We start from the raw sequence: 113,276 nt of genomic DNA on the forward strand, positions 1-113,276 counted from the left end.
AGCCTGGAAAGGCGAATAATCAGGCTTCCCCCGTTAAGCAAACATTCCTGTTAGTGAAGCCATCCGTTTTAACATATATTGCTATTCGGATTTTGGGCATCGGCACTTTTTGCAACCTTACCCCCAATATATGCCAGAATCGGTTCGATTTCTCTATGTTCCACTAACTTGCTAGGTCTTCCTTCACACACCACCGTTGCCAGTGACGCACTTGACTTTACATTGCTCTTCCCTCCGATCAGGTGAGCGGGCTTTCTTTCAAGCCTCGGAATTGTTTGCATGCAGGGCAAACAAAAAACCCCGCAGTATTGCGGGGCATCCTTAAAAAACCAAACAAAATAAAATCAATTAAGGCTGAAAGTGCTTAGTAAATTGATCTCATTACCTTTATAAGTATATTGGAAAAGTGTATTATCCCCAACCATTAAGAGCACATCTTCTAAGGGGATGACGTCATAGGTGTTAATGTCCTGAAAATGGTCTATTAGTTCCAGGTTGGGGGTATTTTTTGTATCATATATTTTTAATCCGGCAGTACCATCACAAACAAAAAGCCAGTCGTCTTTTACGCCAAGCCCGTAAGGATTTTTCATTGGGTAAGATTGTAATAACTGTGGATTGGACTTATCGGTTACATCTATTACATCCAGCTGGCTCCATTCCTGCCCGCATATATTTCCACCTCTAATAGTTACATAAGCCATATCGCCTTTTACCACAACGGGATCGCAACCAAGAATATGTCTAAACATAGATTTATATTCTGGCGTAGCTGGATTTTCTACACTATAGATATACATACCGGTAGAACTTCCCATGTATAAATGATTTTCTTTATAAAAAATAGTTTCTATATCTGGCCCAATCCATTCAGTTTTTAATAATTCGGGGTTACTTAATCCTGCAATATTGAAAACCGACAAATTATTTTGATCTACTACATATAAATAATCTTGGTGAATATTAAAACGTGCTAAAGAACCTCCGGTACCGGAACCGCCTGATGAATTTCCTGATTCAGAAAAAGATGCCCTGTCATTAGTTAGCCATTCTGTATTGCTTGCCATTTCGATTTTTCGGGTTTCCATAACATAACCTATTACTACTTCGGTTTCAGCATTAAAATTATCGCTATCTACAAAAGATGCACTTGCAGGAATACGGTTATTATGGTTGGGAAAAACGTTCTTCATTCTTTCCGCTTGTGTAATATTATTCATATCGCTAATATCAAAAACTACGAGATCCATAGCTGAATTTGCAAATAACATGTCATCTTTTACAGCGATATCGGTATTTTGCGGAATTTCAAGAAATTTCATTTTTACAGGGTTTCGGTGATCACTGTTATCTATAATATGTACACCTTTTTGATCATCGTTTATAAAAACATAATCTCCATAAGAATAGATCTTGCCCGCTTCGGTAATTGCTCTTGGCTCAGAAATTTTAACCATAGCCCTAAATTCTTCAATAGGCTTTACTACGGGAACGGCTACATTATAAAACTCTTCTTCGGTTGCGTCTTTCTCGCAAGAAGTGAACAAAGCCATTAAAGCCAGAAGAAGCAACGTAATTAAACTGTAGAAAAATCTCATAATTATCTGGTTGGTTTCTATATAGATGCATTAATTACGAAAAGGTTGCGTGATAAAATTAAAAATATTGCTGTCACTTTGTCAGAAGTTCGTTTTACCCTTATCTTTGCATTTCTTAATCCTGAAAAGGAAGATTTGAATTATGGAGAAGACAATAGACGAAAAACAACAGGGAAACACGCTCGTAATGGAGCCTAGGCAAGAAAATACCCGAAAGCTTTTTATTGAAAGTTACGGTTGTGCAATGAATTTTAGCGATAGCGAAATTGTTGCTTCTATTCTTGCAAAAGAAGGTTTTAATACTACTCAAAATTTAGAAGAAGCAGATCTGGTTTTGGTAAACACCTGTTCTATTAGAGAAAAAGCTGAACAAACCGTTCGTAAAAGACTTGAAAAATATAATGCAGTAAAAAGAATAAATCCCGGAATGAAAGTGGGCGTATTAGGTTGTATGGCCGAGCGTCTTAAAGAAAAATTCCTGGAAGAAGAAAAAATAGTAGATCTTGTAGTTGGGCCAGATGCCTATAAAGACCTTCCAAATCTTATAAATGAAGTTGAAGCAGGCCGGGATGCAATAAATGTTCTACTCTCTAAAGAGGAAACTTATGGTGATATTTCTCCTGTTCGATTGCAAAGCAATGGAGTGTCAGCATTTGTCTCTATCACCAGGGGTTGCGATAATATGTGTACTTTTTGCGTGGTACCTTTCACCCGAGGAAGAGAGCGAAGCCGCGACCCACAAAGTATAGTAGAGGAAGTAAACGATCTTTGGAATAAAGGTTTCAAAGAAATTACCCTTCTGGGCCAAAACGTAGATAGCTATTTATGGTATGGCGGCGGACTCAAAAAAGATTTCAAAAATGCTTCGGAAATTCAAAAAGCTACAGCCACAGATTTCTCCGCACTTTTAAGGCTGGTCGCCGAAGCACAACCAAAAATGAGGATTAGGTTTTCAACTTCAAATCCGCAGGATATGACTTTGGAGGTAATTGAAGTTGTAGCCGCTTATCCCAATATTTGCAAGCATATTCATTTACCGGTTCAAAGCGGAAGTGATAGAATCTTAAAAGAGATGAATAGATTACACACCCGCAAAGAATATTTTAAACTTATAGACTATATAAGAGAATTAATGCCAGAGTGCTCTATTTCCCAGGACTTAATTGTTGGTTTCCCAACTGAAACTGAAGAGGATCACAAGGATACTCTATCATTAATGGAATATGTGAAATATGACTTTGGGTATATGTATGCATATTCTGAAAGACCGGGTACTATGGCGGCCCGTAAATTGGAAGACGATGTGCCTGCAGATACAAAACAAAGAAGATTAGCCGAAATAGTAGCGCTTCAGCGTGAACATAATCATTTTAGGACGCAAAGATTTCTTGGAGAAACCGTAGAAGTTTTAGTTGAAAAAGAATCCAAAAAGTCTAGCGAACACTGGAGCGGCCGAATCACTCAAAACACCGTGGCGGTATTCCCAAAAGAGAATTACAAGATTGGTGACTTTGTAAACGTAAAAATTAATGACTGTACCAGCGCAACCCTAATTGGAGAAGCCGTTGGATATAGTGAAAATAATTAAAAAATAGTTATTCAGTCTAAAGGAATCAGTTTTAGTAACTAGATTAATTCCTTCTGAAATAACAGGATTAATATATGGAATCAATTCAGGCAGTAAAACAGCGGTTTGGAATAATTGGCGACGATCAACGCCTTAACCGCGCTATAGAAAAAGCAATCCAGGTTGCGCCTACAGATATCTCGGTTTTGGTAACCGGGGAAAGTGGGGTTGGGAAAGAAAGTATTCCAAAAATAATCCATTCATTATCTCATAGAAAACACGGGAAATATATTGCAGTAAACTGTGGTGCAATTCCCGAAGGCACTATAGATTCTGAACTTTTTGGTCACGAAAAAGGCGCTTTTACCGGTGCCACCCAAACCCGAAGCGGTTATTTTGAAGTTGCCGATGGCGGGACCATTTTTTTAGATGAAGTTGGAGAATTACCACTTCCCACACAAGTTAGGTTACTGCGTGTTTTAGAAAACGGGGAATTTATAAAAGTTGGTTCATCTAAAGTGCAAAAATCTGATGTTCGTATTATCGCGGCTACCAACATTAATATGCAGGAATCTATTAAAAAAGAACGCTTCCGTGAAGACCTGTATTATAGATTAAGCACAGTAGAAATTAACCTTCCGCCACTGCGGGATCGTAAAGACGATATTCATTTATTGTTTAGAAAATTCGCTTCAGATTTTGCGCTGAAATATAAAATGCCAACCATTAAACTTCAGGATGATGCGGTAGGTTTATTAAAAAAATACCGATGGGGCGGGAATATTCGGCAGTTAAGAAATATTGCCGAGCAAATTTCAGTTTTAGAGCAGGAACGCATTATTGGCCCCGAGCGTTTAAAAGAATATTTACCTGATATTGGTAGCAATTTACCCGCAGTTATTTCAGAAAAAAAGAAAGAAAGCGATTTTAGCAACGAACGGGAAATTCTTTACAAAGTGCTTTTTGATATGAAAAGCGACCTGACCGATCTCAAAAAACTCACCCTAAAACTTATGGAGAGTGGGAATACGCAAAAAGTTCAGGATGAAAACGAAAGCCTAATTCAAAAACTTTACGGCGACGATGATGGTGAAGATGTTGATGCAGAAGAATTAGAAGCGTTAAATGATGAAAGGCTGGAAGTACTTCAAATTCCGCAGAACAGTCCGAAATCTGAAATTAGTAGGGAAAAGGATAAATATTATTTTGCAGAAGAGATCCAGGAAGAAGAAACCCTTTCTTTGCAAGATAAAGAATTGGAACTTATAAAAAAATCTTTAGAAAGACATAGCGGAAAACGCAAAGCTGCCGCTGAGGAATTAGGGATAAGTGAACGCACACTTTACCGAAAAATAAAACAATACAACCTGTAATTTTAGTCCGCTTATATGAAAAAAACTGCTTTTCTTTTATGTTTTGTGCTCCTGCTTAGCACCCAATCTTGCGGAATTTACTCTTTTACGGGCGCGGATACGGGTGATGCAGAATCTTTCCAGGTGAATTTCTTTCAAAACCAGGCAGATCTAGTAGAACCGGGAATAGACAGAACTTTCACTTTACAGTTACAGGATCTTATTCAAAATCAAACCAGTTTAAGCCTGGCCAACAATAACGCCGATCTTATTTTTGAAGGAGAAATTATTGATTTTTATGTAGCACCTATTACCGCTACCGCTGAAAATACGGCGGCACAAAACCGACTCACCATTGCAGTGAATGTTCGTTATTATAACACCCTGGAACCCGAAAAAGATTTTGAAAGAAGGTTTTCTTTTTACTACGATTATCCCGCCAATGCGCAATTAGTTGGTGATGTTTTGGCCACTGCCTTAGATGAAATTTACAACAGGTTAACCCAGGATATTTTTAATGCCGCTTTAACCGATTGGTAATATGGAAGCAAACGAATTCATACAACTGCTGCAAAACCCAGCCGAAATCACTGCCGGGCAAACCAGTGCTCTGGAAAAGCTTATTCAGAAAGCACCGTATTTCCAGGCGGCACGTGCAGTAAGGCTCAAAGGTTTAAAAGAGCATCAGGAATTCAGCTACAACAGCGCACTAAAAAAGACTGCCGTCTATACCACTAATCGTAGTGTACTTTTTGATTTTATAACCTCGGTAGAATTTAATCAGAATAAAATTGCAAGGCAAATCCAGGAGCAGGAAGAACAATTGCGAAATATTACCGTTTTTGAACCCGAAGAAGTTTTTGCCAAAAGAAGTATGGCTATAGATGAAGCCATAAAAATGAGGCAATCTGAATCTGAACAGGTGATGGATCCCGACTTGTTTTCTGAGAAAAGTGTGAAAGCAAAGGAACATACCGAAGAAGATTTATCTGAAGACCAATTGAAATTGGGAGAACCTTTAGAGTTTGATGCTTCAGAATCACATTCTTTTTCAGAATGGTTGCGACTTACTTCAGCAAAACCTATAAAAAGAGAAGAATCCGAAGAAGAAAATCCGAAAGATGAGGTTCAGCATAAAAAGTTTGAACTTATAGACAGGTTCATATCCAAAAGTCCGAAAATAAAACCGGGTAAACCCAGCAATAAATCCAACCTGGCAGAAGTAAGCACAACCCCGCCAGAGTCGTTAATGACAGAGACTTTAGCACGGGTTTATTTGGAACAAAAAAATTATAAAAAGGCAATCCAGGCATATAAAATATTAATTTTGAAAAATCCCGAAAAAAGTGGTTTCTTTGCTGACCAAATTCGGGCAATCGAAAAATTACAAGAAAATAATACAAAGCAAGAATGAGCACATTCACGATTTTTTTAGCATTAATAGTTATTGTAGCCTTTTTACTGGTAGTGGTAATTATGGTACAAAACCCTAAAGGCGGTGGTTTATCTTCCTCTTTTGGCGGTAGCGGACAACAAGTAGGTGGAGTAAAGAAGACCGGAGACTTTTTAGATAAAAGTACCTGGACTTTAGCAACACTTTTATTAGTCCTTATTTTACTTTCTAATGTAACTATTATGGACGATTCAAGTTACGGCGAATCAAGGGTTTTTGACGAAGATGCAATGCCTGAAAATACCGCTACTCCACCGGCACAAATGCCAGGACAAACTTCAGAATCTGACAGCGCTCAATAAACGCTTCCATTCTTTATAAAATTCACAAATGCCAGCTTATGACAAGCTGGCATTTTTTGTTTGTAATTGGCAGTAAAAGCGGGGTGGCATAATTTTAGAAATAGGCTTAGTCGCTTATTCAAAGATTAATTAACCTAAATAAATTTATAAAAAAATGGGACTAAACATTAAACCGCTCTCAGACAGGGTTCTTATTGAGCCTGAAGCAGCCGAAACTAAAACGGCATCTGGAATTTACATTCCCGAAACAGCTAAAGAAAAACCACAACGTGGAAAAGTTGTAGCTGTAGGCAAGGGTAATAAAGACCACGATATGACTGTGAAAGTTGGTGATACTGTGCTTTACGGAAAATACTCCGGTACAGAATTAAAACTTGAGGGCACAGACTATCTAATGATGAGAGAAGACGATATCCTTGCAATAGTATAAGACTTCTTTTCCCCACTCCCGGGGAAACTTTCAAAATAAATAATAGTATTAATTAGATTTCCGTCTTTACGGAAATGACAAAACATAATTTACAATGGCAAAAGATATAAAGTTTGACATTCAAGCCCGCGACGGAATTAAGCGCGGTGTAGATGCATTGGCAAATGCCGTAAAAGTAACTTTAGGTCCAAAAGGACGTAATGTGGTAATAAGCAAATCTTTTGGTGCACCAACCGTAACTAAAGATGGTGTTACTGTAGCAAAAGAAATTGAACTGGAAGATGCCTTAGAAAACATGGGCGCTCAAATGGTAAAAGAAGTTGCTTCTAAAACCAATGACCTTGCAGGAGATGGTACTACTACTGCAACTGTACTTGCCCAGGCTATCGTAAAAGAAGGCCTTAAAAACGTGGCAGCAGGCGCAAGCCCAATGGATCTTAAAAGAGGTATAGATAAAGCTGTAACTGCAATCACTAAAGATTTGGAGAAACAAACCAAAGAAGTTGGTGATTCTTCAGAAAAAATAAAGCAGGTAGCTTCTATTTCTGCAAATAACGATGAGCATATTGGTGATTTAATTGCCCAGGCTTTTGGTAAAGTTGGAAAAGAAGGTGTAATTACTGTAGAAGAAGCAAAAGGTACCGAGACTCACGTAGAAGTTGTTGAAGGTATGCAGTTTGACCGTGGTTATCTTTCTCCGTATTTCGTAACGAATTCAGAGAAAATGACTGCAGATCTTGAAGATCCGTACATTTTATTGTTCGACAAAAAGATCTCTTCTATGAAAGATTTGCTTCCAGTTCTTGAGCCGGTAGCACAATCTGGAAAGCCACTTTTAATTATTGCTGAAGATGTAGATGGCGAAGCCCTTGCTACTTTGGTAGTAAATAAATTGCGTGGTTCTCTTAAAATCGCTGCTGTTAAAGCACCAGGATTTGGAGATCGTAGAAAAGCAATGTTAGAAGATATCGCTATCCTAACAGGTGGTACTGTAATTTCTGAAGAAAGAGGATTCTCTTTAGAAAACGCTACTATTGATATGTTAGGTACTGCTGAAAAAGTAGCTATCGATAAAGATAATACTACTATTGTAAACGGTGCTGGAGACAACAAGCAAATTGAAGAACGTGTAAACCAGATCAAAGCTCAGATCGAAACCACTACTTCAGATTATGATAAAGAAAAACTTCAGGAGCGTTTGGCTAAACTAGCCGGCGGTGTTGCCGTACTTTATGTAGGTGCAGCTTCAGAAGTTGAAATGAAAGAGAAGAAAGACCGTGTAGACGATGCCCTTCACGCAACCCGTGCGGCTGTAGAAGAAGGAATTGTTGCCGGTGGTGGTGTTGCGTTAGTAAGAGCACAAGCGGTTCTTGCCAAAATCAAGACTGAAAATGATGATGAAGCAACCGGAGTTCAAATTGTTTATAGAGCAATTGAATCTCCACTTAGAACCATCGTAGAAAATGCTGGTGGTGAAGCTTCTGTAGTGATCAATAAAGTTCTTGAAGGCAAGAAAGAATTTGGTTACGATGCAAAAACCGACACATTTGTAGATATGATGAAAGCCGGAATTATAGATCCTAAGAAAGTAACAAGAGTTGCGCTTGAAAACGCTGCTTCTGTTGCCGGAATGATCTTAACTACCGAGTGTGCCCTTGTTGACCTTCCAGAAGACGACAAAGGCGGCGGAGGTATGCCAGGCGGAATGGGCGGCGGAATGCCCGGAATGATGTAATGGCCCGGCCATAGCAAATATTAAAAACCCGTTTCTTTATTGAAACGGGTTTTTCTTTTTTCCAGAAACTTAAAAACTGGATTTATTAATTTCATTTAGAAAAATAATTATTCCAATCCCCGAACAATTCTTTTCCCGTGATAGGCTTTAGCATTGATTTCCCGGTGTAAGCCTTCCAGATTTTTTGAGGTGATTTTTCCTGCGCAAATCACTTCCATATCACCAGCCAGAGCTGTTATTTTTTTAAGTTGAAGGATGCCTTCAGCCGCGGTATTTTCTCCTCCTGAAGTAAGAATTCCATTTACAACACCTAAGTCTCTTAAAGATTTCACAGATTCTAAAATAGCCGGAGTTTCATCAATGGCTTTATGAAAGACAAATTTCATAGGTTTTCCTATTTCCGCAAGTTTTTCAACGGCATCAATATTTATTGTTTTATCTTCTTTTAAAATTCCTAATACCACGCCATTTACACCGGCTTCTTTACAAAAGACTATATCACTAGCCATCTGCTTAATTTCAGCATTATTATACACGAAATCACCAGCCCGGGGTCTAATCATAACGCGGATCGGAATATTTAAATGGGATTTAGCCGAAAGGATCAATTCTCTGGAAGGTGTTAAACCTTCTGCATCTAAATCTGCACAGAGCTCGATGCGATCAGCTCCATTTTCTTCAGCAACCAAAGCTTGTTCTATGCTTTCTACGCAGGCTTCTCTTATATAAGTCATTACATTATATTAGCTTTTCTTCATAAAATCAAAGCCACCTTTCCTAAGATTGATCCCAAATTCCAAATAAGCCTTTAAACAGGCAAGGAAATTTGCCCAACCTTCGGTATTTCCACCAAACCATTGGATGCCCATCTCATCTGCTTTCATCTTGCCTTCTTGTATCCTTACTAGCGTACTGGTTTTAGAAACTTCGGTAAGGCTAATTTCAACCAGTAAGATTTTATCTTTCGCTCCTTCCCATTCAAAAGAAATGAATTCACCAGGAACTAGTTTTAGAACATTTACCGGCGCATATTCTTCAAATTCCGGAAATTTCCAGCTTATAGATTTCCCCTCTTCCATCATTCCGGAGCTTTCGGCAATAAAATAATTTTTCATTTGCTCAGAATCTATAATCGCTTCATAAACTTCAGCTTTCGATTTTGCGATTTGCAGGGCCGTTTTAATTTCTAACATCTTCATAAGTTGAAATTTACTTAAATATAAAACAGAAATTCCAAACCTCACAGGTTTTTGAAACCTGTGAGGAGAGCGATAGATAGCTTAAGAATTATTCTCCTTCTATTTCAATTAATTTTTTCGGAATAAATAACACAAATTTAAAGTCAAACCAAGATTACTAAAAAATAAAATTTTTCATATCTATAACTAACTAATTCTACTTGTCTTACTTAATATACACCCGTTAAGAATGATTATTTAGAGTTAATTATATCTCTAAAATAACCAAAAAATTAAGCTCTGATGATACTTCACTTATTTCTAAAGTTTCTTTCTTATAACTAGCAACAACAGGTGTATAATAATCTGTACCACATATTGTTCTTGATTGTTCTGTTTCAAATTGAACATTAATAGTTTCTTCTATATCATCTAAATAAATAGTGTATTCGTATGATGATCTATGTGGCACTGTTAACATAATCGAATTATCCAGCACTCTAATTTCAGCATCAGGGTTTGCAAATTCATTTCCTGGAATAAATTGAAAAGTAATAAGTTCTTCTGAATAATCAGCTTCTACCCTGATATTATCTGGGTCAATAGTCCCATTTTAAAAGAGATTAGCACCTGAGTCATCAACTATCTTGAGATGCAAGGAAGGCACTGGCATATCTAAAATACAGTCATCTCCTTCATCGTCGCTGTTGGAACAACTGGAAATAAGAGACCAATTAAAATAAGCGTAATGATTTTTTTCATAATTCAGTATTTATTAAAATTTAATACTCTTAGTTCTATTTATTAGATGCACTTTCTTCTAAATGGTTGCGCCAAATGGCATACAATTTTATTATACTACTCCTTTCAAGTAGCATTTAAAGTATAACAGTTATTTCGTGGTAATTAAAAACTAAACCCTAAACTCAAGAAATACAAAACTTATAATTCACTCAGGCTTAGATTTTGAAATATATCCAGAAGGATGCTTAGTTAGAGACTAAATTTTAGCGTTGCTAAAACCTGCGAAGGCCGCAACTGATAACTGCTCTGCACATAATAATATTGATTGTTATATGCATTTATAAAAGTATCTGTATTCAAAATATTTCGCCAGCTTAAATTCAAGTCCATTTTGGGCTTTTTAAAAGTAAACTGATAGCCCAAGTTTACAAAATAATTATCCCCATTTTCAGAAAGCGAATTTCCATAATATTCTCCACTCAAACTCAAATATTGATTATCCTTAGGATAAAAATAAAGTTCTATGATATGTTGATGGGTTTCTATTTTTTGAAAATTGTTCCCTTCAAAACCCGAAGTATAAGTAGAGAAATTACCTGAATAATTCGCAATTAGCCAACTCCAAATATCGGCTTCCAAACTTCCTCGTAGATTCAAATTTTGTGTATTCACCTCGGCCAGCGTATTATTTAAAAGCTGTTGCCGATTTGATAAATTATATGAAGCATTTAGTTTAAGTGTTGTTTTTAGTTCCCTAAAGTATTTGCTTCCGCCGGCTTTGAAACTATGATTATCGAAACTATTATTGCGAGCCACAGCTTCTAAAATTGTTGTTCCATTTTCACCAATATTAGAACTGTACAATAGGTTATTTTCAGAATACGCATACGAGTAAGACGCATTTAAAAATAATTGCTTTAACGGATTTCGATAACGTAGGCCTCCGCTATAATTTTGTTTTTGTTCTTCGGAAATTGGTGCATTGTAGCGATTTAAATTCCGATAGCCTTTCAGTAAAAATCCGTAATATAATTGCTGAATTTCACCAAAATTATAACTCAATCCTGCTGAAGCATTTGCTTCCCAAAAAGCTGAAATTTTCTTTCTTACATAAAAATTAGGTTCAAAAACCAAACGATCCAGATTTCTGCTATCCTCAAAATTATCATCTTCAAGGTGAAAGCTTTTAAATTCAAGCGGTGTACTTAAACGCAAATTCCATGTTTCATCCTTACTTTCAAACCTGAAAGCGTTTTTAAAATACACCGAAGATTGTACAAATTCGGTTCGATTTTTAAAATTCACATCCAAAACTTCGTCGATCTCATTAAGGAAAACATCGCTATCTAACTGCTGATGCTGAAATGAAAAGCCAAATTTTGGGGAGATAGTGAATTTCCCCAGTGCTTTTGTCAATCCGGCAGAATTATCGGTATAAATTTTTCTGGCTGATACCAATTGCTGAATTTCCCCAAATGGATCGCCATCATTAAAAATAGCTTCAAATTGTCCTGGCTGCACCATGAGATCCTGATTATTTTCTGTAAATCCGGTATTCGAATTAAAAGTGATTAATTGTTTACCCACGGCCCTAAGCAAACGCAGATCGTTTTTAATTCCGAAGAAAGGATTATCCAGCTGCTGCTTTATTTTTGTACCAGGACGATCTATAACACCTCGTGCAGCATTCCAAAATCCGTTAAATTCCAATTGATTTTTCAGGTAATTTTTATCGGCATTATTTTCTAGGGTTAGTTTCCCCTGAAGTGTACTCACATAAAGATGGTTGTTTGTATTCTCGATCACATCAATCGTATCTGTAGGTGTAAAATAGCGGGTTTGTGTACTCCCATCCTGTTGCTGGTAATCATTTAGATAAGAGATATTCAGTTTTAGATCTATATTCTCTTTTATACGCTGTAAAATATTTGCAGAACCCAAATGCACATTATTATCCAACCAGCGTTCCTGAGAAAAAGGCGGCTCTGAAATGTTCTGAATCGAAAGCCAATCGGTTTTATCGATCGTAAACTGATCACCCAAAAAATTAATCGAAAAATCACGAATCTCCCGGGAAACATCACTACCGGTATTATTACTTTGATAAGTAAAGATCGCCTGTTGTTTTTTAGTAAAAATCATGGGCGTTACCTTTGCTTGCCAAAGCAGAGGCGCTGCACCAATCCCGGCGGTGGCCGTTCCGCTATACGTAATATCTTTTTTAAGCTTGATATTTATGGAAGCGCGCTCTGAAAATTCCAAACTATCCAAAACTTTTACCGGCTGGTGATTTTCCAGGATCTCTACTTTAGAAACCGCCTCGGCAGACAGGTTATCATTCGCCAGATTATAACGCCCTTCTAACAAATCTAAACCTTCGATATAATATTTCTGAATAGGCTCATCTCTATAAAAAATCTGTCCGTTTGGCCGAATATCGATACCCGGTATTTTTTTTAGAACATCAGCGATCACACGGTCATTTTTTCCTTTAAAGGCTGCTACTGAAAAACTAAGCGTATCGCCACGTTGCTGCAAAATTTCAGATTTTACGAGCACCTCTTTTAAAGATTCTGAAGAAGGTGAAAGCTTAACTTCAAGTGTCTGTGATTTATTCTGAATCGTTTTTTTAAACGTACCAAAACCTATATATGAAACTTTTAAAAACAGGGAATCACTCTCATTTTTGACAGCTATTTTGAATTTTCCATTCGCATCTGAAATACCATAAGCTAGTATTGGAGAAACAGAATCTTTACTCACCATCACCGTTGCCCCACTCAGTTTCTCATCTTGATCGTCTAGAACCTGTCCCGAGATTTCTTTTTGAGAATAACCTACAGAAATGATAAATATCGATATGAGGAATAGGAAAATCTGTCTAAAATGATCCAATTGATTATTTTTTTTGATTGATGATGATTTATTATGGCTAAAGCTCGATTGGATTATTTCGTTTTTTATATTTTTCGCTTAGTTCTTTTCTTGTTTTAGTTTCATCTTCTTCGCTCCAACCGAATTTTATGCCTGCCTTTTGCATTGTACCAATAGGATCACGATCATAATCGTCCCGAACCTGATCAAGTTCTTGCTGAGAAACAGTTTTATAATTATCTAAATTCAATAGTTTATCTACCGGATTTGCTAATTCCTGAAATGCTGTTAAGCTAAAATGATAATGATTTTTCAGGTCTGAAATCTCTAGAATAAGTCCCGGCAAACCACTAAACTTATAAGGCCCATCAGAGAATGGTAATTCTGGCGCAAACCAGGCGACATAATTTCTCCCTGCAAAATCACCTGTGGCTTTCTGAACGCTAAAACCTAAAATTTCTTTATTCTCTGGCTGAATTTCCCAATCAATCTGTTTTAGATCCTGTTTATATTTTAGTTCATATTGAAAAACTTTTTCGGCTAAAATAAGTTCGTTCTCCTGATAATCTTTATAGATGGTATATTTAAAATCGGTCATTTGATTGTACTCATCCATCCTCATGCTTACAGGATTTGTCATATTTTTTAAAGAATCTTTAACTGCTTTACCCAGGCTGGAATATCGTGATTGCTCCTCACTTAAATAAAGTACACCGGTTTCAGATTTTATGGAGTTTTCATCTGTCGAATCCTCCTGGAATTCGAGTTGATACGTAGCTTTATAGGAATATTGATCCTGTGCCTGCAAATTTCCTAAACTAAGTAAAAGCACTAACATTATAAGACTTCTCATTTTTGTAGTTCTATTTGGTTATTCCTTTTCGCAAAACTTTCTTTAAACGCTTCAACATATTTTTTTTTGGTTTCTGCAGAGATGGTTATATTAGGGGGGATGGGAGCATACCCCCATGGATCTTCCATATATCGTTTCCAAACTTTATATAATTCAGTTTTATTGGTTTCAGCGTATTGGTTAAGATTGATCTTGTATTTAAGTTTTGGACTGAGTTTCTCAAGACCGAAAAATTCAAATACATAATGCTGCTGGGTATCTTCAAGCTCCAATATTAAACCCGGCAAACCACTAAACTTATAAGGCCCGTCTGAAATTGGAATTTCTGAAGTGAACCAGGCTATATAATCTCTTCCGGCAAAAGAAGTTTTAGCTTTCTGAACCTCAAAATCTTTAATTTTCTTTTTCTCCGGTAGAATTTCCCATTTAAATTGATTCATTTCCTGGGTATAGTAAAATTGATCACGTGAAATAGTTCTCGTGAAAAACAGCTTATTTTCACTCCTATGCTTCAAAATAACATATTGAAAATCTGTAACCGCTTCCCGGGAAGTATGTGCAGTATTTCCTTTTCTAACAATAGGATTGGCCAGAGTTTTTGCCCGACTTGAAAATTTAGAAAGTTCGTCTCCGGCAAACAGGAGCATATATTCAGATTTCGATTTATCCAGATTGGTAGAGTCTAACTTATAAGTGAGCTTGTAGGTAACTTTATATTCGAATTTATCGGTGAGTTTTTGAGCACTGCAAATTGATGTAAACAAAATAAGTAGAAATATCAAGTAGGCTTGTTTCATAGTTTAAATTATTTCAGTTCTATGGGGTTATTTTTCTTCTTAAATTCCTCGCGATGTTCCTTTAATAATTTCTCCTTTTGACCGGGTTGAAAACCCATTGTAATCCCGGAACTTTCCATTATTACAAAGGGATTTTCAGCATACTCTTCTTTTATTTGTAAAAATCTTTCTCTACTAACCTCCAGATAATTTTCTGGATTAAACTCCATCGAAATTTCATCGTTCAATTCTTTGAAACCGGTAAGTTTAAAGGTATAATAACCTTTATTATCTGAAATTTCCAGGATCAGGCCCGGTAAGCCACGAAATTTATATGGCCCTTCTGAAACAGGTATCGCAGTAGTAAACCACGCGGTATAATTCCTTCCTGAAAAACTTGTTTTTGCCTTTTGTGCCCCAAAACCGGCTACATCTTTAGTCTCGGGCAATATTTCCCAATTCAAATCAGCAATTTCCTGTTTATACCGGTAATTGTCCTTGACGATTTTCTCAGTAACAGAAACCTCTGCTGAGTTCTGCCTCTTAAAAATATAAAAGTTTAATGCCGACATTGGCATTTTGGACCTCATTTCATTAAAACTTTGTTGGGTTCGTTCGCGATCTTTATAAGCCTCTTTTATAGAATCTGCTATGTATTGGCCTTCGCTGGAAAATCGCGAAATCTTATCACCAATAAACAATACCATAGCTTCATTCTGGATAGACTTAGCATCTGTTGAATCTATTTGCCAGGTAAGGTTGTACGTAGCTTTGTATTTAAATTGATCTTCAATCTCTTTGTTTTGTGCAAAAGCGGAAGAAAAAATAGGACTGAAAATAATCAAAAGGAAAGTCTGCATTAGTGATGATATATTAAGGATTAGATTGATATGGTGAATAATTATTCAATAATAAGAATATATTTTTCCTAATAAAAATTTTAACTAAATAAATAGTAGTTCAACTAAAAATAAAGTTGTCGCATATTTAAAGAATTATCCAGCTTTATTAAATTTAATATCTTGGTAGATCCTTGAGAACCTTATCTAATGAATAAATTTATAAGAGCGCTAATTTTAATAGCGGGGCCATTATTATTTTTTATCCTTCAAATCATCGGAGCACCGCAATCTATGCCGCCGGCAGCTTTTGATATTCTTTGTATTACCATTTGGATGGCGCTCTGGTGGGTTACCGAGGTAATCCCAATTTCGGTTACCGCTTTATTACCCATTGTCATGTTCCCCTTAACCGGCGCTTTAGATATTGAAGCCACCACCGCTGCTTTTGGTCATAAATACGTGTTTTTATACCTGGGCGGATTTGTTCTCGCGGTAGCTATAGAAAAATGGGATTTACACCGAAGAATCGCGCTGAACATCATCAATCTTATTGGCAGCAAAATAAAATTTATAATCCTTGGCTTTATGATAGCCACAGCATTTCTTTCTATGTGGATCTCCAATACCGCAACTTCAGTTATGATGCTTCCAATTGGCACCGCGATAATAAGTCAGTTAAAAAACAATCCTTTTAGCAACGAAAATGAACCTTTGGTCTTTGGTAAAGCATTAATGCTCGCAATTGCCTATAGCGCTTCTATTGGTGGAATTGGAACGCTGATAGGAACACCACCAAACCTGGTTTTTGCGGGAATAGTTGAAGAGTTATACGGAATAGAGATCAGTTTTTTAAAATGGGCAATGTTAGGAATTCCTATCTCGGTTTTTCTGTTGTTTATCTGCTGGAAATACTTAACCAGTTTTGCTTTTAAATTTGATAAAGCTGAATTCCCGGGTGGAAGAGCCGAAATTAATAAACTACTGAAGTCTTTAGGAAAAATAAGCAAGCAGGAAAAAAGGGTGCTGGTTATCTTCGGTTGCACCGCTTTTTTTTGGATCACAAGATCATTTTTAATTCAGCCTTTTTTACCCTTTATAGATGATACTATAATAGCTATTATTGCGGCAATCGCACTCTTTATTGTTCCCTCCGGAAAAGAAACAAAACCTTTATTAAACTGGGAAGAAGCGGTGAAAATTCCGTGGGGAATTATTTTACTTTTTGGCGGCGGAATGGCATTGGCAAAAGGTTTTAGCGAAACAGGATTAGCCATTTGGATAGGCGAACAACTCACCTATCTACAAAACCTGCCGTTATTTCTATTAATATTAATTCTTGTCGCTGCCGTTAATTTTCTAACTGAAGTAACCTCTAACCTGGCTACTACGGCAATGCTACTTCCAATTTTAGCGCCTATGGCTTTGGCAATTGGACTTCACCCTTACTTATTATTAATAAGCGCAACACTGGCCGCATCCTGCGCTTTTATGTTGCCGGTAGCAACTCCACCAAACGCGGTAGTCTTTGGCTCCGGCTATTTAAATATTCCAGATATGATAAAAACAGGATTATGGATGAACCTGTTTTCTATTCTTTTAATAAGTATTTTAGTGTATTTCTTTTTACCCAGCATCTGGGGTTTTAAAGTGAACGAGATTCCAGAAGTTTTTGCATAAAAAAAACTTGTGACTGATCAAGGGGAAAACTTTTTTTAATCAACTTCCTTCTTTCTCGTTTTCAAAAAGTATTTAGGATTTACTCCATACTTTTCTTTAAAGATCTTAGAGAAATAACTCCTGTTATTTAAACCAATCGCGGTTACAATTTCAGAAATATTCTTTTCTGAAGTCATTAGCATTTCTTTGGCGGCTTCCAGCTTTTTATGCTGCATATATTTATTTACCGTAAGATCGTAAACATATTTAAAACCTTCCTGCAGTTTATTTACGTTTGTTCCCGCCTCTTTTGCCAGGGCTTCTACTGTTAGATTACTTCCTAAATCACCCTGAATGCGTTTTACCACATAATCTACCTTTTCAATGTCAGACTGTCTTAGTATCTGCGGAAGCTTATCGCCATCTTCGTCATCTTCATACTGGGCAATTTGAATAACGAGCATTTGAAATGTTTTACCTTCCAAATAAAGAGAACGTAAGAAACCGGTGAATTCCTTAGTATTAATCTCATTCATAATATCGGCAGCTTTTATACTATAGTTGCCCTGGTAGAAAAACTGCTTTTCGGCCACCGCATCCTGAAATAATCCTTTTAGTGTGGGTTCAAGATCTTTAAAATCGTAGTTACGCCTATGGGCAAAAACCGATCTAATAATTTCAAGGCTGGAAATGTGAGTTGCCTCGTTGGCTTTAAAATACAGTACGTGCCCATTATACCCGCTACTGGATACAATGATATTTTGATAAGCTTTTATTTCATTTACTTTCTCAGCATCCTGGAAAGAATGACCAATTGATCCCGCTGAGCAAAAAATAAACTTTAAGGGATGCACCGTGTTTAAGGCAAAATGAATTTCCACATCTTCATAAAACTTGCAGTTGTATGAAATGAAGCCCATTCCAGAGTCAAAACTAATTCCCCTAATATAGCCTTCGCCCACTTCTTTTGGCAATTCTATGGTGTATTCTCCACTTCCATTTTGAATTGGTGCATTAAGGTTTTTAGAAATATCCTGAATAATTTCATCTACTGGTAAAGTTTTTACATTTATCCTCATAAACTAAACGTGGGGAAGCCCCTTTATTTCGAATTTTAAAACTTAATATTAGTTTTATTTTAAATACCAACGAAGTGTTTTAACACTCGTTGAATTTCTGTAAAGTTAGAATATCCTTCGCAAATAGCACTAAAAGCCATTAACAAATCGGTTTTAAGTTAATATTTAGAGCTTTTGCGTTAAACACTTTACTTAATTGCAACCTCAAAATACGCAATTGTGCCCGATTTCACGTTATAAACCGTAACTTTTATCTTAAAAACGGCAAGCAAAACAAATTAACAATCAGATATTTACATATTATTAATCGCGCCCTCTCCTACCCTGGTTAGGTACCAAATATATCGATTACTATGGATATTATTTTTCTTCTTTTGGGCCTTGAAGCTTTGGCAATAATTATTGTTTCCACATTTTTTGTAAAAAAAATAATTAAAACACTAAGAAAGAAGTAGCTGCCAACTACCTTTTAAATTCTCAAATTTCAAAACTTCCCTTATTAAAACAAACATTCATTGGGTAAGTAAGTTTTAATGGATATTTTAGACCAAAATTGTATAAATTAAACTTGTTACAAAATGTCTAAGACTTACTATAATCCAGATGATTTAAGAAAATTCGGCGAAATAACCGAATGGAGTGAAGAATTAGGAAATAAATTTTTTGATTACTACGGAAAAGTTTTTGAAGAAGGAGCACTTTCTGCTAGAGAAAAGTCGCTTATAGCCCTTGCGGTTTCGCACGTTGTAAAATGCCCATATTGCATTGATGCCTATACTAAAGACGGTTTGCAAAGAGGAATCACCAAAGAAGAAATGATGGAAGCCGTACACGCCGGCGCCGCTATTGAAAGTGGAGCTACCCTTGTACACGGGGTACAGATGATGAACAAATATGATAAATTGAGTATGTAAGTTTTATACTGAAATATTTAAATACAAAATCATTTTCTTCAAATTAGCACAAAATGTAATTTTTACATGGCTTTATTAAAATCCTTATCGGCTAGAAAAAACGATCTTTCAAAACCCGAGAACCAACTTGCCTTTTTAAGCAACGGAATTTTTAAAGAAGGAGAACTTCCTTTTTTTAAAGATAAAATTGCCAAAACCGGTAATTACCCGTTAAAACCTGAAAAACTAGAAATCCTTCAGCTTAATTTAGGTTATATGTGCAACCAGGTTTGTTCGCATTGTCACGTAGACGCCGGTCCCGATCGCAAGGAAATTATGACCAAAGAAACCATGCAGCAATGCCTGGAGGTTATTAAAACCACTAAAGCCCATACCTTAGATCTCACTGGCGGCGCACCGGAAATGAACCCGAATTTTAGATGGTTTGTAGAAGAAGCTTCTAAAGCAGGGATCAAAGATTTTATTGTTCGGTCTAACCTTACTATAATTCTGGCAAACAAAAAATACCACGACTTACCAGAATTCTTCAAAAAATATAATGTTCACGTAGTTTCCTCGCTTCCATTTTATAAAAAGGAAAAAACAGATAAACAGCGCGGAACTGGTGTTTTTGATAAATCTATCAAAGCTCTACAAATGCTTAACGCTGTGGGCTACGCACAGCCAGAAACAGAACTAAAATTGGATCTCGTATATAATCCATCAGGGGCCTTTCTACCTACCAATCAACAAGCACTGGAACAGGATTTTAAAACCGCACTTAAAGAAGATTTCAATATAGATTTTGATAACCTTTTTGCTATTACTAATCTTCCTATAAGCAGGTTTCTGGAATTTTTGATCGCTTCAGAGAATTATGAAGATTATATGTATGCGCTTGTAGAGGCTTACAATCCCGCCGCGGTAGAGAGTGTGATGTGCACCAATACCATTTCGGTAAGTTGGGATGGCTGGTTATACGACTGTGATTTTAATCAAATGTTAGAACTAAAAGTAGACAGCAAAGTGCAGCACATTAGCGATTACAACGAAGATTTGCTCAATAACCGGGAAATAAGAATTTCACAACATTGTTACGGCTGTACTGCAGGTGCTGGAAGTAGCTGCCAGGGAACAGTTGCATAATTTTCACTTCTTAAATTTTAAACTTTGAGCCTTAAACCTACCGAAGCTTTATTAATTATCTTTACCAGGAATCCAGAACCGGGAAAAGTAAAAACCAGGCTTGCCAAAGATGTTGGCGATATAATTGCTTTTAAAATTTATAATTTTTTGCTGGAACACACTGTTTCAGTTACTAGAAATCTTGCAGTTGGCAAAGAAGTATATTATTCTGAAGGAATTGCCCAAAACGATATTTGGGACCCTGAGATTTATGCTAAAAAACTTCAGCAGGGAGAAGGCCTTGGAGAAAGAATGAAGAACGCCTTTGAAGAAGGCTTTAAAAATGGCTACCAAAATATTATAATTATTGGCAGCGATCTTTACGATTTACAGCGGGAAGATCTGGAAAAAGCTTTTCAATTACTTCAGGAAAAAGATGCGGTAATTGGCCCGGCTACAGATGGCGGTTATTATTTATTGGGAATGAATCAATTGTTTCCAGAAGTATTTGAGGATAAAAAATGGGGAACCTCATCGGTTTTGGAGGATACTTTAAAGGATTTAAAAGGAAAAAATATCGGTTTGCTTGACGCCAGGAACGATGTAGATTATTATTCAGATATTAAAGATCATAAAGATTTTCAGCAATTTTTCAAAAATTAAAAAATGATTAAAGAAATACAGGAAACTACTAAATACCTGAAGGAAAAAGGATTTGAAAACCCTGAAATTGGAATAATCCTGGGCACCGGTTTAGGTCAGCTCTTAGACGAGATAAAAATAGAAATTGAGGTTAGTTACAATCATATTCCGCATTTTCCAACCGCAACGGTAGAATTCCATAAAGGGAAATTAATTTTTGGAGAACTGGAAGGAAAAAAAGTGATGGTCATGCAGGGGCGTTTCCATATGTATGAAGGCTACACGATGCAAGATGTTACTTTTCCTGTGCGCATTATGCACCAGCTTGGTATTAAAAAACTACTTGTTTCTAATGCTTCCGGATCGGTAAATTTGAAGTTCAAAAAAGGTGAACTTATGCTAATTGACGATCATATTAATTTGCTGGGAGATTCTCCTTTAGCCTTTAAAGGAGTTTCACAAATGGGCGAACGTTTTGTGGATATGAGTGCGCCTTACGATGCTGAAATGAATAAAGCATTTGAAATTATCGCTAAAAATGAAAGAATTACACTGCACAAAGGAGTCTACGCAGCACTTTTAGGTCCGCAATTAGAAACCCGTGCCGAATATAGAATGTTGCAGGTCTTGGGAGCAGATGCTGTGGGAATGAGTACCGTACCCGAAATTATTGTGGCCAATCATCTAAAACTACCGGTTTCGGCTATTTCTGTAATTACAGATGAAGGCGACCCAGATAACCTAGAACCGGTAAATATTAATGAAATTATTGCAATGGCCGAAAAAGCAGAACCAAATATGATTAAGCTTTTTAAGGAAGTAATAAAATCTGTTTAAGAACAGTTGCTTTGAACAAATTCAAAAGAAAAAATAAGAAATAATAACTTAATTTCGAAGAAGGCCCTGGAGCTTTTAAATCTCGATTATCGAGCACGTATGGAACATATTGTTATTATAGGAAATGGGATTGCAGGAATTACCTGTGCGCGGCATATCAGGAAAAATTCCGATGCGAAAATTACCGTAATTTCTGCGGAAAGCGATTATTTCTTTTCCCGTACCGCATTGATGTATGTGTATATGGGGCATATGAAATGGAATCACCTAAAACCTTATGAAGACTGGTTTTGGGAGAAAAATAGAATTGAACTAAAAAAAGCCTGGGTTGAGACCATATATTTTGAAGAAAAAACATTGCATTTTTCTTCGGATGAAACAATGAAATACGATAAGCTGGTTTTGGCAACGGGTTCAGTTTATAATAAATTTGGTTGGGAAGGACAGGATTTAGAGGGTGTGCAGGGCTTGGTTTCTAAACAGGATCTGGAGCTGCTGGAGAAAAACACCAAAAACTGTAAAAAAGCGGTAATAATTGGCGGCGGACTTATTGGCGTGGAACTCGCCGAGATGCTCAAAACCCGAAATATTGAAGTCACTTTCCTGATTCGGGAAGAAGCTTTTTGGCATAATGTATTACCAATCCAGGATGCTAAAATGATCTCGGAACATATTAAATCTCACGGTGTAGACCTTAGAGAGAAAACAGAACTGGATAAGATTGTTGCTAATGAAAATGGAAGAGTTAAATCTATAATAACAAATTCCGGAGAAGAAATTGAATGCCAATTAGTGGGACTTTGCACCGGCGTTAAACCCAATATAGATTTTCTTAAACATTCAGCTTTAGAAACCGATAAAGGAATTTTGGTAGATGAATTTCTACAAACCAATATCAAAGATGTTTACGCTATTGGCGATTGTTCACAATTAAAGCAGCCTTTATCTCATCGCAAACCCATTGAAGCAGTTTGGTATGCCGGCCGTATGATGGGTGAAACCCTGGCACAAACCTTAACATTAACAGGCAATGAAATACCCTACAAACCCGGAAACTGGTTTAATTCGGCTAAATTCTTTGATATTGAATATCAAACTTACGGCAATGTTTCAGCAAAACCGGGCGATAACGAAATGCATTTTCACTGGCAGCATAAAGATAATACCAAAGCTATTACGATCGCCTTTGATGCAAATTCCAATAAATTCCTTGGAATAAACACCTTCGGAATTAGGATGCGTCATTCAGTTTTCGATCAATGGTTGAGCGAAAATCGAAAAATAGATCACGTTTTGGCTAATCTAAAACAAGCTAATTTCGATCCCGAATTTTATACTCATTACGAGAAAGACATTTTTAAAAGTTTTAAAGAGAATCTACAGAAAGCATGAGCAAAATAGAACATAACATGTCTCTCACGGCAGAAGCACCGGCAAAACTTTCTACTACGCAAAGACTAGCCAGTGGCATAGGTTTAGTTGGCCTTTTTATCTTAGTGCTTGCAGTTGCGAACGTGAATTTTCCCAATAAAACTTTATTCTTAACTTTATCTTTAGGGCTTATCGCAGCCGGTACCATAATTTTTGCCAACGATCTCTATTTAGGAAAACACGAAGGCATAAAAAACGACGGAGTTTGGTTTAAATCGCTTAGCGGTCGCGGTTTTTGGGCCTGGATCCTTGGCATTTGCCTTACCCTTTTTTATGTGGTTTTGTATTGGTATCCACAATATTTAGGATTAAATGCTGACGGAGCCAATACCGGTATCATCTCACTTTTTGATCCATTAAGTCAATTCATTAGCGGAAATCCTGCCAGTCAATGGTTTGTTTACGGTACGCTTTACACGCTGGCAATCCTTATTTTCGGCTATAAATTTATTCTCAAATATCGCAATAATCGCTACGAGGTAATTCGCACTTTTTCGGTGATGTTCTTTCAGTTGGGTTTCGCGTTTATACTTCCCGAAATTTTAATTCGCCTAAACCAACCTTACTATAATCCTGCCAATATATGGCCGCTTAACTACGATTTGTTTACCGATTATAAGATCAACGAATTCCTTTCGGCAGGCAATATTGGAGTTATTATGCTAGCTTTTGGTTTGATTTCCATTTTTGTAATCACTCCAATTTTAACTTATAAATACGGTAAACGTTGGTATTGCAGCTGGGTTTGTGGCTGTGGCGGCCTCGCGGAGACCGCCGGCGATCCTTACCGCCAGCTTTCGAATAAATCACAATATGCGTGGAAAATTGAACGCTGGGTAATTCATAGCGTTTTGGTTTTTGTTACCGTAATGACCATCGCGGTTTTATACTCATTTTTAGGCGACAGTGCCAATGATTTCTGGCTTACCAAAGATGTTTTTCTTTGGGGTGCGGCCGGATTTCTCACCTTCCTTTTTGCCGTAATTATGATTTTTAAGCGTAAAGAATTGGCGAAAGATGCTAAATATGGTGCGATTGGTTATTTAGTAGTGATTTTATCAATTATCAGTATCAATTATTTCAGCGGAAATGGGAATATCTTTTTCTTCGGCGGTTATCAACTTAGGGAATGGTACGGTTTCTTAATTGGCGCCGCATTTTCAGGAGTTATTGGCGTAGGTTTTTATCCAATTTTTGGAAGCCGAGTTTGGTGCCGTTACGGTTGCCCAATGGCGGCGATTTTAGGAATGCAGCAACGTCTTTTTTCAAGGTTTAGAATTACTACCAATGGCGGACAGTGCATTTCCTGCGGAAATTGCTCTACCTATTGCGAAATGGGAATTGATGTTCGCGCTTATGCTCAAAAAGGAGAAAATATCGTGCGCTCCAGTTGTGTTGGCTGCGGAATTTGCTCGGCAGTTTGCCCAAGAGGCGTTTTAAAACTTGAAAATGACGATATGGGCGGACGCATAAATTCTGAAGAAGTGCTGTTGGGAAATGATGTAGATCTAATGGATTTAGTAAACCAGAAATCGAAGTAAATGCCGCAAAAAAATCAGGAATCAGAGAGTAAAACCCCGACCAATGATTCAGAAAAATATTCTGCTAATGATAAAAAATTTCATGATATAAAAACCTCTGTAGGGATTAAGGTTATTATTCCGGCTTATAACGAAGAAGAGTCCATAGCTAAAGTCATTGCAGAAATTCCTGAAATTGTTCAGGAAATAATTGTAGTAAGCAACAATTCTACTGATGCTACCGAAGAAAATGCTAAAAACGCCGGTGCCACGGTACTACAGGAGAAGCAAAAAGGTTACGGCTATGCCTGTTTAAAGGGAATGGATTATATTTCAAAACAAGAAAACCAACCCGATATTATTGTTTTCCTCGATGGCGATTACAGCGATTTCCCGGGCGAATTAACTAAAATTGTGGCCCCAATTATTAAGGAAAATAAAGACGTTGTTATTGGCTCCAGGGTAAGAAGATGGCGGGAAAAAGGTTCAATGACCTTTCCGCAGATATTTGGAAACTGGCTGGCCACTTCGCTAATGAAATTATTTTTCAATGCCCACTTTACCGATCTGGGTCCTTTTAGAGCCATCAAATACAATAAGTTGCTTCAACTTGAAATGCAGGACAAAACTTACGGCTGGACGGTAGAAATGCAATTAAAAGCCTTAAAAAAAGGATTTTCTTACACTGAAGTTCCCGTACATTACAAAAACAGGATTGGCACTTCTAAAGTTTCGGGAACTTTGAAAGGTTCTATCTTTGCAGGAGTAAAAATCCTGGGTTGGATCTTTAAATATAGTTTTAAGTAATGGATTTAGCCATTATCATTATATACACGCTTGCCCTGCTGCTTATTTTCTTCTATAGTATCTCGCAGTTGCATTTGTTATTGAATTACCTGAAAGCCAAAAAACAGATAGATGCTTCGGAAAAATTTGATTTAAAAAATCCTGCGGAAACACCTTTCGTCACTATCCAGCTCCCACTCTACAACGAACTTTATGTAGTGGAACGTTTGCTGAAAAATATTGCGAAAATTGATTATCCTCGTGAAAAATTAGAGATCCAGGTTTTAGACGATTCCACCGATGAATCAGTTGAGAAAATTAAAACCCTGGTAGAGCAACTTCAAACAACCGGACTCGACATCCAACATATTACCCGAAAAGACCGAAGCGGATTTAAAGCCGGTGCTTTAAAAGAAGGTTTAAAAATCGCAAAAGGAGAATTTATCGCGATTTTTGATTCCGATTTTATGCCTAAAAAAGATTGGTTGCTACAAACAGTGCCATATTTCAAAGATCCTGAAATTGGGGTGGTGCAAACTCGGTGGGGACATATTAATCGGGACTATTCCTTGCTCACAAAAATTCAGGCTTTTGCTTTAGATTTTCATTTTATCCTGGAACAAACCGGAAGGAATTTTGGACGGCATTTTATCAACTTTAACGGGACAGCAGGAATATGGAGGAAGGAATGCATTTTAGACGCGGGAAATTGGAGCGGAGACACCTTAACCGAAGACCTTGACTTAAGTTACCGCGCACAGCTTAAGAACTGGAAATTTAAGTACCTGGAAGATGTGGAAACTCCAGCCGAATTGCCAGTGGCGATAAGCGCGGCGCGTTCGCAACAATTTCGCTGGAATAAAGGTGCTGCAGAGAATTTTAAAAAAAACTTCAAGAAGTTACTTAAAGACAAATCGGTACCTTTTGGCACTAAGTTTCACGCATTCTTCCATCTTCTAAATTCCAGTATGTTTTTAATCATCCTGGTGTTGGCGGTTTTAAGTATTCCGGTATTATTTATTAAAAACAACAATCCGCAGTTTGGCTGGTATTTTAATTTGGTGGCTTTCTTTTTAGTAAGTACCGTGATTTTCTTTCTTTGTTATTACGCGGCTTATGTGAAGATTCACGGAAAAAGCTTTAAAAGCTTTTTGAAGTTTATAGGCATGTTTTTTACTTTCTTTTCGGTAGCGATGGGATTTTCGGTTCATAATTCCCTGGCGGTTTTGGAAGGTCATCTGGGGAAAAAATCGGCTTTTATTAGAACTCCAAAATTCAATGTAAGTTCCCTAAACGATTCCTGGAAAAAGAATATTTATATTCAGCAGAAATTTTCCTTAAGCATTGGGGTTGAATTTGCTTTATGGCTGTATTTTGGTTTCGGACTCTATAGCGCTTTTATGCTGAACGATTTTAGCCTCGCCATTTTCCACTTGATGCTGTTTATAGGCTTTGGGTTTGTTGTTTTTAGATCGGTTAGGGTTTAAATTCAGGCTTGTTACCGTCGTCACCCTGAATTTATTTCAGGGTCTAAGAAGTGGATCAGTTCATGTTAGATCCTGAAACGAATTCAGGATGACGAAGTATATATATGGATACAAATAGACCTCACAGGTTTTAAAAACCTGTGAGGTTTCAATCAAAAATTGTGTTAGATTTCCTTAAAAATCATAAGTTTTCCTTTCTCCTAATCTTAACAGGAATTGCTTTTTATTGGTCTTTCGCTTACGATCTAAACCGCACTGATTTCACAAAACTGATCAGTCTTTATACCGGTTTATTTTTTATCAGTTTTAAGCTTCTTCAATTAGAAAAAAACAATTTCTGGTTGTTAGCTGGAATTGCAGTTTTATTCCGACTCGTTTTTATTGTGGCCACGCCAAACCTTTCGCAAGATTTTTACCGTTTTATCTGGGATGGAAAATTGATTCTGGACGGAATAAATCCTTATTTATCGGTGCCGAATGATTTAAAAGAGATTTCAACTTCTCTCGAATTCACACAGCAAAAACTAATACAGGGAATGGGAAGTTTAAGTGCGGGAAACTACACCAGTTATCCGCCGGTAAATCAACTGCTGTTTGCAATTTCAGCATTTTTAGGAGGAAAGAGTATTTTGGGTTCTGTGATCACGATGCGATTTTTTCTCATTTTAGCCGATCTGGGCACGCTATATTTCGGCCGAAAATTACTGCTGAAATTAAAACTACCCACTCACAAGGTCTTCTGGTTTATTTTGAATCCTTTTATAATCATAGAACTCACCGGAAATCTTCATTTTGAAGGCGCAATGCTGTTCTTCTTAACCTGGTCTATTTATTTATTACATCAGAAAAAATGGATTTGGAGTGCGGTACTACTTGGAATATCAGTTTCGGTAAAATTGTTGCCACTATTGTTCTTACCGCTTTTATGGAATTATTTCTTAAAGAAAAGAAACTTTAAAAACCTACCCGACAATGCACTGATTAGAAACAAAATAAGACAAGTTAGGGAGCTAAATTCTCAGCAGTTATTGATATATTATCTAATTGCGGGAACCACTATTTTAATTAGTTTTCTACCTTTTCTTTCTTCGAAATTTATCTCCAATTTTTCAGCAAGTATTGCGCTATGGTTTCAGAAATTCGAGTTTAATGCGGGTATTTATTATATAATTAGATGGATTGGATTTCAGCTAAAAGGCTACAATATTATTGGCACAGCCGGGAAAATCCTACCTCTAATTGTAATTTTAATTCTAGCAGGACTGGCCTTTTTCAGAAGAAATAATTCAACCCAAAAGCTAATTGGCACTATGCTGCTGGGAGTCTCGGTTTACTTTTTTCTTTCAACAACCGTACATCCCTGGTATATTGCCACCCCACTTTTGCTTTCGGTTTTTACCAAATTCAGGTTTGCACTGGTATGGTCGTTTTTGGTAATGCTAAGTTATTCGGCTTATACCATTAACGGATTCCAGGAAAATTACTGGTTAATTGCGGTTGAATATATTCTTGTTATAGGAATCTTCCTAATAGAAATTTTTAAACCGAAATTACTCACCAGACTTCCGTATTATAAATAAATTCCTAATATAAACAATTCCCCCAAAAAAGTGGGCGGCAATTAAAACCGGGTCATCCCGAAAAATGCCGTAAGTAAAAATAAGAATTGATCCCACGAGGCTTATAATCCAGAATTTAAGCGGTAAATCTGACTCCTGGTTTCTTTCGGCATGAATCCATTGATAAATAAAACGCGCAGTATAAATAAGTTGCCCCACAATTCCAAGAGCAATAAGCCATATAGAAATATTGTCGCCTTTAATAAGATCTTCCCAGTCTAACTGCCCAAATAAGCCGATATATAATGCGATTAGAATTGGCAAAACAATGACATAAACCTTGAACATTATGCCAGATTCTCCTCATTTACCCTGTAACTGAAGGTTTCTAAAATAACCGCCATACACCAGGAATTGTCCTAGCATAATAGCCATATCGTCTCGAAGATACCCGTAGATAAAAAGTAAAACAGCACCCTGCAGGCTCAGCTTCCAAAATAGCGTTGGTGTTTCAATTTTTTTGTTTTTCTCTGATTTTATCCACTGCATTATTAATCTTGCAGAAAATAAAAGCTGGGCTAAAAAACCAATGGCATATACTATCCAACTACTACTCATATCTTCATCTCAACTTAACTAAAAAATGGCACAAAAAAAGCTGTTCAATAATACATTAAATGCATTTCTGAACAGCTTTAAAGTCTAATAATAATTTGTTAATTACATATCTAACAAATAAGCAAAGATTAAGGGCGCAACAATGGTTGCATCACTTTCTATAATATGTTTTGGAGTGTTTATATCTAGTTTTCCCCAGGTAATTTTCTCGTTAGGAACCGCTCCCGAATAAGAACCGTAACTGGTAGTTGAATCTGAAATCTGGCAGAAATAGCTCCAAAAAGGAGTATCGGTTCTTTCCATATCCTGGTACAACATTGGCACCACGCAAATTGGGAAATCGCCCGCAATACCACCACCAATTTGGAAGAAACCAATTCCCTCTTTAGAATTGTTGGTGTACCAATCGGCAAGAAAAGTCATATACTCAATTCCCGACTTCATGGTGCTGGCTTTTAATTCACCTTTTAGCACATAGGAAGCAAAAATATTACCAAGCGTACTATCTTCCCAACCGGGAACAACCATTGGTAAATTCTTTTCGGCTGCGGCATACATCCATGAATCTTTAAGATCTATTTCGTAATGCTCTTCCAAAACCCCCGAAAGTAATAACTTATACAGAAATTCATGCGGAAAATAACGTTCGCCACTAGCCTCAGCATCTTTCCAAATCTTTACAATATGCTTCTGAATTCTTCTAAAAGCTTCTTCTTCCGGAATACAGGTATCGGTTACCCGGTTAAGCCCTTTTTCAAGTAAATCCCATTCATCCTGAGCGGTTAAATCACGATAATGTGGTACTCTTTTATAATGAGAATGAGCCACCAAATTCATTACATCTTCTTCAAGGTTTGCACCGGTACAGGAAACAATATGCACCTTATCTTTCCGAATCATTTCGGCAAAAATCTTACCTAATTCAGCAGTACTCATAGCTCCTGCAAGGGAAACCAACATTTTTGAGCCGCCTTCAAGTTGCTTTTCGTAATCTTTTGCAGCATCTACAAGTGCTGCGGAATTAAAATGTAAATAATATTTTTCTATAAATTGGGAAATCGCTCCTTTACTCATCTTCGTCTTCTTCGTTATAATTTTGGTATTTGAATTTGTAGCTCAGCATTTTGTAATACAACTTGGCCGCAAGAAAATCTGATGATTTTTCATTCTCATTTGGGCAAAGTTCTACAATGTCAAAACCTACAACATTTTTCTTTTTAAACATCATTTTTAGGAATTCCAGCGTCTCGTACCAGAAAAGGCCTCCTGGCTCCGGCGTGCCGGTAGAGGGTAAAATAGAAGGATCAAATGCATCTAAATCTATAGTGATAAATACATTTGGCGTCATTTGTCCAATAGCATCATCCTGCCAGTCTTCATAAAGATCGTGAGCAAAATACACCTGGTTTTCATCCATATGTTCTACTTCAGAAACATCCATAGAACGAATTCCAACCTGCAATAAATTTGTCTTTTTACTAGCCTCGTGCAATGCGCAGGCGTGATTACAAGTAGAACCTTCATATTCTGGTCTAAGATCGGCATGAGCATCTAATTGCACCACGGTAAGATCTTCAAAACTTTCATTAAAAGCTCTAATAGTCCCAATAGACACTGAATGTTCTCCTCCAAAAATAGTAACAAACTTCTCCTGCTTTATGTAGTTTTTTACCGTTTTATATACGGTATCTACCATTTTCTCGGGTGAAGAATCTTCGGTTACTGCAGGTGCCAGATAAATTCCTTTTTTATAGACTTCAGATTTTGTTTCAATATCATAAAGTTCCATATTCTCTGAAGCTTCTAAAAATGCGTCAGGGCCCTTATCTGCTCCTTTTTGCCAGCTACTGGTTCCATCGTACGGCACCGGTATTAATACCACTTTCGCGTCGTCTATTCGCGAGTATTTATCTGGTATTCCGGCGTAATTCTTTTTACTCATTGTAATGCTAAATTGGTTGTTGTTGGTTATATAAATTTATAAAAAATTAATTGCTTCCATTATAACCCAGAATTTTAAGCATATCCTCGGCATTTTGTTCAGGGCTAAATAAACTGGTTTTTATATTTCCATCTTGGTCTTTATCGATAAGAAGATGTTTTGGCTGCGGAATTAAACAGTGGTGCAAACCACCGTGACCTCCAATAGTTTCCTGGTAAGCCCCGGTATTAAAAAAGCCGATATAAAGTGGTTTTTCCTTTTTATACTTAGGAAGATAAATGGCGTTTACGTTCTGCTCTGAATTATAATAATCGTCACTGTCGCAAGTTAATCCTCCAAGTAAAACACGTTCATATTCATCATTCCAACGGTTTACCGGCAACATCACAAACTTTTTGCTTATGGCCCAGGTATCTGGTAGAGTAGTGATAAATGAAGAATTGATCATATTCCATTTCTCACGATCGTTTTGTTGTTTTTGATACAAAATCTCGTAAATAGCACCACCGCTTTCTCCTACGGTAAAACTTCCAAATTCGGTAAAAATATTAGGGACATCAACTTCAGCTTCCTCGCAATATAATTTGATTTGATTAATAATCTCGTCTACCATATAGGCGTAATCGTACTCAAAGTGAAGTGAATTTTTTACCGGGAACCCTCCACCAATATTTAGGCTGTCCAGCTCTGGACAAACTTTTTTCAGGTTTACATAAACGCGTAAACATTTCTGTAATTCGTTCCAATAATAGGCTGTATCACGAATACCCGTATTAATAAAGAAATGGAGCATTTTTAGAGAAACCTGGTCGTTTTCCTTTATTTGCTTATTATAAAAAGGTACAATATTCTTATAACCTATTCCCAACCTGGAAGTATAGAACTCAAATTTTGGCTCTTCTTCTGAAGCAATCCTGATTCCGATAGGAAATTTACCGTTAATCTTTTCAGCCAAAAGGTCTATTTCTTCGTAATTATCGATAATTGGAATACAGTTCTTATGACCATCATTTAACAGTCTGGAAATATTTTCTACGTATTGATCGCGCTTAAACCCATTACACAGCACGTAAGTATCATTGGTAATTTTACCAGATTTTTTAAGCTGCTCCACAATATTAATATCAAAAGCCGAAGAGGTTTCAATATGAATATCGTTTTTTAAAGCTTCGTTTAATACGTGCTGAAAATGTGAACTCTTGGTACAATAACAATAATTATAACTTCCTTTATAATCGTGTTTTGCCATAGCATCTGCAAACCACTTTTTGGCCCGACCAATATTTTCTGAAATTTTGGGCAAATAAGTGAATTTTAATGGAGCACCATATTCCTTTACAAGCTCCATTAAATCTATGTTATGGAATTTTAATTCGGTGCCTTCCAAAGTGAATTCTTCCTGTGGAAAATAATAAGTCTGGTCTATTAAATCGCTGTATTTCGTATTCAATTGATTGGTTTATATATTAAAGGTAAAAATTTAGACATTAATTTTTCGCATCAAAAGAAACGACTGGTAAATTAATGTTAAGAAAGTGAGTTGAATTAATTGATTTGAAGCCTGAAAGGGTTTCAGAAAAAATAAAATTAAAGAGCGGAGAGCGCTCACATTTGTTTAGGTTATAAAATCCTGTCAATTAATTGTATGCATTAAAGTTTTTAAATAAAAAACCGGAAAAGGAAAATCCTAATCCGGTTCAAAAATATTAAAAAACTTAATACGGAATCACTTTTTTTAAAGCATTCCTAAATTTATAACTTCCTGATCTGTAAGCCTTCTAAATCGGCCTCTTGGTAGGTCTTTTTTTGTTAGTCCGCCAAAAACTACACGATCCAGTTTTTCTACTTCATAACCCTGACTTTTAAAAAGTCGTTGAATAATATGGTTTTTTGTACTGTTGGTTTCTATCCCAACTTCGTTCTTTGGTCTCTCAGCAATATAACTAATATCCTGAATGTTTACTTTCCCGTCTTCCAGGATCACACCGTTCCTAATTTTCTCTAAGTGTTCTACAGAAAGTGGTTTGGTTAGATTTACCTGGTAAATTTGTCTAATTCCATTTCTTGGCTTACCAAGTCTTTTAGCTAGAGTACCATCGTTAGTAAAAACCAATAATCCCATGGCCTGGGTATCTAATTTCCCTACAGGATCAAGCTTTGCTTTGGTAGCTTTAGCCATAATATCCATTACGGTTTTCCCTCCTTTTTCGGTACTGCCGGTAACATACACTCCTTTTGGCTTATTAAGCACAAAATATTCAGGCTTATCTGGATTCACGCTTCTTCCATCAAACTTCACCTCATCGGTTGGGGCTACCTTAAAGCCCATTTCGGTCACCACTTTTCCATTAACGGTTACATTTCCGGCAGAAATAAAGATATCGGCATCACGGCGGGAACAAATTCCGGCGTTTGCAATATATTTATTTAAACGAATTCCATCGGTTTTGGAAGGGGTTTTAGGAGCGGACTGCTGCTTTTTTATAGGCGCATTGCCGCGGGCCATAGACTTTTTAGAGTTTCCACCACCCTGTCTTCCGCTAACTTTTCCACCTTTAGATTTATCGTTTCTACTCATATCGCTAATTTTTTGCAAAGGTACTCTATTGATTTATAGTGGCATTCTATTTCGCCTAAAGATTTTACACCATATTTTGATTAAAAACCAGCAGATTAATAATCTACCCGATCGCCCTTAGCCTCCCATTTTTGAAAAATCGGAAGTCCTTCTTCTCGCATTAAATTTTCAAAAGGAATTTTACGATCGTCCATTTTCAGTGCAATTTCATCGTAAATAAACTGGTCGTCAAAACCTATTTTAGCTGCATCTTCCCTGGTTAGCGCGTAATAAACTTTTTTAGGGCGCGCCCAGTAGATTGCTCCCAAACACATGGGGCAAGGCTCGCAGGAAGTATATAAAATACAATTTTCTAATTGAAAATCCTGCAATTTTTCACAGGCTTTTCTAATCGCAACGACTTCTGCATGTGCTGTAGGATCGTTACTGGCTGTAACTTTATTGTTAGCTTCAGCTATAATTTCGCCATCTTTTACAATTACGGCTCCAAAAGGACCGCCCTGGCCTTTATCCATTCCTTCTTCGGCTAATTGAATAGCTCTTTTCAGAAAATAGCTATGATCTTTTTTCATATAAATTTTTGAATAAAATGATTAGAATACTCTGTTGAGCACTTCTTGAATATCTATAAGCAGAATGCTGAAAACACCTACTACAATTATTAATTTAAGAATATTATGGAGCAATAAATATTGCCATTTTGCCTTGCTGAAATAAAGAAACAACAGGAAAAACACGAGTAACAGCAGCGATACATAGAAATAGTAATTCATATAGCCAGTATCATACCGCGTGATTAAAAGCAAAATGGGAACAATAGCCAAAACACATAAGACTGAAAGAAATAGCTTACTAAGTCGTTCACCATAAACTACCGGGATGGTCTGGTAATTTTGAATTAAATCGCCTTTCATATTTTCCAAATCTTTCACTAATTCACGCATCACAATCATTAAATAAAGGAAAGTCGCGTGGATAAAAATTACAGTTTCAAAATTCTTATAGTACACAAACACCACAAAAAATGGTGTAATGGTTAAAATGGAAGCAACAAGATTCCCCAGGAACAATATTCGCTTTAAACGATGGGAATACAACCAAATCGCAAAAATGTAGATTGAAAAGAAAACTACCGCTCTAAACGAAACATAACTCGCGAAGAAAATAGCAAGCAAATTAAGTATGAAATAGCCTGAAAGTTTTGTACGCTGACTTACAAACCGGTCTAACATTGTTTTTTTAGGCCTGTTAATAAGGTCTTTTTCGCTATCGTAGAAATTATTGATAATATATCCGGAAGCGATTACCGTTGCTGAAGAAAGGATGAGAAAAAATAAATTATCGTCAAAAAGAATTTCACGTAAAGGCAGCTCTGGCGCTAAAATAAATGCCGAAGTAAGATATTGTGCTACGATGAGCACAAGGATATTATAACCACGAACCACCGAAAACAAACTAAGCATTTTCAGCAATAAGCGCTTATTAGAAGAGGACGCCATGAAGGGTGAAATTTAGAAGTTATAAACCACTTCTAATTTGTAATCTTTAAGAGCTTTTCTGGCTTTTTCAATATCTTCAGTAAAACCTAAAATATAGCCACCACCACCAGAACCACAAAGTTTCAGGTAGTAATCGTTGGTATCAATTCCGTGTTTCCATAGTTTATGAAATTGGGCAGGAATCATTGGTTTAAAATTGTCCAGCACAACGTGAGAAAGCCTTTTTACGTTACTGAATAAGGATTTCACGTCCCCTTTAAGAAAATCGTCTACACAGGCATCGGTATGTTTTACAAATTGCTCTTTAAGCATTTGACGGAAACCTTCCTGTTTCATATTTTCCATAAAAATCCCAACCATAGGGCCGGTTTCACCAGTGCTCCCGCTGTCTAATAAAAATACCGCACCCTGGCCATTTTCCGTTTGAGATGGAATACCGGCGGGCTCAATATTATCTTTAGAATTTATAAGAATTGGTATACTTAAATAACTATTAAGCGGATCTAAACCTGAAGATTTTCCGTGGAAAAAAGATTCCATTTCTCCGAAAACTTTTTTCAGTTTTAATAATTTCTCCCGGGTAAGATTTTCTAAAACAGTAATTTTCCCGGTTGCGTATTTATCGTAAATAGCAGCAACTAAAGCACCACTACTTCCCACACCATACCCTTGCGGAATAGTAGAATCAAAATACATGCCTTTTTCAATATCTGCATTTAAAGCAGTTATATCAAATTGCACAAGCTCTGGATTGTTTTTCTGAAGTTCGTTAAGATAATCGGCAAAACGGCGTAAACTTTTATTAGAAGCAATAGCTGCTTCAGAAGGATCTTCATCTACTTTTAAAGCTCCATTATAAAAATTATAAGGAATGGATAAACCTTTGGAATCTTTGATAATTCCATATTCTCCGAAAAGAAGAATTTTTGAATAAAATAAAGGTCCTTTCATATTCTAATGTTTTAATTCAATGGAAGCTTTGATTTTAGCCTTCACTTAAACTTGCAATTTCTTTACAATAATTATTCATTATTGTGGTAACCAGATAGTGTTGCTGCTTTTTTTCAAAAAACACATACCAGGTTGTACGCTTATTAGGTTTATAAAAAATATCATAAGTACCTAAGAAACGTAAGTTCTCCGGAGTGATTTTATGCGGAAAACTGTCTATTTTCGTTGTAACAAAATCAACAATTTTATCAACATAATTTTGTGCATTTTCTTTAAAAGAAAAATAGTCTTGCCTAAAAAGAGGATGCAAATAATTATCAAAATACTCTAAGGTGGATCTGGTAAAAATTACTTTTTCCACGGATATTCATTAATCCTTTTACGCATTTCTGCTTTAAATTCTTCGCCAGTCAAACCGTTCTCCCATTCCTTATCGAAATCGAATTCCTCATTCCTGTCCTTAATAGCCTTAATCTCATTAAGAACATTTTCATCTTCCAGGTCTTTCAACCAATCCAGCAGTTCGAATCTTTTAAAATCTACTTGCATAGCGAATGCTTTTAGCTAAAAATACGAATAATTATTAAACCCTGTTTTTTAGCTTATTGTATAGAAACAACTTTTTCTGCTCCCTTTCCTACAACATCGCAAATATACTGCCCTTTTTCACAATAGGCAACAAGCTCATTCTTAATGAATTCTAAAACTTTTGTTTTATTTGCCTCGGGATAAAGCACATGTACGTTAGCACCTGCGTCCAATGTGAAACAAATAGGCGTTTCGGTAGCTTCCCTAAACTCCCAGATTTTATTGATAATCTGTAATGTATTAGGCTTCATCAAAATAAAATAAGGATTGCTACTCATCATCATCGCGTGAAGTGTAAGCGCCTCACTTTCTACAATAGAAATAAACTTTTCTAAATTTCCGGAAGCAAAAACCTCTTTCAATTTGTCTAAATTTGAATGCGCCTGGGCAAAACGATTTTCAGCAAATGGATGGCCGTGCATTAAATTATGACCAACACTGCTGCTCACCTGTTTTTGGCCTTTGTCTACCAACAAAATAGTATCCTGGAAACTTTTAAAAACTTCATTAACTTCAAACGGATATTTTATTCCGAAGAGATCACTGCTTCCCGGGATATCTTTATGTTCTCCCCACTCAATTAATTCTCCTTCCAAACTACGGCAGGCGCTTCCTGAACCCAATCTTGCTAAGAATGAGGCTTTTTTATAAAAATATTCTTCATTATTAGTTTGTATAGCTTCTAATTCCTTTTCCAAACTCATTACGCAAAGCGCGAGAGCACTCATCCCACTGGCCGAAGATGCAATTCCGCTACTATGTGGAAAAGAATTTTCGGTATAAATCTTAAAGCTATATTCTTTTAAAAACGGGCAGTAAGTTTCAATTCTTTCAAAAAATTGTTGAATTTTCGGTTTAAAATCTTCCTTCTTTTTTCCTTCAAAATAAAGTTCAAAATCAAAAGATTCAGATTTTCCTGATTTCTTCTGAAATTCCAGTTTGGTAGTGGTTTTGCAATTATTCAAGGTAAAACTCACCGATGGATTTGCCGGAATCTGGTTTTCCTTTTTTCCCCAATATTTTACCAATGCGATATTGCTGGGAGATTGCCAGGTTACTTCTCCTTTCTCTATATTATTCGAAATTTGCTTGGAAATAAAATCCTTTTCAGGCATAATCAATATTTTAAAACTATGAATATTGGAGCTTAATAAACCAAATATCCCAAATTAAGAAGCAAAGATATGTTTTATGTTTTGGGAATTTTCTTTCCCGGTTCAAATAAATTTATATTTTAGTAGTTGAAAACTCACAAGCTTAGCGTCTGAAATAGTGATTTTTACACAATCTATTTCAGGAAACAAATGCTTGAGCGGTTTTAATTTTACTTTGAAAATCAACCAGGAATGACCAAAAAACTCTTTTTTCGAAGTTCGGTGGCCATTGGCATTTGTTTGCTGTTCGGTTTTATGGGCGTGATTGCTACCCAAACGGGATTTGAAGGTTGGTATCCAGAGTTGAACAAGCCCTGGTTTAATTTGCCAGATTCTATATTCAGGCCTATTTTATTTTTAATGTATGTTTTAATGGGAATTGCCGCTGGGATAGTTTGGAGTAAAGGTTTTTATCATAAATGGGTAAAAACGGCTTTATATCATTTTGGATTTCAGTTGTTGTTAAGCGGCGCCTGGTTCCTTCTATTTTTTGGCCTCCAACAGCCACTTTTAGCACTTTTAAATATTATTGCTTTATTTATTCTACTTCTTTTCACCATAAAATGGTTTAAAGTAGTAAATAATACTGCAGCTTATTTGCTTCTTCCCTATGCTGTTTGGGTGCTTTTTGCGATAGCACTTAATTTTGAAATTTGGCGACTCAACTAATCTTTACTTATTGCTTGCGCGGCAAGAAAGCCACCCGTCCAGGCATTCTGAAAGTTAAATCCTCCGGTTATGGCGTCTATATTTAAAATTTCTCCTGCAAAAAATAGATTTCTATAAAGTTTGCTTTCAAAAGTTTTAAAATTGACTTCTTTAAGATCTACGCCACCGGCCGTAACAAATTCTTCTTTAAACGTGCTTTTTCCATTTACTTTAAAAGAGGCCTCGGTAAGTTGTGCGCTTAAATTTTGCAGCTGATTTTTATTTAAATCTGCCCAGGTGGTACCATCTGTAATTCCTGCTGCAACTATTAAATTTCTCCAAAATCTTTTGGGTAAATCGAATTGCGCATTTTTTAAAACCTGCTGTTTGGCGAGTTTGTTTTTTAATTCTTTTAGTTGATCTAAAATTTCTTCGGCAGGATAACCCGGAAGCCAATTTACCTTAATTTCAAACTGATAATTTAGCTTTTCTAAATCCCTTGCTCCCCAGGCCGAAAGCTTTAAAATCCCCGGCCCGCTCATTCCCCAATGGGTAATTAAAAGCGGCCCTTTACTTTCTAAATTTACTTTTTTAGAATTTATTTTTACTACCGCTTCAGTCGCAATTCCCGGTAGGTCTTTAATTCGCTCGTCTTTAATATTAAAAGTAAAAAGGGAAGGTACCGGCTCAATAATTTTATGACCGATTTTTTTCAACAAATTCCACATTTTGGGATTGCTTCCTGTAGCCAGCATAACTTTTCCTGCTGAAAAATCTCCTTTACTGGTCTTTATCTCCCAAAAATCATTTTTTTGCTGAAATGTTTGAACTGCATGACTTTTTAATACCTGAATTTTTAATCTATCGGTTTCTCGTAAAAAGCAGTCTATAATACTCTGGGAATCGTCTGAAACAGGAAAAATTCTTCCGTCGTCTTCAATCTTTAATGCTATGTCTCTTTCTTCAAACCATTGCATAGTATCGCCGGTCATAAAGCTGTGAAAGGGCCCCAATAATTCTTTTTCGCCACGAGGATAATTAGTGCTAAGTTCCTTTGGAAGAAATTCAGCGTGGGTAACATTACATCTCCCCCCACCTGAAACTTTTACCTTGGTAAGCACATCTTTGCCACGTTCTAAAATGGCAATTTTTAAGTTGGGGTTTATCTCTGCTGCATTTATTGCGGTGAAAAATCCGGCTGCCCCGCCGCCAATTATAATGATATCAAAATGCTGCATTTTCAGGTTTAAAAGTTTAAAAATTCGGGTTTTTCAGCTTTCTGGCTTCTCTTAAAATAGTCTATCGGGAAAATCTGAAATAATCCCGTCAACACCAAATTCTTGCATTCGCGCAATATGTTCGGGTTCGTTAACCGTCCAGACATTTACTTTAAATCCGGCTTCGTGAGAAGCTTTTACATTATCTCTTGTAATAATTCCTAGGGAAGGGTGAATTGCTGAAGCATTGAGTAGTTTTCCCAATTCTATTGCCTCAGTCACACTTGCTTTACTCAAAATTCCTAAGGGAACATTTTCATCGAGTTTTCGCATTTGAAATAACTCGTTTTTCTGAAAACTGGAGACGATAAAATCTTCATATTTCCAGTTTCTTTCAGCAATATATTTCTTTAAAATTTTTGAGGTAGCTGTTGCGGTATTTAATCCTTTCAATTCAATATTTATGGCGCATTTTCCCTCAATAAGATCTAAAACTTCAGTAAGCAATGGAATTCTAAATTTATTTTCAATTTTAAGGGCTTGCAATTCTGCTAAAGATTTTTTTGCGATTTCTCCACTCCCATTGGTAGTTCGGTCTAAAGTAAAATCGTGAATTATCACTAATTCGCCGGTTTTACATCTATGTGCATCAATCTCTATGGCATCAACTCCAAAATCAAGGGCTTTTTGAATACTCTCCAGCGTATTTTCGGCTAAATGACCTTTGGCGCCCCGATGTCCAATCTTTAATAAATTCATTCGACAAAGGTATTCAATTAACACAAATGAATGTTTTTTTAACCTTATTAGGTTTTTAAAAGACCTCTTTAGAAAGACTTATAAATCCTTAACATTTTATTGTAGGCAATGCTTCTTAACTTTATACTTCGCCCGATTTCGAAATTGCCAAAGCATTAATTATAAAATATTTAGCCTAAAACCAATCAATATGAATAAACCAGAAAAATTTCCTGACCAGCAGCAGGAGCAACCCGGAAAAGAATACAAATTGAATCCGGAACCGGAAATTATTAGAAAAAACTATAAAGGTTCGGGTAAATTAGAAGGTAAAAACGCGTTAATAACCGGTGGCGATAGCGGAATTGGACGAAGCGTTGCCGTTCACTTTGCTCGTGAAGGGGCAAACATCGCGATTATCTATTTAGAGGAAAATGAAGATGCCCTGGAGACCAAAAAGTTAGTAGAAAAAGAAGGAAAAAAATGCCTCATTATTGAAGGGGATTTAAAGAAAGAAGACTTCTGTAAAAAGGCTTTGCAAGAAACTTCTAAAGAATTAGGTAAATTAAATATCCTGGTGAATAATGCCGCGATTCAGTTTCCCAAAGAAAATATAGATGATATAAGCACAGAGCAAATTCATAAAACTTTTGAAACCAACATTTATCCTTATTTCTATATCGTAAAAGAAGCGCTACACCAACTTCAGGAAGGTGATGTAGTGATAAATACCACGTCTGTTACAGCTTATCGTGGCAGTGAACATTTACTGGATTATAGCAGCACAAAAGGCGCAATTGTAAGTTTTACGCGTTCATTATCTAAAATGCTTGCAACTAAGAAAATTAGGGTTAACGGTGTTGCGCCCGGTCCCATCTGGACACCGTTGATTCCAGCTACTTTTGATGATGTAACCGAGTTTGGCCAGGATACTCCAATGGGAAGGGCAGGCCAACCCAGTGAAGTGGCTCCGGCCTATGTATTTCTGGCCAGTGAGGATAGCAGTTATATCACCGGACAAATTATTCACGTAAATGGTGGTGAAATTATTGGGGGATAAGCTGAAAATCAGTTAAATTACTAAAAACTTATTATGGAAAAATGGTTTGAAGCTTCCTGGACATCTATTCTGGCAATTTTTCTCACTGCCGCCGGGATTTACCTGGCTATTATTATTTTTACAAGAATTGCCGGAAAACGCAGCTTCTCTAAAATGTCCAGCTTTGATTTTGCGATGACGGTAGCAGTGGGTTCTATTCTGGCAACTACAATCCTCTCAAAATCGGTGAGTTTAATACAGGGAATTATAGGTTTGGCAGCCGTATATATTCTGCAAATTTCAGCGGCAATATTAAGGCGATTTTCCTGGTTTCAGGAAGCTATTGATAATTCACCGCTACTCCTAATGGACGGTAATACAATACTTCATAATAATTTAAAGAAAGCTCGGGTTACCGAAGGTGATCTCCGGTCTAAATTAAGGGAGGCCAACGTTCTAAATCTTTCGCAGGTGCGTGCGGTCGTTTTTGAAACTACCGGTGATATTTCCGTATTACATTCTTCAGATGAAAATGAGGAATTAGAAGACTGGCTTACTAAAGATGTCCTAAAATAATAAAATATGAATTTAGAGTGGACCGATATTCTGGGACTGGCGGCAGGAATTTGCACTACGGTGGCAGTGATTCCGCAGATTAAAAAAGCCTGGAAAACCAAGAAAGTGGAAGATGTTTCACCGGGAATGTTTAGTATTTTGATACTGGGCGTTTTTCTTTGGGTAATCTACGGAATCACCCAAAAAGATCTTCCTATAATCGCTACTAATGGAGTTTCCCTGGGATTAAATAGCGTTATGCTGTATTTAATGATTCGCTATCGGAAGAAGGAATGAAGCAACCTGTTAATCTTTTAAAATTTTGAACTAATTTATTCTTAAACCCCATAGAAGCTTTCAGAAAACCTGATAGTTTTACAAAAATAACCATTCAACATTATGATTTCCACCAGAGAAAAATCTAAAGTAAAACAAATGAAAGCTTCTACAGATCAAGCTATAGAGCCTGCATTTAAAGACTTTGTGCTTACGCAAGATCATCCTTGTATAATGGCACAAACTGTATTTAGCCAGGAGCATATAGACCTCCATACCTACGATGAATTTCCAAGTCGAAAAACCGCGAAACTCATTTATAACGATTTAGAAAAGTATATTGAAAACTACGACTTTGAATCGAATGAATTTCATACGTTCATGGCTGTTTTTAAAAATCAGGAATCTTTTTCTGAAACCCAGTTTGAAACCGCACTTTGGAAACAATTAGAATTTCTACACGATATTGACAATAAAGCCTGGGATCCCACCGTAAGCAAAAATCCCAAAGACGATAACTTTAGCTTTAGTATTGGCGGAAAAGCTTTTTATATGGTTGGCCTGCACCCCAACAGTAGCCGAAAGGCGAGACAAAGCCCATACCCCGCAATGGCATTTAACCTGCACTGGCAATTTGAGAAATTAAGGGAAATGGGGGCGTATTATACTGTAAGAGATAAAATTAGGGAACGCGATACCGAATTACAGGGTAATATAAACCCAATGTTAGAAGATTTTGGTGATAAAAGTGAAGCCAGACAGTATAGTGGACGTAAAGTTGGAGATGAATGGAAATGTCCCTTTCATCAAGGAAAAAAATAACTATGTACCAACCCAAAAAATACAAAAAGGATGATCCTGAATTTATCTTTAAATTTATACAGCATCATCCTTTTGCAACTTTTATAATTAATGGAGACCGACTTTTAGCTACTCATATTCCTGTTCTCACTCTTGGTACGGCAAAAGACTTTATTTTATTTGCTCATATAGCAAACCACAACGAGCAGTTTAAACACCTGGAAGATGGTAAAGAAGCTCTGCTTATTTTTCAGGGAGCCCACGGCTACGTTTCTTCCTCCTGGTATAAAGAAAAAGATATTAGTACCTGGGATTATTCGGCAATACATGTAAATGTTAAGCTGAAAATTCAATCGCGGGAAGAGCTGGAAGAATCTTTGCAGGAACTAGTAGCTACTTTTGAAAAACAGCAGGAAAACCCGTTGTATTATAAAGATATTCCTAAAGAAATGCTGGAAGACCATTTACCACACATCACAGGATTTTGGTGTAAAGTTGAGAAAATTCAGGCCATTGCAAAATTGCACCAGGGGTATGATAAAGACGATATAGCATCGGTTACTTCACATTTGGAAAAGCAAGAAAATAATTTATCTTCCGCGTTAAGCGAAAACATTAAAAAAGAGCATAAATGCAAGTAATTAAAAAACAATCTGGAGCTGCCTTTAAATTGAAAAAAGGACAGAAGCTGAAGGTGATAGACCCCGAAGGTGAACAGGTTAGCGATATGGTTCTATTTAATGCAAAAGATAGAAGGGAAAAAATATCATCGGGCAAAACCCTGGATTTTGAAGAGTCTATTTTAATAAGTACCGGGAATTTTCTTTGGAGCAACCGCAGTAATAAAATGATGGAACTCCTGGAAGATACTAACGGTAGAAACGACTTTCTACTGGCACCCTGCAGCCCTGAAACTTTTGAGGTGATGTATGATTATGAAGGTTATCATCCTAGCTGTTTTGAAAACCTCTACACCAACCTTGAAAAATTTGAAATTGAGCCGGATGATATTCCTACGGCGTTCAATATTTTTATGAACGTACAATTTGATGAAAAAGGAAAACTTAGCGTAGACCCGCCATTAAGCAAAGCAGGAGATTATGTGTTGTTTGAAGCCAAAATGGACCTGATTGTAGCCTTAACCGCGTGTTCTGCTGAAGATAGCAATAACGGTAGTTTTAAGCCTATACATTATGAAATAGTAGATTAATTATTTCGAAAAACTACAAAAAAAGCGGCCGAAAATTCCAGATTTCCGGCCGCCTTTTAATTTATCCTAAAATGGTTTTTAAGAAACCGCTTTAAGTTTATTTATTGTTGATTTATTCAATTTATCCTCGGCATATTCCCGTGACACTTTAAGTTTGCTATGGCCACTTTCTGGCATTTCAAACATTGCATCAGTAAGGATTGCTTCGCATAAAGATCTTAATCCTCTTGCTCCTAATTTATATTCAACGGCCTTCTCCACTATATAATCCAGTGCATCATCTGTCATTTCAAACTCGATATCGTCCATTTCAAACAGTTTTTGATACTGTTTTACAATGGCGTTTTTCGGTTCTGTTAAGATAGAACGAAGCGTACTTTTATCCAACGGATTCATATAAGTAAGCGCCGGTAACCTTCCAATTATTTCAGGAATAAGTCCGAAATCTTTTAAATCCTTCGGAATAATATATTTCAGAAGATTGGTTCTTTCAATCGTGTCTTCACTTTTTGAAGCGCTAAACCCAACAGCCTGCATATTTAACCGCTTACTGATGTTACGTTCAATACCGTCAAAGGCACCTCCTGCAATAAAAAGGATATTTTCGGTATCTACCTCAACAAATTTCTGATCGGGATGTTTACGACCTCCTTTTGGCGGCACGTTAACTGTGGTTCCTTCCAGTAATTTCAATAAAGCCTGCTGAACACCTTCCCCTGAAACATCTCGGGTAATTGACGGATTATCGCTTTTACGGGCAATTTTATCTATTTCATCAATAAATACAATGCCGCGCTGTGCTTTTTCAACATTATAATCGGCTGCCTGAAGCAATCTCGTTAAAATACCTTCTACATCTTCACCTACATAACCAGCCTCGGTAAGTACCGTAGCATCTACTATAGCCAAAGGCACATTAAGCATTTTCGCGATGGTTTTGGCAATAAGGGTTTTACCCGTACCGGTTTCCCCAACCATAATAATGTTAGATTTTTGAATTTCTACATCATCGTCGCTTGCCGGTTGTAACAACCTTTTATAGTGGTTATAAACGGCTACAGACATTACTTTCTTGGTAGCTTCCTGCCCAATTACATATTGGTCTAAAAACTCTTTAATTACTTTGGGTTTGCTAAGCATGAGATCTGAAGACAATTCTTTGGCTTCTCCCTGCTTAAGCTCTTCCATTACAATGCCGTGCGCCTGCTCTATACATTTATCACATATATGCGCATCTAAGCCTGCAATAAGTAAATTGGTTTCGGGTTTCTTTCTACCGCAAAACGAACATTCTAATTCTTCTTTCGCCATTTCTTCAAATTTCAATTTTCAATCTATAAAATAATAAACTGAAAATTAATTCTTATCCTTCTCTCGTTAAAATCTCATCAATCATTCCGTACTCTTTGGCTTTTTCAGCCTTCATCCAGTAGTCACGATCACTATCTTCTTCAATTTTTTCATAAGATTGGCCAGAATGTTTTGCGATAATATCGTAAAGTTCCTTTTTAAGGGTTAATATCTCTCTCGCTGTAATTTCTATATCGCTGGCCTGTCCCTGCGCACCTCCTAAAGGCTGGTGAATCATCACTCTTGAATGCGGTAAACCGCTTCTTTTTCCTTTTTCACCTGCACAAAGCAATACTGCGCCCATTGAGGCTGCCATTCCTGTACAAATTGTGGCCACATCTGGTTTTATAAACTGCATAGTATCATAAATTCCCAAACCTGCATAAACGCTTCCTCCCGGAGAATTTATATAGATCTGGATATCTTTAGAAGCATCTGTACTTTCTAAAAATAACATTTGCGCCTGGATGATATTTGCAACCTGGTCGTTTATTGCAGTACCCATAAAGATAATCCTATCCATCATTAACCTGGAAAAAACATCCATCGCGACTGCATTCATTTGTCGCTCTTCAATAATATTAGGAGTCATCCCCGTAGGAGTCACGCTGCTCACTATCTTTTGGTAATAGTTACTATTTATACCGTGATGTTTAGTGGCGTATTTTTCAAATTCTTTTCCGTAATCCATCAATTTTTCTGTTTTTAAGCTTTTTCTCTTAGCTGCCTTTCAAGTGAAAAGGCGTTAATCCAAATGGTTTAACGCCTTAAATATAAGTATAAATTTATAGAAAAAGCTTACTCGTAAATCTCTTTCACAAATTCATCGTAAGTCACTTCTTTTTCTTCAAAAGACATTTTCTCTTTGTAGAAATCAAGCAATTTCTCGTTCATTAATTGCTCTGACATTCTTTTTACTTCGTCCTGATTAGAAAGAATTCTTGCCGCGATATCGTCAAGTTCTTTATCTCCAGGATTCATTTGGCCGAACTGTGCCATTTGTTCTTTGATCTTTTCTTTAGCAAAAGCTTTAAGATCTTCAAACTCTACTGTAAGGTTATTTTCGTTTACTATTTTACCTTCAATTAACTGGTAACGTAAACCTTCTTCACTCTTTTCGTATTCTTCTTTGGCTTCTTCTTCAGTCATTGGTTTCTCACCAACTGTTTGAATCCATTTTTGAAGAAATTCTTTAGGAAGTTCAAATTTAGTTTGCTCAATAAGCTGCTTGGTCACATCGTTCATTAACTGCTGATCGCTTTGCTGCTTAAATTGTTTTGCTGCATCTTCTTTGATCTTTTCTTTAAGCTCATCTTCACTGGTTACTTTACCTTCACCAAAAAGCTTATCGAATAATTCCTGGTTAAGCTCAGCCAGTTCTCTATGGTTAATCTCTTTTATGGTAAATTCAACTTCAATATCAAGATCGTGCGCCTTATCGTGCTCAATTCCTAAATGCTGAATTAGCTCATGGTCATCTTCAAAAAGACTTTTGGTCTTTAAAGTGATAGAATCGCCAACTTTAGCACCAACAAACTTATTAAGATTTCTTTTCCCTTTAAGTTTTTCTAATTCTACTGAAGTTTCTTTCTCAATCCCTTCTTCTTCATTTTTGAAGGTACCAGCAACGATATCTCCTTCTTCAGCCTCATCTTTAGAGATCAGTTTCCCGTATTGTTTTCTAATAGATTCAATCTGGTTATTCACCATTTTTTCATCTGCCACAATATTGTAATGGGTAACCGGCTTTTCAAGTTCAAGGTTTACATCAAACTCTGGAGCCAAACCAAGTTCAAACTCAAAGCTATATTCTTCTTTATTCCAATCGAAGTTTTCCTGTTCTTTTGGAAGAGGATTTCCAAGAACATCCAGTTTTTCTTCGGTAAGATATTTATTTAGTGAATCCTGTAAAAGTTTATTTACCTCATCTACCAACACAGCCTGACCGTATTGTTTCTTTACCATTCCCATAGGCACGTGCCCTTTTCTAAAGCCGGGAATATTGGCATTTTTACGGTAATCTTTTAAGATTTTATCAACTTTACCGGCGTAGTCTTCTTTGGCGATATCTACTTTTACTACCGCATTCAATTCATCAATATTCTCTCTGGTAATATTCATCTTGACTTGTTATAAAAATTGGAGTGCAAAATTACACTTTTTTCCCAAGCCAACAAAGTTTCAAATTATTGAATTTCAGCAATATTGTGCTAATCTTTTCCTAATAAAGAAAACAGCAAGGATTGAAAGAGTGATAAAAGCAAACTAAACAGCAAGGCTATAAAAAAGCCGCTAACTCCAAATCCTGAAACAAAAGCATCTGCCAGTAAGATAATTATCGCATTTATTACGAGTAAAAATAAACCCAGAGTAAGGATAGTAACCGGCAAGGTGAAAATTACCAAAATTGGTTTTACCAGTAGGTTTAGAATAGCCAGGACAATTGCTACAATTATTGCAGTTAGATAGCCTTCTACCTCAACCCCGGGTAAAAATTTGGCCAGTATAACTACTGCAACTGCGGTAAGTAATATTCTTAATATAAAATTCATAATATTCAGATTAGTTAGATTCTGAAAAATACAAAAAACGCCGGAAAAATCCGGCGTTTGTATATCTGTATTAAAAAGTATGTGTTCTTATTGAACTTCGTTGTTATAGGTCACTGTACCGTAAGCACCTACGTTTACTTTAGGCACATCGGCATTATAAGTAGTATTAATTGCATCAATTATACGGTTAGAAACTATTGCGTTTCCTCGAGGTGTAAGGTGGATACCATCAAGTGAGAAAGCACCTCCAGTTACAAAATCTGAAGTTACAAATCCGCCATCAAAAGAGATCCCATCTGTTGCTAATTTATTTAGCATTGCATTAGCATCTACAAACGCAAGACCATTAGCCTCTGCCAAACCAGAAATAACCTGATTATATCTAGTTGTAGCATCTCTAATTAATTCTTGCTCTGCATTTGTCAAAACGTGCTCATCTCCTAAAGGAACCGAAACCCCGTTTATCATATTTGGATTATCACCCACGGGAGTTCCAAGAATTCCAGAGCTGGTTAAAGGAATAAGATCTGTAGGTGTAGCCTGTCTTAACTGACTTAACAATCCTGCATTTTGAGGATCAAGATTAAATGGCGCTCCCTGAATAGCCTGGCCAATATTGGTTAGCGACTCATCTTGTAGCGTTACATAATTTTGACCTTCAGCAAAATTAATTTGTCTGCTTTGCGCTTCTTCAGCGGTAATAAAACCAGCCTGAACCAAACCAGGAAGAACCTGTGTATTGTAAGCTGAAAATTGCTGATTTAAGGCTGCGGCGGTTTGAGCATCTAGAGGTATAGCATTAACAGGTACTCTTGTAAAAAAGGGAACCGAAGCTACATCTGGAATATTAATAAGAACTCCACCACTTGCATTTGCGGCTAAAGCCTGTACCATTTCACTATATACACTGGCAAAAACGTTTGGATCTGTAATATCATTATCTGCGTATGTAGAAGGCTGCAAATTATTTAATTGATATACTCCTGTTCCCCCAGTTCTTGCATAACCAAGAACATCATTATTTCCTATCCATAAAGAAAAGAAAGTTGGGTCCTGAGCAAGAGCATCTTCCATTACAGAAGCATTAGGCGCAGATGCGAAGCGAGCAAAATAAGGGTTTGCAGTTCCTACTGCTATTCCCTGGACATTTCCATATCCTGCAGCACCTAAATGATAAGATTTAGCGCCGGGTACTCCCATATTACTAAACGGCCCCTGTTGAACATTTCCCACTTCAGTAGTTGGTTGCATTCCTGTATATACTCGTGGAAGGGTATCGCCATTTACCACAGATAGCACCAATCTATTATTTGTTATTTGATTACCTCCTGCTAAAAGTCCGCCGGCATTATCACTCATAAAAGGAATAGTAAAATCCTCGATATCCTGAGTTTTATCAAATTGCTGCGCAAGGATGTTTGGATAAGAATTTTCCTGCCCGGTGATATAAAGGGCGTTATCTGCATATCCAGCAGTTAGTGAATTACCAAGGGCTACGTATCGGGAAAAATCTGCTTCCCCGTTACTGTACGCCCCGGCTTCGTCTACCGGGTTATCAAATTCTGGCTCGCAGGAAACAATTCCCAGCGCCAATATTGCTATATATTTAAAATACTGTTTCATCTTCTAAATTTTATAATTTGTAGGTTACACCAAGTCCCGGAATAAAGGCTGAAGTTTTATAAGTTCCTTCAAAAGGAACAGTCTCTCCATTCTCAGTATAATAATTGTAAGATTCGTCTACTTCCTCATACCTGTTGTAAAGGAAAGCCGCATCTATAGAGAATCTATCACTTACGTGTAAAGAAAGTCCGCCGGTAAATCCGTGGGCATCGTTTCTTGGAGTTTCAGGAGCAAAGTAACCTGATTGCACCGGAGATTCGTCAAAATAATATCCAACTCTTAAGGTAACGGTTTCGTTTGCAAAATACTGTAAACCAAACCTGTAAGAAGAAGAGTTTTTGTAATTTCTTGGGTTATTAGAATCTGGAGTTGCATTTGCAAAATCTATATCTAAGGATTCGTAAACATCCCAGTAGGTCATATTATAATCGAATGCAAAAAGCCATTTATCCAGAAGCTCATAAGAAAGTCCTACCGAAAGCTCTGCAGGCATAGGCAATGCAGCATCAAATTGTGTATCCTGAAAAGGAGTTAAAGGAGAATTTGGAACGTTTTGAAAAGTAGCGTCCCCACCTTCTGCTTCAACCATAATTTCACTTCGGTAATTTATACCAAAACGTAAATCCTCGGTTGCGTTATACATTGCACTGGCAGACCATCCAAAGGCGCTAACCCCACTGGCATCTACGGTTACATTAGATCGGTTTCCATTAAGATCAGTTAGCGTACGGTTAAGGTTACGGTTAAAGTTTACCGATCCATTTACATAGATTGGCCCACCACCAACACTTAATTTATCTGAAATTTTCACAGAAGCAAGAGCCTGGATATAAATTGCTTGGAGATCTATATTGTTTACCAAATGAGACCCGGCCCAATCTGTTGGCCACTCTACACTACTACCGTAGGGAGTATAAGCTGCCAATCCTAAAGTTAACCAATCGTTCACACGGTAAGAACCATAGGCATAGAATGGCGTTCCTACAGGACTATCGGTTTCAGAACTAATTCCGAATTCAGAATTTTGATATTTCACATTGGAAAAAACAGCACTGGCACCGGCTGCTACATTTATCTTGTTTTCAAGATACACAAGGCCTGCGGGGTTAAAAAATGCAAGCTCAGCATTGTTGACTACCGCAACACCGGTGTGGCCCATAGCTAGCGATCTTTGTCCCTGGAGACTCACTCTATACCCACCTGCATAAGTTACCGCAGCCATTAGACCAAAAAGGCCCAGGAAAAGTAATTTTCTCATAATTGATTTGGATTTTATTCTATACTAATAATTTACTATCTCCAAATTTAGAATAAATTACATATTACTCAACAAAAAACGATAATTTATTATGCACACATAATAAATTTAGAAGGATTTTAAAGAAAATCGGCCACAGCTTTGTAGAAATCGTTCATTTTCTCAGCGTGAACCCAGTGCCCTGCATTGCGAATTTCCTCAAATTTAACTTCAGGAAATTGTTTTTGAATAGCAGCTTTGTCTTCTTCTTTGATATAATTTGAATTAGCGCCTTTTATAAATAGCGTAGAACCCTTAAAAATTTTATCTTGCGGAAGAGACTTGCCTACTTCTTCAATATTCTCTTTTAAAGTTTCCAGGTTTACTTTTAGACAGTATGTGCCCTCAGATTTTCGGTTTAAATTCTTTAAAAGAAAAAGCCTGATTGGTTTTTCTGAAATAAATTCTGAAAGTAATTTATCGGCTTCCTGCCGGGAGTCTAAATCTGCTTCTTCCAGAGCTGTTAATCCATCCAGGATTTGCTGATGATGCGGTTTATAATATTTAGGCGCAATATCTACCACAATAAGTTTTTCTACCAAATCAGGATATTCGGCTGCGGCAAGCATTGCAGTTTTACCTCCCATAGAATGCCCCATTAAAATAATATTTGATAAAGAATGTTGCTCGCAATAATCCTTCACATCTTCAGCCATTAACTCGTAGCTATGCTCATTGGTATGCGGACTTTTCCCGTGGTTACGTTGATCTATAAGATGCACCTGGAAATCCTTTTCTTCAGCAAGTTTATTGCCAATGGTTTTCCAATTATCACTCATTCCTAAAAAGCCGTGCAGTATTAATAAGGGCTGCCCCTTTCCCAGTATTATAGAATTTAATTTCATTGCAATTATTTTTTATGGAATTGTATTATTTCAGCAATTCCAGGTATTTTTCAATGGTTTTTTCCAGCCCAATATATAAAGCTTCAGCAATTAGTGCGTGGCCAATAGAGACCTCATCTAAGTAAGGTACATTATCTTTAAAATAATTTATATTTTCTAAAGAAAGATCGTGCCCGGCATTTATTCCCAAACCTAATTGATGTGCCAGAGTTGCACATTTTTTATAAGGTTCTACCCCCGTTTTATCACCTTTCGCATATTTTACTGCAAAAGCCTCGGTATATAATTCTATTCTCTCGGCACCGGTTTCCACAGCTCCTTCTATCATTTTTTTATCGGGATCAACAAATATAGAAGTACGAATACCGTTATTTTTAAATTCCTGGATTACTTCCTGAAGAAATTCTTTGTTTTTAATAGTATTCCAGCCGGCATTAGAGGTAATTGCATCTTCGGCATCTGGTACTAAAGTAACCTGAGCCGGTTTTGCCTCCAGCACCAAATTAATAAATTTTGCAACCGGATTTCCTTCAATATTAAACTCGGTTTTCACAATTGGAGAAAGATCCCGCACGTCCTGGTAAGTAATATGCCGTTCGTCTGGCCTTGGGTGAACAGTGATACCCTGCCCACCAAAAGATTCTATTTTCTTGGCGGCTTCCACTACGTTGGGAATATTGCCCCCTCGGGCATTTCTTAAAGTGGCAATTTTATTGATATTTACACTTAATTTAGTCATTTTATAAGCTTTTGTTTAACAAAAATACAAACTTGTAAATGCCCTAATGAATTTTATTTTAATTAATTTGCATAAAAAGGAAGCGACATCATGAACATGCAAGATATTATAATTAACGATGTCTCTATAAGGCATTTTTCTGATAAAATTGGGGAAGTCCAGGACTTATTCAATCAGTTAACCTATTCGCATTTACCAGTAGAAAACAATGGTATTTATATGGGTTGTATTCCAGAAAACGATATTCGTTGTTTTGAAGCCGAAAAATCGCTGGAAGATTATCAATATGCCCTGGAAGGTTTCTTTGTTAGAAATACAGATTTTTGGCTGGATATTTTAGAACGTTTTGCCCAAAACAATACCAATATTCTTCCTGTTTTAGATGAAGAAAACACCTATTTGGGCTATGTAGAACTCAACGAAATTATTGCCTTATTTAACGAAACGCCTTTTTTAAGCGAAGCGGGAAATATTATTGTGATCCAAAAAGGTATAAAAGATTATTCCTTTAGCGAAATCACCCAAATTACCGAATCTAATAATGCCAATATTCTGGGGATCTTTATTTCAAAAATTGAAAATGATGTTGCCCAAATCACGGTTAAATTAAGCCCTTCGGGTATAAATGAAATTATTCAGTCTTTCCGCCGCTATGGTTATAAAATAATTTCTGAACACCGGGAAGACAATTTCAACAAAAATCTTAGAGACCGCTCTAAGTATTTAGATAAATATATGAATATATGAAAGTAGGCATCTACGGTCAGTTTTACCATACCAATGCCGGGATCTATATAGGGCAGCTTCTGGAATTGCTGAAGCGCGAAAATATTAAAGTAGTAATTGAAGAAAATTTCCTGGATCTAATTCATTTAAATAAAACTATAAATGAAAATTACTCACACTTCAACACATTTGAAGAGTTAGATAATAGTTTCGATTTGTTTTTTTGTATTGGTGGAGATGGTACTATTTTAAAATCTATAAATTATATTAGAAATTTAGATATTCCAATTGTAGGAATTAACACAGGGAGATTGGGCTTTTTGGCAACTATTCAAAAAGAGGAAATCAAAGAATGTTTACAGAGTATTCTTGAAAAGAAATTTAGTATTTCCCGTAGAACTGTTTTAAATATTAAAACAAATCCCACCAGCCACGACCCGGTTTTTAGAAATATAGCCCTTAACGAAGTTGCAGTTAGCCGAAAAAACACCACTTCTATGATTACCGTAGATACGTGGCTAAATGATCAATATTTAAATTCTTATTGGGCCGATGGATTAATTGTCTCTACACCCACAGGCTCTACCGGTTACTCCCTTAGTTGTGGCGGCCCGGTTATAACCCCAGATGCAGGCTCTCTTATAATTACCCCCATTGCGCCACATAATTTAAACGCGCGTCCTTTAGTAATTAAAGACGATACTAAAATAACACTTCGGGTATCGGGACGGGAAGAATCTCATTTAGTTTCTATGGATTCCCGTATCGCAACCCTGGAAAATGATACTGAAATTATTATAGAAAAAGCACCCTACGCAATAAATCTTGTTGAACTTAAAGGCGATAGTTTTCTTCACACCCTAAGAAAAAAGTTAATGTGGGGTGAGGATAAACGTAATTAAGCAATAAATGATTTTAAAAACTGTTTAAGAATATATACAAAATTGCTCAAATTATTGTGGAGCAAACATAATTGTTATATTTGCAAACTTTTGAAAGCCTATGAGGTACCTATTAGTTGTAGTAATCATGCTTGTTTTTGCTCCAAAAACAAATTCTCAAACATTTGAAGTAGGACCATATATTGGTGGCGCCAATTATATTGGAGATGTAGGGCGAACCAATTTTGTTCTACCCAGCGGACTGGTTGGAGGCGCATTGCTTAAATGGAATCGCAGCCCACGTCACGCTTTTAGATTTTCGCTTTTATATGCAGAAATAAATGCCGACGATGCAAATTCTAATGACCCCCGAAGATTAAACAGAGGCTACTCTTTTAACAATACAATTGCAGAAGCTTCGTTAGGATTAGAGTATAATTTCTGGAGTTTTGATTTGCACGAAGGCCATCCCCAAAGCACCCCATATTTGTATACAGGGATAACTTATTTTAGAGCAGATCACTTACTACTTGATGCCGATTTTCCTAACGGCCAATTGGAAAACCAGGGCGCCAACTGGGATTTTGCTATTCCGGTAGTTTTTGGTTACAAAGAAAGTATTACCTCGCATATTGTAGGAGCCCTGGAAGTAGGTGTTCGTTATACTTTTACCGACAACCTGGATGGAAGCTGGCCTGAAGAAATTTTTGGGAACAGAATGCCAAAAAAGGAATTCGGAAATAGAAATACCAACGATTGGTATGTTTTTACGGGCGTGAATTTCACCTTCTCATGGGGTAGGGAACCTTGCTACAGTAGATTTTAATATGAATTATAAAAAAAACATAGATCTTAAGAAACTACCTAAACACATTGCCATAATTATGGATGGTAATGGGCGTTGGGCAAGAAAAAAAGGCTTTCTTAGGGCTGCTGGGCACGAAGAAGGCACTACCGCAGTTAGAGATGTTGTAGAAGCTTCAGCCGAAATTGGCATAGAATACCTCACCCTCTATGCTTTTTCTACCGAAAACTGGAAGCGTCCAAAATTAGAAGTAGACACTTTAATGCGTCTATTGGTCTCTTCCTTAAGAAAAGAAATTAAAACACTTCAGGACAATAATATTAGGTTAAACGCTATAGGAAATCTAAATACCCTGCCTAAAAAGGTATTTAGAGAACTTCACGAAGTTATAGAGAAAACTAAAACCAACGATCGTATGGTGCTTAACCTTGCACTAAGTTACGGTTCACGGGAAGAGCTAAGTTCTGCAATACGTGAAATTAGCCTGAAAGTTAAAAATAATGAAATAAGCGCCGATGCTATTGATGAATCGGTTATAAATCAGCATCTTTACACCCGAAATTTTCCGGAGGTGGATTTACTAATCAGAACCAGCGGAGAACAACGTATAAGCAACTTTCTATTATGGCAAATTGCTTATGCCGAATTATATTTTACAAAAATCTTATGGCCAGATTTTAGAAAAGAAAATCTTTTTGAAGCCATTTACAATTATCAAAATAGAGAACGACGATTTGGAAAAACCAGTGAGCAACTCAGTTAGCGCATTCATGACGAAGAAAGTATTTACCCTTCTGGCAATAGCATGCAGTTTAATATTCAGCATTTCTTCACAAGCTCAGGGCTTACCATTAGCAGATGGCAAAAAATATATAATTGGAGATATAAAAGTTACGGGTACCGTTAGTTTTAACGAGCAAACCGTAATTGCTTATACCGGTCTAAAAAAAGGGGAAGAAATCTATATTCCCGGAGATAAAATTAGTAGCGTGATCAATAAACTATGGGATATTGATCAATTTAGTGATATTAACTTTTATATCACCAATGTAAGTGACGGCAATGTAGCCGATCTTGAAATTGAGATACAGGAAGTTCCAAAACTTAATAAAGTTCAGGTTACCGGACTTAAAAAACGGGAGAAGGAAGAAATAATTAAGGAAAACAAACTAAGAACAGGCGCAAAAGTTTCTGAAAACCTTATAACCACCACCAAAAATTATATTGAAAGTAAGTATAGAAAAGAAGGTTATTTTAATGCTAAGGCAAAAATAAGCACTAGTGAAGTTACCGATACTACAGCAAATACCAACCTGGTAAATATGCTTATAGACATAGACCAGGGTGATCGTGTAAAAATTGCCGAAATAAATTTTTCTGGCAACGAAAAATTTTCTAACTGGAAGCTTAAAAGGGCCATGAAAAACACCAAACAAAAGAATTTTTTCCGCTTTTGGAAAAGATCAAAATTTGTGAGGGCAGATTACCAGGAAGACAAAGAAAATATTATAGATAAATATAAGGAAAGTGGTTATAGAGATGCCAGGATTGTTACAGATTCTTTGGTAGAAGTTGACGACGAAACCATAGCCTTAAACCTTAAGGTAGAAGAAGGAGATCAATATTATATTGGTAATATAGATTATTTAGGAAATTCGGTTTATACCGATGCGCAATTACAACGAGCTTTAGGAATTAATAAAGGCGATGTTTATAACGGGGTGCTTTTAGACGAGCGAATTGCCGATGAAACCAAACCAGACGGGGAAGATCTTTCTAACCTGTATAAAAACAATGGTTATTTATTTTCTACCATTAACCTTGTAGAAACCAATGTTTACAACGATACCATAGATTTTGAAATACGAATAATTGAAGGAAAAGAAGCATACTTCAATAATATTAGTGTAACCGGAAACGACAAAACAAAAGATCACGTTATTTATCGTGAATTAAGAACAAAACCAGGCCAAAAATATAGCCAGGAAGATGTGGTTAATACCGTTAGGGAACTTGGACAACTTGGATTTTTTGATGCAGAGCAATTAGAACCAAAATTTGTTGATCCAGATCCGCAGGCCGGTACTTTAGACCTTGAATATTCTGTTGTAGAAGCAGGCGCCAGCCAAATAGAACTACAAGGTGGTTACGGTGGCGGTGGCTTTATTGGCACTTTGGGGCTGTCCTTTAACAACTTCTCTTTATCTGGAATTTTTGATAAAGAAGCCTATAAGCCAGTACCTATGGGAGATGGGCAAACGCTTTCTTTAAGAGCACAAGCCAGTACGTTTTATCAAACGTACAGCCTGTCTTTTCAGGAGCCATGGTTGGGAGGTAAAAAGCCGGTAAGTTTGCAAACCTCTTTCTCTTATACAAGACAGTTTTTATTCGATTATATAAACAGAGAAGCAGATAGAAGCAGAAGTTTTGATATACTTGGAATAAACGTAGGCCTGGCAAAACGTTTAACGGTACCAGATCCTTATATGACGGTGTCTCACTCGGTAGGTTTTCAGCGTTATAACTTAAATAATTACAATACGGGGCTATTTACTTTTGGTGATGGTCACTCTAACAACTTCACCTATACTTTTGGACTCACAAGAGATAATACTTATGTAAACCCAATTTTCCCAATGGGGGGTTCTAAATTTAAACTTACGGCAAAATTCACTCCTCCTTATTCTTTATGGAATGGTGTAGATTATGCAAATTTAGCTGATCAAAGAGAGTTTCAGCTGGAAGATGATAATGGGAATCTTATAGACCAACAAGGCAACAGGGTCACTCCTGAAAATGCAGTTGGAGACCAACGTCTAATAGATCAGAAGAAATTTAACTGGTTAGAATTCTATAAAGTTAAGTTTAGTGGTGAGTGGTTTACTCAAATCTACGACAAACTTGTACTAAGAACTAACGCCGAATATGGTTTCCTTGGAGCTTATAATAGCGATCGTGGTGTTCCACCTTTTGAAAGATTCTTTCTTGGGGGAGATGGCCTTGGCGCATTTAGTTTAGATGGCAGAGAAACCGTACAGTTAAGAGGTTATCCAAATCAATCTGTAGTTCCTTTAGATCGTCCTGCCGGAGTTAATGATGATGGCGCTACCATTTACAACAAATACTCTTTAGAACTTAGATATCCTATTACCTTAAAGCCAACAGCATCTATTTATGCACTTACCTTCCTGGAAGCAGGTGCATCTTACGATAATTTTAGGGACTTTAATCCTTTCCAGGTGAATAGATCTGCCGGGGCAGGTTTAAGAATCTTTATGCCAGCCTTTGGTTTACTTGGTATTGACTTTGGTTACGGTTTTGATCCTATTGGAGGACAACCCGGGCCTAACGGTTGGGAAACGCATTTCATTATCGGACAGCAATTTTAATTTGGCACGATATTTTCTATATTCGATTTAAGTATGCTTAAAAGAACATTTTTATTCACACTTTTTATTTTTATTGGATTGGGGGCAAGCGCTCAAAAGCCAATAAATATAGGCTTTGTGGATATGGAATACATCCTTGAAAATGTTCCAGAATATCAGCAAGCTTCATCTCAATTAGACGGGCGAGTAAAAGAATGGCGAAACGAAATTGAGCAAAAGCGAAACGAAATTAGTGAAATGAAAACCAGCCTGCAAAATGAACGGGCGTTACTCACTCCCCAACTAATTGAAGAACGGGAAGAAGAGATCGCTTACCAGCAAGAGCAGGCTACAAATTACGAGCAGAAACGTTTTGGCCCGAAAGGTGATTACATGATTCAAAAGAGGCAATTAATAAAGCCAATCCAGGATCAGGTTTTTAACGCCCTGCAGGAAATAGGTGAAAACAGGGATTTCGATTTTATATTTGACCGTAATGCTGAATCGGGTATGTTATTTGCAAAAAAACGCTTTGATTTAAGTGACCAGGTTCTAAGAAGTATTAACAGAGCTTCTAACCGTAAACAAATTGAAACAAAACAGGAAGAACGAGAACTTGAGAGAGCTGAAGCGCGTACAGCAGAGGAAGATGAAGAATTAAGCCAACGCGAACAAGCTATTGAAGATCGTAAAAGCGAACGCGAAGCCTTAATAGAAGAACGCAGAAAAAAACAAGACTCTATTAAAGAAGCCAGACAAAAAGCTTTTGAAGAACGCCGGGAAAGAATTTTAAAGGAAAGAAAACAAAAAAGAGATTCTATAGAAGCGGCACGAAATAGAAAAGACACCATAAACTAAATAATTTTAAACCTTAATACTTAAACAATTAATATCAATTAAAATGAAACAATTCAGAACACTTTTTATAGCCCTTGCATTAACCATAGGAGCTACTGCATTTACAAACGCACAAAGCAAAGTTGCTCACATCGCAACCCAGGAGCTTGTAGAAACTATGCCTGCTTATAAAGATGCAATGTCTCAACTTGAGAAGTTAGAGAAAACTTACGATGCAGAGATTAAAGACATGCTTACTGAAGCTCAAAACACGATGCAACGTTACCAATCTGAAGCTGAAACAGTAACAGAAGAAGAAAATGCAAAAAGAGCAAGCGAACTTCAGGCAACTGAAAGAAGAATTCAGGAGCACAGCCAGAGAGCTCGTCAGGAACTTCAAAAGAAAGAAAACGATCTAATTAGACCGGTAATTGAAAAAGCTCGTGAAGCTATCCAAAAAGTAGCAAGAGAACAAGGATTTGATTATGTACTTGACTCTACTACAGGAACAGGAGTAATTCTTGCCGATGGTAAAGATCTTATGACAGATGTAAAAGCTGAATTGGGAATGTAATATTCACCCAATACATAAATAAAGATTAAAAACTGCGTCCTTTCCAGGCGCAGTTTTTATTTTTGTATCAATGAGCAATTTGCAACCCATAGGTATTTTTGATTCTGGTGTAGGGGGAACTTCCATTTGGAGAGAAATTCACGAGCTACTTCCCTTTGAAAAAACCATCTACCTCGCCGATAGTAAAAACGCTCCATACGGCGAAAAACCTATTGAAGATATTAAAAATTTAAGTCGAAAAAATACTGAAAAATTGCTGGAAATGGGCGCCAAAATTATTGTGGTTGCCTGCAACACCGCTACTACAAACGCCATTAAAGACCTTAGAAATGAATATGCATTTCCTTTTATAGGGATTGAACCGGCTATTAAACCCGCTGCACTAAATACCAAAACCAAAACTATAGGTATTTTGGCTACCCGTGGAACCTTAACCAGCACACTTTTCTCAAAAACATCAGATTTTTATGCCAGAAATATTAATGTGGTTGAAGTAGAAGGTCGCGGCCTGGTAGAACTTATTGAAGCAGGAGATTTAGATTCTCCCCAAATGAGAAGCCATTTACTCAGACTCCTGGAGCCGTTTTTAGTAAATAAAATAGATTACCTGGTGTTGGGTTGTAGTCACTATCCCTACCTTATTCCTATTTTAAAAGAATTAATGCCAAAAGATGTTATAATTATAGATTCGGGAGAAGCAGTGGCCAGACAAACAAAATCTATTCTTAACGAAAATAATTTATTAATAACGGAAGTGCCTTCTCAAAAACCTATCCCGGAATTTTTCAGCAATACCAATCCTAAAGTTCTGGAGAATTTAACTGAAGCTGAAAAAAATGGCTATAAAGTCTCTTACCTGGACTTTTAATTAATAGCGGGGCATTTACAATCCCAACGCCCTCTACTCTTTCCAAAATCGTAGCCAATGGTAATTTGATGAAAACCATTATTACTTAAAACCACCGAGTTAAACTGGTAGCTAAAAGTATAGCCAAACATAAAATTTTTGTAATCCAGGCCTACAAAAGGGGTAATATACCGCAGCTGCTGACTTTCAATTTCGTTACCATCCGTAGTATATTCGGCACCTTCAAAACTGTTTCTATAGGAAACCCCGCCCCATAGTTGCCCGAAATCAACTTCCCGATACACTTTCATATTTAAATCTATATTCATCTCGTTTGTAGCTTCCCGTAACTGATATAAAATTGAAGGCTCATAACTCCAATCATTATTATTATCAAAAACATAACCCGTAGAGAATAAATATTTACGCTGATTGCTGGGCACAGCATCAGAATAAAATAATTCACGTCTTACTGAAATTAAATTTTTTGCAGCCAGGTGTGCATAAAAATCTAAATAATAATAAGAGACTCCAATATCCATATTTCCGAAGATGTCAGAAACATTACTCCCACTTACAATAGGATCAAATTCGGTAAATCCACTTTGATCTAATCTATGCTGAACAATCCCGGCACTAATTCCAAAAGAAAGTTGATTCAGGTCCAGTTCACTTCTGGAAAAAAGTAAATGATAGGCTACGGTTCCATAAGCACCTATTTTAGAAAAATTCCCGTTTTGGTCGTTGAAAACAATTCCACCAATCCCAAGCTTATCTCCTACCCGGCCATTAACCGCAAGGGTTTGTAAGCTAGGTGCATTTTCTACGTCAAACCATTGCTGTCTGGCCGTAAGTCTAATTTGATTTCTATTAGCAGCACCGGCCATAGAAGGATGAAGAAGAAAAAGATTATCGGTTAAATAATCTGAGTATATAGGAATTACCTCCTGTGACTTCACCGACGAGCCGGTTAAAAAAACAAATAATATTAAGAAGATAAATTTAATAATTAAGCTAATTTGATTAGCTCTTAAAAAAACATTATAATCCCCACTAAATAAAGTTCTAATCCCCATAAGAAAGGTAAAGATATAGATTAACTAAGTTTTCTTTAGTACTTTTGCAAAAAAAATGATATGAGCAATTTCACCATAAATATACAAGCCACCAACAAACCGGGAATCATTAAATTTGAAACTAACAAATTTCTTACCCGGCACGAGAATCACGAGTTTAAAAATATTGATGAAGCATCCAAATCTCCTATAGCCCAGCAGTTATTTTATTTACCATTTGTAAAAACGGTTTATATCGCTCAAAATTTTATCGCGATAGAAAAATATGATATAGTGGAATGGGATGATGTACAGGAAGAAGTTGCCTCGCAAATAGAAGAATTTTTAAATAAAGGCGGTGTAGTTGTAAAAGAAGACACCAAGGACGCCAAGAATGTTCCGGTTACGGTTTATGCTGAAAGTACTCCCAACCCGGGCGTAATGAAGTTTGTAGCCAACAAAAAACTGGTTTTAAAAACTGCCGAGTTTAAAAATATTGATGAAGCTAAAGATGCGCCACTTGCGCAACAACTTTTTCATTTTCCATTTGTAAAAGCAGTATTTATAGATTCTAATTACGTTTCTATCCATAAGTATGATGTTGCACAATGGGAGGAAATCACCCTGGAGTTAAGAGAATTCATTACTAATTACCTACAGGATGGGAAAGAAGTTTTAAAAGCCGAAGCCTCGGTACCACAACAAACTGAAGCAGCGAGCCATCCGGCAAATCCAGAGGTAAGCCAGGAAATTAAAGATCTTGACGATACTTCTAAACAAGTTATCGCAATTCTTGATGAATATATTAAACCTGCGGTTGCCAGCGATGGTGGAAACATCCTTTTTGATTCTTATAATGCCGATAATAAAACCGTAAAAGTAATTCTTCAGGGAGCTTGTAGTGGTTGTCCTTCTTCTACAATGACGCTTAAAAGTGGAATTGAAACAATGCTAAGGGATATGCTACGCGGAAAAGTAGATTATGTAGAAGCAGTAAACGGATAATTCTTTAAACGTTAAAGCGTAGACTTCGCTTCCACATAAAATTCTCTGAATAACTGAATTAGATTAAGGGTAGACGAAATAAGGTCTTTAGACTCCAGTAAAAACCCAAAATAAAGTTTTGTGTTTTTAGGACTGCTTTCTGAAGTCCTTATTCGTGTGATCTGTTTCTCTATCATTTCTGAAACCATATCTAGCAACTGTTGCTTTTCAGCAAGAATATTGTCTAAGCGCTCAAAGTCGTGTTCATCAAAGGTGTATTTTATCTCTCCAAATAACTCCTGAAGTTTTCTATCAATCTTTTTCAAATCCCTAATCTGGTTAAATTTTAGGTTTTTGTGATTGTTATTTACGTGTTCAAAAGAGTTTCTGGTAATGTATCGGGTAGAGTTTACCATTTCCTGCAAATAATCCAGCAAATGAATATAAAATCGGCTTGCTTCAATTGAATCTTCGTCTAGCGATTTTATAAAGTAATAGATATTTCCTTTTAAATCATCTACTTCGCTTTCAAGCTCTCCAACTTTCTTATTATTCTTCTTTAGTTTTCCTAAATCGTGATAACCCAGGTTATCTACGGTTTTGGTATAGCGTTTACTAATCCCAGAAATTACCTGGGAGATATTTACAGAGCTTTCTGCAGTAATTTCGTTAATAGTAATTATATCGGTTCGTTTATACCTTTTCTGGCGCTTATCGGCTTTAGCTTTTTTAGCGTGAGAGAGTGTATTCTTAACGATAAAAAAAGCGGTTATAGAAACCAAGACGGCTATAGCAATTAAACCTCCATAATAAATTATTGCGGCAAAAATTGCAGCTCCTAAAAAAGCCACCAAAGCCGTAACAAACCAACCTCCAATTACATTTAAAACTCCCGCCACCCTGTAAACGGCACTTTCCTGGTTCCAGGCCCTATCGGCCAAAGAAGTACCCATGGCCACCATAAAGGTAACGTAAGTGGTAGAAAGCGGAAGTTGCCAATTAGTTCCCATGGAAATTAGAATACTGGCTACCACCAAATTCACCGAAGCCCTCACCAAATCGAATGCGGGTGGTGCTATTTCCCTGGGCTGATTTTTAGTCTTTGGAGTTTCAAACTGGTTATTTATCTGCTTTCTAACCTTCTGCGGAAGTACATCTGACACTGCAGCACCAAACATTATAGAATACCTAACAATGGTTCGGGATAAATAATTAGCTCCAAACGGTTCTGCCCCCTCATTTTGCCGGGAAAGCTTTACACCGGTATCTACCACGGCCCTTGCTTTTCCTGAAAACCACAAGGTAAGTACCATAACTCCCCCCGCAAAAATGAGGATTATCTCTGGTGTGGGAACGCTGCCGGCGAGATCACTCATTAATAATTGAGAAGCCGAAACTCCAGAAACGCTCCATATTTCGTAAGATTGCCAGGCTGCTATTGGCACCCCAATAAAATTCACCAAATCGTTTCCGGCGAAGGCCAGGGCCAGCGCAAACGTACCTACCATCACAATTATTTTAAGAATATTTACCCTAAAAAAACTAATAAGAATTTTAGAGAGCATAGTAAAACCAAGCAGACTAAAAATAATAATCTGTATTCGATTCTCATTTACATCGTCTACAAAGTGATCTGAAACAAAAGCCATACTGTTAAGGCCTTTTATGAGGATAAAATAGAAGATCGCGGCAAGAGAAACCCCTCCAAAAATAACCCCGGCAAACCTCAGTCTTTTTTCATATTTAAAAGAAAATACCAAACGTGAAAAATACTGCACTACAGCACCCGTAATAAAAGCAATAACTATGGCAATAAGAATTCCGAAAATAACTTCAGAAGCTTTTTCAACGTTTATAAAGTTTACCAGGTGCGAAATATCGTTAGTAGTGTTAAAAATTTTGATTAAGGCGACACTTACGGCTGCTCCTAATAATTCAAACATAATGGAAACCGTTGTAGATGTTGGCAAACCCATAGAATTGAAGAAATCCAACAGCAAAACATCAGTAATCATAACGGCCATAAATATGACCATGATCTCTTCAAAATAGAATTCTTGCGGAAGAAAAATTCCTTTTCTTGCTACCTCCATTAATCCACTGGAAAATATAGCGCCCACCGCCACACCAAGACTCGCAATAATAAGGATAGACCTAAGGGAAACCGCTTTAGAACCAATGGCAGAATTCAGGAAATTAATAGCATCGTTACTAACCCCAACCACCAAATCGGTGATGGCCAGAATAAATAAAATTCCCAGAATTATTAAATAAACATCCTGCATGCGAATAACTTCCTTTTAACCTGCAAAAATCAGTGATTTTTTCCTTATATCGTTTTTATGAAGGTTATTAAAACTTTAATTAATAATGTAAAGCTTAAATCATTCCGCAGAAATTTTAGAAGAAGTAGGCCCATAATTTACTGGTAATAACCCCTATTTTTTAGTTTCAATTTAGTTTTCGAAGAAATTAAGGCTATCTTTAGTTAATTGAATACTAACATTTTAAAACCAATCTATTATGTCTATTGTAAAAGTTATTGAGATCCTGGCAAATTCTACCGAAAGCTGGGAAGATGCCACAAAGAAAGCAGTGAAGCACGCCGCGAAAACTGTGAAAAATATAAAATCGGTTTATGTTAAAGAGCAAAGCGCACTTGTGAATGGAGAAAACATTACCGAATTTAGGGTTAATGTAAAAATCTCTTTTGAAGTCAATTAATTTTAGCTCAAGAAATTAGCAAGGCTCTCTGGGATTCCAGGGAGCTTTTTCATTTTAAAAAATAACCATGACCACACCAAAATTCACCAATAGCCTAATAAACGAGACCAGTCCCTACCTTTTACAACACGCACATAATCCCGTAAACTGGGAGGCCTGGAATTCCCAAACTTTAAAAAAAGCGCGAGAAGAAGATAAATTATTGCTTATTAGCGTAGGCTATTCTGCCTGCCATTGGTGTCACGTGATGGAGCACGAAAGTTTTGAAGATGAAAGTGTAGCCGAAATTATGAACCAGCATTTTATAAATATAAAAGTTGACCGCGAAGAACGTCCAGATATAGACCAGGTTTATATGAATGCGGTACAGGTAATGACCGGTGCCGGCGGTTGGCCTATGAATATTGTTGCCCTCCCCGACGGCAGGCCAGTTTGGGGCGGAACGTATTTTAGAAAAGAGCAATGGAAAGACGCTTTAAAACAACTTTCAGGACTTTACCAAACCAAGCCGGGGGATATGAAAGCATATGCTTCACGGCTTGAAGAAGGGCTGCAACAATTGCAACTCATAGAAATTCCTGAAGAAGAAACGCCGTTCAGCAAAGATTTTCTAAATGAAATTCTTGAAAAATGGCAAAATGGCTTCGATAAAAAAAATGGTGGTTCCCGCGGGGCACCAAAATTTATGCTTCCGGTAAACCAGAAATTTTTATTGCGTAGCGGCGTGCAGTTAGAAAATAAAGCCGTTTTGGAACATACTCTTCACAGCCTTAATAAAATCTCTTATGGCGGCGTTTTTGACCACATAGGCGGTGGATTTTCGCGTTACTCGGTAGATGAGCGATGGCACGTACCTCATTTTGAAAAAATGCTCTATGATAATGCCCAACTGGTAAGTTTATATAGCAAAGCCTATTCATTCACTAAAGATAATTGGTATAAAGAAGTAGTTTTTAAAACCCTAAATTTTATAGAGGAAGAACTTACCGATACTACAGGCGCTTTTTACTCGGCTTTAGATGCCGATAGTGAAAATGAAAACGGAAATAAAACCGAAGGCGCTTATTACGTTTGGAAAAAAGAGAACTTACAGGAACTTTTAAAAGAAGATTTTCCAATTTTTGAAGCTTATTATAATATAAATTCTTCCGGAAAATGGGAGGAGAATAATTATGTTCTTATCAGGTCTAAAAATGATGAAACCATAGCTGATGAATTTGATCTCAGTTTATCTGAACTGGAATCTAAAAAAGAAAATTGGACTAAAATTTTAAAAAAAGAACGTGATAAAAGAACAAAACCGGGATTAGATGATAAAAGCCTAACGTCCTGGAACGCTTTAATGCTTACCGGCTACGTAGACGCTTACAAAGCTTTTGGTAACCAGGAATTCTTAGAAAAAGCTCTTAAAAATGCTGAATTTCTTCAGGAATATCAGTTTAAAAAAGACTACAGGCTATGGCATAATTACAATAACGGAAAAAGTTCTATAAATGCTTATCTGGAAGATTATGTTTTTTGTACCGAGGCTTTTAAAAATTTATACGAAGTTACTTTTGATGAAAAATGGCTGGAAATTGCCGAAAAATTAACTGAGGTTTGTTTTGAAGATTTCCAAGATGAAAAAACCGGCTTATTCTATTTTACTTCTTCCAAAGATGAAGCGCTAATCACCAGAAATTATGAATTAAACGATAATGTAATGCCGGCTTCAAATTCCGTTATGGCTAAGAATTTATTTAAAATCTCTAAAATAACCGGAAACCGGGATTATTACAATTTAGCTGAAAAAATGCTTAAAACCGTTCAACCCCAAATAGAGACCCAGCCGCAATCCTACGCCAACTGGCTGAATTTAATGCTTAATTTCACTGGAAATTTTTATGAAGTCGCAATTACTAGCAAAAATGCACTGGGAATAAGAAAAGAACTTCAGGAAGAATACTTTCCGCATACTGTGTTTGCAGGAAGCCTCCGTGAATCAGAAGTAGAACTTTTAAAATCGAGATTTAAAAATAATAAAGATTTAATTTACATATGCAGTGATGGTAAATGCGATCTTCCTTTAAACTCCGTAGTAGAATCTATTAAAAAAATTAAACAATTTTAACAAAAATTAAACAATAAAGGTTCTGATAAATAAAATATTTATAGTCAATTTGTTGCTTGAAAAATAATTGATATAATGGATAAATTAAACGATTGGGGCGCCATCGCGAAAGAATACGCAGAAAAATTAATAGATTATCTGCCAACGTTATTAGGAGCACTTGCGCTGCTTATTATTGGGCTTTGGGTAATTGGTCTTATTGTTAAATACTTAGACAAATTATTTAAAAAGAAAAATTTTGATGAAACCTTAGAAATCTTCACTATAAATGCTGTAAAGTGGGGACTTCGCATCATTCTTTTTGTACTTTTTATTACCCAATTAGGTGTAGAAAGCGCATCTTTGGTTGCCGCAATTGGTGCGGCCGGTTTAGCCATTGGTCTTGCTATGCAGGGCTCGCTATCTAATCTCGCCGGCGGTGTACTTCTTATAATATTAAAACCCTTTAAAGTCGGTGACTGGATAGAAGTTCAAGGGGTTTCAGGTACTGTTGTAGAAATTTCCTTATTCTATACCAAATTAGACACTTTTGGAAATCAACGTGCAGTAATTCCAAACGGCGAATTAAGCAACGATAATATTATTAATTACAGTCATAATGGTACAAGAAGGGAAACCTTAAGTTTTGGAATTTCTTACGATGATGATTTGAAAAAGGCTAAGCAGGTACTTAGAGATCTTGTTGAAGAGCAGGAAGATGTGCTTAAAGACCCGCCACCACAAATTATTGTAGCTGAACTCGGTGCCGATTCTGTAAACTTTTCAGTTAGATATTTTGCCGAAAACAGTAAATTCTGGGATCTTCACTGGTATATGATTGAAGAAGGAAAAATTAGACTGGAAGAAGCCGGAATGACAATTCCTTATCCTCAGCGTGATGTTTACCTCTACGACCAAACTAAAATGAATGGTACGATAGAAAAGAAATCAGCACAAAAACAGGATAACAACAATTCGAATATCGCCGATTAGTTACCCGGCAATAAAGTCTTTTAAATAATAAGGTTCAAAATAAGCGACATCTTCGGTGTCGCTTATTTTGTATTTAGCTTCCGCCAAACTGCACATTTCCCGTGCAGAGGGTAATTTATCTGATATAAATTCAGCGTTAGCATGTTTACAAATCGCTTCAAACTTTTCTACACCGTTTCCTATAAATACCGTTTTATCTTTTTCGAGAAAATCAATAAAAGAATTTTCAGCTAAAACTTCAGCTTTGGTTTCTCTAATATTCTTCAAATTTTGATCAAAGACTGCTGAATAAACTTCCATTCTACGCGCATCTAACATCGGAATTATATATCCTTTCTCCAGTTTTACCTGCGCTGCTAAAGAAGCGAGCGTAGCGATAGAAATTAATGGAATATCTAATGAAAAACATAAGCCTTTGGCGGTAGAAACGCCAATTCTAAGTCCGGTGTAAGAACCCGGCCCTTTACTTACTGCTATGGCATCAAGATCTGTGACCGTTAAATTATTTTCTTTTAGAATTTCATCTATAAAAACGTGTAACTTCTCGGCGTGCGAATAATTGTTACTCTTATCTTCTTTAAGCGCAAGTTGAACGCCATCTTTTGAAAGTGCCACAGAGCAGTTTGTAGTAGCGGTTTCTAAGCAAAGTATTAATGCCAAATCTTCAAATTTTTCTTATTCCTATTTATTAGTCACCTCAACATCATCACCTTCTTTCAGGCTTTTTGTCACGGTATTATAAGGGCCGGTTATTACCGTCTCCCCTTCCTCCAGGCCTTCGGTAATTTCGATATTACTATCGTCCTGGATTCCAGTGGTAACTTTTCTAAGTTCGGCTTTTTCTCCTTCTTTTAGAAAAACCGCCTCATATTTTTGATCTTCATTTTTACCTGCCGTGGTATCATTTTTAATCACGATAGCACTAATAGGCACTCCAATTATATTGTCTTTTCTATTGGTAATTATATCTACAGTAGCTGTCATCCCCGGTCTAAATGGAGAATAATTCTCATCTTTTCCCGCTAAAAGCTCTTTGTAAGATTCTTCTATTATACGAACTTTAACTTTAAAATTAGTTACCTGGTCTGTAGTAAGAGCAGCATCAGCCGAGTTAGAAATTTCAGTAACAATTCCGCTGAATTCTTTTCCTAAATAGGCATCAACTTCAACAATTGTAGAATCTCCTACCTGTACTTTTACAATATCATTCTCGTTTACATCTACTTCCACTTCCATATTGGTTAGATTGGCCACCCTAAGAATTTCGGTACCGGCCATTTGCTGGGTTCCAACAACTCTTTCACCAAGTTCGGCATCAAGTTTTGAAATGGTTCCGCTCATAGGCGCGTAAATATTGGTACGTCCAAGGTTATCTGTAGCTTCTTTTACCGTAGCCGCTGTACTTTGCATATTGTAATAAGCAGATTCTTTATTGGCCTGTGCTACTTCATATTCTGAAACGATCCTGTCCCATTCTGCTTTAGAAATTACACCCTTTTCAAACAAGCTTTTGTTTCGGTTATAGTTAGCTTCAGCTTGTTTTAAACTTGCCTGGGCTTGCGAATAATTTGCTCTTGAAGTTTCTAATCCTGCCTGGGCTCGATTTACGTTAGATTGGTAAATATCTGGATTTACCCTCACCAATAGATCACCTTTTTCTACCGCCTGACCTTCAACCACGGGAAGTTCTATTATTTCTCCTGAAACTTCTGAAGAAAGTTTTACTTCAATTTCCGGTTGAATTTTTCCCGTAGCCGAAACTGTTTCTATAATATCTATAGGTTCTATTTTGGTTATTTCTACTTCTTTAAAATTGCCAGTTTTACCAAACCAACCGGCTTTTTTTCCTACTATAAGCAAGACAATAAGCGCGAGAGCAATTCCGATAATTATAAAAAGAGTCTTTTTCTTCATGGTTTAAAATTTAAGATCGGTCACCGGTACTCCAAAATATAATTCAAGTACTTTTAGTTTAAAAATGTAATCGTATTTAGTTCTTAGCACTTCACTTTGTGCATTTTCATATCTCAATTTTGCCTGGCTAAATTCAAAAGCATTAGAAATTCCCACATCAAAACGTTGTGTAGAATATTCAAAAGCCTGCTCTTGCGCGTTTGCTGCAACCAGGGCCGCTTCGTAAGCTTCAAAAGCTCCTTCGGCATCTACATAAGCCTGATAAACATTCGCTTCAAGATCTAATTCTGCCTGCTCCAATTCATATTCCGCACGCCTGGCATTTACCTGGCTTCTTCTTACCTGGTTCCTGGTGGCAAATCCGCTAAAAATTGGTACACTAACCTGAACCCCGTAAGTCATACCATCGTTGCGTTGTAATTGTTCAAAAAATGGCAGCGGGCTACCAATTGTAGTAAGCGTATTTGGTGCCACAACAATGTCACCGGTTTCTTCTACCACACCAATCTCGCGGGTAGGATCGTTAGGATCTATTTCTGCACCCACTATTCTTCCCTGTCCCGATTCCCTGGTATTATAGTTAAAGAAAGCTCCTACACTTGGGTAGTAAGCTCCTTTGGCAATCTCTACGTCTTTTTGAGCAAGTTCACGGTTTGCTTCAGCAATTTTAATTTCAGAACGTTCTTCTTTAGCCTGTTCTACTATATCCTCTACTGGATTATCTAGAATTTCGGTTCCAAAAATATTATAATCTCTTTCTACGATATCAAAATTCTCATAATCTTTAATAAGCAGGGTTTGAGCTAAACTTATAAGAGAAATTCTAATATTGTTTTGGGCCACAATTATTCGCTGTCTTTCATCGGCATTGGTAGCTTCAATTTCCAAAAGATCTCCCTGCGGTAAAGAACCGGCTTCTACGAGTTCCCTGGTTCTTTCCATTTGTTCCTGGGTAACTTCATTTTGCATTCTAAGAATTTCCAGGTTTTGCTTGTTAAAAAGCACCTGTAAATAAGAATCTGCTACAAACAACGTAATATCATCTTTCATCCTGTCTAGCGCATACTGGCTGGCAAGTTCAGATATCTTTGAACGTTGCAATTGTTTAAAGTTTCTTAGCCCATCAAAAAGGTTTAGACTTGCAGTTACTCCTGCAGAAAAGTTTCTGGTGGTTTGCGTTTGTAAAACTCCAGTAGTTACGTTTTGGGTAAGACCCGTATTCCAGGAATTTGTTGCAGATGCATTTATATTAGGCAGAAAATTACCAATTGCGTCTCTTCTACCAAGCTCTGCCAACTCCACATCGAGTTCGCTTTGTTTTACTGAAATATTATTTTCCAGGGCATAATTAACACACTCCTGGAGGGTCCACTTTTTGCCTTCCTGTGCTTTTACCACTAAAGCAGAAAATAAAAATATGATTAGTAAGCTGTATTTTTTCATAATAGGAATTGTAGTTGATGAGTCTATGAAATTCTAAACTTGTTACATTTTGAATTAAAAATCTAATTACCGGCAAACTCCGGACTAGGTTTTACAATATTCCAAACCTTAATTTTATCGTCTTTAGAAATGCCATTTATTACCTGAACCTGAATACCATCACTTATTCCTAATTCCAAATCCCGTCTTTCAAATTCCTGGTCTCCGGTTTGTACTTCTACAAAAGGCTTCTGGCTGTCTGGGTCAAATTGAACAAGTGCTTCTTTAATTGCTAAAACCTCGTCTGCCCGGTCTAAAATAATAGAGGCATTTGCACTTAAACCGGCACGAATAAAGGTAGTATCGGCTTTATCTAAAGTTCCTTTTATTTCAAACTGAATGGCTCCGTTTTCGTCTACACCTTTTGGTGCTATATAATCTAAAATGGCATTAAAAGTTTTATTTTCTATAGCACCCACAGTTACTTCAAGCGGTAAATCTTCTTTAATTTTCCCCACTTCACTTTCATCAACTTTTCCTTCAAAAATCATTTCGTTAACATCGGCAAGCGTGGCTAAGGTAGTACCATCGTTAAAGTTGTTACTTTCAATAACCTGGTTTCCTACTTTAACCGGAACATCCAGCACCATTCCATCTACAGTAGATCTTATAAGCGTGTTGGCTGCACTACCAATACCGCTTGTGGTACCGGTTTGAACAATTTCAAAATTCTGCTCGGCAGAGCGGAAGTTTTGCTGCATCCTTTTAAAATTAGCTTCAGCATTATCAAAATCGTTTTGAGAAATCACCCCTTTTTCAAACAAAGATTTCTGTCTTTCAAAGGTTTTCTTTTCATTTTCTAAATTGATCCTCGCTGTAGCTACGGCATCTTTCGCACTTTGTAATGAATTTACATTGGGAATCACCCTAATTTTGGCAATAAGGTCACCCGCCTTCACTTTCTCCCCGGCCTCAATATATATTTCATCTATAATTCCTGAAATATTCGGCTTTATTAGCACTTCTTCTTTCGGAACAATATTTCCCGTTGCCACCGTTTTCTTCACGATGGTTTCCATTGAAGCCTGCTCGGTTTCATAAACCGTAGGATCTTCCTGATTTTTTTGAAACAAATAGTATAACGCCCCTACAAAAACCACGGCGATCAATACTAAAATTGAGATGGTAACTGTTTTTTTCATTTTTTGATTGAATTTGTATTCTTTATTTTTTTCTAGTTATTCGGTTCTAAGAGCATCTACAGGCTTGATCTTAATTGCGTTTTGCGCCGGAATAAGCCCGGCCAGCAAGCCAGAGCAAATTAAAATCATTAAAGCAGTAAGTACCACTCCCAGATCTACACTTGGATTGGCAAACATCATTTCTGAAGTATCCATACCGCTTAAGGCATAATTTATTGCGGCAATAATTCCGGTGGCAAAAATAATCCCTGCCATTCCTGAAATTATGGTAAGAAAAATAGATTCCATTAAAATTTGCCCCCTAATAGACCAGGGTGTGGCGCCAAGTGCACGCCTAACCCCAATCTCGTTGGTTCTTTCTTTTACTACAATGAGCATAATATTGCTAATTCCAATTATCCCTGATAGCAGTACTAAAATCCCTACAAAATAAGCCACTGCTTTTAAGGCTATAAACAAACCGTTTATTTTGTTGAATTCTTCGTATAAATCAAAATTACCTACGGCTCTATCATCTTCAGGATGAATAGAATGCCTGCTCTTTATGAGATCTAAAACGCTGGATTTTAAGCTGGTAATAGAATTTTCATCTTCGGCAGTGATCGCCATCCAACCTACGGTATCTCCCATATTAAAAGCCTGGGAAAAAGCCGTAAAGGGCACATAAATTTCTTTCTGTGCTTCTTCTGAATTTCCACCTCCGCCACCTTTCTTTTTGTATGTGCCAATTACCATAAAATTTACACCATTAATTTTGAGATAAGTTCCCAGGACTTCTTCCTCCTTTTCGTACAATTCGCGCCTTACCCCTTCACCAATTATGGCAACTTTACGCTTTTCCTGAATATCCAGATAATTAATAAACCTTCCAGAAGTAACATCCATAGGCTCCTGCTGAATGATTTCGGGATAATCTCCATACACGTTAAAGGCACCGGTTTGTAAACCGCGAACCACATTGTTATTTCCACCAAATCCCCCTAACTGGTTCCTGGGAGATATAAACCTAAGTCCAGGTACATTTTCCCGCAAGGCTTCAACATCAGAAGTTTTAAAATTATAGCGCCTGCCTTTGGGAAGGCCTTTATAAGGTTTAGAAGCCGTTTGTGTCCACATAAACATAGTATTGGTAGCTATACCTCCAAAACCTTGTTTTACGCCATTTTCAAACCCTTTACCGGCAGCCAGTAAAATAACCAGGATGAAAATTCCCCACATTACCCCAAAAGCCGTAAGTAAAGTTCTAAACCAGTTAGCACTTAAGGCTTCAATTATCTCGTTCCATTTATCCCTGCTAAACATATTATTCGTCTCTTAATGCTACAATAGGTCTAATTCTCGCGGCTCTCCAAGCAGGGAAAAATCCGGCGATTGCACCGGCCAAAACCAGGATAAAAACGGTAGTAAGGGCTACATTGAAATTAACCGAAGGATTGGAAATATACTGGGTTTCTATAAGCGGACCCACAAACTCCAATAGTAACAAACTGGCAATTAAACCTATAAACCCAGCAATTGCGGTTACAAAAATAGATTCGTGAAGTACCATTCCAACTATAGAAAGTGGCTCGGCGCCGAGTGCTTTTCTAATTCCAATTTCCCTGGTTCTTTCTTTTACAATTATGAGCATAATATTACTTACACCAACAATTCCGGCTATAATAGTACAAATACCAACTCCCCAGAAAAAGAATTTTATCATATCCATAAGATCGAAGAAACGCTTGGCATTTTCCAGAGAGTTATTAATGCTAATGGCACTTTCATCGTCTGGCGCTATGGTGTGGGTTTCTTTTAACTGATTTTCTATAGCTTCAGAAAAACGAGTAGAAGCGGCCAGGGCTGCTTCAAAGTTTTCTGCAGGCTCTAAGGTAAAAGCCATATTTGCAATATTATTACCGCCTCCAAAAACACGTTGTGCGGTAGAAAGTGGCATAAAAACCCTACTTTCTTCTCTTTCCCCACCCGGATCGGTAAAAACACCTATTACTTTAAAATTTACTCCTGAAATTTGAACATACTCACCAATGGGATCTTTTTTGTCTTTAAAAAGATCGTTGCGTACTTTATCACCAACAACTACAACTTTTTCGAAATTTTGATGGTCTTTAAAATTTACAAATCTTCCTTCCACCATCCCACTGTTTTCCAGAAACTGATAATCTGGATAAACACCTTCTACACGATAGGAACCAGATTCTTTTCCAAAATTCACTATTCCATTCCAAATTCTGTAGATAGAAGATCTATATTCTAAATCGTCCTGATATTTAACAGCAGTGTAATTGAAGTCTTCATTTTTCATCTGAATTCTTCTCCCGGGATTCAGGCCTTTATATTCTTTAGATGTCACCCCGGTATAGACATACATTATATTGGCGGCATCTCTTTCAAACTCTTGCGCAATACCATTACGCATCCCTTCGCCAATTCCAAGAAGAACTACCAAAATAAAGATACCCGAAGCCACTGAAAGCCCGGTTAGAAACGTTCGTAATTTATTTTTACGAATTGTTTCAAAAATTTCTTCCCAACGTTCAAGATCAAACATTTTGTAGCGCTCTAACCTGGTTAACGGGGGTGTCCTGTATAATTCTACCGTCTTTTAAATTGACGATTCTTTTGGTCATTGCTGCAATATCGGGTTCGTGTGTTACAACAAGTATGGTGCGGCCTTCATCGTTAATTTCCTGAATTAAATTCATCACCTCGTAAGAGGTTTTTGAATCTAAGGCGCCCGTAGGTTCATCGGCTAAAAGTACTTTTGGATCGCTGGCAAGTGCTCGTGCAATTGCTACACGCTGCTTTTGCCCTCCAGAAAGTTCATTGGGTAAGTGCCCTGCCCAATCTGCAAGACCTACCTTTTCAAGGTAACTCATTGCCTTATCTATACGTTCACCACGTTTAATTCCCTGGTAATACAGCGGAAGCGCAACATTATCCAGAGCGTTTTTATAAGAAATAAGGTTGAAGGATTGAAATATGAAACCCAAAAATTTGTTACGGTACCGGGCCGCTATTTTTTCGTTTAGATTTTTTATAGGAACGCCATCTAAAGTGTAAGAGCCTCCATCGGCTTCATCTAGCATTCCTAAAATATTAAGTAAAGTAGATTTCCCAGACCCTGAAGATCCCATGATAGAAACGAGTTCCCCTTCAGCAACGCTAAAATTAATTCCTTTTAAAACGTGTAGTGAATTACTACCCATTTTATAGGATTTATGAAGATCTTTAATTTCTATCATCGTAGTGAAAAATTACAGGTTGTTAACTTTTAACTAAAAGTGTCACCCATAAGACTCTACGAAAAGGGAAATGTTACATATAATTGAAGAAAATATTTTAAAAGCTGCTTATGCCTTTTCAGACTTCTTAGCTTTTTTTCGGGAACGATATATAAAATATCCCAGGCCACCCACCAACAAATAAGGAAAAGCCATTAGGTAAAGAATCCCGTTATTAATACCTTCAGCAGCACTGGTATCGGTATCGCTTTCTAAAACTGCGCGGCACATAGAACATTGTGCTTCAGCTAATTCAGGAAGTAGCAGCAAAAAGAAAAAGATAAATAAAAACCTGATTTTCATAGCAGTAATTTCTAAATGCAAATTTAATAAATTTTACTATTAAGCTCTCTTTGCAGTTGTTAAGACTTAAACTACTTCAGAAGAAAAATTAATAATACGGAAACATAAAAATATAAACCAAAACCCCTGTAATTGCAACATAAGACCAGATTGGAAAGGTCCAGCGGGCAATTTTTGCGTGTTTATCATATTCGCCGGTTAAGCCGCGATACATGGTAAAAAGTACCAGGGGAACAATAATTGCTGAAAGTACTATATGCGTAATTAAAATAAAGAAATAAACAGGACGTAAAATTCCTTCTCCGCCATAAGGCACGGGATCGTTACTAATTTTAGAGATCACATAACTCACCAGAAATATGGCTGAAAGTACAAATGCGGTGATCATCACATTTCTATGCAGTTTATATTCCTTAATACTCATAAAGAAGTAGCCAAGCATTAGTAAAACAGCCGTAGAACCATTTAAAACCGCGTGAAAAAACGGGAAAGTTCCTGTTTGTGCGCCAAAAATATTATAACGCTCTGGGAGGTACATAAGAATAAGTACCAAAACCGGCATAAGTATAGATAATGCAATTATTACCGGCACCGCAATTTTATCGCTTTTTGTTAGTGCTTTTCTCACAGTAGTTTTTTAATATCTTCAATTAAAATATCAATTTGCGGTTCTTCTTCACCTTCTACAACCGATTTATTTCTTTCTACAGATCCTCGATAATAAATCATTGGGTTTCCAAAATTATCTAAACGTGATCTAATATAACCTTCTTTATCAACAAGCGCAAAAAGGCCCTGGTGAGCAAAACCACCGGGAACTTCACTATTTTCACCGGCATAAATATTATATCCGCCATTTGCCAGCCCGTAAATGGAATCTTTTTCTCCGGTTAATAGATTCCAGTTGGGATGATCTATTCCATAATTTTCAGCATAAGCATTTAAAACTTCTGGTGTATCATGTTTTGGATCTATTGAAAATGAAGCAATTCCAAAATCTTCTTCATTTTTAAATTCTTCCTGAACTTCTACCAGGTTTTGATTCATAATTGGGCAAATTGTAGGGCAGGTTGTAAAAAAGAATTCGGCTACATATACCTTCCCACGGTAATCTTTACTACTAACCGTGTCACCATCCTGGTTTATTAATTGAAATTCTGGGGCTTTTTTCTTTCTTCCGTTTATTTCGATATAAGAAAGTGCCTTATCGGTATTCAATTTTTTGTCGGCTCCTTTAATATTTAATCGGTCAGATTTTACTACTTCATCGCTACTAATCGTTTCAACTATTTTTGGAATAACAATTATTCCGAAAATTAAAATGATAAGCGAAAGCCCTATATAAGAATACTTTTTTTTCATGCTAATTGTTTTTTCTTTCGGCGTTGTTCTTTTTTAAAGCCAGCCTGTATTCAGCAAGAATAACTTTTACATCGTCGTTCATTTTATCACTCAATTCTGCCACCGAACGGGAGTCATACCCATAAACCTTTCCAAAATCTTCATCTTCATCACGCCCTCTTAAATTAAGGTCTTTATCTACAATAAAAACGTAAGGCGTATAAGTATTATTAAGCTGGTGTGGAGTGTTGAAACTTTCAAACACCTCTTCTACCTGTGCTGAAGTTCCAAAAATGAATTCCCATTTTTCAGTTTCAGAAATACCGCTAAATTCTTCTTTAAATTTTTCAGCTTCTTCCCTGGCTTCTTGTGGTAATACCACTACGAACTGAAAATCTTTGAATTCGTAATATTTTTCAAGTATTTTCTGGTCAAGATTAAATGTGTTCCCCTTTAGGTTATCGAGATCTTTCCCAAAAAAAGCTACAATGCTAATTTTATCTTCTAAACTAATAGGCTCCCCATCAAGACTTTCAAATTTAGAAACATCTTTAACTTCCGGAGTTAACACAGGTAATTTTGCGAAATTATTTTGACCTGAAGCAAAAAACATATAAGCAATAATAGGCAATGCAAAAAGCACTAAAAGCACTAAAAACTTTTTCATAATCGGGTCTATAGAAGTGAGTGCAAAAATAAAAAGACGGTATCACAAAACCGCCTTTCTCTAAACTTTTAACTTTTAAGCCAGATTAAAAATCCCAGGCTACGTGATTAGATTTAAACACCTCATAAATATAGTCACCTTCTGTTAGAAGAATAAAAATAAGGTAACTTATAAGAAAAACTGAGGTCCAAACAATTGCTCTTCGCAATCCTTTAGTTTCGCCTTCAAGGTGCATAAAAGACCAGGCAATATAATAAGCTTTATAAATTGTAAGAATTATAAATATCCAGTTAAGAAGAGACATACTTAAAAAAGAAGTTCTTGTAAGAAATTCTGGTTTAAAAATCCCTAAAACAACTTCTATAAGTGTAACGATAGATAGGATTACAAATACCGTCCAGATCTTCTTTGTATTAGATTCGTGATGATGTGCTGTACCGTGTGCCATTTTTAATATTTTCTAAAATTATACCAGGTAAAAGAATGTGAAAACAAATACCCAAACTAAATCTACAAAGTGCCAGTAAAGACCAACTTTCTCTACCATTTCGTAATTTTTTCTTCGCTCGTAAGTACCAAGAAGTACATTAAAGAAAATTACGATATTAATAAGTACCCCAGTAAAAACGTGAAAACCGTGGAAACCGGTAATAAAGAAGAAAAAATCTCCAAATAATGGCGGGCCGTATTCATTACGGGTAAGGTTAGCACCTTCTACCACTCCTGCGGCTTCATTATCTAATTTAGCAATAGATTCTTCACGAGAAAGGATGGTTTTTTCACCCTCTTCGGTCATTATTTGTGTTCTTATTAAAAGGTCTGGATTTGCAGCAAAACCAGCTTTTATTTCTTCTATAGAATAAGATGGCATAGCTTTTTCAGATTCAAACCATACTCCATTTTTAGATTCGTGCTCCACCCTATCTGAAGCTGCTGGGATAGCAATATCTGCCAGTGCTACCCTATGACCGTCGCCATCAATAAACTGAAGAACGTTACCTCCATTAGTGTAAACCGCGCCATAAGTTCCATTGATAAAATTTTTCCATTCCCAGGCTTGAGAACCAAGGAAAATAATTCCCCCAATAATAGTAAGAAACATATAAAAAGTAACTTTGGCTTTATTTAACTGGTGGCCGGCATCTACTGCCAATACCATGGTTACCGAAGAAAAAATAAGGATAAAAGTCATTAATGCCACATAATACATTGGCGCATCTACACCGTGTAAGAATGGAAAGTGATTAAAAACTTCGTCGGCAATTGGCCACGAATCCATAAATTTAAAGCGGGAAAACCCATAAGCTGCAAGAAAACCAGAGAAGGTAAGTGCATCGGAAACGATGAAAAACCACATCATCATTTTGCCATAACTGGACTTTAAAGGCTCATTACCACCACCCCAGGTTTTACCTTCGGTGCCTGTTCTAACAACAGTAGCTTCCATAGAAGAGTATTTAAATTTTAAGTATTGCGCAAAAATACGCAATTTTATTATCTAAAGAAATATAAAAACACAAACAGGTAAATCCACATAAGATCAACAAAATGCCAAAAAGTCGCACCTAGCTCAATTCCAAGCATTTGACCTTTTTTATAACGTTGTTTAAAATGGTTATAAATTACTACCAAAAGCGTGATAATGCCCGCCAACAGGTGAGCCATATGCACTAGAACCAGTACGTAAATAAAGGAAGTTGTAATACTACTTTCACTACCGGTAAAGTAGTAACCTTCGGCTATAATTTCAGTAAATCCATTAAATTGAAGCGCCACAAATAAGACCGCAAGAACCAGTGTACCAATAAGTAAGGCGGAGGCGTTTCTTCGGTTTCCGGTTAAAATACTTTGTTTTGCTAACATAAACGTGAGGCTGCTTAAAACTATAACAAGAGTACTCCACATGAATGCATTTGGAAGATCAAATTCTGTTAACCAGTCTGGCCTTGTTTTACTTACTACATAAGCACTGGTGAGCCCACCAAAGGTCATAATCATACTAATTATCCCAAACCAGAGCATCATCTTCTTTGCCCTATCGTATTTGTGCTTTTCGGCACCTTGAGTTAAATCCATTCTCTTATAAATTTATCAAAAACATATACTATTTGAAGTAGCGTAATATAAGATACGCTTGCAAACATCAATTTCTTAGCGGCCTGCGCCGTCTTTTCCTTATACAATTTTAAAGCATAATACAGCATTCCCAGGCCAAGTAGAAGAATGAGCCCGCCAGCTACCGGCGATAGAAAAAGTTTACCTGTAACTCCAAAAACAGGAATTAAAGAAACTAAAATGGTCCATACCGTATAAAGAATTACCTGTATGGCCGTTCCCTTATCACGCTTTCCGGTAGGTAGCATAAAAAAACCTCCTTTTTTATAATCGTCAAACAACCACCAACCTATTGCCCAAAAATGAGGAAACTGCCAGAAAAATTGTATCATAAATAAAGTTCCGGGCTCTATACTAAAATCTCCTGTGGCCGCTACCCAACCTAACATAAAAGGAATTGCTCCCGGAATTGCACCTACAAAAACTGATAACGGGGTTTTAGTCTTAAGTGGAGTATAAACACTTACATATAAAAATATACTAATTGCCCCAAACATAGCCGTCTTGGGGTTTATAATGTATAAAACGATAAGCCCGGCGATGGTAAAAATACTTGCGATTAAAAACGCTGTACTTACCGACATTCTACCATCGGGAATAGGTCGGTTTTTGGTGCGATCCATAAGTGCATCAAGATCCCGCTCTATAATTTGGTTATAAGCATTTGAAGCGCCCACCATAAAGTAACCACCAATGGCAAGTAAAAAAACAGTAACAAAGTCTATGCTATCTGCACCCAAAAAATAACCTGCAACCGAAGAAAAAACCACGCTTACGGCAAGCCGCACCTTGGTAATTTCTTTAAAGTCTGTTAGGATAGAAGCCGAGGAAGTATGTACACCGGTGCTGCTCAAAAATAGGTTTTTTCAATTGGCGCAAAGATACTCCTTAATTGGGTTTTGGCAAGGGTGCAAAAATGTTAATTTTCAGCACTTAAGAAAATGAAAAAATATTGAATAAAACTACTTAAAATACTATAGTAATTTAGCAATTTATTTAATAATCGTAATACCAGTTAAAAATATCGGTACGTAAACCAAAATTTATCCAGGAAGTTGTATTCTCATAATTTTGATGCGTTTTTACATCGGGGTTAAAAGAGCGATAAATAAAACTACCGTAAAGCTTTAAATTTGTTGCCGGGTTTACAATATAACCTGCTTCAATATTCGAAAAGAAAGAAGTTGTAGTATTTCCCTGGCCAATTTTCACACCGACATCAAAAGGCCGCTGGCGCTCGCTGGTATAGATGTCTCCTCCATAGGCAGCCTGGTTTGTTGCCATATTATAATCAAAACCTCTATTGCCGTAAATTACTTTGGCACTTCCATACCATCTATCATTTTTATAGCGGGCAATAGCTAAAATCTCCCTGAAATTAGAGCCCCACAAGTGAGCCATAGACTGGTTATTATGCCCATAATTTAAAACCCCTGTGTTATGCGAATAAGTGTAAGGCCGTACCTGGTTATATTCTGCCTGCAGAAATAACCCGGGAATTTTAAAAGCATCAAAATATTTCACTCCCAATTGATACCCAAGTTTGTTTTTCCAGCTTTGATTCCCACCAAAAACATCAGAAGTAGAGAATTCATCTATAATCATTTGACCATAGATATTAATTTCATCTGAAAATTTATATTTTGAAGTAAGGCCAATAAGTGCATTGCCGCCACGTGCCCCGGTAGAAAATTCTATAGCCCGATAAAAAATTACCGGGTTCAAATAATTTAAATCGAAGCCCCGGTTATTATCATTTTCCCAAACCACAGATTCAAATAAACCAATATTAAGCCTTTTGGTTACATTATAACTCAAGTAATGGTTGGCCATATATTTTGTTCTAAAGGAACCATTTTCTGTAACTGCCGGTCTCACATCACGCAAAGACATCCAGGTATTGGTATATTTTAACTTCCAAAACGTGGTGTTGAGTTTAAAATAAGGATATGGTGAAGCATTATCACTCATTAAAAGGGAGCGATAACCGTCTCCAATAAAGTTTTTGCCGTGGCCAAATTGAAGATTAAAAAACTTATTGGGTGTGTAAGATAAATACCCTTCAGCTACAGGATAATCATAACCTTCGTCCATAAAAGGTTTTGCAATTCCCCTGCCGGGTATTATAGCAGGATCGCCACCATCTGGCCTAATAGATTCGGCAAACCTATTGTAATAATCGACAAACCTGCCCTGATTTTCGTAAGCTACCGTATAAAAATTAAACTTTTTCCCTAAACCACCCTGAAAAATAAGAGCACGGGTGTTATTATACGTAAAATCGAAGTCTGTTTGCTGAAAATCTTTTCCTAACTGAAGATCTAAAGCAAAATCCAGGGTAAACCAATAATCTTTGGTTTGATATTGCACCAAATGCTCATTCCATAACTTTTTGCCAAACCAGGAATCTGCATCCCGCAGCATTTTATTTTCTTCAGCTTTAAAATTATAATATTTAGAAACTTCAGAAAAAAGCAAAGGCTTTGAAGCCGAGTGAGTATTCACTCCTATTTTATTGAATTCAGCATCAAAACGGCTGTAGTATTCATGCGATAAAGGAATATTTATCTGACTTTCATACCGAGGGCGCGTAAATTCTTCCGATTGAATTTGATCATATTCATTAGTCAGATCATCTTCTTGAGGTTGCTGAAAATTGATTTCTGAAATATCAGGTTCAACCTGGGAGGTAGTAGAAAAATCTTCAGTATTTAATTCCAACGGAATTTTTACAGGCATTTTAAACTGGACAAAAATTGGCCTGGAATTATAAGTAGCCGGCTTAATTTGAGGCAACAAATTAAAAACACGCTGCATTTCTTCCTTTAATTCTGCATAAGCTGCATCTGTATAAACAACATTAAAATTTCCGGTTTTATCAACTTCAAAAATAACAATGATTTCTCCCCTATAATTTTCTCGTATTACCTCTAAAGGAACTTCGTAATTATTCAGAACAAATTTGGTAAGGGTATTTTTAAAGCAGGTTTCTTTATTAGCAAAATCTACATTGGTACATTGAAGAAATTCAGGAAAACGCTGGCTATTATCCTGGGCCTGAGATTTTAAAATAATCGCACTTAGCAAGAAAAGAAGAAACAGGTAGTTCTTCATACTTAAAGTAGGGAAAGATTGGTTACACCTTCGAAATATACATTTTTTTAGATAGAGTAAACCAGCTTAAAATAAAAAATCCCGGGACAAGCCCGGGATTTAAATTTATACTAAATAAATGTCTTAGTCCTGAATTTGGAATACAATTGGTAAAGAGTACATAACCCCTACTGCCTTACCACGTTGTTTACCCGGTTGCATACTAGGCAATTTATTAATTACCCTTGCTGCTTCACGCTCTAACCTTGGGTGGGGCGCTCTGGATTGAACATTGGTAATATTTCCTTTTTCATCTATCTTAAACTGAACAATTACCCTGTTTACACCAGAAAGGCCAAGTTCTGCACCAAGATCTGTATCGAACTCACGGTTTACAAACTGACTAATCTTTTGGCTCATACATTGCTTACGCTCTTCGTTGTTATTTAGGTTTTCACAACCCGGGAAGATTGGCACATCTTCAATTACAGCGAAGGGAACATCTGCAACCTCTTCTTCTACGGGTGCTTCAACAACCTCTTCTACCTCAACAATTTCATCCATATTGGTTTCAGTAGACTCAATTTCGTCTTCTTCTACCTCTTCCTCATCCTCTACAACTTCAATAACCTCTGGTGCCGGAGGTGGAGGTGGAGGAGGTGGAGGTGTATTCTGCATCTCTGTAATTGGGATTTCTTCATCGTCTAAATCGTCCATATTTAACTGGCCGGTATCAATGGCTTCCTTGTCATAAGTCTTCCATTCAATTGCCCTCCAGGTAATTAATAGAACAACAATAAGCCCCAATTGCAGAAAAAATACACTTCTTCTGGTTAAATCGGCTTTTGGATTTTTCTTTGGTTCCATAATAGGTTATTGATTAATAAGGATTGCTAAATTAAATATTTTTTCTAAAAAATTAAATTAATCTTACTATTTAACCTTTTTAGACTCTTTTCAAAGAGAAGAAAGATAATAACAGCAAGCAAAATTCCAGCAGTATTCGCCAAAATATCATACCAATCTGGTTCTCTATAACTGGTAAGTACACCCTGTAAAACCTCAATTAACATACCAAACAGTATAGAGAGGCCGGCTATTTTAAATAGGTGACCTTTATAAGTAGCTTGAGGTCTATTTTTTTGCATAAAATATACCTTCCACAATGCTACAAGTCCAAAATAGGCCCCAAGATGTAAAAGTTTATCTGTAGGATTAAAACTCCCCACACTAATTTTACCGAGTTTCACTAAAGAAGAAACCGTTAGTAATATAATATAAAGGCTCGCTACAAATAAAGTTATTTTAGCTACCAAGAACTTCTTTGTAGGCATCTGCACTTAAAAGATCTTCCAGCTGAGATTCATCAGAAAATTTAATTTTAATCATCCAACCTTCTCCGTAAGGATCTGAATTTACTTTTTCCGGCTCATCTTCAAGGCTCTCGTTAAATTTAATAATTTCGCCAGAAAGAGGCAAATAAAGGTCTGAAACTGTTTTTACAGCTTCAACTGTTCCAAAAACCTCTTCTCTTTCAAGGGTTTCGTCTACGGTTTCTACTTCTACATAAACGATATCACCTAATTCGCCCTGGGCAAAATCTGTAACACCAATTGTAGCCGTATCACCTTCTACCTTAATCCATTCGTGGTCTTTGGTGTACTTTAAATCTTGTGGAATATTCATTAGTTCTATTTTATATTAGAGCAAAGTTAATTTTTTAAAGCAATACTTCAAACAAGCCTCAATTAATTTCCAAAATTATATCTAAGTGTAATACCCGATCTTATGGTTGTTTGCGGAAATGCAGTAGATACTGCATATTCAGAGAAATTATGTTCGTAATAAAATATTGCCGTTAGATTACTGGAAATTGCATAATCTGTTGTAAAATTAATACGCCATATATCCTGGCCGGCAATTACCTGGCTGGTTTCTAAATCTAAATACCTTATAATACTCTTATTTCTTCTAAAGGAAACATCTGCTTTAAAATTAAGATCGCTGCTTAGAATACGATTGGTGCCTCCAAGGCCGGTGGCAATCCTTAAATCGCTAATTCTATAACCCGCACCTAAAATATATTCGTTTCCGGTGGTTTCAGTCAATAAATTATTATCAAAACTCAGGGAAAGCATTCGGTCTTTTCTTACTTCTGCTAAAAGCTGAATAGCATTTTTCGTTTCCAGGTCTAATCGGAAAAGCGGCGTAAATAATTCAGTTAAAACAATATTAGAATACAGCATTGGGTTTTTAAAATCCCCGGCTTGGTTGGTTTCAAATTCATTCTCGGGATCGTAATCCAGGTTTGTTTGAAATTGATTAATGGTATAGTTAGACTGGTAGCCATGATTGATGGAAATTCTTCTGAATTTATCTTTAAACCAACCAATTCGCATTAAACCGGTATACTTCATATTCCAGTTTGGCAAAGGCATATCTCTAAAAGCTCCCAGCTTAATATCTTCGGGATCTTTCCCTGCATAGGCCGAAACAAAAGCCGGTAATAAAACGGCCTGGTTTGTTTTTCCTATTCCTACCGGATAACCGTCTTCATCTACATTATTGGGATCTAAACCTCTCTCCTGAGCAATACGGCGAGCAATATTTAGGCGATTTTCCCTAAAGTTTTCAAAAGTTTCAGAAGATTGCTCATCTGACTGATTAAAGGCGGTTTTTATTAGAATAGTAGAAATATTAAAATTCCCATAATTATAAGGCGTCAAAGAAATATATTCCATGGTAGTAGGATTTACCCTATAATTCTCTGAGAAATTTTCTGAATAATTCCTATTTGCGCTAATATCTACAGTAAGATCTGGAACAATATCCAGCGAAGCCTGAACGTCTAATTGCTCGTTTTTAAGTGTAGAATACTGTTGGTTAAAATTTTGGAATAAGGTTAACCAACCTCTTCTGGCAGCGGTATACCTAACTTCATCCTGCCAACCAAAAGTAAAGGCTGTACTGGGCTGCAAGGTGCCCATAAACCCCACGCTGGGAGTATAACCGGGAAGAAAAGTCCCTTCATTTTCGCGATAGTTTACCTGCAGTCTACTTAAAATAGTTACAAAATCTACAAACGTATTAAAGCTCTTGCTAGTTTTCTCAACCACTTGGGTATTTTGGGTTCGCTCTGCATCTCGTGGACTTCCATCTAATGTAGGCACCCCGGCGCTTCGTTGCTTTATAGTTTGGCCTCCACGCCCTTCTTTCTTTTCCAGCCCCAGGTAAGAATACAGGCTCTCCATATCTAAACTTGCATTTATTTGGTGAGAACTTGAATTCTGAACACTATTTCCAATATCTGGAATTCCTTCCAGGTTTTCGTAAATCCTGGAACCGCGTTGCCATTGGAAATCGCCTGTATAAGAATACGTAGCATTTATAAATTCCAGCACAGGAATTTTATCAAAAGGAAGATCGTAATTAACCTGCAGATTTTGATAATGCAAATCTGGTGTGCCTATACTGAAAAAATTATCCCAAACCCCAATCGTATTGTTGGCAAAACCGTCTTCATCTATATAATTTCTTACTATTCGATTATTGGAAGCGTTGAAGCTGAAATTTAGAGAATTAGTAAGATTATAATTTACACCATATTCCCAGTTAAACATATAGTTTCGCTGGTAAAGTGTTGGAATTCCCAAATCATCGTCTGAGAGTTCCAGGGATCTAAATTTTTGTTCGTTGTATTGTCTTAAAATCGTAGAACTCGCATTTATATTAGAAGGCAGTAAATTCACATTAAAATCTCTTACCAGGGAATAATAATCGCTGCTATCTAAAGCCGAAATATTTTTGAAAGGTTCTACCTGTCTGGGTTCAAAATTAAACTCGTAGGTTGCCCCGGCTCTTACATTTTGGTTTAAAGACTCTTCAATTTCAAAATCCCGATGATCTACCTGATTATAAGAAGTTGTAAAAGCAAAATTCTCTATATCATAAGGCATGGGTTTTGCCTCGCCAGTGCGTTCCTTCCGCAAGCCTATAATATTTACACTTTGCCGTTTTGTATAAGACTGCGATTGTTTTTTTACCCTATCTCTTTCTACAGGATCTACAATATCGGCAAGTCTTGTTTCCAGTTCTAAATCAAGAAATTCCTGGTCGTATTTTGGTGTAATTAACTCCTCGCCCCTACTATAATTAAACGGAATTTTCACACCCCATTTTTCTGGAAGTAACTGGCCGGCATTTATATTGGTCACCACATCATATTGTTGTGAATTTTCCCGGCTCCGCTGATTTGGCCCCTGTTCTATTGTTCCAAACCCCACGGTACTTTTTCTACCGGTAGCGGCAACCGTAGCAAAATCAGAAAAATTGGTGTCCATATTAACTATTGTTGCCCAACCGCCTTCATTATCAAGATCTGAAAGTCTTAATTCGTTAAACCAAACCTCTCCACATAAATCCTGAACCCCATTGGTGGGAGTTCCATTTTTTAAACCTAACATTAATACTCTTACATTTCCAAAACTGGGGTTTCCTTTTATCCCAAGGCGTAATTGATCCATTTCATAGGAGTCTTCTTCGTCAATTAATTTCAGGTTTTCGGTAAAGAAATTTAATTCTCCAGAATTTAAAGAAGGATCTCCTAAAACACCCGTTTTTACGCGTTGAAGTAGTTCCAACGGAAGATTCATTCGGTTAACTTCCGGCCAGATATCTTCAGCAGTCATCGCGCCAAAAGCCGTGGGACTTAATGGAATTTCAATTTGATAATAATTATCGGTAAAATCGGTTCCCATTCTTACAAAAGCTACCAACTGTCCCTCTTTTAAAGGAGTTTGGTTGGGTAGCGATTCAGCGTGTAAAAACATTTCAAGGTTTTTATACTGCCGCATATCTATCTGGAAATTTTTGTAAACCGCCCTCGCATCCTGTGGTTCCAGATCACAAACCCTAAGAGAAAGTGATTGCTCGTTTTGCCTTATATTGGTATTATTTTCAAAAAGCTCTTCTCTAATTACGCCCGGAGGTAAAACATAAGGCACCGGTTGCCTATTTTCGTTTTCCTCAATATTTACTGCTGAAACTTCAAAAAGAGTGTTTTGATTTTCCGGAAGAATATTTCTATCTCTTAAACCGCGATTATACCTTCGGTAGTCGCCTCTCACCAATTCCATAGTTCCAAAGCGCAATAAAGTTTCTTCTTCAAAGCCACTAAGAAACATTCTCATAAAACGAATAGATCTATAATCGGCTATACCTCCTTTAGCATCTGTAGGCTCGTAAATTGGAATTTTAAACTGAAGCCAGCGCACCGGGAGTTCATTCCCATTTCTAAGCGTGGTGGTAAGTTCTTTCTCGTCCGTTATATATTGATTATTTTCTACGCCCATCCCAGGGAAGAAAGGTATTTTATATTCAAAATAACTATCTATAGTGTTCATTGTATTATCCCGGTTCACATCTTCAGTAGTTGGCAATGTGGTATTTCCCCTATTGGTATCGCCAACTTCTGGCGGCGAGTTGCCATCTGGCCCGTTATAATTCCGGTAGCGATTAACTATATCGCCATCGGTATTTAGAAAATAATCGTAATTATCTGCCGCAGGATCGGGTAAATTGCTGAATTCAGGAAATTTTAATGATTCTTGCGCATCTGATAGACCGTCATAACCCACATCCTGGTTGGTTCGCTCTTCCCCTTCAGAATCAAAAGCATAAATTAAGGATTGGTCTGCAGGGACTTTGGCAACCTGCGTTTCTATGGTATTTTCTGCGCCACCACTAGCGGGCAAACCGTTTTCATATTGTTTACGACCATCTTTCAGAACATCTTCAGAAATATTCCCTAAATTAAAATTGATAGTTCCCGCTGAATTTCCCCTATTTTCAGAATAAATATAAGGGTCCATTACCCAAAATTCTATAAACTCTACATTGCTTTGTTCAAAATTGGTAGTATTTATTCCGCGCATTATTCCTCCAAAACTTTCCGAAGGATTGGGCAGGGATCCATTTGTGGCTGCAGGGTTAAAATTATAAGGCCCACGTTCTTCAGGAAAATAAGCTACATCCATAGTGTACACCACCTGGGGCTGTCCTTGCACTACATCGGTATTCGGAAAAATTTCGCTCAAGGCAACTCTTCTTGTTGCGTAGGTAGAAATATCGTTATCTGTAATCCCATTGGGGCGGTTACTGCTATAAAAAATAGGATCTATAGTATACCAGGCCAATTTCGCCCTTTTATCACCCACCTTTATATCGCCATTGGCGCGTTCCCCACCATACCCAAGCGGAACACTACTTAATTCCCAACTTAATGGAGCACTAATATCTATTGTAGTTTGCGCTGCTTCAAAATCGTCTATATAGGTGGTTGCTTTTCCCTGAAAATCGTTAATTGCCGGTGCCCCAGGTTGTAAATAGGCAAATTCTCCAGTTACCGAAAAGTTAGAAGGTACATCGGTATCTATGTTGGGCAACTTATTTACCAGCCTTGTAAACAAAGGAACCTCGGTAGAATAATTCACATTAAAACCGAAAATTGAATTATTTATGGGCTCGTAACTGTAATTTGCTTTTTGGGTTAGCGGGCGTTCCTTGAGGTTTAGGAAAGTAGCACCAACCAGGAAATTTTCATTAAACTGATGTTCTACATTTATCCCTGTAAAACGTTTGGTTTGCTGCCCAAACAAGGCATTATTTTCGGTATTTACCTGGATTGGAATATCTGAAGCTAACAAAGCTTCGTCTATAATTTGAACTCTTCCCAATTCATAATTCACTACATAATCTACACCTTCCTGCAACAACCTACCCCCGGCAGTTACGGTAACAGATCCCGGCGGAAGGTTAAAGCCAATAGGAATCCCTTCAACTTCGCCCGATTTATATCTCCCTTTTAACTGAAATTTATTCTTATCGGCATCTTCCTGTTCTGCCTGTGTTCTCGTGGTTCGATATAAAGACCTAAAAACATATTTTTGTTGATTGGCATTCCAGGTTTCGGGATTATTATAATCTTCGGTTCCGGTATTGGGGGAGTTATCAAGTTTTTCAAATAAATGCCGCCCAAAGGGTTCTACCGAAGTAAAAATTATATTTCCATTTTGTGGATCTATTGTTAGACCAGGCACATAATCAAAGAAACCATCTCCACCATTTATAGGGTCGTTATTGTTATTTAATTTATCGAGGTTAAAAACCCTAAGCAATGGGGCTTCCCTAACATCTTCAGGCAATGGTACCGAGCCATCACCAGCAGGTTTTATATAATTTAGTGGCTGCGGATCTGTATATAAAATATTCATTCTAAAATCTTCCCGCTCTAATTGATAAGCGCCAAGACTATAAATATTTTTCATCATTAAATCCCAAACAGGCTCATCTACATTTGTAATAGTGCTTTTTAGCATTTTAACCACCAGGTTCTGGTTTATGCGCTGGTTTGTTACCGGCTCATTGGGATCTTGTGTTGGGTTTTGAGCAGGATTATTGTCTCCTGTTGCATTCACGCCATCGTTGGCGAATTCTCCAACCTGGTAAACTTCACCGTTTACCGTATACTGAAAGGCGATGGCTAAAATTTCATCATTGCTTAATCGCTGGTTTAAGGAAATATAACCAAGTTGGGTGTTCAAACTATATTCGTTGGGCTGCAATTGTCTTGCATTCTCCAATTTTACATAATCCAGCCCTTCTGAAACCTGAACTCCGCCAAAACCATTATCTACCGTTGCCACATCTCTAATTGCGGACGTAAGCACAGATTCTGCCGAACCATTTATACCAAATGGATTAAAATCGTTATTCTCGTTATCTGGAAAACTTCCTCCTGGCTGATTAAAAAACCCTGCTGGAATGTTATCTAAACCTATATTTCCCGGTAAATTAGTTTCTCCCAAATCCTGGATAGCGACAATATTCCTCGTATCGGTTAGGTTTTGAACATTATTGGTTCTATTGGTTACCCAAACCTGCACCCTTTTAATCTGAATATTGGTATTTATAAAAGGATAATTTTTAAGCGCCTCATCATAGTTGTCTCTAAAATAATGAGAAAGAAAAAAGTGACGATCCTGGTCGTAATCCAGTGCAAACTTTTCAAATTCTTCTACAGTAGATCCACCTTCCACATTTACCGTTCTTCGTTCTGATTTCTGTTCAGAAAACACACCGGTAATTCGGGTTTTTCCAAATTGTAATTCGGTTTTAAATCCGAACAAACTTTGTGCGCCCTGCATTAGCGCATTATTGAGCGGCATATTTACATTTCCTACTTCAATTTTTCTTACAATATCATCTTCGGTAGGCGTGTATTCTAACTTTAATTGATTTTGAAAATCAAATGTAGATTCTGTATCGTAATTGGCGGTGATTTGTAAGCGTTCCCCTATTTGCCCAAGCAGGCTTAAACTAATTCGCTGATCGAAATCGAAAGTGAGGTTTTGCCTGTTCCTTGGAGAAAAAGCCGGGTTATCCTGTTTGGTGTAAAGCAAACCCAAATCCATCTCTACCGTTCCCTGCGGAACAATATTAATTTCTGAGCCACCAAAAATGCTTTCAAAAAAACTATTATTTACGTAAAAATCTGGCAATAAATCTCGCTGAATTTCCGCTGCTCCTTCTTTTCGCCCGGCCTGCGCATCAATTTTCTGCTTAAAATAATTGCGCATTTCTTCATCTAAGACCAGGTTTTCGTATTCTTCAGGAGTTAAAATTAAAGGGATAGAAAGATCTAAATCTCCCAACTGCTCCCGATAAATATACCGGTCTAAAATAGGATCGTATTCGTAGAAAGAAGAGATTAATTCAGAATCAGGCAGCGTTATTTCACCCAAAGTATACCCGGTTTCGGTGGTATCCTGAGGGGTTTCCTGTGCAGTGGAACTCAATGAAATTATCAATGACAACAACAAGCTGAGCTTAACCGAAGTTGACAATTTCCAGTAATTGTGCCTCAATTCTTTACAAATTTTTAAGAGCCATTTTTATAATAGATTCTACGGTAGGGCTGTTAGAATCTTTCATTATCTTATCTACTACCCTTGTAGCCTGCTTTCTTGCGAAGCCGAGAGTCTCTAATGCAGATAACGCTTCTTCTTTTATAGTATTGTCCTGAGGAACAAAAACTTCGTCTTCCCCATAGACTTTCAATATTTTATCTTTTAGGTCCAAAATTACGCGCTGTGCGGTTTTAGCACCAATTCCTTTTACACTTTGTATGGTGGGAACATCGCCATTTGCAATAGCATCTTTAACCTGGTTGGGTTCTAAAGAAGATAACATTGTCCTGGCCGTACTGGTACCCACACCCGAAACCGAAATTAGCAGCCTAAAAATATCCCTTTCAGACTTTTGATAAAAACCATAAAGCGTATGGGAATCTTCCTTAACGTGTAAATGGGTATAAATACTTATATTTTCTGAATCTGGTATGAGAGAAAAAGTATGAAGAGAAATATTGACCATGTACCCCACGCCGTTGCAAGCGATTACTATGTAGGTAGGATTCTTCTCTATTAATTGCCCCTTAAGATGATGAATCATAAAATTTTAAACTTAACGAGCCAAATGTAGTAAATAAAAGTTAAGCCCGAAATCTTTGCTTCGGGCTTAACTACTGTATATGCAACTTATTTTACTCGATAAGCGAATTTAAAAATCCTTCGGACTTACCTCAAAATTGAAATAATTCAACTTATGTACAAATTTGTAAACTTACTTCTTTTGTTTTTTTTCTTTTTCCTGTGCATCAACTACAGTTACAGCAGTCATATTCACAATTTCTTCTACACTTGCGCCAAGCTGAAGAATATGAACTGGCCTACGCATTCCCATCATAATCGGGCCAATAGAATCTACCTTGTTAAGTTCTTTAATTAGCTTATAAGTACTGTTGGCTGAATCAAGATTAGGATAAATTAAAGTATTTACTTTTTTTCCCGCTAATTTTGAAAATGGGAACTTATTTTGAAGCATTTCACGGTTAAGCGCAAAATCGGCCTGCAACTCTCCATCTACATTTAATTCAGGATGATTACGGTGTAAATAAGAAACAGCTTCTTTCACTTTTGTAGCACGCGGATCTTTAGATGAACCAAAATTGGCATAAGACATCATAGCAACTACCGGTTCTAAACCAAATAATTGCACAGTTCTCGCCGTCATTTGGGCAATTTTAGCAAGATCTTTTGCCGGCGGATCTATATTAATAGAAGTATCACTTATAAAAAGAGGACCTCTAGACGTATTCATAAGGTTGGTGGCGGCTACACGGGTAACTCCCGGAGCCATACCAATAAGTTCCAGCATAGGTTTTACTACTGCCGGGTAGGCCCTGGAATATCCTGAAAGCAAGCCATCGGCATCACCTTCGTTAACCATCATGGCGGCAAAATAATTACGTTCCCGCATTAGTTTTTCGGCATCATAAAGCGTTACACCGCTACGGTTTCTCGTCTTCCAATAAACCTGCGCGTAAGCTTTTCTATGCTCTTCTTCCTCATCAGATTTTGGATCTATAATAGCAACTTCTTCGTGGAAGTCTATTTCTGCCATTAATTCTTCAATAAGCTTTCGGCGGCCCAGTAAAATTGGAATAGCGATTCCTTCATCGTGCACAATTTGTGCTGCTTTAAGCACATCAAGATGATCAGCTTCAGCAAAAACAATTCGTTTAGGATTCATTTTTGCACGGTTTAGCAACAACCTTGTGATCTTGTTATCACTGCCCATTCTTTCAAGCAGTTCTTCTTCATACCTATCCCAATCCTGAATAGGTTGTCTCGCCACACCGCTTTCCATTGCAGCTCTGGCCACTGCCGGTGGCACTTTAGCAATTAAACGCGGATCAAATGGCTTTGGAATAATATAATCTGAACCAAAATTTAAACGGGTTTCTCCATAAGCGATGTTCACCTGCTCGGGTACGGGTTCCTTGGCCATTTCGGCTAAAGCTTTTACCGCGGCCATTTTCATTTCCTCGTTAATCTTTGTGGCCCTAACATCTAAGGCTCCCCTGAAAATAAACGGAAATCCAAGTACATTATTCACCTGGTTGGGGTGGTCACTTCTTCCCGTAGCCATAATAATATCCTTACGGGTATCCATTGCCAGTTGATAATCAATCTCGGGATTTGGATTGGCCATGGCAAAAACGATAGGGCGTTTCGCCATACTTTTTAGCATCTCTGGAGAAACAATATCGGCGATAGAAAGGCCAACAAATACATCGGCATCTTTCATGGCTTCCTCCAGGGTATCTATTTTCCTGGAAGTAGCAAACTCTATTTTTTCTTCAGACAGGTTTGGACGATCTTTTCTAATTACGCCCTTACTATCTGTCATTATAATATTTTCAGCTTTTGCTCCAAAAGCTTTATAAAGTTTAGTACATGAAACCGCTGCCGCACCGGCACCGCTTATCACGATCTTCACTTTTTCCATCTTTTTCTTAGCAAGCTCCAGTGCATTTAGTAAAGCCGCAGCCGAAATGATGGCTGTCCCGTGCTGGTCGTCATGCATTACGGGAATATCCAGCTCAGCTTTTAATCGCTTTTCTATCTCAAAAGCTTCGGGAGCTTTAATATCTTCAAGGTTAATTCCGCCAAAAGTTGGAGCGATATTTTTAACCGTTTCAATGAATTTATCTACATCTTTAGTATCTACTTCAATATCAAAAACATCAATATCGGCAAAAATCTTAAAGAGCAAACCTTTACCCTCCATAACCGGCTTAGAGGCTTCTGGACCAATGTCTCCAAGACCTAAAACAGCGGTTCCATTAGAGATAACGGCAACAAGGTTTCCTTTGGTAGTATATTTATAAGCGTTTTCTTTATCTTTTTCTATCTCCAGGCAAGGTTCTGCCACCCCAGGGGAATATGCCAGGGAAAGATCTCTTTGTGTTGCATACTTTTTTGTAGGTACTACCTCTATTTTCCCGGGCTTGGGTTTGGCATGGTAAACCAGTGCTTCTCTTCTTTTTCTAGGATTATTGCTCATAATTTAATTTTTCTACTTACTACAAAGGTAGCAAGCTTGGTTTCAATATTGAACTCTAGCGGAAAAAAGAAAACTTAAAATTCAGAAAATTGACGGATTATTTTATCTCCCGTATTTTAATGAAAATTTAATAAAAGAGGAGCTGTTTTAGCCTGAAAAGCTTATAAATTTTAATGATTCTTGCAGTTTACTGAGGTTAAAACTTTAATATTATTTGCTTATAAATTCAATATTTCGCTTTAACCCTTCAAATTTTGTTCTTTTCACAGCCGATTTTCTAAAGATCTCATTAAAAGTTTCTTTGGTAAGTTCTTCCCAGCCCTGTTTATCTTTTTCTAATAATTCTGGATGCGGATTAAGCAATGGTTCGTTGTGAGGTTTTGAAAAACGGTTCCACGGGCAAACATCCTGACAAATATCGCAGCCAAACATCCAGTCTTCAAACTGGTTTTTATAGGAGTTAGGCAGTTCATCTTTTAGCTCTATCGTGAAATACGAGATACATTTACTCCCATCTACTTTGTAAGGTTCAACAATAGCATCGGTTGGGCAGGCGTCTATGCAGGCGGTACAGCTTCCGCAGTGATCGGTAACCGGAGTATCGTATTCCAACTCGAGATCTACAATCAATTCAGCTATAAAATAGAAAGAACCGGTTTGTTTGGAAAGTAAATTGGAGTGTTTTCCAATCCAGCCGAGTCCGCTTTTAGCAGCCCAAACTTTATCCATAACCGGCGCTGAATCTACAAAAGCCCGCCCATCAATCTCTCCAATTTCATCTTGCATAAACTGCAATAGTTGCTTCAGTTTATCTTTAATTACAAAATGATAATCCCGGCCATATGCGTATTTGCTAATTTTATAAGAATCGTTCCTCTGGGTTTCTTCAGGATAATAATTCAGCAAAAGTGAAATCACACTTTTAGAACCCTCTACGAGTTTTGTAGGATCCAAACGCTTATCAAAGTTATTCTCCATCCAGCGCATTTCGCCGTGACGATTTTTCTTGAGAAATTCTTCAAGGCGCGGCGCTTCCTTTTCAAGGAATTCTGCTTTAGAAATTCCACAAGATAAAAATCCGAGGCGTTCGGCTTCGGATTTTATCAACTTTGTGTAAGCTTCCTTCAGAGTATCCTTCATAGTTTTACAAAGATGCGATTTTTAAAACATTTGAAGGATTTAAAAACCAAGAGCTCTGGAAACAATAATATATCCTGGCTCTGAAAAAAATATGGAATATTTGCCTATGGTGTGTTTTCGGCTAGAGGAGCCATATGCTCATGGGTAATTTTCCAGCCATCACTGGTTTTAATAAAAAGTAAAGTTCCCTGCATCTTAAAATCATAAGCTTCTTCGCCCCTTTCAAATTTGAAATTGGCATGGAAAGTTACATTAGCTACGTCACCACCATATATATGGATTTCCAGATCTTCCCAATCCCACTTTTCAACTGCAGTAATGGTTCCAAGAAAATTTCGTTCGAATTCTTCATTTTCTTCAGGCCCCTGTCTTTTTCCGCCATCCTGGAATTCGGTAAATTTTGGCCCGTAGGCGTGCATCGAGATTAATTTGTCAGTATCATTATTTCGTATGCTTTGCTCTATCTCCTCAAGAGCATACTTCACTTCCTCCTTTTCTTGCGCATATTCCTTACTCAGATCAGTTTGGCAGTAAGCCGAGCTGCATCCAAAAAGTAAGGCAATTAGAATAAACATTTTAGCTTTCATGACACTTAGTTTTAAGGTTACATTTTTTTCAAACACATTGATACTTAATGTACAACCATTTGATTTACAAAATAATAAGGGTTTACAGGGGTTTTTAAGATGTTTCCCGAGAGATCTCTCGGAACAATAGTTTTTTAGAAAACTTAAGGGCGCTCAGTAAGAATTAAAAGGAATAATGATTGTTTATTGATCTAAAGTCAGGTCAATAATAAAGTAGATGGTTTTAGCGGAATATAAAATCAGGATCTTGATTGAAATTTTAGAATAGCATTTTTTGGTTTGAGCGTTATAAGTGGCTTAATATCGATCTCATCAAAACCAGGAACTATTTTATACTGGCTTACTAATTCGGTAACTGCAATGATCATCTCGAACATGGCAAAGTTATTACCTATACATTTCCTGGGGCCGGCGCCAAACGGGAAATACTGAGATGAATATTTTCTTCCTCCCTCAGCGAAGCGTTCCGGCTTAAAAGCATCGGGATCTTCCCATAAGTCAGGATGACGATGAACCTCATGAATGGAAAACAATAAATTAGATCCAGGCTGAAAATATTTTCCCTCGAATTCATCTTCTTCCAGGTTAACCCGATCTATAAAATATGCCGGCGGATATAGTCTCATAGACTCTTCAATCACCTGTTGGGTAATCTGGCATTTGATCACATAACTCATTAAGTCCAGATCCTGTTCCTTTAAAGAAGAAATTTCTTCATAGATCTTCTCCTGCCATTCCGGATTTAACGCCAGCAATTGAGCCGTAAAGGTTAGTGAGTTGGAAGTAGTCTCATGACCGGCAGTAAAAAGTATTAGAATCTCATCAATAAGTTGCTCCTCATCCATAAAATTCCCGTCATCATACTTTGCTTCCAGCAGCATATCTAAAAGATCATCATATTTTTCATTTGACTCTCTTCTTTCCTGAACAATCTTTCTTAGAATGTTCCGGGCTTCGGCAGTAAGTTTAAGATAACTATCAATCTTCCCGCTTGCTTTAAACCACCATCCCAAATAGGGCTGGCGTAGTTCCTTAACAAGCATTTTCTGGGTCTCTTCTGTAATATATTGCAACCTATTGATCTCTTCCTGATTCGCAGCACTGCTAAACAAAGATTTAACCACGGTTTGAAAAGCAAGATCATTATAAATAGGAAAAATATCCAGTTCTTCATTTACTGTAATCTTTTTATATTCCAATAATATTGCCTGCTTTATGGAATCAAGCAGATTAGCAAGTTGTTTTTTATGAAATGCAGGCTGAATTAGCTTTCGTTGTTTTTTCCAGTGTTCGCCTTCTGAAGTAAGCAATCCTTTTCCAACATATTTAACCAGATCTTTAGTCTGGATCTCAGACTTCACGAAGTTCTTCTGATTCTTTTGAAGTACATATTCCACCAGTCCCGCATCCCTGGAAAATATTACTGATTTATTAAATCCAATATTTAACCGAAATGTATCTCCTTTCTTCTGAAAATTATTATGGTGAAAAGGCAGAGGATTCTTTAAAATATTGGCGGAATGCTTTAGGAATTTCAGTAAAGATACTTCAGGTATTTTGCCATCTTCAGTCATAAATTACTGATTAAAAAGTCCGCCCTGAATATCTCCTTTTACCCTGCCCAAATGTTTGTAAGCAGCTTCGGTAACTTCCCTCCCTCTTGGGGTTCTATAAATAAATCCCTGTTGGATAAGAAAAGGTTCGTAAACCTCTTCAATAGTTTCAGCACTTTCGCTTACCGCGGTAGATAAAGTAGTTAAACCAACCGGGCCACCTTTAAATTTATCAATAATGGTTTCCAGGATCTTATTATCCATTTCATCCAGACCGTGGGCATCTACATTTAAAGCTTTTAGACCGTATTTAGCGATTTCCATATCAATCTTTCCATTGCCTTTAATTTGGGCAAAATCCCGAACACGACGAAGTAATGCATTCGCAATTCGAGGTGTTCCGCGGCTTCTCCCTGCAATCTCTATAGCAGCATCAAGGCAAATAGGCACACGAAGAATTTCTGAACTACGTTGAACAATATCTGAAAGCAATTCTGTTGAATAATATTGTAAGCGACTGGAAATACCAAAACGCGCCCGCATAGGCCCTGTTAGCAAGCCAGAGCGTGTGGTGGCTCCTATTAGGGTAAATGGGTTTAGATTAATTTGAACCGTCCTGGCGTTAGGTCCAGATTCAATCATAATATCTATTCGGTAATCTTCCATTGCTGAATAAAGATATTCTTCAACAACCGGACTTAACCTATGAATTTCGTCTATAAAAAGAATATCGCGTTCTTCAAGGTTTGTGAGTAATCCCGCAAGGTCACCCGGTTTATCCAAAACGGGACCTGAAGTAACTTTAATTCCTACCTCCAATTCATTAGCCAAAATATGCGCTAAAGTAGTTTTCCCCAAGCCGGGAGGACCGTGAAAAAGGGTATGGTCTAAAGCTTCACCGCGTTGGTTTGCAGCTTCCACAAAAACCTTAAGGTTATCCAGAACCTGATCCTGGCCGGCAAAATCATCAAAACTTAAGGGGCGCAATGCCCTTTCGATATCAAATTCTTCAGGAGAAAAATTCTCTCCGCTGGGATCCAGGTTTTCATTCATAAATCAGCAAAATTAAAGATAAGCTAGTTTAACAAAGATAAGTAAAATAGCGCGGGCCAAATTTAAAAGAACTTAAGTTATAAATTCAATTAAAATGTATTTACAAAACCTATAAAAAGTAAAAAACCTCTCCGTTGACGAAGAGGTTTTAAAATTTATTTTATTCAGTTTTAATGATTCAATTCTTCTTCGTGATCCTGAAGCGGAACATTCTGCGGAACAAAATCCTGACCAGGAAGTACGTAATCTGTACCCTCAAGATTCATCTTACTATAATCGTAAGACCAACGGTATACTGAAGGAATTGCACCAGGCCAATTTCCGTGAATATGCTCTACCGGAGTAGTCCATTCTAAAGTAGTTGAATTCCAAGGGTTCTGAGTAGCTTTTTGTCCGAAGAAAATTGAACTAAAGAAGTTATATAGGAATACAACCTGAACACCCGCTGTAATAAGGGCGAAAACAGTGATAATCACGTTAACATCGGCAAGGTCATCAAAGTATGGAAATGCCGTGTTTGTATAATATCGTCTTGGTAAACCTGCAAGACCTATAAAGTGCATTGGGAAAAATACCCCGTAAGCACCCACTGCGGTTATCCAGAAGTGAACATAACCAAGGTTCTTGTTCATCATGCGGCCAAACATCTTAGGGAACCAGTGGTAAACCCCGGCTAAAAGACCGTAGATGGCAGAGATACCCATTACCAGGTGGAAGTGGGCAATTACAAAATATGTATCGTGAACGTTAATATCTAATGTTGAATCTCCAAGGATAATTCCTGTAAGACCACCGGTGATGAATGTTGAAACAAAACCGATTGAAAACAGCATCGCAGGGTTCATTTGCAGGTTACCTTTCCAGAGCGTAGTGATCCAGTTAAAGGCTTTTACTGCAGAAGGAATTGCGATTAATAAGGTTGTAAATGTAAATACAGAACCTAAGAATGGATTCATCCCTGAAACGAACATATGGTGACCCCATACGATTGTAGAAAGGAATGCAATTGCTAAAATTGAAGCAACCATCGCACGATAACCAAAAATTGGTTTACGAGAGTTTGTTGCTAAAACTTCTGAAACAATACCCATTGCAGGTAGAATTACAATATAAACTTCGGGGTGACCTAAGAACCAGAACAAGTGTTCAAATAAAACCGGAGAACCTCCCTGGTGGCTTAACACTTCTCCTTCAAGATAAATATCACTAAGGAAGAAGGAAGTTCCAAAACTTCTATCCATTATAAGTAATAGTGCTGCCGAAAGTAATACCGGGAAGGAAACCACACCAATAATAGCGGTAACAAAAAATGCCCAAATGGTAAGTGGAAGTCTCATCATAGACATTCCTTTGGTTCTAAGATTAAGAACAGTAACAATATAGTTAAGAGAACCTAAAAGTGATGATGCAATAAAGATAGCCATAGAAATTAACCAAAGAGTCATTCCCATTCCTGAACCTCCAATAGCCTGAGGTAGTGCACTAAGCGGCGGATAAATTGTCCACCCGGCAGATGCAGGACCAGATTCTATAAATAATGAACTAAGCATAATCACACAAGAGATAAAAAACAACCAGTATGAAAGCATGTTCATAAAGCCAGAGGCCATATCCCGTGCGCCAATTTGAAGCGGAATTAATAAGTTACTAAACGTACCACTTAAACCGGCAGTTAGTACAAAGAATACCATAATAGTACCGTGAATGGTTACCAAAGCAAGGTAAATAGAAGGAGTCATTACTCCGTCTGGAGCCCATTTATCTCCCAGTAGCCATTCAAAAAGCATAAAAGATTCTTCTGGCCAGGCTAATTGCATACGGAAAAGTACGGACATCATAATCCCTACAATTCCCATTAATATACCTGTAATAAGATATTGCTTGGCAATCATCTTATGATCTGTACTAAATATATATTTAGTAATAAAAGTTTGTTTATGATGATGTCCGTGATCGTCGTGGTGATCGTGAGCCGGTGCTGTTGCTATTGCTGACATATCTAAATTATATTCTTTTTAGTTCTGTTATTCTTGTGATTCCAAAGTTGAAGCAAACGTATCCTGTTCACTCAACCATTCGTTATAATCTTTCTCGCTTTCAACAATAATCTTCATCTGCATATTGTAGTGCGCGTCACCACAAATCTTGTTACAAAGCAGGAAGTAATCAAATTCGTAGGAATCTAATGGCGCTTCTCCTTCTGCCATTAAAGCCTCGCTGTTATCTTTTCTAATTTCATTAATGGTTTTTACTTTATCTACCATATACTCTGAATTCCTCATTTCTTCAGTAGTAATATCTGGAGTAAAAGCAAACTGGGTAACCATACCGGGTACTACGTTCATTTGAGCTCTAAAGTGAGGAAAATAAGCAGAGTGTAATACATCCTGAGATCTAAATTTAAACAATACTTCCTTTCCTACTGGGAGGTGAAGCTCTGTTGTAATCTTATCATCATCTGCATAAGGATCATTCTCATTTAATCCTACAGTGTTTATCCCTTCAATAAAACGCACGTTAGCTTCCCCTAAAGTATTATCTTCTCCAGCGTACCGGGCTTGCCAGCTAAACTGCTTGGCATAGATTTCAACAACAATGGGATCATTATCTTCACTAATATTCATAATATCACTCCAGGTAAATAATCCATAGATTATTAAACCTGCAAGAGTAATTACCGGAATAATAGTCCAGATAAATTCAAGTTTATCGTTATCGGCGAAAAAGAGTGCTCTTTTCCCTTTTTTCCCCTGATATTTATAAGCGAACCAGTGTAGCAAGGCCTGGGTAATAACCTGCACCACCATAATAAGTCCGATGGAAATAAACATTAAAGTATCTACCTGGTTTCCATGTTCTGAAGCAGCTTCTGGAAGGTATAATTTACTCCAATGCCAAAAGCTATAAGCCATACCTACATAGATAAAGATCATAAACCAAAGCATTAGTTTGGCTTGTTGTCTATTATCGTTGTCGTTAGCTATTTCAGAACTCTCGGCTCCCGGCCCCTGAGACATCTGAAAAATCTTAGACATTTGCCAACCGGTAACGGCCAAAAGGGCTAATACTATTATTACTAAAAATACGGTCATTTTATAAGTTCTTCTTTAAACAATCAAATCTTTTATTAATAGTGGAAATGTTCACTTTCCTTTATAAATGGGTTGCGTTTAGCAAGTAACGGAGCTTTAGTTAGCGCGCTAAAGACCACAAAAGTAAACAATCCTCCAAAGAAAAGTACTGCACTTATCTCAGGAATTCCAATAAACCATGATTCTCCCACAGTTGCCGGCATTACCATATTAAATACATCAAGATAATGACCTATAAGTATAACGATACCCGTCATTACCACAAACCAGTTTACTCTTTTATAATCACTATTCATTAATACAAGCAATGGGAATAGGAAGTTTAACACTACCATACCAAAGAATGGTAACCCATAATTTTCAATCCTACTAATAAAGTAAACTACTTCTTCTGGAATATTTGAATACCAAATAAGCATAAATTGTGAGAACCAAAGGTAGGTCCAGAAAATACTTATACCGAACATATATTTGGCCAAATCGTGGATATGGCTATTATTAACAAATGGTAAATAACCTCTTGATTTTAGATAAATACTTACTAAAGCAATTACAGTAATTCCTGAAACGAACATACTTGAGAATACATACCATCCAAATAAAGTACTAAACCAGTGCGGATCTAAACTCATAATCCAATCCCAGCTCATAATAGATTCTGAAATAAGGAAGAATACTAAAAATCCTGCTGCAAGTTTAAAGTTCTTTTTAAAGTAATAGTTATCTGTTGCCTCATCTAATCTTCTTGAGTTTCTTACTAAGAAATGTCTAAATAAGAACCAACCAGCTAAAAATATGGCTGCTCTTATTAAGAAGAAAGGTACATTTAGATATGCTGTTTTATTTTGAATAATCTCATCGTGCGCTACAACTTCAGGATCCATCCATACAAATAAATGGTTCAAATGAAAACCGGAAAGTACTAAAAGTACAAACATAATGATCCCGCCGGGAACAATGTAAGCCGAAATGGCTTCCATAACCCTAAATAAAACCGGAGACCAACCTGACTGCGAGGCATATTGTAAAGCATAAAAAGCTAAAACACCTAAAGAGATCATAAAGAAAAAGAATGCTGCTACATAAATTGCCGCCCAGGGCTTATTCTGCAATTGGTGTAATTTATGCTCAAGATGTTCGGTATCATGCGCGCCTGCTTCTGCAGCGTGATCACCCTCTGCATTTCTACCAGGCTCATCATCTAACAACATCCCGTGTTCCGCTTCAGCGAAGTTAGCTTCCCCTTCTTCGGCATGAGATGTTTCACCGTGATGCTCTTCTGCAGCCATCATTTCCCTAACATCATCCAAATTTGATGGCGCCTGTAAAAACCCAATCACGAGCCCAATGGCACCAACAATCATAAAAATAATTGCTGTTAATTTTAATTTACTGGATAGCGTGTACATATTTATAGATCTAAATGCTTTATTCTTAATTATTGTTTTGCTCTTCAGCGCCGGTTACAGCTCCTTCTCCCTGTACCTCTTCAGCATTTTCCTGAGCTCTTTCTACTTCTACTGGGTTTGCTTCGGCAATAGAGGCTTCTTTTACTTCTTCAAAAGGAATTTCTTCACCACCTTCTAACTCGTTCTTAAGATTCATCACATAATGCGTAATCTTCCAACGCTCTTCTTCACTGGTTTGCGAGGCATAAGAACCCATGGTATTTAATCCGTAGTAGATTACGTGATAAACACTACCTTCGGTAATAGCCCGCCCGGCATCATCGTAAGCTGGAACCCCAAGTATTTTCTCCCTTTCGGCAAGAATACCCTGGCCATCACCGTTATCTCCGTGACAAACTGCACAATATATGGTATATAATTGTTTTCCTTCATTTAGATTATCTTCTGTATAAGGCAACGGATTATTAAGGTTGGCTTTGGCATTTGCCATTCCATCTGGGGTATTTTCATAATCGTAAGGCATCCATCCTCTAGGGATAGAACCTTCTACAGGGAGTTTTGCTTCCTGTCCATTTTGAAAAATATCATATTCTCCATACGCCTCATAACCTATAGGCTCATACATATCTGGCATAAACTGGTAATTAGGCTTGTCGCTATCTGCACAAGACATTACAAAGCCCCCAACCAGGAACAATATTATCGCTTTATAGAACAAATTTCTCATTCTGGCTATTTATTATCTATTAATTTAATTTCAGCGGCACCGGTATCGTAAAGGAATTTGGTTAATTCGTCTACGTTATGATTTGCTGCATCTATTTCCATCAAGAACATATCATCGGTTGTTCTAACATCGGGATTTTCAGCTTGTTTAAATGGCCACAATTTACTTCTCATATAAAAAGTAATTACCATAAGGTGAGCTGCAAAAAACACGGTAAGCTCAAACATAATTGGCACAAAGGCGGGCATATTTTCAATAAAACTGAAACTTGGCTTCCCTCCAATATCCTGAGGCCAGTCTTCAATCATTATAAAATTCATCATTGCAACTGCAACTACAAACCCTACTACACCGTATAGAAAAGATGTTATAGCAAGTCTTGTTGGCGCAAGGCCCATAGCTTTATCCAAACCGTGAACAGGCATTGGAGTATAAATTTCACCAATATGATAACGGGCCTCTCTTACCTGCTTTACAGCTTGCAAAAGCAGGTCGTCATCATTATAAATAGCGTGTATAACTTTTGATGCCATCTTAATTACTTATTTTTTAGTTCAGTTGCCTGTGCTACCCAATCTTCACGTTGTGCTGAATTAGGGAAGTTCTCTATTACTTCATCAAGCAATTCAAAATCATCCTGGGTAAGTTTACTTACCTGAACATAGGTATAAAGACCTACCTGATGTAAACGCTGTTCAAGGAAAGGACCTACTGCCTTAAGTTTTTGTAGTTCGTCTGCCGTTTGATTCTCAGGATTAAATGAACCTGTTCTTTCTAACATTTCGTCTATTCTATCCTTTTGAACTTCAGACAGCGTTAATGCATCTGCATTTACCGTTTCATTATGCCCATCATTATCGCCTTCTTTATAAGCATCTTCATCATCCATTTTTTTATCAACCTTATTAGCGATATTCTGTTTAGGCTCACCTACATTTACAGGAGTATAATGTTTAACATCATCTCCATGCTGGGCTCTAAGCTTTTTGTATTTAGATCCAGATGATTTAAGTATTGTTTTTACTTCCGCTTGAGCAATTACTGGAAACGATCTCGCATATAAAAGGAACAATACAAAGAAGAATCCTAAGGTTCCAATAAAAATACCAATATCTACAAAGGTTGGAGAAAACATTGACCAGGAAGATGGAAGGTAATCACGGTGAAGTGAAGTTACAATAATCACAAAACGCTCAAACCACATCCCGATGTTTACCACGATAGAGATAAAGAACGAGAACATAATGCTGGTACGTAGTTTCTTAAACCACATAAACTGTGGAGAAAATACGTTACAGGTCATCATTGCCCAATAAGCCCAGGCATAAGGTCCTGTTGCCCGGTTAAGGAAGGCATATTGTTCGTACTCCACTCCAGAGTACCAAGCAATAACAAGCTCGGTAATATAAGCAACCCCAACAATAGAACCGGTGATCATAATTACTATGTTCATCAATTCAATATGCTGTATTGTAATATAATGCTCAAGATTAGAAACTTTTCTCATAATAATAAGAAGGGTGTTCACCATTGCAAAACCAGAAAATACCGCTCCTGCAACAAAGTAAGGAGGGAAAATTGTGGTGTGCCATCCCGGAATAACCGATGTAGCAAAGTCAAAAGATACAATAGTGTGTACTGAAAGTACTAATGGAGTTGCCAACCCGGCAAGTACCAAAGAAACTTCCTCAAAACGTTGCCAGTCTTTTGCACGCCCACTCCAACCGAAACTTAGAATTCCGTAGATCTTTTTATTGAAAGGAGTAATTGCCCGGTCACGAATCATTGCAAAATCGGGAAGTAAACCTGTCCACCAGAACACAAGCGAAACCGAAAGATAAGTTGATATCGCAAATACATCCCAAAGCAGTGGCGAGTTAAAGTTAACCCATAACGAACCAAATTGGTTAGGAATAGGAAGTACCCAATAAGCTAACCAGGGACGACCCATGTGAATTAAAGGAAACAAACCAGCCTGCATTACAGAGAAGATTGTCATCGCCTCTGCAGAACGGTTAATTGCCATTCTCCATTTTTGCCTGAATAATAAAAGTACAGCCGAAATTAGCGTCCCGGCGTGACCAATACCTACCCACCAAACGAAGTTGGTAATATCCCAGGCCCAGCCTACAGTTTTATTAAGCCCCCAGGTACCAATACCTGTGGAAATAGTGTAAATTATACAACCTACACCCCAAAGAAAGGCAACAAGGGCAATTGAAAAGACAATCCACCAGGATTTATTCGCCCTTCCTTCTACCGGCGCAGCCACATCCACGGTAACGTCATGGTAGCTTTTATCCCCGGTAACTAAAGGCTTTCGTATAGGTGCTTCGTAATGAGACATATCCTTTTTTAATTGATTTCTTTATTAATTTATTAAGCTTCTGTTGTATTCCTAACTTTTGTTTGGTACATCACATTAGGTTTAGTACCCACATATTCCAACAAGTGATACATTCTATCATCTTCTTTTCTATCGCGAATTACTGCTCCTTCTTTGTTAATATCACCAAAGGTCATAGCGCCTTTATCACAAGCAGCAGAACAAGCCGTTTGGAATTCACCATCTTCAATTTCTCTTCCTTCACGCTTGGCATCAAGAATTGTTTTCTGTGTTTTTTGAATACACATAGAACATTTTTCCATAACCCCTCTAGAACGCACTGTTACATCAGGATTAATAACCATTCTTCCTAGGTCATTATTCATATGGTAATCAAACTCTTCGTTTTGAGCGTAATTAAACCAGTTGAAACGACGTACTTTATAAGGACAGTTGTTTGCACAATATCTTGTACCTACACAACGGTTATAGATCATTTGGTTTTGCCCCTGTCTTCCGTGAGAAGTTGCAGCAACAGGACACACAGTCTCACAAGGAGCGTGGTTACAGTGTTGACACATTACAGGTTGGAATACTACCTGCGGATTATCTGCAGGCTCTTCCAATTCCCCAAATTCAGAAAGAGAACTTCCTAAACCAGAGATATTTTCTTTTTTATCAAGATCGTTTATAAAAGTATCTTCAGAAGAATAATACCTGTCAATACGCAACCAGTGCATATCACGAGATCTTCTAACTTCACTTTTACCTACAACCGGAACATTATTTTCGGCGTGGCAGGCAATAACACAGGCACCACAACCGGTACACGCATTAAGATCTATTGAAAGATTAAAATGGTGACCAATACTACGGTCAAAACCATCCCACATATCAACCTCAGGAGAAGTTACCGGTTTTTCAACGTGATCTAAAGAAACATTTGGAACAGAATTCCATTCGCTAACATTTCTTGTATTGAAAATTTCTAGCGTGGTTTCTTTTATAATATCTCCACGTCCCATTAAAGTATTGTGAAGCTGCACACAGGCAAATTCGTGCATTCCGGAAACTTTTTCAATAGTTACCGACTGCACAGCATTTAAATTCTTATATAAAGGATAAGCGTTTACACCTACCTGCATTTCTTTTTGCAATCCTTCTTTCTTACCATAACCAAGCGCAAGTCCTACTGAACCTTTAGCCTGTCCCGGTTGAATAATTACAGGAACATTATTAACGGTTGTGTCATCTACAGTTACGTTAACATAGCTTCCGTTTAAACCTCCATTAGAATCATTATCATTTTCTAAACCTAAAGCTTCAGCATCAGATTTAGAAACCGTTAGATAATTATCCCAGGATGCCCTGGTTAGAGGGTCTGGCATTTCCTGCAACCACGGGTTGTTAGCCTGTTGGCCATCACCCATAGATGGTTTTGTATAAAGCGTTAACTCCATACCTTCACCTTCTGCAGAACGTACCAATTCACTGGCCGCCGTGGTCACATTTATAGACCCGGAACCTTCAGCAGTTTCTACATTTACAGGCGAGGTTGCTCCAAAAACACCATCGTGAAGGGCAGTATTCCATGAAGAAATATTACCACTCCAGGTTTCTTTTATATAATCGTGGTAAGATTGATTATTATCTGTCCACTTCAACAAACAATCCTGAAATTGTCTGGTATCAAACAATGGTCTAATTGCAGGTTGCATTAAACTAAAGTTTGAAGTAGTATATTGAATATCACCCCAACTCTCTAAGTAATGAGGAGTCGCGGCTACATATTTACAAAGTTTAGCAGTTTCATCTGGGCTCATACTAAAGGCAAGAGAAACTTCTACATTTGCAAGAGCTTCAGCGAATTCTTCTCCATTTGGCAACGAATAAGCAGGATTTACCCCAGCCATCAACACTGCACCAACAGATCCAGATTTCATATCTTTTACAGCTTGCATTACCGCCTGAGAATTACCCTGGCGAATCATTCTTGCATTAGCGGTATCCATAACACCACTTCCAAGAGCTTCATTAATTGCAAGTACTAAAGCCTGCGCATTATCATCAGGAATTCCAGAAACCACAACAGCTCCACTTCCGGCCTTTCTTAATTGACGAGCCGCTTTTACAACCGCATCGTCAATTTTAGCAGGTAAATTGCTGGTAGAAAATCCACCTGCAACATATCCATAAAGCGCAGCCAAAACAGCTTTTTGCTGAGATGGTGTTACAGGAATACGCTTATCAGCATTTGCACCACTTAAGCTCATATTAGATTCAAACTGAATATGACGGGACATTTTGCCTTCTTTCGGCACACGACCTTTGGCATAGCCCGCATCATAACCACCACCCTGCCAGTCACCAAGAAAATCGGCTCCAACAGAAACTATGGTTTCAGCTTTAGAAAAATCGTAATTTGGTAAGGCACGTTGCCCGAATTTAGACTGAAATGCATTTAAAGCAGCATCTTCAGAAACCGTATCGTAAACAACGTGACGAACATTTGGATACTTTTCTGAAAACTCATTGATTAATTTTGTAGTTGAAGGACTGGCAAAAGTTTGCGTCATTAAAACAATATCACCAGAAACATTATTAAGGGCATTTCCAACCTCGCGGTCAAATTCTTCCCAGGAAACATTTCTTCCTTCAATCATTGGGCGTTTCACCCTATTAGCGTCATACATTGACAATACCGAAGCATGAACACGAGAGTTAACCCCGCTTTTAGACTTCGACAATTCATTATTTTCAATCTTAATAGGTCTTCCTTCCCTGGTTTTTACCAGTACACTGGCAAAATCAAAACCATCGGCAATTGTAGAGGCATAGTAGTTAGCCACCCCGGGAACAATACGCTCTGGCTGTACCACGTAAGGAATAGACTTAATCACAGGACCTTCACAGGCAGCCAATGAGGCCGCTGCTGTACTAAACCCAACATATTTTAAGAAATCCCTTCTTGAAGTTTTTGAACTTTCAAGAGAATCTTTATCCCCAAGAAATTCATTAACCGGAATCTCTTCAGCAAATTCTTTTTGTTGGAGCGTCTCAACAACAGAGCTGTTTTCATTTAGCTCTTCAACACTTTTCCAGTATTTTTTGTTTGATGACATATATATCTAGATATTAACTTCTTTATTAACCCCGAACACCCGGGAAAAAATTTTTAGTAATGGCATTTGGCACATTCAAGACCACCCATTTGAGCTACTGTAAGCTCCTCTACACCATACTTTTTAGACAATTCTTCGTGAATTTTCTCATAGTACTCATTTCCTTCCATTCTAACTTTGGTATCACGGTGGCAATTAATACACCATCCCATAGTTAAAGGAGCGTCTTGATAAACCACTTCCATCTCTTCGATTGGACCGTGACATTTCTGACATTGCACCCCGGCAACCGATACGTGTTGAGAGTGATTAAAGTATGCGAAATCTGGAAGATTATGAATACGAACCCATTTAACCGGTTTTTCCTCACCAGTATAATCCTGTTCTGCCGGATCCCAACCTACAGCATCATAAAGTTTTGCAATTTCACCGTCATAAAATTCTTTTGAATATTCAGCCGTAGCAGTTTCTGGAGCTACTTCTGAAATTGATTTATGACAATTCATACATACATTAAGCGATGGGATACCCGCCTGCTTAGATGTTCTGGCTGAAGAGTGACAGTATTTACAATCTATCTGATTATCACCAGCGTGAATTCTATGTGAATAATGTATTGGCTGAATTGGCTCATAACCCTGATCTACCCCAACCTGCATAAAGAAGCCGTAAGCAAACCAACCAATTACCAGTAAGCCAAAAACAGCACTTATTAAAACAAGGAATTGATTTTCAACGAAAGACTTCCAAATTGGTTTTCTTTTAGGTTTTTCAGGAACTACAACACCACTTGCCTGAGCAAAATTTCTAAGTGTTTTGTTTACGAGGAATAATACCGCAAGCAGCATTACCAGAACGAACACCAAAATTGCAAGAATAACATTTACCGATACACCACCACCAGAAGAATCTCCTCCACCTGACTCCCCACCGGTTTGCGCCGCTTGAGGTTCTGGTTTCGGCTGTTCTACATAAGCAAGGATATCATCAATATCAGCATCTGATAATTGAGGAAAAGCCGGCATTGCGGTTTGATTATACTCTTCGTAGATCGCAACGGCCTGGTCGTCTCCAGACGAAATTAAATCCTGGCTGTTTTTAATCCAGCGGTACAACCAATCCATTTCTCTCTTCTCGGTAACGCCGTGAAGAGCAGGACCAATACCCGCGGAATATGGTTTGTGACAGGCAGCACAAAGTGAATTAAACAGAGATTTCCCATTCGCAGGATCCCCGAGATCTGACGCAGCAGCTGCATCAGCTTCTGAAGATTCACCCGATGATTCATCGGTTTGCTCCTGGCCTTCCCCTGCGGCATCCTGAGAGGCCTCCTCCTGTGCAATTCCCAAAACGCTAAATGAGATAAAAAATGCTACACTTAAGAGCAATAGTCGCGAAGTTGAGTGGCGGTATTTCACCTTTTTCATATTATAAGTTGAATTAACGTCTTAACTTTGGTACGGTTTTTAAAGCCTTAAGCCTTAGTAATATTAACACTTTGTACCCTTAAATTCGGCAACAAAAGTAATACTTATAGTCGATTTTAGGAATGTTAGATAAGTGTTAATCGGTAATTTATATCAGTTCTAAATAATAAAACCAGGCTTGTTTAAGTTATTAAATTATACTTTTGCCTTAAATAAATAACTATGAGAAAATTAAGCATAAACAAAATACTCTTAAGTTGTTTTCTTTCAGGATTTTCTTTACTGAATTTAACAGCTCAGGAAGGCCAGATAAATATAAGTGAAGACGATAAGCTCTCTAAACTTTTGGAGTTAAAATCTGAAATGAGCGAGAATAATGAAATTGGAGACCGCTATAAGATTCAACTTTTCTACGGAAATAATGGAGAAGCAAACGAGGTAATAAAAGATTACCGAAGCAAATTTGAATACCCTTCACTAATCGCTTACGAAGCGCCTAATTATAAGGTTTGGGTTGGTAACTTCAGGAATCGTTTGGAAGCCGACAGGGCGCTTTTAAAAATAAAAGAAAGCTTCCCTTCTGCTTTTATTCCAAAACCCAGACGCAGATAATTCTTCAGCAAAAAATTAATTTAAATAGACTTTTAATTTATTTTAAATAAAACCATAATCAAGTAGGGTGAAGATAATAAATATTTGAGCATTTATTA

104 protein-coding genes are annotated in these 113,276 nt (G+C 37.2%); 37 read left to right on the plus strand and 67 right to left on the minus strand.

Features of this window, described 5'->3' with window-relative positions; all coding sequences use genetic code 11:
• Positions 1-344 precede the first annotated feature (344 nt).
• Positions 345-1,598 (minus strand): LVIVD repeat-containing protein, encoded by a 1,254-nt coding sequence (locus tag BM084_RS11785; RefSeq protein ID WP_093304953.1) that lies wholly within the window; start codon positions 1,596-1,598, stop codon positions 345-347.
• A 142-nt stretch (positions 1,599-1,740) separates the two neighbouring features.
• Here BM084_RS11785 and miaB point away from each other — a divergent pair, with 142 nt between their 5' ends.
• From miaB to groL, 7 genes are all read left to right on the plus strand, one after another.
• A complete protein-coding gene (miaB, locus tag BM084_RS11790; protein ID WP_093304956.1) occupies positions 1,741-3,186 on the plus strand; it encodes a tRNA (N6-isopentenyl adenosine(37)-C2)-methylthiotransferase MiaB in 1,446 nt (481 codons plus the stop codon).
• A gap of 74 nt (positions 3,187-3,260) precedes the next feature.
• Positions 3,261-4,538, plus strand: coding sequence for a sigma-54 interaction domain-containing protein (locus BM084_RS11795; protein ID WP_093304958.1), 1,278 nt, complete (start codon positions 3,261-3,263; stop codon positions 4,536-4,538).
• A gap of 15 nt (positions 4,539-4,553) precedes the next feature.
• A complete protein-coding gene (gene lptE / locus BM084_RS11800; RefSeq protein ID WP_093304960.1) occupies positions 4,554-5,057 on the plus strand; it encodes an LPS assembly lipoprotein LptE in 504 nt (167 codons plus the stop codon).
• A 1-nt stretch (position 5,058) separates the two neighbouring features.
• Positions 5,059-5,931 carry a hypothetical protein gene (locus BM084_RS11805; protein WP_093304962.1) on the plus strand — a complete coding sequence of 291 codons (873 nt, stop codon included), beginning with the start codon at positions 5,059-5,061 and terminating at the stop codon, positions 5,929-5,931.
• Complete coding sequence (secG, locus tag BM084_RS11810) at positions 5,928-6,272, plus strand: preprotein translocase subunit SecG (protein ID WP_093304964.1); 345 nt, start codon at positions 5,928-5,930, stop codon at positions 6,270-6,272. Before BM084_RS11805 ends, secG begins: the two co-directional genes overlap by 4 nt.
• A gap of 154 nt (positions 6,273-6,426) precedes the next feature.
• Positions 6,427-6,702, plus strand: a complete 276-nt coding sequence (locus BM084_RS11815) for a co-chaperone GroES (RefSeq protein ID WP_057482963.1) — start codon at positions 6,427-6,429, stop codon at positions 6,700-6,702.
• Between the two features lie 94 nt (positions 6,703-6,796).
• Positions 6,797-8,437, plus strand: coding sequence for a chaperonin GroEL (gene groL, locus BM084_RS11820; RefSeq protein WP_093304967.1), 1,641 nt, complete (start codon positions 6,797-6,799; stop codon positions 8,435-8,437).
• Between the two features lie 107 nt (positions 8,438-8,544).
• Here groL and BM084_RS11825 read toward each other — a convergent pair whose 3' ends face one another.
• From BM084_RS11825 to BM084_RS11855, 7 genes are all read right to left on the minus strand, one after another.
• Positions 8,545-9,171 carry a copper homeostasis protein CutC gene (locus BM084_RS11825; RefSeq protein ID WP_093304969.1) on the minus strand — a complete coding sequence of 209 codons (627 nt, stop codon included), beginning with the start codon at positions 9,169-9,171 and terminating at the stop codon, positions 8,545-8,547.
• A gap of 9 nt (positions 9,172-9,180) precedes the next feature.
• Complete coding sequence (locus BM084_RS11830; protein ID WP_057482960.1) at positions 9,181-9,636, minus strand: SRPBCC domain-containing protein; 456 nt, start codon at positions 9,634-9,636, stop codon at positions 9,181-9,183.
• Positions 9,637-9,883: 247 nt separating this feature from the next.
• On the minus strand, positions 9,884-10,096 hold the full coding sequence (locus BM084_RS11835) for a hypothetical protein (protein WP_143083653.1): 213 nt from the start codon (positions 10,094-10,096) through the stop codon (positions 9,884-9,886).
• A 512-nt stretch (positions 10,097-10,608) separates the two neighbouring features.
• Complete coding sequence (locus BM084_RS11840; RefSeq protein WP_093304973.1) at positions 10,609-13,254, minus strand: carboxypeptidase-like regulatory domain-containing protein; 2,646 nt, start codon at positions 13,252-13,254, stop codon at positions 10,609-10,611.
• A gap of 37 nt (positions 13,255-13,291) precedes the next feature.
• Positions 13,292-14,086, minus strand: a complete 795-nt coding sequence (locus tag BM084_RS11845) for a GLPGLI family protein (protein ID WP_245764368.1) — start codon at positions 14,084-14,086, stop codon at positions 13,292-13,294.
• Positions 14,083-14,883, minus strand: coding sequence for a GLPGLI family protein (locus tag BM084_RS11850; protein ID WP_093304976.1), 801 nt, complete (start codon positions 14,881-14,883; stop codon positions 14,083-14,085). Before BM084_RS11850 ends, BM084_RS11845 begins: the two co-directional genes overlap by 4 nt.
• A gap of 8 nt (positions 14,884-14,891) precedes the next feature.
• Positions 14,892-15,722, minus strand: a complete 831-nt coding sequence (locus tag BM084_RS11855) for a GLPGLI family protein (RefSeq protein WP_093304980.1) — start codon at positions 15,720-15,722, stop codon at positions 14,892-14,894.
• 189 nt (positions 15,723-15,911) lie between these two features.
• On the opposite strand from BM084_RS11855, the gene BM084_RS11860 reads away from it, so the two are divergent.
• Positions 15,912-17,381 carry an SLC13 family permease gene (locus BM084_RS11860; protein ID WP_075325722.1) on the plus strand — a complete coding sequence of 490 codons (1,470 nt, stop codon included), beginning with the start codon at positions 15,912-15,914 and terminating at the stop codon, positions 17,379-17,381.
• A 35-nt stretch (positions 17,382-17,416) separates the two neighbouring features.
• Here BM084_RS11860 and BM084_RS11865 read toward each other — a convergent pair whose 3' ends face one another.
• Positions 17,417-18,439, minus strand: a complete 1,023-nt coding sequence (locus BM084_RS11865) for a helix-turn-helix domain-containing protein (RefSeq protein WP_075325721.1) — start codon at positions 18,437-18,439, stop codon at positions 17,417-17,419.
• Between the two features lie 578 nt (positions 18,440-19,017).
• On the opposite strand from BM084_RS11865, the gene BM084_RS11870 reads away from it, so the two are divergent.
• From BM084_RS11870 to BM084_RS11910, 9 genes are all read left to right on the plus strand, one after another.
• Positions 19,018-19,353, plus strand: a complete 336-nt coding sequence (locus BM084_RS11870) for an arsenosugar biosynthesis-associated peroxidase-like protein (protein ID WP_075325720.1) — start codon at positions 19,018-19,020, stop codon at positions 19,351-19,353.
• Positions 19,354-19,419: 66 nt separating this feature from the next.
• On the plus strand, positions 19,420-20,478 hold the full coding sequence (arsS, locus tag BM084_RS11875; RefSeq protein WP_093304983.1) for an arsenosugar biosynthesis radical SAM (seleno)protein ArsS: 1,059 nt from the start codon (positions 19,420-19,422) through the stop codon (positions 20,476-20,478).
• Positions 20,479-20,502: 24 nt separating this feature from the next.
• A complete protein-coding gene (locus BM084_RS11880; RefSeq protein ID WP_093304987.1) occupies positions 20,503-21,120 on the plus strand; it encodes a TIGR04282 family arsenosugar biosynthesis glycosyltransferase in 618 nt (205 codons plus the stop codon).
• Positions 21,121-21,123: 3 nt separating this feature from the next.
• The gene (locus BM084_RS11885) at positions 21,124-21,936 is read left to right on the plus strand and encodes a purine-nucleoside phosphorylase (protein ID WP_093304989.1); all 813 of its coding nucleotides are present in this window, start codon (positions 21,124-21,126) and stop codon (positions 21,934-21,936) included.
• 99 nt (positions 21,937-22,035) lie between these two features.
• The gene (locus BM084_RS11890) at positions 22,036-23,328 is read left to right on the plus strand and encodes an NAD(P)/FAD-dependent oxidoreductase (protein WP_093304991.1); all 1,293 of its coding nucleotides are present in this window, start codon (positions 22,036-22,038) and stop codon (positions 23,326-23,328) included.
• A complete protein-coding gene (locus BM084_RS11895) occupies positions 23,325-24,908 on the plus strand; it encodes a 4Fe-4S binding protein (RefSeq protein ID WP_093304993.1) in 1,584 nt (527 codons plus the stop codon). The genes BM084_RS11890 and BM084_RS11895 overlap by 4 nt, the downstream gene beginning before the upstream one ends.
• Positions 24,909-25,694 carry a glycosyltransferase family 2 protein gene (locus BM084_RS11900; protein WP_093304995.1) on the plus strand — a complete coding sequence of 262 codons (786 nt, stop codon included), beginning with the start codon at positions 24,909-24,911 and terminating at the stop codon, positions 25,692-25,694.
• A complete protein-coding gene (locus BM084_RS11905; RefSeq protein ID WP_093304997.1) occupies positions 25,694-27,160 on the plus strand; it encodes a cellulose synthase family protein in 1,467 nt (488 codons plus the stop codon). Before BM084_RS11900 ends, BM084_RS11905 begins: the two co-directional genes overlap by 1 nt.
• 341 nt (positions 27,161-27,501) lie before the next feature.
• The gene (locus BM084_RS11910; protein ID WP_317040667.1) at positions 27,502-28,740 is read left to right on the plus strand and encodes an MptA/MptB family glycosyltransferase; all 1,239 of its coding nucleotides are present in this window, start codon (positions 27,502-27,504) and stop codon (positions 28,738-28,740) included.
• Here BM084_RS11910 and BM084_RS19620 read toward each other — a convergent pair.
• The 12 genes from BM084_RS19620 to mvaD all read right to left on the minus strand — a co-directional run bounded on the left by BM084_RS19620 (position 28,711) and on the right by mvaD (position 38,010).
• A complete protein-coding gene (locus BM084_RS19620; protein ID WP_317040668.1) occupies positions 28,711-29,067 on the minus strand; it encodes a lipid-A-disaccharide synthase N-terminal domain-containing protein in 357 nt (118 codons plus the stop codon). The two genes, BM084_RS11910 and BM084_RS19620, sit on opposite strands and share 30 nt — an antisense overlap.
• Before the next feature lie 15 nt (positions 29,068-29,082).
• Positions 29,083-29,337: a lipid-A-disaccharide synthase N-terminal domain-containing protein gene (locus tag BM084_RS19625; RefSeq protein ID WP_317040669.1), complete on the minus strand. Its 255-nt coding sequence runs from the start codon at positions 29,335-29,337 to the stop codon at positions 29,083-29,085.
• 102 nt (positions 29,338-29,439) lie between these two features.
• The gene (locus BM084_RS11920) at positions 29,440-30,411 is read right to left on the minus strand and encodes a deoxyhypusine synthase family protein (RefSeq protein WP_075325711.1); all 972 of its coding nucleotides are present in this window, start codon (positions 30,409-30,411) and stop codon (positions 29,440-29,442) included.
• Complete coding sequence (gene speB / locus BM084_RS11925) at positions 30,404-31,279, minus strand: agmatinase (protein WP_075325710.1); 876 nt, start codon at positions 31,277-31,279, stop codon at positions 30,404-30,406. Before speB ends, BM084_RS11920 begins: the two co-directional genes overlap by 8 nt.
• A gap of 46 nt (positions 31,280-31,325) precedes the next feature.
• Positions 31,326-32,729, minus strand: a complete 1,404-nt coding sequence (locus tag BM084_RS11930; RefSeq protein WP_075325709.1) for an arginine decarboxylase — start codon at positions 32,727-32,729, stop codon at positions 31,326-31,328.
• A 285-nt stretch (positions 32,730-33,014) separates the two neighbouring features.
• On the minus strand, positions 33,015-33,857 hold the full coding sequence (locus tag BM084_RS11935; protein WP_075325708.1) for a pseudouridine synthase: 843 nt from the start codon (positions 33,855-33,857) through the stop codon (positions 33,015-33,017).
• Between the two features lie 95 nt (positions 33,858-33,952).
• Complete coding sequence (locus tag BM084_RS11940) at positions 33,953-34,429, minus strand: nucleoside deaminase (RefSeq protein WP_075325707.1); 477 nt, start codon at positions 34,427-34,429, stop codon at positions 33,953-33,955.
• Between the two features lie 21 nt (positions 34,430-34,450).
• Positions 34,451-35,356, minus strand: coding sequence for a geranylgeranylglycerol-phosphate geranylgeranyltransferase (locus tag BM084_RS11945; protein WP_075325706.1), 906 nt, complete (start codon positions 35,354-35,356; stop codon positions 34,451-34,453).
• A gap of 12 nt (positions 35,357-35,368) precedes the next feature.
• Positions 35,369-36,307: a mevalonate kinase family protein gene (locus BM084_RS11950; protein WP_075325705.1), complete on the minus strand. Its 939-nt coding sequence runs from the start codon at positions 36,305-36,307 to the stop codon at positions 35,369-35,371.
• A gap of 34 nt (positions 36,308-36,341) precedes the next feature.
• Complete coding sequence (locus tag BM084_RS11955; protein WP_093305001.1) at positions 36,342-36,668, minus strand: hypothetical protein; 327 nt, start codon at positions 36,666-36,668, stop codon at positions 36,342-36,344.
• Positions 36,656-36,856 carry a hypothetical protein gene (locus tag BM084_RS11960; RefSeq protein ID WP_075325703.1) on the minus strand — a complete coding sequence of 67 codons (201 nt, stop codon included), beginning with the start codon at positions 36,854-36,856 and terminating at the stop codon, positions 36,656-36,658. Before BM084_RS11960 ends, BM084_RS11955 begins: the two co-directional genes overlap by 13 nt.
• A gap of 53 nt (positions 36,857-36,909) precedes the next feature.
• Entirely contained in the window at positions 36,910-38,010 is a 1,101-nt protein-coding gene (mvaD, locus tag BM084_RS11965; RefSeq protein ID WP_075325702.1) for a diphosphomevalonate decarboxylase, read from the minus strand.
• Between the two features lie 231 nt (positions 38,011-38,241).
• Here mvaD and BM084_RS11970 point away from each other — a divergent pair, with 231 nt between their 5' ends.
• Positions 38,242-38,718 (plus strand): TspO/MBR family protein, encoded by a 477-nt coding sequence (locus BM084_RS11970; protein ID WP_093305003.1) that lies wholly within the window; start codon positions 38,242-38,244, stop codon positions 38,716-38,718.
• Here BM084_RS11970 and BM084_RS11975 read toward each other — a convergent pair.
• Positions 38,715-39,935 carry a BaiN/RdsA family NAD(P)/FAD-dependent oxidoreductase gene (locus BM084_RS11975; RefSeq protein ID WP_093305005.1) on the minus strand — a complete coding sequence of 407 codons (1,221 nt, stop codon included), beginning with the start codon at positions 39,933-39,935 and terminating at the stop codon, positions 38,715-38,717. The two genes, BM084_RS11970 and BM084_RS11975, sit on opposite strands and share 4 nt — an antisense overlap.
• Positions 39,936-39,986: 51 nt before the next feature.
• Complete coding sequence (locus BM084_RS11980) at positions 39,987-40,673, minus strand: glycerophosphodiester phosphodiesterase (protein WP_075325699.1); 687 nt, start codon at positions 40,671-40,673, stop codon at positions 39,987-39,989.
• A gap of 190 nt (positions 40,674-40,863) precedes the next feature.
• Between BM084_RS11980 and BM084_RS11985 the strand changes: the two genes are divergently transcribed.
• The 6 genes from BM084_RS11985 (at position 40,864) to BM084_RS12010 (ending at position 44,533) form a co-directional block, all read left to right on the plus strand.
• The gene (locus tag BM084_RS11985) at positions 40,864-41,712 is read left to right on the plus strand and encodes an SDR family oxidoreductase (protein ID WP_093305007.1); all 849 of its coding nucleotides are present in this window, start codon (positions 40,864-40,866) and stop codon (positions 41,710-41,712) included.
• Between the two features lie 33 nt (positions 41,713-41,745).
• Entirely contained in the window at positions 41,746-42,267 is a 522-nt protein-coding gene (locus BM084_RS11990; protein WP_075325697.1) for a DUF421 domain-containing protein, read from the plus strand.
• 6 nt (positions 42,268-42,273) lie between these two features.
• Positions 42,274-42,543 carry a SemiSWEET family sugar transporter gene (locus tag BM084_RS11995; RefSeq protein ID WP_075325696.1) on the plus strand — a complete coding sequence of 90 codons (270 nt, stop codon included), beginning with the start codon at positions 42,274-42,276 and terminating at the stop codon, positions 42,541-42,543.
• Positions 42,544-42,645: 102 nt separating this feature from the next.
• Positions 42,646-43,344 (plus strand): guanitoxin biosynthesis heme-dependent pre-guanitoxin N-hydroxylase GntA, encoded by a 699-nt coding sequence (gene gntA, locus BM084_RS12000; RefSeq protein WP_093305009.1) that lies wholly within the window; start codon positions 42,646-42,648, stop codon positions 43,342-43,344.
• Positions 43,345-43,346: 2 nt separating this feature from the next.
• Positions 43,347-43,964, plus strand: coding sequence for an FMN-binding negative transcriptional regulator (locus tag BM084_RS12005; RefSeq protein WP_075325694.1), 618 nt, complete (start codon positions 43,347-43,349; stop codon positions 43,962-43,964).
• Positions 43,955-44,533: a DUF1989 domain-containing protein gene (locus BM084_RS12010; protein WP_075325693.1), complete on the plus strand. Its 579-nt coding sequence runs from the start codon at positions 43,955-43,957 to the stop codon at positions 44,531-44,533. The genes BM084_RS12005 and BM084_RS12010 overlap by 10 nt, the downstream gene beginning before the upstream one ends.
• A 78-nt stretch (positions 44,534-44,611) precedes the next feature.
• Here the strand turns inward: BM084_RS12010 and clpX are convergent, their stop codons facing one another.
• The 8 genes from clpX to BM084_RS12050 all read right to left on the minus strand — a co-directional run bounded on the left by clpX (position 44,612) and on the right by BM084_RS12050 (position 52,939).
• On the minus strand, positions 44,612-45,844 hold the full coding sequence (gene clpX, locus BM084_RS12015; protein ID WP_075327894.1) for an ATP-dependent Clp protease ATP-binding subunit ClpX: 1,233 nt from the start codon (positions 45,842-45,844) through the stop codon (positions 44,612-44,614).
• 52 nt (positions 45,845-45,896) lie between these two features.
• Positions 45,897-46,574, minus strand: a complete 678-nt coding sequence (gene clpP, locus BM084_RS12020) for an ATP-dependent Clp endopeptidase proteolytic subunit ClpP (protein ID WP_075325692.1) — start codon at positions 46,572-46,574, stop codon at positions 45,897-45,899.
• 107 nt (positions 46,575-46,681) lie between these two features.
• A complete protein-coding gene (tig, locus tag BM084_RS12025; protein ID WP_093305011.1) occupies positions 46,682-48,004 on the minus strand; it encodes a trigger factor in 1,323 nt (440 codons plus the stop codon).
• 89 nt (positions 48,005-48,093) lie between these two features.
• On the minus strand, positions 48,094-48,435 hold the full coding sequence (locus BM084_RS12030) for a phage holin family protein (protein ID WP_075325690.1): 342 nt from the start codon (positions 48,433-48,435) through the stop codon (positions 48,094-48,096).
• Between the two features lie 87 nt (positions 48,436-48,522).
• The gene (locus BM084_RS12035) at positions 48,523-50,058 is read right to left on the minus strand and encodes an SGNH/GDSL hydrolase family protein (RefSeq protein ID WP_093305012.1); all 1,536 of its coding nucleotides are present in this window, start codon (positions 50,056-50,058) and stop codon (positions 48,523-48,525) included.
• A 10-nt stretch (positions 50,059-50,068) separates the two neighbouring features.
• Positions 50,069-51,316 (minus strand): OmpP1/FadL family transporter, encoded by a 1,248-nt coding sequence (locus tag BM084_RS12040; RefSeq protein WP_075325688.1) that lies wholly within the window; start codon positions 51,314-51,316, stop codon positions 50,069-50,071.
• 119 nt (positions 51,317-51,435) lie between these two features.
• Positions 51,436-52,200 (minus strand): alpha/beta fold hydrolase, encoded by a 765-nt coding sequence (locus BM084_RS12045; RefSeq protein WP_075325687.1) that lies wholly within the window; start codon positions 52,198-52,200, stop codon positions 51,436-51,438.
• Between the two features lie 25 nt (positions 52,201-52,225).
• Positions 52,226-52,939 (minus strand): pyridoxine 5'-phosphate synthase, encoded by a 714-nt coding sequence (locus BM084_RS12050; RefSeq protein WP_075325686.1) that lies wholly within the window; start codon positions 52,937-52,939, stop codon positions 52,226-52,228.
• A gap of 90 nt (positions 52,940-53,029) precedes the next feature.
• On the opposite strand from BM084_RS12050, the gene BM084_RS12055 reads away from it, so the two are divergent.
• The 8 genes from BM084_RS12055 (at position 53,030) to murI (ending at position 60,998) form a co-directional block, all read left to right on the plus strand.
• Complete coding sequence (locus BM084_RS12055) at positions 53,030-53,686, plus strand: CBS domain-containing protein (protein WP_093305014.1); 657 nt, start codon at positions 53,030-53,032, stop codon at positions 53,684-53,686.
• Entirely contained in the window at positions 53,683-54,567 is an 885-nt protein-coding gene (locus BM084_RS12060) for an NAD kinase (RefSeq protein WP_075325684.1), read from the plus strand. Before BM084_RS12055 ends, BM084_RS12060 begins: the two co-directional genes overlap by 4 nt.
• A 100-nt stretch (positions 54,568-54,667) precedes the next feature.
• Positions 54,668-55,372 (plus strand): type IX secretion system protein PorG, encoded by a 705-nt coding sequence (gene porG, locus BM084_RS12065; protein ID WP_075325683.1) that lies wholly within the window; start codon positions 54,668-54,670, stop codon positions 55,370-55,372.
• 1 nt (position 55,373) lies between these two features.
• Positions 55,374-56,114, plus strand: a complete 741-nt coding sequence (locus BM084_RS12070; protein WP_093305016.1) for an isoprenyl transferase — start codon at positions 55,374-55,376, stop codon at positions 56,112-56,114.
• A gap of 7 nt (positions 56,115-56,121) precedes the next feature.
• Complete coding sequence (gene bamA, locus BM084_RS12075; RefSeq protein WP_177195695.1) at positions 56,122-58,740, plus strand: outer membrane protein assembly factor BamA; 2,619 nt, start codon at positions 56,122-56,124, stop codon at positions 58,738-58,740.
• 33 nt (positions 58,741-58,773) lie between these two features.
• Positions 58,774-59,577, plus strand: coding sequence for an OmpH family outer membrane protein (locus BM084_RS12080; protein WP_093305018.1), 804 nt, complete (start codon positions 58,774-58,776; stop codon positions 59,575-59,577).
• Positions 59,578-59,620: 43 nt separating this feature from the next.
• Positions 59,621-60,130, plus strand: a complete 510-nt coding sequence (locus BM084_RS12085; RefSeq protein ID WP_075325679.1) for an OmpH/Skp family outer membrane protein — start codon at positions 59,621-59,623, stop codon at positions 60,128-60,130.
• Between the two features lie 70 nt (positions 60,131-60,200).
• Positions 60,201-60,998: a glutamate racemase gene (murI, locus tag BM084_RS12090; protein ID WP_075325678.1), complete on the plus strand. Its 798-nt coding sequence runs from the start codon at positions 60,201-60,203 to the stop codon at positions 60,996-60,998.
• On the opposite strand, the gene BM084_RS12095 is transcribed toward murI, so the two are convergent.
• A complete protein-coding gene (locus tag BM084_RS12095; RefSeq protein WP_083634135.1) occupies positions 60,995-62,053 on the minus strand; it encodes a PorP/SprF family type IX secretion system membrane protein in 1,059 nt (352 codons plus the stop codon). The two genes, murI and BM084_RS12095, sit on opposite strands and share 4 nt — an antisense overlap.
• 60 nt (positions 62,054-62,113) lie before the next feature.
• Here BM084_RS12095 and BM084_RS12100 point away from each other — a divergent pair, with 60 nt between their 5' ends.
• Positions 62,114-63,037, plus strand: coding sequence for a NifU family protein (locus BM084_RS12100; protein ID WP_075325677.1), 924 nt, complete (start codon positions 62,114-62,116; stop codon positions 63,035-63,037).
• Between the two features lie 11 nt (positions 63,038-63,048).
• Here BM084_RS12100 and BM084_RS12105 read toward each other — a convergent pair whose 3' ends face one another.
• A complete protein-coding gene (locus BM084_RS12105) occupies positions 63,049-65,301 on the minus strand; it encodes an inorganic phosphate transporter (RefSeq protein ID WP_075325676.1) in 2,253 nt (750 codons plus the stop codon).
• A 238-nt stretch (positions 65,302-65,539) separates the two neighbouring features.
• Here BM084_RS12105 and BM084_RS12110 point away from each other — a divergent pair, with 238 nt between their 5' ends.
• The 3 genes from BM084_RS12110 to BM084_RS12120 all read left to right on the plus strand — a co-directional run bounded on the left by BM084_RS12110 (position 65,540) and on the right by BM084_RS12120 (position 68,822).
• On the plus strand, positions 65,540-65,740 hold the full coding sequence (locus BM084_RS12110) for a dodecin family protein (protein ID WP_075325675.1): 201 nt from the start codon (positions 65,540-65,542) through the stop codon (positions 65,738-65,740).
• Positions 65,741-65,807: 67 nt separating this feature from the next.
• Entirely contained in the window at positions 65,808-67,850 is a 2,043-nt protein-coding gene (locus BM084_RS12115) for a thioredoxin domain-containing protein (protein ID WP_075325674.1), read from the plus strand.
• Between the two features lie 75 nt (positions 67,851-67,925).
• Positions 67,926-68,822 (plus strand): mechanosensitive ion channel family protein, encoded by an 897-nt coding sequence (locus tag BM084_RS12120; protein WP_075325673.1) that lies wholly within the window; start codon positions 67,926-67,928, stop codon positions 68,820-68,822.
• Here the strand turns inward: BM084_RS12120 and tsaB are convergent, their stop codons facing one another.
• The 34 genes from tsaB to BM084_RS12290 all read right to left on the minus strand — a co-directional run bounded on the left by tsaB (position 68,823) and on the right by BM084_RS12290 (position 112,566).
• Positions 68,823-69,482, minus strand: a complete 660-nt coding sequence (gene tsaB / locus BM084_RS12125; RefSeq protein ID WP_093305021.1) for a tRNA (adenosine(37)-N6)-threonylcarbamoyltransferase complex dimerization subunit type 1 TsaB — start codon at positions 69,480-69,482, stop codon at positions 68,823-68,825.
• Between the two features lie 21 nt (positions 69,483-69,503).
• Positions 69,504-70,736: an efflux RND transporter periplasmic adaptor subunit gene (locus BM084_RS12130; RefSeq protein ID WP_093305023.1), complete on the minus strand. Its 1,233-nt coding sequence runs from the start codon at positions 70,734-70,736 to the stop codon at positions 69,504-69,506.
• Between the two features lie 3 nt (positions 70,737-70,739).
• Positions 70,740-72,179, minus strand: coding sequence for a TolC family protein (locus BM084_RS12135; RefSeq protein ID WP_093305025.1), 1,440 nt, complete (start codon positions 72,177-72,179; stop codon positions 70,740-70,742).
• A gap of 62 nt (positions 72,180-72,241) precedes the next feature.
• On the minus strand, positions 72,242-73,360 hold the full coding sequence (locus BM084_RS12140; protein WP_075325669.1) for an efflux RND transporter periplasmic adaptor subunit: 1,119 nt from the start codon (positions 73,358-73,360) through the stop codon (positions 72,242-72,244).
• Between the two features lie 36 nt (positions 73,361-73,396).
• A complete protein-coding gene (locus tag BM084_RS12145) occupies positions 73,397-74,662 on the minus strand; it encodes an ABC transporter permease (protein ID WP_075325668.1) in 1,266 nt (421 codons plus the stop codon).
• Position 74,663: 1 nt separating this feature from the next.
• Positions 74,664-75,911 (minus strand): ABC transporter permease, encoded by a 1,248-nt coding sequence (locus BM084_RS12150; RefSeq protein ID WP_093305027.1) that lies wholly within the window; start codon positions 75,909-75,911, stop codon positions 74,664-74,666.
• On the minus strand, positions 75,904-76,605 hold the full coding sequence (locus BM084_RS12155; RefSeq protein ID WP_075325666.1) for an ABC transporter ATP-binding protein: 702 nt from the start codon (positions 76,603-76,605) through the stop codon (positions 75,904-75,906). The genes BM084_RS12150 and BM084_RS12155 overlap by 8 nt, the downstream gene beginning before the upstream one ends.
• A gap of 108 nt (positions 76,606-76,713) precedes the next feature.
• Positions 76,714-76,947, minus strand: a complete 234-nt coding sequence (locus BM084_RS12160) for a hypothetical protein (RefSeq protein ID WP_093305030.1) — start codon at positions 76,945-76,947, stop codon at positions 76,714-76,716.
• 88 nt (positions 76,948-77,035) lie between these two features.
• Positions 77,036-77,575: a DUF420 domain-containing protein gene (locus BM084_RS12165; RefSeq protein ID WP_093305034.1), complete on the minus strand. Its 540-nt coding sequence runs from the start codon at positions 77,573-77,575 to the stop codon at positions 77,036-77,038.
• Positions 77,572-78,309 (minus strand): SCO family protein, encoded by a 738-nt coding sequence (locus BM084_RS12170; RefSeq protein WP_093305036.1) that lies wholly within the window; start codon positions 78,307-78,309, stop codon positions 77,572-77,574. The genes BM084_RS12165 and BM084_RS12170 overlap by 4 nt, the downstream gene beginning before the upstream one ends.
• Before the next feature lies 1 nt (position 78,310).
• Positions 78,311-78,955 (minus strand): hypothetical protein, encoded by a 645-nt coding sequence (locus BM084_RS12175; protein WP_075325662.1) that lies wholly within the window; start codon positions 78,953-78,955, stop codon positions 78,311-78,313.
• An 85-nt stretch (positions 78,956-79,040) separates the two neighbouring features.
• Positions 79,041-79,403, minus strand: coding sequence for a cytochrome C oxidase subunit IV family protein (locus BM084_RS12180; protein ID WP_075325661.1), 363 nt, complete (start codon positions 79,401-79,403; stop codon positions 79,041-79,043).
• A gap of 18 nt (positions 79,404-79,421) precedes the next feature.
• Entirely contained in the window at positions 79,422-80,402 is a 981-nt protein-coding gene (locus tag BM084_RS12185; RefSeq protein ID WP_075325660.1) for a cytochrome c oxidase subunit 3, read from the minus strand.
• A 47-nt stretch (positions 80,403-80,449) separates the two neighbouring features.
• Positions 80,450-81,031, minus strand: a complete 582-nt coding sequence (locus tag BM084_RS12190; RefSeq protein ID WP_093305038.1) for a cytochrome c oxidase subunit 3 — start codon at positions 81,029-81,031, stop codon at positions 80,450-80,452.
• Positions 81,022-81,924: a heme o synthase gene (cyoE, locus tag BM084_RS12195; protein ID WP_075325658.1), complete on the minus strand. Its 903-nt coding sequence runs from the start codon at positions 81,922-81,924 to the stop codon at positions 81,022-81,024. Before cyoE ends, BM084_RS12190 begins: the two co-directional genes overlap by 10 nt.
• A 142-nt stretch (positions 81,925-82,066) precedes the next feature.
• Complete coding sequence (locus tag BM084_RS12200) at positions 82,067-84,184, minus strand: gliding motility protein RemB (protein ID WP_093305041.1); 2,118 nt, start codon at positions 84,182-84,184, stop codon at positions 82,067-82,069.
• Between the two features lie 123 nt (positions 84,185-84,307).
• Positions 84,308-85,030: an energy transducer TonB gene (locus tag BM084_RS12205; protein WP_075325656.1), complete on the minus strand. Its 723-nt coding sequence runs from the start codon at positions 85,028-85,030 to the stop codon at positions 84,308-84,310.
• Between the two features lie 44 nt (positions 85,031-85,074).
• Positions 85,075-85,479 carry a VanZ family protein gene (locus tag BM084_RS12210; RefSeq protein WP_245764369.1) on the minus strand — a complete coding sequence of 135 codons (405 nt, stop codon included), beginning with the start codon at positions 85,477-85,479 and terminating at the stop codon, positions 85,075-85,077.
• Positions 85,469-85,849 carry a glycine cleavage system protein GcvH gene (gcvH, locus tag BM084_RS12215; RefSeq protein ID WP_093305044.1) on the minus strand — a complete coding sequence of 127 codons (381 nt, stop codon included), beginning with the start codon at positions 85,847-85,849 and terminating at the stop codon, positions 85,469-85,471. The genes BM084_RS12210 and gcvH overlap by 11 nt, the downstream gene beginning before the upstream one ends.
• Before the next feature lie 62 nt (positions 85,850-85,911).
• Positions 85,912-93,066 (minus strand): T9SS outer membrane translocon Sov/SprA, encoded by a 7,155-nt coding sequence (gene sov / locus BM084_RS12220; RefSeq protein ID WP_449415957.1) that lies wholly within the window; start codon positions 93,064-93,066, stop codon positions 85,912-85,914.
• 25 nt (positions 93,067-93,091) lie between these two features.
• Positions 93,092-93,673, minus strand: a complete 582-nt coding sequence (gene ruvA / locus BM084_RS12225) for a Holliday junction branch migration protein RuvA (RefSeq protein ID WP_075325653.1) — start codon at positions 93,671-93,673, stop codon at positions 93,092-93,094.
• A 171-nt stretch (positions 93,674-93,844) separates the two neighbouring features.
• Positions 93,845-96,130, minus strand: a complete 2,286-nt coding sequence (locus BM084_RS12230; protein WP_093305046.1) for an NADP-dependent malic enzyme — start codon at positions 96,128-96,130, stop codon at positions 93,845-93,847.
• Between the two features lie 210 nt (positions 96,131-96,340).
• Complete coding sequence (gene queG, locus BM084_RS12235; protein WP_075325652.1) at positions 96,341-97,270, minus strand: tRNA epoxyqueuosine(34) reductase QueG; 930 nt, start codon at positions 97,268-97,270, stop codon at positions 96,341-96,343.
• Positions 97,271-97,374: 104 nt separating this feature from the next.
• Complete coding sequence (locus BM084_RS12240) at positions 97,375-97,857, minus strand: nuclear transport factor 2 family protein (RefSeq protein WP_093305048.1); 483 nt, start codon at positions 97,855-97,857, stop codon at positions 97,375-97,377.
• 239 nt (positions 97,858-98,096) lie between these two features.
• Entirely contained in the window at positions 98,097-99,431 is a 1,335-nt protein-coding gene (locus tag BM084_RS12245) for a cytochrome P450 (RefSeq protein ID WP_075325650.1), read from the minus strand.
• A 3-nt stretch (positions 99,432-99,434) separates the two neighbouring features.
• Positions 99,435-100,463 carry a Holliday junction branch migration DNA helicase RuvB gene (gene ruvB / locus BM084_RS12250; RefSeq protein WP_093305051.1) on the minus strand — a complete coding sequence of 343 codons (1,029 nt, stop codon included), beginning with the start codon at positions 100,461-100,463 and terminating at the stop codon, positions 99,435-99,437.
• 170 nt (positions 100,464-100,633) lie between these two features.
• The gene (locus BM084_RS12255) at positions 100,634-102,460 is read right to left on the minus strand and encodes a cytochrome c oxidase subunit I (protein WP_075325648.1); all 1,827 of its coding nucleotides are present in this window, start codon (positions 102,458-102,460) and stop codon (positions 100,634-100,636) included.
• A 27-nt stretch (positions 102,461-102,487) separates the two neighbouring features.
• Positions 102,488-103,555 carry a cytochrome c oxidase subunit II gene (locus BM084_RS12260; protein ID WP_093305053.1) on the minus strand — a complete coding sequence of 356 codons (1,068 nt, stop codon included), beginning with the start codon at positions 103,553-103,555 and terminating at the stop codon, positions 102,488-102,490.
• Between the two features lie 35 nt (positions 103,556-103,590).
• A complete protein-coding gene (locus BM084_RS12265; RefSeq protein WP_093305055.1) occupies positions 103,591-104,964 on the minus strand; it encodes a quinol:cytochrome C oxidoreductase in 1,374 nt (457 codons plus the stop codon).
• 25 nt (positions 104,965-104,989) lie between these two features.
• Complete coding sequence (locus BM084_RS12270) at positions 104,990-105,691, minus strand: c-type cytochrome (RefSeq protein ID WP_093305057.1); 702 nt, start codon at positions 105,689-105,691, stop codon at positions 104,990-104,992.
• Between the two features lie 5 nt (positions 105,692-105,696).
• Positions 105,697-106,224, minus strand: a complete 528-nt coding sequence (locus tag BM084_RS12275; protein ID WP_075325644.1) for a DUF3341 domain-containing protein — start codon at positions 106,222-106,224, stop codon at positions 105,697-105,699.
• A gap of 5 nt (positions 106,225-106,229) precedes the next feature.
• Complete coding sequence (gene nrfD / locus BM084_RS12280) at positions 106,230-108,038, minus strand: NrfD/PsrC family molybdoenzyme membrane anchor subunit (RefSeq protein WP_093305059.1); 1,809 nt, start codon at positions 108,036-108,038, stop codon at positions 106,230-106,232.
• A gap of 32 nt (positions 108,039-108,070) precedes the next feature.
• A complete protein-coding gene (locus tag BM084_RS12285; protein ID WP_093305061.1) occupies positions 108,071-111,139 on the minus strand; it encodes a TAT-variant-translocated molybdopterin oxidoreductase in 3,069 nt (1,022 codons plus the stop codon).
• A 53-nt stretch (positions 111,140-111,192) separates the two neighbouring features.
• The gene (locus BM084_RS12290; protein WP_093305063.1) at positions 111,193-112,566 is read right to left on the minus strand and encodes a c-type cytochrome; all 1,374 of its coding nucleotides are present in this window, start codon (positions 112,564-112,566) and stop codon (positions 111,193-111,195) included.
• A 222-nt stretch (positions 112,567-112,788) separates the two neighbouring features.
• On the opposite strand from BM084_RS12290, the gene BM084_RS12295 reads away from it, so the two are divergent.
• Positions 112,789-113,178, plus strand: a complete 390-nt coding sequence (locus BM084_RS12295; protein ID WP_075325640.1) for an SPOR domain-containing protein — start codon at positions 112,789-112,791, stop codon at positions 113,176-113,178.
• The last annotated feature ends 98 nt before the right edge of the window (positions 113,179-113,276 follow it).

The sequence above is a fragment of the Salegentibacter agarivorans genome (genome assembly GCF_900113135.1).
In the GTDB taxonomy this organism is placed as follows: Bacteria; Bacteroidota; Bacteroidia; order Flavobacteriales; family Flavobacteriaceae; genus Salegentibacter; species Salegentibacter agarivorans.

What these genes read in the sequence shown, in the direction of transcription:
- BM084_RS12275 (WP_075325644.1), bottom strand. Translation starts at nt 106,224, where the DNA reads ATGGCATCAAAAGTTATACACGCTATTTATAATGATGACGACCTGCTT.
- BM084_RS12130 (WP_093305023.1), bottom strand. Translation starts at nt 70,736, where the DNA reads ATGAAGAAAAAGACTCTTTTTATAATTATCGGAATTGCTCTCGCGCTT.
- BM084_RS11850 (WP_093304976.1), bottom strand. Translation starts at nt 14,883, where the DNA reads ATGAAACAAGCCTACTTGATATTTCTACTTATTTTGTTTACATCAATT.
- BM084_RS11830 (WP_057482960.1), bottom strand. Translation starts at nt 9,636, where the DNA reads ATGAAGATGTTAGAAATTAAAACGGCCCTGCAAATCGCAAAATCGAAA.
- BM084_RS11870 (WP_075325720.1), top strand. Translation starts at nt 19,018, where the DNA reads ATGTCTAAGACTTACTATAATCCAGATGATTTAAGAAAATTCGGCGAA.
- BM084_RS12185 (WP_075325660.1), bottom strand. Translation starts at nt 80,402, where the DNA reads ATGGAAGCTACTGTTGTTAGAACAGGCACCGAAGGTAAAACCTGGGGT.
- BM084_RS11945 (WP_075325706.1), bottom strand. Translation starts at nt 35,356, where the DNA reads ATGGCGTCCTCTTCTAATAAGCGCTTATTGCTGAAAATGCTTAGTTTG.
- nrfD (WP_093305059.1), bottom strand. Translation starts at nt 108,038, where the DNA reads ATGTCTCATTACGAAGCACCTATACGAAAGCCTTTAGTTACCGGGGAT.
- queG (WP_075325652.1), bottom strand. Translation starts at nt 97,270, where the DNA reads ATGAAGGATACTCTGAAGGAAGCTTACACAAAGTTGATAAAATCCGAA.
- BM084_RS11805 (WP_093304962.1), top strand. Translation starts at nt 5,059, where the DNA reads ATGGAAGCAAACGAATTCATACAACTGCTGCAAAACCCAGCCGAAATC.
- BM084_RS12200 (WP_093305041.1), bottom strand. Translation starts at nt 84,184, where the DNA reads ATGAAGAACTACCTGTTTCTTCTTTTCTTGCTAAGTGCGATTATTTTA.
- BM084_RS12085 (WP_075325679.1), top strand. Translation starts at nt 59,621, where the DNA reads ATGAAACAATTCAGAACACTTTTTATAGCCCTTGCATTAACCATAGGA.
- BM084_RS19625 (WP_317040669.1), bottom strand. Translation starts at nt 29,337, where the DNA reads ATGAGTAGTAGTTGGATAGTATATGCCATTGGTTTTTTAGCCCAGCTT.
- groL (WP_093304967.1), top strand. Translation starts at nt 6,797, where the DNA reads ATGGCAAAAGATATAAAGTTTGACATTCAAGCCCGCGACGGAATTAAG.
- BM084_RS11890 (WP_093304991.1), top strand. Translation starts at nt 22,036, where the DNA reads ATGGAACATATTGTTATTATAGGAAATGGGATTGCAGGAATTACCTGT.
- BM084_RS11985 (WP_093305007.1), top strand. Translation starts at nt 40,864, where the DNA reads ATGAATAAACCAGAAAAATTTCCTGACCAGCAGCAGGAGCAACCCGGA.
- BM084_RS12285 (WP_093305061.1), bottom strand. Translation starts at nt 111,139, where the DNA reads ATGTCATCAAACAAAAAATACTGGAAAAGTGTTGAAGAGCTAAATGAA.
- BM084_RS12290 (WP_093305063.1), bottom strand. Translation starts at nt 112,566, where the DNA reads ATGAAAAAGGTGAAATACCGCCACTCAACTTCGCGACTATTGCTCTTA.
- BM084_RS11980 (WP_075325699.1), bottom strand. Translation starts at nt 40,673, where the DNA reads ATGAATTTATTAAAGATTGGACATCGGGGCGCCAAAGGTCATTTAGCC.
- BM084_RS12105 (WP_075325676.1), bottom strand. Translation starts at nt 65,301, where the DNA reads ATGCAGGATGTTTATTTAATAATTCTGGGAATTTTATTTATTCTGGCC.
- BM084_RS12010 (WP_075325693.1), top strand. Translation starts at nt 43,955, where the DNA reads ATGCAAGTAATTAAAAAACAATCTGGAGCTGCCTTTAAATTGAAAAAA.
- BM084_RS12265 (WP_093305055.1), bottom strand. Translation starts at nt 104,964, where the DNA reads ATGTACACGCTATCCAGTAAATTAAAATTAACAGCAATTATTTTTATG.
- BM084_RS12110 (WP_075325675.1), top strand. Translation starts at nt 65,540, where the DNA reads ATGTCTATTGTAAAAGTTATTGAGATCCTGGCAAATTCTACCGAAAGC.
- BM084_RS12255 (WP_075325648.1), bottom strand. Translation starts at nt 102,460, where the DNA reads ATGTCAGCAATAGCAACAGCACCGGCTCACGATCACCACGACGATCAC.
- BM084_RS12270 (WP_093305057.1), bottom strand. Translation starts at nt 105,691, where the DNA reads ATGAGAAATTTGTTCTATAAAGCGATAATATTGTTCCTGGTTGGGGGC.
- BM084_RS11845 (WP_245764368.1), bottom strand. Translation starts at nt 14,086, where the DNA reads ATGAGAAGTCTTATAATGTTAGTGCTTTTACTTAGTTTAGGAAATTTG.
- murI (WP_075325678.1), top strand. Translation starts at nt 60,201, where the DNA reads ATGAGCAATTTGCAACCCATAGGTATTTTTGATTCTGGTGTAGGGGGA.
- BM084_RS11855 (WP_093304980.1), bottom strand. Translation starts at nt 15,722, where the DNA reads ATGCAGACTTTCCTTTTGATTATTTTCAGTCCTATTTTTTCTTCCGCT.
- BM084_RS12145 (WP_075325668.1), bottom strand. Translation starts at nt 74,662, where the DNA reads ATGTTTAGCAGGGATAAATGGAACGAGATAATTGAAGCCTTAAGTGCT.
- BM084_RS12030 (WP_075325690.1), bottom strand. Translation starts at nt 48,435, where the DNA reads ATGAATTTTATATTAAGAATATTACTTACCGCAGTTGCAGTAGTTATA.
- secG (WP_093304964.1), top strand. Translation starts at nt 5,928, where the DNA reads ATGAGCACATTCACGATTTTTTTAGCATTAATAGTTATTGTAGCCTTT.
- clpP (WP_075325692.1), bottom strand. Translation starts at nt 46,574, where the DNA reads ATGGATTACGGAAAAGAATTTGAAAAATACGCCACTAAACATCACGGT.
- porG (WP_075325683.1), top strand. Translation starts at nt 54,668, where the DNA reads ATGAGGTACCTATTAGTTGTAGTAATCATGCTTGTTTTTGCTCCAAAA.
- BM084_RS12150 (WP_093305027.1), bottom strand. Translation starts at nt 75,911, where the DNA reads ATGTTTGATCTTGAACGTTGGGAAGAAATTTTTGAAACAATTCGTAAA.
- BM084_RS12100 (WP_075325677.1), top strand. Translation starts at nt 62,114, where the DNA reads ATGAGCAATTTCACCATAAATATACAAGCCACCAACAAACCGGGAATC.
- BM084_RS12080 (WP_093305018.1), top strand. Translation starts at nt 58,774, where the DNA reads ATGCTTAAAAGAACATTTTTATTCACACTTTTTATTTTTATTGGATTG.
- BM084_RS11785 (WP_093304953.1), bottom strand. Translation starts at nt 1,598, where the DNA reads ATGAGATTTTTCTACAGTTTAATTACGTTGCTTCTTCTGGCTTTAATG.
- BM084_RS11990 (WP_075325697.1), top strand. Translation starts at nt 41,746, where the DNA reads ATGGAAAAATGGTTTGAAGCTTCCTGGACATCTATTCTGGCAATTTTT.
- BM084_RS11975 (WP_093305005.1), bottom strand. Translation starts at nt 39,935, where the DNA reads ATGCAGCATTTTGATATCATTATAATTGGCGGCGGGGCAGCCGGATTT.
- BM084_RS11835 (WP_143083653.1), bottom strand. Translation starts at nt 10,096, where the DNA reads ATGTTAACAGTGCCACATAGATCATCATACGAATACACTATTTATTTA.
- BM084_RS12135 (WP_093305025.1), bottom strand. Translation starts at nt 72,179, where the DNA reads ATGAAAAAATACAGCTTACTAATCATATTTTTATTTTCTGCTTTAGTG.
- BM084_RS12240 (WP_093305048.1), bottom strand. Translation starts at nt 97,857, where the DNA reads ATGAAAGCTAAAATGTTTATTCTAATTGCCTTACTTTTTGGATGCAGC.
- BM084_RS12120 (WP_075325673.1), top strand. Translation starts at nt 67,926, where the DNA reads ATGGATAAATTAAACGATTGGGGCGCCATCGCGAAAGAATACGCAGAA.
- BM084_RS12160 (WP_093305030.1), bottom strand. Translation starts at nt 76,947, where the DNA reads ATGAAAATCAGGTTTTTATTTATCTTTTTCTTTTTGCTGCTACTTCCT.
- BM084_RS12190 (WP_093305038.1), bottom strand. Translation starts at nt 81,031, where the DNA reads ATGGATTTAACTCAAGGTGCCGAAAAGCACAAATACGATAGGGCAAAG.
- BM084_RS11795 (WP_093304958.1), top strand. Translation starts at nt 3,261, where the DNA reads ATGGAATCAATTCAGGCAGTAAAACAGCGGTTTGGAATAATTGGCGAC.
- BM084_RS12035 (WP_093305012.1), bottom strand. Translation starts at nt 50,058, where the DNA reads ATGAAACAGTATTTTAAATATATAGCAATATTGGCGCTGGGAATTGTT.
- BM084_RS12205 (WP_075325656.1), bottom strand. Translation starts at nt 85,030, where the DNA reads ATGGAACCAAAGAAAAATCCAAAAGCCGATTTAACCAGAAGAAGTGTA.
- BM084_RS12060 (WP_075325684.1), top strand. Translation starts at nt 53,683, where the DNA reads ATGAAAGTAGGCATCTACGGTCAGTTTTACCATACCAATGCCGGGATC.
- arsS (WP_093304983.1), top strand. Translation starts at nt 19,420, where the DNA reads ATGGCTTTATTAAAATCCTTATCGGCTAGAAAAAACGATCTTTCAAAA.
- BM084_RS11900 (WP_093304995.1), top strand. Translation starts at nt 24,909, where the DNA reads ATGCCGCAAAAAAATCAGGAATCAGAGAGTAAAACCCCGACCAATGAT.
- tig (WP_093305011.1), bottom strand. Translation starts at nt 48,004, where the DNA reads ATGAATATTACCAGAGAGAATATTGATGAATTGAATGCGGTAGTAAAA.
- BM084_RS12070 (WP_093305016.1), top strand. Translation starts at nt 55,374, where the DNA reads ATGAATTATAAAAAAAACATAGATCTTAAGAAACTACCTAAACACATT.
- BM084_RS11920 (WP_075325711.1), bottom strand. Translation starts at nt 30,411, where the DNA reads ATGAGTAAAGGAGCGATTTCCCAATTTATAGAAAAATATTATTTACAT.
- BM084_RS11815 (WP_057482963.1), top strand. Translation starts at nt 6,427, where the DNA reads ATGGGACTAAACATTAAACCGCTCTCAGACAGGGTTCTTATTGAGCCT.
- BM084_RS12245 (WP_075325650.1), bottom strand. Translation starts at nt 99,431, where the DNA reads ATGACTGAAGATGGCAAAATACCTGAAGTATCTTTACTGAAATTCCTA.
- BM084_RS12170 (WP_093305036.1), bottom strand. Translation starts at nt 78,309, where the DNA reads ATGAAAAAAAAGTATTCTTATATAGGGCTTTCGCTTATCATTTTAATT.
- BM084_RS12140 (WP_075325669.1), bottom strand. Translation starts at nt 73,360, where the DNA reads ATGAAAAAAACAGTTACCATCTCAATTTTAGTATTGATCGCCGTGGTT.
- BM084_RS12115 (WP_075325674.1), top strand. Translation starts at nt 65,808, where the DNA reads ATGACCACACCAAAATTCACCAATAGCCTAATAAACGAGACCAGTCCC.
- mvaD (WP_075325702.1), bottom strand. Translation starts at nt 38,010, where the DNA reads ATGCCTGAAAAGGATTTTATTTCCAAGCAAATTTCGAATAATATAGAG.
- BM084_RS11860 (WP_075325722.1), top strand. Translation starts at nt 15,912, where the DNA reads ATGAATAAATTTATAAGAGCGCTAATTTTAATAGCGGGGCCATTATTA.
- BM084_RS12095 (WP_083634135.1), bottom strand. Translation starts at nt 62,053, where the DNA reads ATGGGGATTAGAACTTTATTTAGTGGGGATTATAATGTTTTTTTAAGA.
- miaB (WP_093304956.1), top strand. Translation starts at nt 1,741, where the DNA reads ATGGAGAAGACAATAGACGAAAAACAACAGGGAAACACGCTCGTAATG.
- BM084_RS11970 (WP_093305003.1), top strand. Translation starts at nt 38,242, where the DNA reads ATGACCAAAAAACTCTTTTTTCGAAGTTCGGTGGCCATTGGCATTTGT.
- BM084_RS12295 (WP_075325640.1), top strand. Translation starts at nt 112,789, where the DNA reads ATGAGAAAATTAAGCATAAACAAAATACTCTTAAGTTGTTTTCTTTCA.
- BM084_RS11865 (WP_075325721.1), bottom strand. Translation starts at nt 18,439, where the DNA reads ATGAGGATAAATGTAAAAACTTTACCAGTAGATGAAATTATTCAGGAT.
- BM084_RS11885 (WP_093304989.1), top strand. Translation starts at nt 21,124, where the DNA reads ATGATTAAAGAAATACAGGAAACTACTAAATACCTGAAGGAAAAAGGA.
- BM084_RS11895 (WP_093304993.1), top strand. Translation starts at nt 23,325, where the DNA reads ATGAGCAAAATAGAACATAACATGTCTCTCACGGCAGAAGCACCGGCA.
- BM084_RS12040 (WP_075325688.1), bottom strand. Translation starts at nt 51,316, where the DNA reads ATGAGAAAATTACTTTTCCTGGGCCTTTTTGGTCTAATGGCTGCGGTA.
- gcvH (WP_093305044.1), bottom strand. Translation starts at nt 85,849, where the DNA reads ATGAATATTCCACAAGATTTAAAGTACACCAAAGACCACGAATGGATT.
- BM084_RS12260 (WP_093305053.1), bottom strand. Translation starts at nt 103,555, where the DNA reads ATGACCGTATTTTTAGTAATAATAGTATTAGCCCTTTTGGCCGTTACC.
- ruvB (WP_093305051.1), bottom strand. Translation starts at nt 100,463, where the DNA reads ATGAATGAAAACCTGGATCCCAGCGGAGAGAATTTTTCTCCTGAAGAA.
- bamA (WP_177195695.1), top strand. Translation starts at nt 56,122, where the DNA reads ATGACGAAGAAAGTATTTACCCTTCTGGCAATAGCATGCAGTTTAATA.
- BM084_RS11960 (WP_075325703.1), bottom strand. Translation starts at nt 36,856, where the DNA reads ATGCAAGTAGATTTTAAAAGATTCGAACTGCTGGATTGGTTGAAAGAC.
- BM084_RS11950 (WP_075325705.1), bottom strand. Translation starts at nt 36,307, where the DNA reads ATGAAAGGACCTTTATTTTATTCAAAAATTCTTCTTTTCGGAGAATAT.
- BM084_RS12175 (WP_075325662.1), bottom strand. Translation starts at nt 78,955, where the DNA reads ATGAAAAAGTTTTTAGTGCTTTTAGTGCTTTTTGCATTGCCTATTATT.
- BM084_RS12055 (WP_093305014.1), top strand. Translation starts at nt 53,030, where the DNA reads ATGAACATGCAAGATATTATAATTAACGATGTCTCTATAAGGCATTTT.
- BM084_RS12155 (WP_075325666.1), bottom strand. Translation starts at nt 76,605, where the DNA reads ATGATAGAAATTAAAGATCTTCATAAATCCTATAAAATGGGTAGTAAT.
- BM084_RS12230 (WP_093305046.1), bottom strand. Translation starts at nt 96,130, where the DNA reads ATGAGCAATAATCCTAGAAAAAGAAGAGAAGCACTGGTTTACCATGCC.
- BM084_RS12005 (WP_075325694.1), top strand. Translation starts at nt 43,347, where the DNA reads ATGTACCAACCCAAAAAATACAAAAAGGATGATCCTGAATTTATCTTT.
- BM084_RS12045 (WP_075325687.1), bottom strand. Translation starts at nt 52,200, where the DNA reads ATGAAATTAAATTCTATAATACTGGGAAAGGGGCAGCCCTTATTAATA.
- BM084_RS11995 (WP_075325696.1), top strand. Translation starts at nt 42,274, where the DNA reads ATGAATTTAGAGTGGACCGATATTCTGGGACTGGCGGCAGGAATTTGC.
- ruvA (WP_075325653.1), bottom strand. Translation starts at nt 93,673, where the DNA reads ATGATTCATCATCTTAAGGGGCAATTAATAGAGAAGAATCCTACCTAC.
- speB (WP_075325710.1), bottom strand. Translation starts at nt 31,279, where the DNA reads ATGAGTAAAAAGAATTACGCCGGAATACCAGATAAATACTCGCGAATA.
- lptE (WP_093304960.1), top strand. Translation starts at nt 4,554, where the DNA reads ATGAAAAAAACTGCTTTTCTTTTATGTTTTGTGCTCCTGCTTAGCACC.
- BM084_RS11825 (WP_093304969.1), bottom strand. Translation starts at nt 9,171, where the DNA reads ATGACTTATATAAGAGAAGCCTGCGTAGAAAGCATAGAACAAGCTTTG.
- BM084_RS12050 (WP_075325686.1), bottom strand. Translation starts at nt 52,939, where the DNA reads ATGACTAAATTAAGTGTAAATATCAATAAAATTGCCACTTTAAGAAAT.
- BM084_RS11905 (WP_093304997.1), top strand. Translation starts at nt 25,694, where the DNA reads ATGGATTTAGCCATTATCATTATATACACGCTTGCCCTGCTGCTTATT.
- BM084_RS12180 (WP_075325661.1), bottom strand. Translation starts at nt 79,403, where the DNA reads ATGGCACACGGTACAGCACATCATCACGAATCTAATACAAAGAAGATC.
- BM084_RS19620 (WP_317040668.1), bottom strand. Translation starts at nt 29,067, where the DNA reads ATGTTCAAGGTTTATGTCATTGTTTTGCCAATTCTAATCGCATTATAT.
- BM084_RS11935 (WP_075325708.1), bottom strand. Translation starts at nt 33,857, where the DNA reads ATGAGTAGAAACGATAAATCTAAAGGTGGAAAAGTTAGCGGAAGACAG.
- clpX (WP_075327894.1), bottom strand. Translation starts at nt 45,844, where the DNA reads ATGGCGAAAGAAGAATTAGAATGTTCGTTTTGCGGTAGAAAGAAACCC.
- gntA (WP_093305009.1), top strand. Translation starts at nt 42,646, where the DNA reads ATGATTTCCACCAGAGAAAAATCTAAAGTAAAACAAATGAAAGCTTCT.
- BM084_RS11940 (WP_075325707.1), bottom strand. Translation starts at nt 34,429, where the DNA reads ATGAAAAAAGATCATAGCTATTTTCTGAAAAGAGCTATTCAATTAGCC.